We start from the raw sequence: 113,619 nt of genomic DNA on the forward strand, positions 1-113,619 counted from the left end.
GACAACACCATCGGCTGTGATGGTGGCAATGCGATCCTCGGTGCGACGGGTCATTTCCACCCCATCGCCCGTCATATGCGCCTCGGCAAATTCGGTGAACTTGAAGATGCTGCCATCGGCTTCAACATGGGTTTCATCTTCCGCCGAGCGCCGCTTCACCGATCCGTCATGGCGGATTTCGATGATCGTGTTGTCAGCCATTCGGACCGTCACGGAATGCTCATCCACAGCCACGCCCTGCCACCACATATCCGCATCGCGGCGCACAACGATCCGGTTTGGATGCAGTTTGATCTGCACGTCTTTTGCAGTGTCGGGATCAACGGCTTTGACAACAACAATCGCTTCCTGGGCGCTGGGATCACCATGGATCGACGCGCTCCCGTTTTTCGGCGGCCAGAGCTTTGGCTGTTCGCGCGGCTTTCCCTTCTGATCCGTATGAAACCCGACAAACATCTGCGCGGATTTCCAGACGCGGCGGGCGGCTTTCTCGATCTTGTTTGATGAGGTGTCCATGGGTCTTTCCAAATCCGGTTTTGAGAAGTGATCGACTTTGCAAATGCGTCGGGTGACCGACCTCTGATAGCTATGCGCGACGGGGTGTTCGCGCAATGCCACTTTGAGTCTTCATCATTGAGGCTAACACAGCCAGAGATTGATAGGCAGGGCGCAACGCGCCCTGCCCCGTTAGGTTTAAAAGCATTCCGGCACCCATGCATCGATCCGGGCTTTCTGCGCCTCGGTCACACTCAGTGCCGCCTGATGTTCCGGATCATTGAACAGCTTGTGCAGCGCCTCGTTCTTTGCGCCTTTCTTGGATTTCGCGAAGGCTTTGAGCATGTCGGTGTCATCATGCAGGTCCAGCAGGTCTTTGTAGAGATCATCCAACTGCCAGCCTTTCAACCGTTTGAAGCAGTTCTCCGCCGACGGGGTCCAGATTGCGCGCATGTCAGCACCAATCTCAGCTTCAATCTCCGCCATGAACTCCGGGCGCTGGGTCAGAAACCGCCGGGCCAGAAAGGTTGTGATCTCACCGTTGCGGGTCTTCTTACCGAGTTCGCGAAACGCTTTGAACGCCTCAACGCTGCCTTGCGCGGACATCTCTTGGAACTGGTCATAGGCTGCCTCTGCCGCTTCGTCCGGTTCTCCGCCAAGACGCGGGTCGAGGATGAACTGGTCACCGATCTCGGGCGTGTTCCGCTCAGCACCGCCATAGCCAAACCCAAACAGGTTGCTGGTCAGACCAGACGCCGGGGTGGCGGAGAAGGCAAACAGGCTCAACACATAATCTGGCTTGTCCAGCAAAGCCGTTTGAACTGACGCCAACCGGATCGCCACCATGTCATCGATGAACTTCTGCGAATAGGCCGGTTTTGGTGCCTCTTTGATCTCTGGCTCTTTGACCGGAGCCAGAACACCGGCCTCAATGGCGGCCTGCACATGTTCCGCCGCGACATAGGCCGATGATGTTTTGATCTCGCCATTGTTGCCGACATAAAGGAACACGCCCGACAGCTTGCGCTGATCGTCGGAATAGAACGGTGCGGCATAATCCTCGAGCGCGGCAAGCTCCTTTTCACCCTCCGCGTCCAATGCCTCGGCCTCATAGAGTTCGGCAAGCTCGTCATACCTTTTCGCCTGTTCCTCGGAAAAATCCCGGCTCACCATCTCCAGACGGTGCATGCCTTCTGTGCCTGCGAACCCGTAGGGAATGTAACTCTCATCATGGGTCTCCACCCAATCCCAGCCATCCGCGTCGCGCAGTTTCTTTGCTTCTGCCGCCAGTTTCTCGGCAAAGAGACGGTCCAGTAGAGCGCCTTCATTGAACAGGGTCTCATCAGCAAAGAGATCAGCTGTGACCGAGCCGCCCGCTTCAACATAAGCCTCCTGCCCGACAAACACGGCTTTACGGTTGGTGCTGCTGACAGCCTCCGACGTCAGCGCCTGTTTGACATCATGCTCACTAAACCACCGGCACGCCTTGGCCTGTTCCAGCACCTCCAGAATTTTCTCTTCTTCGGTGCTGACGGTCATGGCCTTCGCCAGACCCATGCTGATCACACCAGATTTGAGCGCATCCAATACGGCGGCAGGCAGACCGGCCAACGCGAGGCGGCGGCGCACATGGGCTTCGGTCACGCCAAAGGCGTTGCTGATCTTGGCAGCAGACAGGGATTTCTCCGCCATCTTGCCATAGGCGCGGACCTCGTCCACCGGGTCCAATTCCTCACGCGCGGTGTTTTCGGCATTTGCCCATTGCTCGGCCACAAACGGGTTATCCGTGACCTTCACGGGGACCTGTGCCAGATCGGCGCGTTCGGTCACGGCGATGTTCAAAGCCCGCAGGCGACGACCACCGGCGACGATGGCGACCTTTCCATCTGCATCGCGCAGACCGCTGAGGTTTTGGATCAGGCCGCACATGACCAGACTGTCGGCCAAAAGGGCAATCCCTTCTTCGGCAACCTCCTGTCGTGGGTTCAGATCAGACAGGTAGAGATCGGAGAGGGCAACGGTTTCGATGTTTTCCGGTGCAGTGAATGTTTCGACTTTGCTCATGGGGCAAATCCTTGTTTGAGTGTTTCGCTTTGTGTTAAGGGTGCCCTACCCCTTGTGGGGTAGAGCGGGGCCGCTTAGGCGGCTGCGTGTTGTTTCAAGAAGGCGAGGCCGATCTTGGCGGAGAGACCTCCCTTCTTGACCAGCTCAACGGCTTCGCGCCGTCGTCGCTGCAAGGTTTCCTGATTTATGTTCATCACCCCCTTTCTGATGTTGGCAGGCATTGGTTCACCCATTGCCCGGCAGGGCATGCTTGCTGTCCCGAGAGGGACCTTTCCTGCGCGGGTTGCGCATGCAGTCCCTGCCCCTTTGGAACAGGGCTGGTCTCAGTATTCGCTGGGGCACATGATGGTCAGGACACGGCGCGTCACTGACGTGTCAAACGGGCGGTCGGAGCCGTATTTGTAATCACCGTCATAGAGATCGATTTTCCAGAACAGCTTCTGGCCGCTGACCGTCACCGTTCCAAATGTGTGATCGCCATAAGGGTCATTGCCCTCGTCAAACTGGTCATCCGACGCGACTGCCGCCAAAGCCGCAGTCTGAAACTCCACCCCTTCGCCTGACACACCGGGCGTGACAAACACCTGTCCCTGAATGCCTTTGGAGTGCATCTCAATCGCCACATTTGGGTCGATCAGGGCTTTCCGGAACAGGTCATTCTGTGCTGCGATCTCTGCCGCCTGAAGGCTCGTGTCGTTCTCGATGTCTTTTGTCGTCTCAATGTCCAAAACCATCTCTCCTTTTGTGTGCGACCGCCGGGGTTGATCCCCTTTGGTGCTGGTTTTGAGCCGAGCCCTGAAAGGGCGTCGTCTCTAAAACCTGCCCCGTGGCGAACGCGGAGAGGGGCGAGACAGGACAAATCGACAAGAGTGGTGCGGCCCGCAGCGCAACGCGCGAGGACACGGTCTTGTCTATTTGTCTTGTCCGAGGGGGAGGCCGCGCCTTCCCCCTGACGTCGGGGGGCGTTTGGCTTGTCCAAATCCCGCCTGACCAACAAAAAAGCCAAAGGATCTTCGATCCTGCGGGAGTGCAAAAGGGATCGTCACCCGAATGGGCAGATCACCACGGCAGGAACCGACCATGACCCAAAGCCCCTGCCCCGGCTTGCAAAAGACGGTTCAGGGGCTACTGGGACAGGGAGATCATGCTGGGGTGTTCTGGGTGAAAGCCGATATGTCGGCTGAAACCTAGAGCCCGCTCACGAGCCAAAAGGCTCGGGATTTGCTACGGAAACAGATTGCAACCTGAAGTCACTCACCGACAGGAACATATCCTCGACGTCGCTTTTGCTTTTCGAGTTTTTGGAGCGCTTCACTAGCCTGGGTTTCATCATCATATGTTACCATCATGGCTTGCCCGTTTGTGCCAATACGCCCCCAGGTACGAAGAACGGACACTTCCCCAAAAAGCGTTGGTTGCAACTCAATTCCATAAAACCGCGCCATGTTGACGTCAGGGTCCACGTGGATCAGGTGGACAGGTGTGATTGCCGTCAGTTCCATGACGCGATTGTCGGTCAATTCAGACCGCCTGTCCAATGACTTTGCAAGATCCATTCGCCGGAATGGATTCTGATCCCCAATAGAACGGACCTACATTTACTGAGCGAACATCCGCACAGTTTTCTCTCTTTAATGACCGTACTCACGCAGAAGAGAATTTTTCACGGCCGGAAACTGCCGCATTTAGTCAGATGATGAAATTCCGCGTGAGATAGCCAGAAGCAATGTGAAAATGTTGCCGCCTCAGATTAGGGCGCATACGATGTTCACTACTCTTCCCAGTGGACATAGAGGGATGAACGATCATGGCACAATCATTGGAAGGTGGGTGCTTCTGTGGTGAAGTGCGCTACCGGATCACCGGTGAAGCGGTACTGCAACTCATGTGTTTTTGCAGAGATTGCCTATCGATGACCGGTACAGATGGCTACGCCGGGTACATGACAAAGTCAGAAAATCTGCAGCTACTGAAGGGCAAACCACGGACCTTTGAGAAGACCTCAAAGGAAGGCCGACCTGTTATCAAGCACTTCTGCGGTACCTGCGGGTCAGGCTTGTGGGGTGTGACAGCCTTTGGATTGACGAGCATTGCAGCTGGGACACTGGATGAACCAAACAACTTCAGCCCATCGAAAAAGGTTTTTGTGAAAGATGCCCCCAACTGGGCCAGGGTTCCCCACCACTTGGAAGATATGTAGGGGTTTAGGCTTTGGTATCACGTACATTTCTTTCTGGGAGTTGTTCCTTCTGGCAACCCGAATTGCTACGATTGTAGTTGAGGCAACAAGCAGGACATCAAGATGCGCAATGCAATCTTCTCACCCTTAGCGGCTTTGTTCCTAGGGGTCGTCATGGGCGTTGAGCCGGCTGCGGCGGCGTCACTGGGACCATATGAGGTTTTTGGAGTCGAAGACGGTGACATGCTAAAAATGCGCAGCGGACCTGGAACAGGGTTCAATGTGATCGTTGGTCTTCCAAATGGAACCGCACTACGAGTTCATAGCTGCGAGCAGACCGGTGGCACACGTTGGTGCCGCGTTTCATTGGAGCGTGCTCGTAGACTAAAGGGGTATGTCTCTTGGGCATACTTGCGGAAAATCTAATTCGACGATGATCAGCGATGCCATCTTACTATAATAATAGAATGCTGGCAGAAAAGGCCGCAGTGAAGCTTTCTTGTTGCCGGTGATGGGATCAAGCGGGAAACCACGATCGTGTTTCCGGCCCCAAAGCCGACCTCCACCACCCGGTCGAGATGGTGCGGCGCGACCCGTCGAACCTGCCGTTCGCCGCAAGCGCAAAAAATGAGATAGGTTGAACTCACTCGAACCGGCCCAAACCGGATGAGGTGGGTGGCTCCTGCTCCACCGGCATCGAATGTGCCAAAGTGCAGTTGTCATCGACTGCTAGGAAAGGAGCCACCCAATGACAGTAAAGACCGTGGGCCTGGATCTGGCCAAGGATGTTTTTCAAGTTCACGGCATTTCAGAGAACGGCCGAGTGATTTTCAACAAAGCCATCAAACGCGCAAAGCTGCTCCGCTTCTTTGAGACGCTTCCACCCTGCAGGGTCGGGATGGAAGCCTGCGGCTCGTCTCATCACTGGGGTCGCCAGCTGCGCAATTTGGGGCACGACGTGAAGCTCATGCCCGCCGGATACGTCAAACCCTACGTGAAGCGCGGCAAGAATGACGCCGTTGATGCTGAGGCGATCTGTGAAGCGGTCCGTCGACCAACCATGCGATTTGTCGAGATCAAGACGGAAGAGCAGCAAGCCATTCTCTCAATCCACCGGACTCGAGATCTGGCCGTCCGGCAGCGCACCCAACTGGCCAACATGATCCGCAGCCTTTTGCGTGAGTTTGGGCATATCTTGCCCATTGGGATCGAAGCAGTGACGGCTTTTGCAAAGCGTCACCTTGATGGCGACCATCCAGAAATGCCGGAGATCGCCAACGGCATGCTCGGTATCCAGTGCTATCAGTTACTCGGCCTGAACGAACGCATCGCTGGCTATTCTAAGATGATCCAGCAACATGCCCTTCTGAATTCAGATGCGCGTAGATTGATGCGTATGCCTGGCATCGGCCCGATCACGGCTTCAGCGATTGTCGCAACAATCGGCGATGCAAAACAGTTCCGGACCGGGCGCGATCTGGCGGCCTGGCTCGGACTGACCCCACTCAACAAATCCAGCGGTGGCAAGGAACGTCTGGGCAAGATCACCAAGCAGGGTGATCGCTACATTCGCAAATTGTTGGTCGTCGGTATGACATCGCGTGCCGTCATGGCGAAACGTTCGCCAGAAAAGGTCGATCTTTGGACCGCGAAGATCATCGCAGACAAGCCTTTCCGTCTGGCGACGACCGCCATGGCCAACAAGGCCGCTCGGGCCATCTGGGCGATGCTCACGAAGAAACAGGAATACCGGCAGCCTGCGGTCTAACCCGCCGACTGCCCACGAGATGCAAGACGTTGAAGTGATGATGCGGAATTAAGTCAACCAAGAGCAAGGAAACTCCGGGAATGGCAGCGACCCTCAGAGGTCGATAACCCGATTGGAACCTCGCTTGCGGAACTCATCAAGGCCAGTGGAACATCACCACACAAACAGGCCGGACAGACGAAGGTACTGACAAAACGACCGCAAAACCACGAGAAAACGCTTGCAATGCAGGAGCCACCCACAGATGCCGTTGGCCAAGTGATCAAGATCCCGCGTTCGCAGCCCGCTTTGCGGTCATTCGCTGCAAGTGCGAACTCCCGGCTCTGTCGAACTCACACATCGCGGGCGATACGGCCATTCTGGATTGAGCCATTCAATTAACCAGGTGTCCAGAGACGGCATCGAATTTTAGCTTGAGTGAACAAGCAGGGCTTTATTGCGTCTGCGTCCTCGCGAGTTGTACCATGATTTAGAATGAACAATCGCTCGCAGGAGGCGCCGTGGCAAACGCAAGTGACTTGATCGGATCTTGGAAGATGGACGCTTGGACACGCACTTCGGTCGAGACTGGGGAGACGACCGACGCCTTGGGGCCAGCGCCAATCGGGTACATCGCATATCATGCTGATGGTCGAATGATGGCCACCGTCTTTCGCCGCGATCGACCCATGCCGGGCAAAGACGACTGGTCTATGAAGCAGAAGGCGCAGATGTTCGATGACATGCTCGCCTACGTTGCATCTTACACGCTAGAAGAGGATCGCGTCATTCACCATGTAGACGGCTCATGGAACCCAAAATGGGCTGGCGATGTGTCTCGTCCGTTCAAGCTAGCGGGGGACAGGTTGGTGATTAGCGGTGCCCCCGGCATCGACCCAAGGACAGGTGAAAAAGTAGTCTACCGAATGGAATTCACCAAGGTTTAAACCTGCCCTGAGGTGTTCGATACCCAAGACACCGGGCCGGTCAATCGCAACAGGCCCAACGAACGTCAACCACTGAACATGGCCGAGTTTCGCGCCTTGCCACGTCAATGCTTGGATCGCAGACATATTGGTCGTTGGATCGTCACAGCATGCTGGTGAAAACCTTAGTAGACATGATGGTATAACATGAAGAGGTGAGGAGTTCTGTAGTTGGACTATTTGAGAACATCGGATGATCGTTTCGTGAACCTGCCCGGTTATGCATATGCCGCGAATTACGTGGATGACCTGCCGGGTTATGAAGGTCTTCGGGTGCATTATGTGGATGAAGGCGCAGACGATGCATGCCGAACGTTCTTGTGCCTGCCAGGAGAGCCAACTTGGGCCTACCTGTATCGTCGCATGATACCCATTTTTTCGAACTCTGGTGCGCGGGTGGTTGTGCCCGACTGGTTGGGATTTGGCAGGTCTGACAAACCTACCAACGACGCGATCTATACCTTTGATTTTCACCGAAGGATGATGCTTGCCTTCGTAGAGAAACTGGATCTTCAGAACATCACCTTGGTTGTGCAAGACTGGGGCGGCATCCTGGGACTGACATTGCCTATGGATCAACGCGACCGGTATTCCCGATTGATCGTCATGAATACGGCAATCCCGATCGGAGACGATCTCGGAAAAGGTTTCAAAAGCTGGAAAGGTTATGTGGCAAGCCGGCCCGACTTGGATTGCAGCGCATTGATGAAACGGGCCTGTCCACATCTAACTGAGTCAGAAGCGCAAGCCTATGAAGCGCCGTTCCCAGACCAACGCTACAAGGCAGGCGTTCGTCGCTTTCCACAAATGGTGATGATTGAGCCAGGGATGGACGGTATCGACACAGCAAAGCGTGCCAGAAAGTTCTGGCAATCTGAATGGGACGGAGAAAGCTTCATGGCAATCGGAGCGAAGGATCCGGTTCTGGGCGTCCCAGTGATGAACCAGCTGCGCCAGATTATCCAAGGCTGTCCGGAACCGATGATTATGGAAGAGGCTGGGCATTTTGTGCAAGAGTGGGGCGAGCCGATAGCGCAGATGGCACTTATGCACTTCGGTGACAGTGGCTGAGCAAAAGTCGACTGACGCTGCCCTGATAGTTTGCTTTGGGTCTACTTCGTACTCCATTCCAGACCTCGGTGTTGTTGCAGCACAGGCCCCTGCCCCGCTGTCAACTGATTACGCGGACGGCCCATAAGAGACATTCACCACCCACCTCTAATTCTGCGGCTGCAGCCCGCATAGTCACCATTCGCTGCGAGCGCGAAAACGGGGGCAGGTCGAACTCACAGTCAGAGGGACGAAGTGAGCTTTCGCTGCGAATGTGCCAAGGTCCGCTTCAGCAACCGGGGCTGGTCAAAAACGAATGTTCTTGGCTTCTAACCTTCTAGATTGGTGTTGCTGAGAGCTACACATCGGCGCGCTTCAAAAAGGTCAACGCAAGACCCAATGCGACAAGAAGGCTGCCGCATACCCTGTCGATCCAGAGCGCCCCGCGATTGCTGAGAAACTGAACTGCTTTTGCGCCCAGGCCCGCGTAGGCGGCCATGACGATCACATCGACCGCAATGAAGACCAGTGCCAGCATTGCATACTGCTGAAACATTGGCTCTGTCGGTATGAGGAATTGCGGCAGGAACGCCGTGAAGAACAGGTAGCCCTTGGGGTTTGTGACTGCGACAAGAAAGCTCTTCCTGAAAACTGCCGTGTTGTTGTGAAGCACACCCGTTTTCTTTTTTTCGGAAGGATTTTCGACGGGTCCCAACTGGCCGGATGATCGCATCATTTGTACGCCCAGCCAGACTAGGTAAGCGACGCCAATCCATTTGACGACGCTGAACAGGAGGGCCGAGGCAGCTAGGATAGCACCCAATCCCAACCCCGCCGCCGCGATGAGAACGGCGTCTGAGATCGCCGCACCAGCGATACCGTACCCAGCCACAGCGATGCCGAACCGCGATCCATTGGACAAGGCAAGCAGGACAGTTGGGCCGGGCGTCATGACGACAACCAGCGCCAGAAGGGCGAATGTCAGAAGTGAAATTTCCATTACGCGGTGTCCTGCTGAATCAGATAGATGGCCAGGCCGGTCAGAAAGAGTGACACTCCGCTGACTACGGTTCTCAGGGTGTTCCAGAATTGCCAAGAGGATGAATAGTCGTGCCAGATGCCGCGTGCCGCCTCGGCGTCAGTTGGAACAACCACCTCTGCCTGCGCCTCGTTCATCGGAACGTTGACTGTGGCCGTGACAAAGAAAGCTCCCACAACGTATACCCCTGCAGCCGCTCCAAATAGCACGGCAGATTGCCTTTGTAATTGGGTCGTGGCGACATATGATGTTGCCGCCAGTATGAGAGGCGTCAGGAAGAATGCCGGGAAGAAGATTGGGTTTCTGACCGATGCATTCATCGCCTGCATGGCAGTGATCGCGACACGTGGCTCTGTGGTGTCCAACCCCCACATGGTTGAACAGACCCAGGCATAGAAAAACCCGAAGATTGCGCCGATGCTCAAGAGCGAGAGCATGGACATGGGCAAAAGCAACCGAGCCATCAGACTTGATCCGCAACGGTTTCCTGTTGTGGGCGAGCCACTTTCACAACCGACGCAAAGATGACCAGCGCAGCGAACTGGCCAAGCAGAACCGCCGGGTAGATCAGGCCGAATTGTGCGTCGAAGTATTTCTGCGGCCCGAAGGAAACCAGGGCCATGAGCGCGGCGAGAACGCTCAAAATGCGTCCCGCCCGACTGCCTAGCGGTTGCACGATGATCGCTGCCAGTGCGACAGACATCGCGGCTCCAAGAAACGGAGCAATGCCAAACAAGGGCGTGGCGACAGGCGGGTGAGGCCTGATCCCGGCATACAGAGCAGAAAGCATGATCCCCTGTAAAAGGATGAGTGTTGCCAGGGCGGCGATGACATGACGATTTGATTGTTCCATTTGCTTCTCCAAGGCGTAACTGAGATTACGGTTGCACATATCCGTAATGATGGTTACGGTATCTGTCAACAGGCAGGAGAGTGATTTTGCGAGAAGAGAAACGATCCTTGCGCCAGCAACAGATCGAGGCGGCTGCCTACGAGGTGCTGGAGGCCAAAGGGTATGGAGGTACGTCGATGCAGGGCATCGCCAAACAGGCGCGCGCCTCAAATGAGACCCTTTACAACTGGTATGGTGATAAACAGGGGCTGTTCCGTGCCCTCGTCACGCGCAACGCCGAAGAAGTGAAGTCCCACCTGGAAGCCGAACTGCAAACCGACCACGACGCGCTTTCGATTCTGGGAACCCTGGGTCCGAAGCTTCTAAATCTGCTGACCGGTGATCGTGCCGTTGCCCTCAACCGGGCCGCAGCCGCCGACAGCAGCGGTGAGCTTGGCGCGACGCTTTCAAGGGCCGGGCGCGAAGCTGTATTTCCATTGCTCGAACAGGTGCTGCTTCGGGCGCGGCAGGAAGGCCACCTTCGCTTTGAGCATTCCGGAGCAGCCGTGGGCCTCTATCTTGACCTGTTGATCGGTGATCAGCAAATCCGGCGCGTGATAGGACGGCTCCCGGCTCCGACAGACGAGTTCTGCAAGGCTCGCTCGCAAAGGGCTGTAACCCGCCTTCGCCAACTGCTTGGCAGCCAACCATACGGAGATAGCAATGAGTGAACGACGACCGCCCGAAGCTTGTAAGACTATGGCTGAGCTTCGCGTTCAGATCGACGCCATCGATATCGAGCTGATTACTCTTCTCGCCAACCGCAGCGGCTACATCGACCGCGCTGTTGATCTGAAGAAGATCGAGGGGCTGCCTGCAAGGACAACAGATCGGGTGACCGAAGTTTTGAATAAAGTCAGCGCAACGGCCACGCAAAATGGGCTGGACCCTGAACTTGTGCGCAAGCTTTGGTCAGAACTGATCGAATGGTCGATCCAGAGGGAAATCCGGGAGCTTGGGGAATAATGCCATTCGGAAATACCAAAGGCGCTGTTGGTGAGGCGGACCTATGAAACTCATCCGCGATATCAGAAACGCGGGGATTTTTCACAAGGCGGCGAAGTCAATGCAAGCAGGGGATTATTCGGCCGTTCTTGACCGTTTGGAAGGGTTCCAAGCGCAACCATATTTCATGGCCAAGGCGGAGCTGTTTCGCGCAATGGCGCGGCATCGGCAGAACCGCTTCGCTGATGCAGTCCACCACTATGACAATTTTCTGAAGAGCCATCTTGCGGACATGCCGCAAAAGGACCGTGTCTATGTAGAAGAGTATGCGAAATTCTTCAGAAGCCGTGCACAAGCGAGAATTGATCCGTCAACACCGTTGTATTCATCTCTTGACGAGTTGAGAAAGCTTGCCGCCTCGGCACCATTCCTCACCAGAGCTGAATTCAATTATTGAACTCCCGGCAGGAGCCGACGGGGATGAATGAAGCTGACCTTCGACTAAATGTGCCAATAACGTTCGTTTTTGTCACAGGCATCGCTGTCGCCTAAACCTTTAAAAGATACGATTGATTTGACACGTTTTTGGCCGCGACTCCATCACCGGACATTCGCCATCTTGCAGCAATTTGGTAGGTCAGGGCTCGGAGCGGCCAATTTCTGCGTCAGCACCAATCCATGATAGGTTGCCCTGTCAACGTCGGGTTGGCGTTGTGGAAGGGCGTGGTGGATTGGAGGAACCACCATGCAAATACCAAACTTTCCTGCCATTCGAACCCGCCGCCCCGTTTGGAACAAGGGACGCATTATAGGTCAGAAACGCCCGCTTATGCCCAAACATGTCTGGGCGATCCGAGTGCGCCTGGAAATTGCCGAGAAGCATCGCGATCTGGCGCTGTTTAACCTGGCGATCGACAGCAAACTAAGCGGGTGCGATCTGGTCAAACTGAAGGTCGCGGATGTCTACGCCGCTGGTCAGGTTAAGGAACGCGCCTCAATCATTCAGAACAAAACACAGAAACCTGTCCGTTTTGAGATCACCGAGGGCACACGAAAATCGCTGCTGTGCTGGATGGAACAACCGCTGATGACCGGATCGGAGTACCTCTGGCCTGGGCGTTTCCACGAACGGCTACACATTTCCACGCGACAATACGCGCGCCTGGTTCGGGATTGGGTGAAATCGATCGGTCTGCAGCCGAGTGCGTTCGGAACACATTCGATGCGCCGGACCAAGGTCGCGCAAATCTACCGAAAGACAGGAAATCTGCGAGCGGTACAACTTCTGCTTGGTCACACCAAGATGGACAGCACCGTCCGGTACCTTGGCGTCGAATTGGAGGATGCGTTGGCGATCGCAGAGGCGGTGGAAATCTGAAGGCTTGGGCCGTCTTCATGGACGGCCCATAGCGGACACCCACCTGATCCGGTTGTGCCGTGACACAGAGTCAGCCTTACTGACATTCGTGAGCCTAACAGAATCCTACATATGGCAATGTTGGCAAGTTCAGGATTGAACCGCCATTTAGACGATCAATCGTGATTGCTGTTTCCGCCAAGATTCGAGCGTCTTGCCGGCTGATTGGGCTTGTCTGCGGATTCGGCTTGTCGGATCGATGCCCTCTGAGTGCTCGGTTCCAGAAGTTTCAGCGCTCGTCTGAGGCGTTTCGCAGTGGCGTCACGCTCTTTTTCCGACATAGCAGCGATGTCGATTTCCAGTTCGAAATGTGGATGCCGCTCGCACAGGTGCGGTGTTGCCCGACCAAGCCCTTCCTGTTCATCAAGAACACGATATATCGCCACAGGATAGGCGATCCCTTTGACGTCGGTTTCGCCCCGCGGCGCGCATGCAACCTGATCCTGAACGAGTGCAAACGTCTCGTAGGAGATCAAGATCTCGCCCGGTGCGGCCATGGTTTCCAGGCGCGAGGCAATGTTCACCGCACCACCGACGATCGTGTAGTCCAACCTGTCTTCGCTTCCGAAATTTCCGACCGTGCAGTATCCGGAGTGAATACCCATCCTTACCTGCAATGGTCTTTCAAGGCCTGCCTTTCGCCATTGATACTGGAGTTCCTTCATGCGGTGGCGCATTTCAATGGCCATCCGAACGCAGGCAAGGGCATCCGCCTTGATGCCGCGCGTTTCCGGATCCCCAAAAAAAACGAGGATGGCATCGCCTACATACTTGTCGATCGTCGCACCGTGCCGCAGAGCGATCTGGGACATTTCCGTAAGGTAGTGGTTCAGAAGCTGCGTCAGTTCCTCGGACTCCAACCGGTCGGCAGTTTCCGTGAACCCCACGATGTCGGAAAAGAAGATCGTGAGTTTCTTTTGGCTGCTGGCAAGCTTGACTTCCTGTTTGCCCGTGAAGATCGAGTCATAGACCTGGGGTGACAGGTACTTGGCCAACTGGCTGGCGAGGGCCTCCAATGCTGTGGTCTTTGCGGCCAGCTCGGTTTCGCGTTGATCAATAACTTCCATGTAGTGCGCCATCGCGCCTGAAATTTCACCAATCTCGTCGGGTCGGTCATCGGATAACCCATGCCGGCGGTCTTTTGCGTAGCGCCCAAGGGCTTCTCTGAGTTTTTCGAGGCGCAGGAAAACGCGATGCCTGAGAATCCAAGCCATGATGAGTGATCCAGCCAAAAGAATCACGACCACTCCCATAATCGCCAATAGCGTGACGCGCGTTGTATGCGCGACCAGCTGAATCTGTGCCTCCAGTTCTTTGCTGGTACGCCAGAATTCGTTGTTGGCACTGCCGAGCAACCGGTTCGCTGTCAGCGAGCTTTCCTCGACCAGCGCCTTGATCTGGAAGGCGTTCGATAGGTGTGATGCCTTGGTTTCAAGGACATTCTGCCGGGTTGCTTGCCAACTCTTGACCAGGTCGCTTGCGGCATCACCCTGGTTTTCGCCATTTTGGCCAGCGTTCAAGTCTTCTATGTGACGTGCCAATGCCTGCACGCTGGCGTCCGCAGATTGTCTGTTCCGGGACCGTCTTGCGCGCTCCGGGTCATTCAGCAGCAAGTTGATCTCGGATACCGCGCGCGCGGCCAGTTCAAGGGTTGAGGGGGGCGCCCTTGGCTTCTGGCTTTGCAGCTCGGTGAGAATCCGCCTAAACCGTACGGCATGCGCCTCAAGCTCGCGGCGAATGCCAATCTGGTTGGCAACGGCATTCACCAGATGATCCAGATTTGCCGTCAGCATGTCGGCGCTCGATCTAAGTGTAGTGACCCGGTCGGGATCACCGCTCAGATTCTCCAACTCGTCTATCAGCGCCGTTTGCGACACCTGTTTGTCATGAATACGGGCAACAAGCGTATCAAATTCCGAACGGGTCGGGGCCTGAATTAGCAACGGCGCGATGGAACTCGTCGCAGAAGCATCTTGAGACAATTGCGAGAGGCTGATCAACACCGGTAGCGACCGGTTGCGCAGGGCGTCGAGTTCCCCACGAATCTCGAAAAGGCGGAGTGTGATTAGGACAAGCCCCAACCCGATCAGTACCGCAATACCAGCCAGCACCGCGAACAGCAGTGTCGAAACGCGCTGCCGAACGCCAATCCGTGTGGAAAGCACGGCCACCGGAAAGGCCTATCGATAAGGCGGGCTGATCATCAGGCCGCCGTCGCGCCAAAGCCGGTTGAGCCCGCGATCCATTTTCATCGGGCTGCCCTGACCAAGGTACCTGTCGAAAATCTCGCCGTAGTTGCCGGCCTCGGAAATTACGTTTCGCGCCCAGTCGGGTTCCAATCCGGAAACTGCTATTCCTTCAATCTGTTCGAGCCCGAGCAAGCGCCGGATTTCGGGATCCGTGCTTTCCAAGTGCGAAGCAAGGTTGGACTGGGTTATCCCCTTTTCTTCCGCCAAAATAGTCGCGAAGATCGCCCATCGAACGATGTTGGCCCACACCATATCGCGCGTGGAGACGTAGGCGACCAGTGGTTCCTTGGAAATGGTTTCTTCGTGCAAGACGTAGTTGTCGGGGTCGTCGAACGCGGAACTTTTCATTGTTGCGATGGCAAAACGATCGGTGGTCAGCAGATCACAACGACGGGCGAGGAACGCGTCGTTGCGGCCCTGCGAGGATTCGAAGGACAACACGGTCCAACTCAGACCGTGCTGAGCGATGTAGTCCTCAAGATTGCCGATGGTTGTCGTCGCACGGGATACGCAGACGGACGCGTTGTGCACGTCTTGCAGAGGGCCATTGATGGTTCCACGGTGCGAAATGAACCCCTGACCATCGTAAAATAGGACGGCAGCAGGTGTCAGTCCAAGCGCGAAATCACGAGAAAACGTCCACGTAACATTCGAGACGTATATGTCGACTTCACCTTCGGCGACGCTTTTCAGCCCGGCCCGTATCAGGGCAGGCGACATCTGAACTGCATTGCGGTTGCCCAAGACGGCCAGGGCCGCAATCCTGCAAAACTCCGGGAAAAACCCTTCATAGCCGTCCGAACCGATGCGTGTGTCGCCGACCAGCCTATTACCGATCGCGCATTTCACGAAGCCTCGTTCGCGAACCGATTCAAGCACGCTTTGATCCGAACGGGCCAAACCGACATTCAAGAAAACGAAAAACAACGCAGCTGTTGTCAGGGCGACAAATGAACTCATCGGTCCCTCCCTCTGTGAAAGGCATTCTATCACGATAGAACAGGATTTCGAGGGAGCAGGAAGCGACCTGCCTGTCTGCGGCGCGGCTATTGCTGGTGAGGCCACTCGCAGACTCGACTTGCGGCAGACCCGGGCAGAGCCCCGCAATCTTTCCGCTTGAATGTCAGCTGTCCAGCTTTCGGCCTTCCCGGTTCGCGGCAGCGGCAAAAGTCGGTAACGGCCCTAAGCTGCCGTTGGCCGCCTGTTGGTGATGCTGCGACGCATCCCGTCGAACCTGCCATTCGCTGAGGGAGCGAAAACTTGAACGCTAAGAACGCACATACTTCGGTGTTACCGCAATTTGACATTATCTCACGTGCTTCGGTGAAAGTAACTCACCAACAAAAAAGTTCAGACACATAACAACGAAGACTGCGCCGCGACGAAGCTGTTGATATTTGCTCGAACACGGATGAGCATTGACACAATAAACTGGGCGCGTTTGAACGCGCCCAGTTTCGTCAAGTCGCGACGTGAGATACCTCTTTGTCCGGCGAGTATATATCCAAGATGTTCCAATGTCCGGTCGTTGGTGTTGGGTTGTTGATCATTGGCACATCGAGCACGGTTGGCTTGCCACCGGCGATTGCCGCTTCTAATGCGGGCAACAGTTCGTCGGCAGTGCTGAGTCTGTGCCCTTCCGCGCCGTAGGCTCGCGCTATGTCGGCATAGCCCGGTCCGTTTGCGGGTGCGGCGGCTGATCCGGGGAACGTGGTTCCATAGGTCAGACCGTAATGCGCTTTTTGAAGGCCGGCAATAGTTCCGAAGGCGTTGTTGTTCATAACCAGCCAGATGATGCCCAGATCAAGTTCGACCGCCGTTGCCAGCATTGACGGGTTCTGACCGAAACCGCCATCGCCAACCAGACTGATCACCACGCGATCCGGCGCTGCCAGTTTCGCACCGATCGCTCCTGGCGGACCAAAACCCATCGTAGCGAACCCGCCCGGGGTCAGGATTGAACCCGGCGTCAAAATGTCGAACTGTTGCCCGACACCGTTCTTGTTCCACCCAACGTCCGTGGTGATGATGGCATCCTCGGGCAGTGCCTTGCGGGTATCTGCCAGAATACGCTCGGGCATCATCGGAAAGGCCGATGAGGTCGCCATTTCCACGTTGCGCGCTTTGAAGTCCGTCCGGAAGCCAGCGATCTTCTGCTCCAGCGTGGGGCGCTTGAAGCCGTCCGGATACATCTCGCGGGCGACCCGGTTGAGGACGCGCAATGCGGCCTTGGCGTCAGCAACGACTCCGATCTCGGTGGGATAGTTCCGACCGATCTCCTGCGGCTCAATGTCGATATGAATGACCTTCGATCCGGGAATGTTGAACGTGTAGCCAGGGTACCAACTTGAACAATCAGCCTCTTTGAACCGAGTGCCCACGGCAAAGATGTAGTCCGCGTTCAAGCAGGACTGGTTGACCAATTCGGTGCCCCAGAACCCGGTCATTCCCAGCACAAGCGGATGGTCGTCTCGCAACGCACCTTTACCCATCAGGGAATGCGCGACTGGCAGGCCCATATGTTCGACAAATTCTCGCAACTCCTCGCTGGCTTGTGCCAGAAGAATACCACCCCCGACATAAGCGACTGGATTTTCGGCTTTAGCCAACGCTTCGACAATCTCTCTCGCTGTCTCGCCGTCAATCGATGGTTTCTTGAGCGCGCGCGTGTTGTCGCGGATACGGTCGAAACTGTCCGAGGGGATCACCTCTGAAAAGATATCCATGGGGACATTGACCAGTACCGGCCCGGGCTGGCCGCTTTCAGCGAGATGAAACGCCTTTTCCAGAATCTCGGCCATTAAATCTGCGCGGTCGACCCGCCAGGCGCGTTTTACGAAGGGTCGATAGATCTCCCACTGGGCGGCGTCTGCATGGAGGTTCACTTCCTGATGTGGATGTTTGCCGTAGTAATGCGTAGGAATATCACCCGCGATCACGACCATCGGGATACAGTCCAGTGCGGCGTTGGCGACCCCGGTGGCGCAATTGGTCAGCCCCGGGGAGAGATGGGACAGCACCACCGAGGCCTTGCCCGTCACGCGGGCATAAGCGTCCGCCGCGTGGCTGGCGATCTGTTCATGCCGCACGGTGACGAAATCGATGGGGCTTTCCGCCAGCGCGGCCAGAACCGCTATATTCGTGTGGCCGCACAGACCGAACACATGTTTGACCTCACGACGCTCCAGGAAATCGACGATGTGCTCAGCAACGGTTTTACCTTCCAATTTCGCTCCGTCCATCACGCGACCTCCTGTCCGTAGAACTCACCGAACAGGTCCGGCTCCGAGGGGCGATCCTCGGGGATCGGACGGCTGACCCAGGTGTAGTTCATCATATGTTTCATGGTGACGTTTTCATTGGTGATGTTGCCGCCCCAGATGCCGCAACCCAGACTGCTGGTCATGGGCATGCCATTGGTCCAAGCACCCGCATTGGCCTTGGACTGAGGCTGTCGTACCATCATACGGCTGACCGGAGCCAGACGTGCCAACCGATCAATATGATCGTCGTTGTGACTGTAGATGCCGCAGGAATGGCCCTTGCCTCCAGTGTTGTAGATCTGGCTGACCGTTTCCAACGCGTCATCGAACGTGTCGAAGTGATAAAGCGCCATAAGCGTGGTCAGTTTTTCCTTGGAGAACTTGTGCTGTGGTCCGATTTGCCCCTGATTTTCAACCATCAGGAATTTGCGATCTTCGGGGATGCTAAAACCGGCGACCTTGGCCGTTTGCTGCGGCGGACAGGCGATGGTCGGAAACGTACGGTTTCCCTTTTCGTCCCACATGGCCGCTTCGAGCAAGGCCTTCTCTTCATCCGAACACAGGTAGCCGCCCTCGGCTTGAAGCGCCTTGACCATATCGTGGTAAACTGAGCGCTGGATGATGATGTTGCCGTCGGCCGAGCAGCCCGAACCAAAGTCGGAGGTCTTTGAAATTCGAGTGTTCTGCGCGGCGATGTCCAGATCGGCGGTTTCATCGATGACGATGGACGAATTGCCCGCGCCAACACCATAGGCCGGGCGCCCAGAACTGTAGGCCGCTTTGACCATCGGCTTGCCACCCGTTGCGAGAGTCAGGTCACAAATCTCCATGAGGTGCTGTGTTAACGGGATCGATGGTTTGCGGATCGACTGGAATAGGTCTTCGGGGGCACCGGCGGCACGGCAGGCTGCGCGCATGACCTCGACCATCTCAAAGGTGGTATGGGCGGTTCGCGGGTGCGGGCTGAAGATGACCGCATTCCGGGCGTTCGCAGCGGACACGCCGGTCACCGGTGGCGTCATCGCAGGGTTGGTCATGGGAATCAGGGATGCGATCACACCAGCAGGTTTGGCGTATTTCACGAGCCCCTTTTCTTCGTCGACTTCGACGATCCCCGTCGAGGGCGTGCGCAGAACATCACGTAGCACCATGTGAATCTTGAATCGCTTCGCAGGGCGCCCTTCGCGATCTCCGATACCGCTTTCGTCCACGCCTTGCTGGGCCAGACGCGTGAAGGTCTTCTCGTTCCCAGCATACCACGCAATTGCCTGAGACAGGCGGTCCAGCCTGTCCTGATCCCAATCCTCGATCTCGGCCATAGCAGCGCGGGCGCGTGCCAGCATATCGGCCGCCATGTTGCGGTCGTTTTCAGTGAGCTCTTTGCCCATGATGATCCTCTTGGTGTTTTAGAATTGCAGCATCGGGCACACGACGCTGTGACCGCGCCTCGCCGAATGTTCGCTTGGCGTGGCAGAGACAGCGACGCGCGTGTTCTTCATATCCCAACTCGGCAACACGGCTTTGGTTGGGCAGTTCAATGGAGTAGTCGACGGGCGGCATCCGTTCGATGATGCCGGTGAAGTCAATCCAGCCTTCGCCGGGATAGAGCCGCGCATCGCGGGCCAGCTGGATCATGCCCTCACGCGTATCGGCGATGCCGGGCAGGCAGTCGGAGATATGCAGGAAGTGAAACAGGTCCGAAGGGACGTGCAACAGCTCTCCCAGATCAACGCGGCTGAGGTGCAAATAAAGCGTATCGACCAGAATTCCGCCATTCGGCTGATCGGAGGCACGGACAATATCCAATGCCTCATCCAGAGTGCGCAGGCGAGAAAAACTTGGGAACTCCAGGTCCACTGTTAGCCCGTAGGGCGCGGCCAGTTCGCAGGTTTCAGAATAGACGTCGATCAGGAAGTCACGATCATCGCGGGTATTGGTCCACGCGCTCATGATCATGCGTTTAGCGCCCAATTCCCCCCCGATCTCAAGAGAAGGCTCAAAACTGCGCGGATCGACATCTTCGGTGATGCGCGCAAGCTCGACATCAAGAACTTTCAAGCCGGTGGTAGTGAGAGCAGTTTTGGTGGCCTGCACCTGTGCCTTGTCGATCGGGGATTGAGTAAATTCACCGGTCACATGCATCGGAATGAACCGGGGGCTGACGGCATCGTACCCGGCCCGCGCGGCGATATAGACCAGCTCGGGCGGCGTACAGCCAATCAGCGTCAGATGCGCCAAGGAATAGAGAGAGGGGCTTGCGCCAGTCTCTTCGGGTTTCGCCATGAATGACAGCTCCACGTGTCTGCGAATCTCAATTTCATCACATGTAGTAAAAAATATCTGATATTTTGTAAAATATCAACTTTTAATAATGAGCTGGAAATCAAAGGGCCCGGGCAACGGCCCGAGCGTGTTTTACATTCGTGTTGGCAGAGCCTTAGAGAGTGACCCAGTCCCCTCCGGACAGGTGAGAACGCACAGAGGCATCTATGAATCGGACGCCGTCTGCGCCTTGATTGACACTGGGATAAGTAAGCCAATCATCCGGAACGGCAACGCGATCCCGGCGCGCGGCTACGGCCATGGCAAATTCTGTATAGAGGTTGGCCCAGGCTTCAATCATCCCTTCGGGAAAGCCGCGCGCGGTACGGATCAGACGTTCCGCACCGGGTCCGATACCATGCCCTTGACCTCGGCTGATGATACGATCCGGCTCACCGAACCGATTGAACTTCAGCTGTTCCGAATTCTCCAGGTCCCATTCGAGACCTCCTTCGCTCCCGAATATCCGCAACCTCAACCCACCCCGATTTCCGGGGGCAAGGCGCGTTGCCATCAAGGTTCCGGGGACTTCATTTTGGTAACGGGTGAACATGAACACCGTGTCTTCCAAAGGCTTTGGCGCGCCGCAAACATGGAACTCGGCCCTCAGGTCGGTCATCGGCAGGCCCGAGACAAAACTGGCGAGGTGCGCGGCATGGGTGCCGATATCGCCGACACAACTGGTCGGACCAGAGATCTTTGGGTCCAGCCGCCATTTGACGTGGGGCGCATCAGCCACATCATCGGGCGTCATCCAGTCTTGCATGAACTCGACATGGATCTGGTTGATTTTACCGACACCGCCTTCCGCCACGATTTGTTTGGCCTGACGGATTACTGGAAAACACGACATCGCATAGCCGACAGCAAAGACCTGCCCCGTGTGCGCGGTTGCCTTTTCCAGCCCTTCGGCCTCGGCGACTTCGTTCGTCAGTGGCTTATCGCACAGCACGTCAATGCCCGCCTCCAGAAACGCCTTGGCCGCCTCAAAGTGTACGTGGTTCGGAGTGGTGATCATGACGGCATCCACGCCATCCGGACGCGCCGCCTCGGCCTGCGCCATATCGTCGAACGACGCATAGCACCTGTCTGCTGGCAGGAACCACTCGGCCCCGCGTGCTTTGCTGCGCTCGGCATCTGAACTGAGCGCGCCTGCGGCGACCTCCCATCGGTCGCTCATCCTCGCCGCCATCGCTTGCGTGACAGAGATACGTCCTCCGCCAACAACGCCCAGCCGCAAACGGCGAGACAACCGGGGGAAAGGGCCGTCAAAGTTCAGGTCTTCGGGTAAAAGTCTCTCAGCCATTCTGAACCTTCATTTCCGGGACCCGTACGCCTTTTGGCAGCATTTCTACCGCCATGAAGATGCTGGGGGTAATCGTCTCGTATTGATGCCAGGGATAGTTGCCTTCAGCGTCATACATCGGCTTGTGCGTCGTGCCGGGGGCCATGAATTCTTCGAGGTAAAGGGTTTCAACGTCCCGTTCGCGGCATTGCTGCATTTTGCCAAAGCCTACGATTTGCGTATGCACTTCGCGAAACCCCGGTACCGGGCAGAACGGATGATCCTTATGCAACCCGACATTCAATGGGACCGAACCGGAATGGTACATGGTCAGTCCAACGTTACCCACGAAGACCTTTGGCGACATGTAGTGGCTGACACCGCGCAGACGCTCCTCTTGGCGAACATCAAAAGCAGATGGCCATGTATCTTTCACCCATGCGAACAACTCGTTGTCATCGGCATGGGCGTCGAAACCGTGGACAATGACGGCACGTTCCACGCCGCTAAGCGTGCTGTCTTGCACGATCACAGAGGAAAGCGGCGCAATGGTCTGATCCTCGACAGAGAGATTTCGCCCCCCAAGGTTAAGGACGATGGCGCGACCCTCGATAGAAATTCTGCGCTCGTCAGTTATGTGCTGGACGCGAAAGAATGGCTGAGCAAAGTCGAGTGTCTCAATCGGCATGAACCAATTCCTTCCTCTCATCATTAAGGAAATCGACCGGCAGAGGCGCGGGCGCTTCGCACCAGCTTTCTATTGTCTGATACGCTCCGAATTTTGGCGCCCGCTCAATCGCGTCCATGACCTCGAAAACGTGGTAGGCAAGCGCTCCACTTGCACGGGGTTGGCGTCCTTCTTGCGCCGCCAGAGCCAGATCCAAAAGGCCGAGCCCGCGACTGTCTTCATTGAACCCGTGCTTGTTTTCGACTACCTGCCAGTCTTCGCGACCAGTTGGACGAGGCTGATGAGACCAGCGCGAGGTGTCCCGCGTCTTCAGCCAGACATCCCCCTGAAAGATGTTAGCTCCATGAACCGGGTCAGGGTCAGGGATGCTGATGGTTCCGTTTTCACCATAGATCTCGAACCGTGGGGTTTCGCTGTCCCAAATGTCGAAGCTCATGGTCATCGACCCTATAGCTCCGGATGAGAACTGAAGCAGGCTTAGGGAGTGCGTGTCGACCTCGACATCCATCCATTCGCCATTGCGAGGGCCATTTTCGATCATCCTTTTGTCGAACGTGCGCCGAGCCATTCCGGCGACCCGGTCAATTTGCCCAAGGCAAAAAATCATGGCGGTTAGGTAATAGGGGCCAAGGTCCAGTAAGGGTCCGCCGCCGGCCTGGTAGTAGAAATCCGGGTTGGGATGGTGGCGCTCCGTCCCGTGGGTCCCGGCATGGGCAAAAACCCCTGTTGGTTTCCCGATAACGCCTTCATCGATCAAGCGCCGAACGGTTTGCCAACGACCGCCCAGAAACGTGTCGGGTGCGCAACCGACCAGCAACCCCTTTTCAGAGGCCATGTGCAGGATCGCCTTGCCATCCGTTCGATTCATAACCAACGGCTTCTCGGAATAGACGTGCTTGCCCGCCTCCAACGCGCGCAAACTGATTTCCGCATGCGCCGCCGGAATTGTCAGATTCAGAACGCAGTCAATCGTCGGATCGTCAAACACTTCATCTGGAGTGCAAGCCTTGGCGACACCGTATTGATCCGCTTTGGCGCGGCTTTCCGAAGGATCAAGGCTTGCACAAGCCACGACTTCGACGTTTGAGAATTTGGATAGTGTCTTTAGATAAATATCGCTGATACGACCACAGCCAATAAGGCCGACCCGGAAGGATTTCGATGTCTCACGCGTCATCATTCCTGTCTTCGTAGAGGGGTAAGTAATTCGGGGGCATCGGCCCTTTGTTCCGCCCCCCCTGGTTCATCTGTTCCCAAGCGTGGGCGAGTATTCCAACCGAGCGGGACAGGCAGAACAGCCCCCGCGACAAGGGCGCAGGAAAGCCAAGTTCACAGAAGATCACAGCTGTCGCGCCGTCGATATTCATGGCAATTGGCCGACCGCTGCGTTGACGACCCAGTTCGGCTTGAACCTCTTCTCCGATATCGGCAAACCGGCCAGAAACTGTGCCTTCTGCCGCCGCATCTCGAACAAGTTGCATCAATCGTGGTGCGCGTGGATCGACGGGTTTGTGAAACCTGTGACCAAAGCCCGATACAATCTTGCCGTAGGTCTCGCGCCAACTGTCCAAGCCATCCCGAACAGCGTCATTCAGCGAAGCTCCTGCATCCATACGGACTGCGATATCATAGTACAGCTCTGCACACTGCTCGCCTGCCCCGCCGTGCACGTCGCCCAGCATGTTCACCGCGGTCGCCATCGCATTATTAAGACCTACCCCGCAGGTGGCGGCCATACGCGCAGCCGCAATCGAGGGGGCCTGCGGACCGTGATCCACGCCTGCGACCAAAGCAGCCTCGAACAGGCGCGCCTGTGCGTCGCTGGGCAGATCACCCCGCACCATCAGCCAGATCATCTGCGGGAAAGATACGTTCCCGATCAGGTCCTCTATGGCGTTGCCCCGAAAAGCGATCTGACCGGGCTTCATGTCGATGATGGAGGTACGCCACCATTGGCGGATAGCTTGCTCGTCGTTTGTCATACCGTTGCACCTCTAAACTCGCGCATGCGCTGCTGACGAAGTGAATCGAAAACGTTTTGAAGACGACTGATTGAGGCGGTGCAACCGGTGAAGATTTCAAAAGACGCTGCAGCCTGATGAACTGCCATTCCAGCACCATTCATCACTTTTAACCCAGTTGTGCGGGCGCTGCTCAGAAGGTGTGTCTCGAGCGGGAAATATACTATATCTGCCACCCAAGCGTCCGGCCGCAACAATGATGGATCAATTACCGACCCGGGGTACTTATCCATCCCGAGCGGTGTTGCATTGACCACTCCGTCCACAAATTTGACCCGTTCCAACGAAATTGAGGGGGAACCCTGAAGCTTTGCACAAGGGCGCAAGACCTTTAGTCGACTGACCAGCGCCTGCGCTCGGTGGAAGTCAGGATCGATGATCTCCAGATCTCGAACACCTGAATCAAGCAAAGCCAAAGAGACTGCACTGCCCGCGCCACCAGCACCAAACATGAGAACCGTTTCAGTCTTCGATGATCCCAAAAAATCTCCGAAGGCACTGTGGAAACCTATGTAATCGGTGTTGTGGCCAACCATTCGGTCGTCACAAAAAACCACCGCGTTGACAGCTTGAAGCTCCTCAGCAGTCTTGGAAAGCTCATCAAGATGATCAATGACCGACGCTTTGTAGGGGTGTGTCACGTTGACCGCCGCACAGCCTAATTCAACGGAATAATACAGTAAATCAGCGACCGACATTCCACGAAATGGCTCTTTTGCCGTGTCGATCCTACCGTAGCTCAGATCGATACCCTGCGCCCGGCCCTCCGCCTCGTGCATCTCAGGCGTCATGGAGCCAGAAATCCCTTGTCCGATTAGTGCGGCCTTCATATTAGGTTGTTCCTTCCGCCACGTGGTGTCGCGTTTGCGCCGCTAATCGAAACGCAGCGTTACGCGCGCCATAGCCGGCGTAACCAGTTCGGCGCTCAACAATTTCAAAGAAAAAGCCGTTAAAGATAGGGCGACTGTAGATCTGAAAGTACTCGGCACCCGCCGCCTGATCGTAGAGTATGTTATCCCTGCGCATTTGGGCGATCAGGTCTTCACTTAACCCGAATGTCGCTTGCAGATCAGCGTAGTAGTTTTCTGGGATGGACAGGCTGGGAAAACCGGACTTCCGCAATTGGGCTGAGGTTTCAAATATGTCGTCCGACTGGAAGGCGATGTGCTGAACACCGGCACCAAAACCGTCTTCAAGGAATGAAGCCGCCAGTGTTCGACGCCCAACTGCACCATTCAGGTTTAAACGCACTTCGCCCTCGGGGCTTTCGATGGCTTGGCTTTGCACAACACCTGACGGGTCGGCAACGTTCACGATCGGGGATTTTGCCATCTCAAAAGTCGAAATGTAGTAGAGCAACCAGCTTTGCATCTCATCGTGACGCATCGTCTGTGCCAGATGGTCGATACGGCGCAGACCGGCAGGCTGGGTCGCTTTGGTTTTGGCAACTGGCTCAAACTCAATGTCCCAAACTCGATGCAGATCGGATTTCTCATCTATGAAATGGACGACATTGCCGCCGACACCTCGGATGGCCGGGATGTCCAGTTCCCCTGTCCCCACCGGCTGGGAGAAATTCGGCGCGCCCAGCGCGGTCGCGCGCTGAACCGTCTGATCGGCGTCTTTTACGCGCAATCCCATGTCACAAACCGAGGGACCATGGCCCAGGAACGCCGAATGGGCAAAACCTTCCTTTTCGGTATTCACAACGATGTTTATCGCGCCCTGCCGCCACAGCTCGACGGACTTGGTGACGTGTTTTCGCTCCATTCGAAAACACATTGCTGACAGCATGTCTGCCAGCTGCGCGCCGCTTGTTTCATCCGCTGTAAATTCGACGAACTCAAAGCCTGACGCATAAACGCGTTCCGGCAGGTCCGGGATGCCGAAAACGGTTCCCGGCTCGGCCCGGGATACCTCATCCAGGAGATTCACCAGCGACCTGTAGCTGTCTCGGGCCAGTGTTCGGCCACCGGGTTGAGGAGCTGCTTCGTTGACGCGCGCAATGGACCAAGGCCCCTCGTACCCGGCGCGGGACAACACCCGTACGAAGCCCGCAAGGTTCAGCGACCCAAGCCCCGGCAGAAGCCCAAAGTGCCGTTTGAGCCGACGTATATCCATCTCAAGCCGGGGTGCATCGGACAGTTGCACATGGAACAGCCGCTCTCCAGGAATGTCCCGAAGGCGGGCTGGTTTGGACCCGTCGGCAAGCGAGAAGAAGGAATTCAAGGCCAACCCCAAATGAGGGCTGTCGATGGCTTCAACGACGCGTAACGCCTGCTCATCCGAGTGAACAAGATCCGACCATGGCAAGCCCATATAGGCCAGACGCAGCCCCATTGCCTTTGCTATCTCGGTCGCCTCGCCAAGATCTGCAATTACCTGTTCTTCGGTTGCTGCGGCATCAACCTCGAAAGCGGACCCGATTAGCAGCAAATCCGTGCCCAGCTCGTTCATCAGAGCAAGTTTGTGCTTCAGCCGATCAAAGGCGCGTTCCCGTCCACCGTCCGACTGGCCTTCAAGGTTATGGAAAGGTTGTAGCAGACAAATCTTCAGGCCGAAGTCCGATGCGATGTTCCGAATTTGTGACGGTGGCCCGTCAAAAGCGGTCAAATCCGGTTCGTGTAATTCGACGCCCCTGAACCCCGCTTCAGCGATAGCACTTAGTTTTTCGGCCAGATCACCGGGGATCGACGTTGTCGAAACCGAGAGGCACATTATCCCTGATACCCAAACATACGCGGCAACCACAGCACCAGATCCGGCATCAGCATCATGATCACCAAGGCGAAGATGAGAACCGCGAGGAAGGCCCAGATTTCCGAGATGATTTCACGCAGTGGAATGTCAGTCACGGCGTTGATCACAAAGAGCAGAATACCATAGGGCGGTGTGATCAGGCCGATCATCGAGTTCACAACGACCAGCACTCCGAAATGCACCAGGTCAATGCCAAGCGCTTCGCAGGTTGGAATGAACAGGGGCACGATCACCAGGATGATCGTCGTTGCGTCCAACACGCAACCCAGTGCGAGGATCAGCAGGTTTACGAGGATCAGGAATACAATCGGGCTGACATCCGAACCCTCCAACAGTGCCGAGATCGACTGTGGGATTTGCTCCTGAATAACAATGAAGTTCAGGATGAACGCGCCACCGATCACAACCCCAACGGCAGCGGAAGAGCGCGCGCTGTCGACGAACACTTGATAAAGGCCACGGAAGGTCAATGCGCGGTAGAACAACGCTGCCAGTAGCAGGGCGTAGAATGCAGCAACTGCTGCGGCCTCGGTCGGAGTGGTGACGCCGCCATATATACCGTACAGCAGGATTGCGGGCATCAGCAGTGCCGGGAACGCGTTGGCGGTTTTAGCCGGTAACTCGCGCAGCGGAACAGGTTCTTCCAATGCAAAGTTCCGCTTTCCGGCCAGATAGTAGTTCATTGCCATGAGGACGACGCCCATGATCAGGCCCGGCAGAATACCGGCCAGGAACAGCGACCCGATAGAGGCCTTGGAAACGAGCGCATACAGAACCATTGGGATCGAGGGCGGAATGATCGGGCCGATCGTCGCCGACGCCGCAGTGATTGCGGCAGCATAACCTCGGCTGTAGCGGCCATCCTTGGTCATCATTTCAATGATGATCTTGCCGATCCCCGCAGCGTCAGCGACGGCAGAACCGGACATGCCGGAAAAGATCAGCGATGCCACCACGTTGACGTGCCCGAGGCCGCCTTTGAAACGACCGACAGCAGCGACACAGAAGTTCAGCAGACGGTCCGTGATCGACCCCGCGTTCATGATATTGGCGGCGACGATGAACAAAGGCACAGCAAGCAGGATCGTGCTTTTGTAGAAGCCTTGCAGGATCTTCTCGCCCGCGAGGGCGACGTCCAGTCCGGCCGTGCCCAGATATACTAATGAGGCCAAGAGGATGGAATAGCCGATAGGAGTCCCGATGCCTGCTAAAACAAAGAGCGCGAGCAGGCAGGAAAGAAGTTCAAAGCTCATTTGTCTGCTTCCTCGTCGTCTTCACCGTCGACGCGGGGATGATCGTCAACCACGTTGTACCCAACGACCAGTTCCAGCTCGGTTTTAGGTGGGCCGTTGCGCATGATGTCAAAGAACAGCCATCCGTACCGCGCAGCCACGACCAACATGAACACTGCGTAAATCGAAAACACTGTGCGCAGCGGTATCTTCTCACCAGAGAACGGATTGCGCACGGTCGAGGTTTTGCGGATTTTCATCCAGTCGATGTAATCCCACGTCGGCAGGAAACTGTAGAGCATCCCGACCACGATCGCTGCGGCTGCGAGCATCGCAAAGACCTGGCGCACGCGCATCGGCACCGAAAGGTAGATGATGTCGAACTTCACATGGTCCCGCTCGCGCACGATGAAGGCGCAGCTGAAGAAAATCACCCAGACCCAAAGAATGCCGATCAATTCCAGCGTCCAACCGGCGGGGGTGAAGAAATACCGTAGAAGGATTTGAAGAAGGAAGATCAGGAAGATTGCCGCCAGCATCCCGCCGGCAATCGCTTCGGTCAGTCGGGAGAACCCCTTTATGAAGCCATTCATTGCGGTTCTCCCTCCCTTGTGTAGACGAACTTAGTTGCCCAGAGCGTTGATCTGCTCCAGAACACCGTCCGGCCATGATCCGGCGAATTCGCTTTCCAGATACATCGACTGTACCTGATCGCGGAACGCCGCGAGGTCGGGCTCGTAGACCTCCATGCCCTGCTCCTTGAGGAAGCTGACAAGGTCCTCTTCTTTCTGAAGCTGCTTCTGACGACCCGATTCAGCCGCTGCGTCTGCAGCCTCCTGAACCTTGGCTTGCTGTTCCGGTGTCAGCCCGTCCCAAACCTCTTTGCCGATGGCGATATAGTTCAGGTCGACCAGATGCGATGTCAGGACGATCTGATTGGTCACTTCATAGAATTTGGCGTCGACGACGGTCGGCAACGGGTTATCCTGACCGTCAACGGCACCGGTCGACAGCGCGGTATAGACTTCGGAGAAGGCCATTGGTGTCGGGGCGGCGCCCAGCGCTTTTCCGAGGAATTGCCACGCATCTGTACCCGGCATCCGCAGATTCACGCCTTCCAGATCGGCCGGAGTTGTGACCGTCAGCTCATCCTTGGGCTGGCGCAGGTTCACCTGACGACGACCCAGATACATGACCGACAGAAGTTTAACACCCAGTTCTTCTTCGGCTTTTTGCTTAAAGGCATCCATTAGGGGATCGTTGAAGACTGCCACCTGATGGGCGGCGTCCTGGTGGACATAGCCTGCGGTAAAGATCGAAAACTCGGGAAAGAACTGTGCCAGTTCCTGCGCCGAGGTGATCGACATTTCCAGGTTACCCCGGCTGATGGCGTCCAACTCAGTGCCCTGAGCGAAGATGGTACCGTTATAGCTGGGCTCATAACTTGCGAAATCGGCGACCATCGGCGCGAAAACTTCTGCCATAGCGACCGAGCGTTGGTCGGTCTCCGATCCTGATGTTGCGAGACGAAGTTGGACTTTGTCTTCAGCCAGCGCACCGCTTGTTGCGCCAAACAGAACACCGGTTGCAACAAGGGCTGATACAGCAGCCCGGCGGGTAAGTTTGGTAATCACTTTGCTCCTCCCTGAGACATCATGATGCATTTTTCCGATTCTGAGTTTTGACCTATTTTGGACATTTTGCAAGATTTTTTACAAAATATCAGATATTTTTTTGACCTGCATTCTCTGTTGTTGCATTTCCTGAAGGTTTCTTATTCTAACAACCTCGCCAGTCCTGCAGGAATTCTGTATGGCTTCAATGACTTGAAGCGTTCTGAAGCCTTCCCAGCCGGACACAATCGGATCTGCTTCGTGCCGAGCAACTTCAACAAAATGCCTGAGTTGATTGACCAGCGGGTCAGAGGAACCCTTCTTCAGCGCGGTTGACGAGATTGGAATCCACCAGTCCCTTTGCTCACTCTGGTAGCTCCATAACCGAAGATCGGGGATGGACAACGACCCATGAGAGCCACCGATCATGTAGCTACTCTCAGTGGTCGAAGGATAGATCGGATATTCCTGAGACGTCATCTCCCAGCTCCACGGAGCAACGATGCTGTCGGACACACTTATGGTGCCTATCGCACCGCTTTCAAACGTCAACAACGCGCCCGCGACATCTTCGTTGTCATAACCGCGTTGCGATGCAGCCGACTGAGCCTGTACGGTCACAACTTCTCCGGCCAAGTACCGCAGCAGATCCACATCGTGGACAAGATTGACCGAGATGGGCCCTGCACCAGGTTTCTTTCGCCAGGGCGCAGCGTCAAAATATTCATCGGGCTTATAAAACCAGCAATTCGCATGGACTGCGCGAACTTTTCCGATCTTGCCATCAGCAATCGCTTCTTTGGCTGACTTGATCAGAGGATTGTGCCGACGATGATGTCCGACCATCAGCGGCACATTGGCCCTCTCCGCTTCTTGGACAAGCTCCAGTGCAGCGGCGGCTTCCACGGCGATCGGTTTTTCGACAAGAACGGGACAACCATATCGAACACACGTGAGGCCTTGTTCAACATGAAGCGTGGTCGGCGTCGCAAGAACAGCTCCGTCCGGCGTCTGATTTGCAAACATTTCCTCGAGGGTCTCGTAACATGCCACCCCATGCTCAACGGCATAGGCGCGGCCTTCGTCGCTGGGATCAACCACCGCATCAAGATCAACATGACGCAACGCTCGGATAGCGTCTGCGTGGCGGCGTCCAACAAGGCCAATGCCGACAATGGCAATACGAAAGTTCTTAGACACTTTGCTTCCTTCTGGAGCGCCCGGAAAATCCCGAATCCAATATTTGCGACCGGGCTGCATTGCCCAACTTGGCCACGACAGTATTGGGGTTTCGCCGATTCCGCAATAATATATGACATTTTTATTTTTACCAGACATCGGTTTGGATTGCTGATGTCTGCGAAAAATGCTAATTCAACGAGGAAACTGATAATATCGGGTGAAACGCATGGCGAAACAGCCGTCTACGATAGGTGCGAGCACCTATCAGCGCATCAAGCGGGACATCATCTTCGGGGAGCTGCAGCCCGGCTCCAAACTGAAGCTGGACGCTTTGAAGGAACGCTACTCGGCGAGCCTTTCGACACTTCGTGAGACCCTGAACAGGCTTGCCAGTGACGGATTTGTCGAAGCTCCTGAGCAACGGGGGTTCCTGGTTACACCGGTCTCCCGTGAAGACCTGATCGAGATATCAGAGCTGCGTGTCCTGTTGGAATGCCACGCGTTGGAGTTATCCATCGAGAATGGTGACACGGATTGGGAGGGGAACCTCGTCGCCGCGCATCATAAGCTGCATTTGATGGAGCAACGGCTTCTCAAAGGAGATGACTCTGAGAAAGAAACCTGGAAGAGGTACGACTCGGAGTTTCATCAAGCAATGATAGCAGCCTGCAACTCCAAGAATCTTCTATCCCTTCACTCAATCATCTATGACAAATATCTTCGCTACCAGATGCTCGTACTGACCTATCGAGGTGAGGTAGCAGCCAAAGAACACAAACACATGTTCGATGCCGCATTGGCCAGAGACGCGAATATGGCCAAGAAACTGTTGGAAGATCACATCCGAAACGGCCTCATCCACACGTTGGAGGCTATGTAAGGCGGCATGCTGATTGCGTGCTTCACCTTCAAGGCTGGGCTGACGATACTTTTCACTGCAGTTCGGCTCAATGGCTGCTTCTTAGGGGCTGATGCAGCGGACATGCCGCATTGCCCCAAGTCCGTTTCCGTCCTGATCGTCGATCATTACCGACCGGCAGCGTGAGCCAGTCTGAATGTCCGCTCGCTCATCGATACATGGATGGGTTTGCAGATGCAGAGAAGGTCCGGAATCCGCCCTTGACGCCGGAATTTTCCATTTGTCCCGGGTATTCCGATGGGTTTCTGCGTAGCGCTGTGTCTTTAGTAGCGTGTCATTTTCAGCGCTATAGACACTTTAAAAATGTACTTTTCACAGAGGCTCTCTTGCCTTTTCTTTGAAATTATGTGATTTAGGGCGTCATGAACGCTGGAAGATCGCAAAACCTGAAGAAAGTTCTCGACTCGGTGCCCGCAGGATATCTCGTCGATGCTAACTGGCTCACCGCCCATGGCATAGCCTACGAGACCTTTCGCGACTATGTAAAACGGGGCTGGCTCGAACGTGTCCACCGCGGCGTTTTCCGCCGACCTGTTCCCAATCCGTCCGCATCAAACACCGTTGACTGGAAGGCATGCCTGATCTCGATGCAACATATCATGGGCTATGATATTCATGTCGGCGGCAAAACCGCTCTCTCACAACAGGGCTACGACCACTACCTGCGTTTGGCCAATAACGCCCCCGTCTGGATCTATGGCTACAAAATACCCAACTGGCTCACGAAGCTGTCACTCAATGCACCTATAGAAACGCGCAATACGTCGCTGTTCGCTGACCAGGAACTTGGCGTTACAAATGACGACATAAAATCTGAAAACTCCCTCCCGTGGGACTGGCAACTGCGCATGTCGGCCCCCGAACGGGCTGTCATGGAAGCTATGGACGAATTGCCGGACCATGAGAGTTTTCACAACCTCGACATGGTGTTCGAGGGCTTGACGACGCTACGACCTAAGTTGCTCTCAGCGCTCTTGCTGAGCTGCAAGAAAATAAAGGTCAGGCGCCTCTTCTTCGTTTTTGCGGATCGCCACAATCACCCCTGGCGCAAAAGACTTGATGCTGACGCCTTCAACCTCGGGACGGGGGATCGAGCATTGGTCGAAGGGGGTCGGATACATCCGCGATATCGCATCATGGTACCCGAAGAGTTCGTCACGACAGGGGCAGAAAATGGCGCGTAGGAATTATGAATCCCAGGTAGCCCTTCTCGTGCGTGTATTGCCTTACGTCGCGAAGGAAGAGATATTCGCGCTCAAGGGCGGGACAGCAATCAACCTCTTCTATCGCGATCTACCGCGACTGTCGGTTGATATCGACCTGACATATCTGCCGATCAAAGAGCGTGAACAGAGCCTCGCCGAGATCAACGAAGCCATGGATCGTATCGCTAAGTCGATCGAAAAGGGTATCAGCGGGGCGAAGGCTCAAAGAATAAAAGGAGGTGGGGGCGGCGCCACCCGTGTGCTTGCGCGTCTGGAAGGTGCAGAAGTCAAAATCGAGACCTCGCCTGTCACACGCGGCGTTGTTCATGACCCCGAAACCCGGGCGGTCTCCGACGCCGTAGCAGACGCGTTTGGCTATGCAGAAATGCAGATCGTCTCATTCGAAGATTTGTTCGGCGGTAAGCTCCACGCAGCCGTGGATCGCCAGCATCCACGCGATCTTTATGATGTAAAGCTGCTCTACGAACACGAAGGACTGACGGATGATCTGTTCCGGACTTTCCTGATCTACATCGCCTGTTCGGCACGCCCAGCACACGAATTGCTGAATCCCAACTTGATCGCCCTAGATCAACCTTATGTGCGTGAGTTCGAGGGCATGACTAAGTCAGCCGTCGGTCTGGATGACCTACTGACTACGCGCAACCAACTGATTGCGGATATCCAATCTCGCTTCGACAAACCCACCAGACAATTCTTGCTCAGTCTGCAGGATGGCGTGCCGGATTTCGCCGAAATAGATCGACCGCAAGCCGCCAATCTTCCCGCCGTGCGTTGGAAGCTTCTCAATCTGGAGCGCCTGATCCGGGACAACCCGAAAAAGCACGTCGAGCAAAGGGAAGAACTCGAGAAACTCCTAGGTCGCCTCTTCGACTGATTTAAATTCAGAGTCCGACAAATTGAAAGCGCGGGGACATTTCCGCGCCGCTTACCCGCCCTTCGTGCCGTGTTTCAGCTCGCTACCCGTCCCGATCTAGCATTAACCAATATCGCGTGTATCGGAGTTCACCTGTTCGGGTCAGAGCCCCCTTCTCTACCAGGTCTTGCAGATCCCGCGTTGCCGTGGCGCGCGATGTTCCGGTGATCGAAATATAGTTTTCCGCACTCAATCCCCCTTTGAACCCATCTGGTCCAGCTTTGAACAAACGTGAGATTACTTTGCTTTGCCGGGCGTTGAACTGATTACGATACCGGTCATAGAAATGCGTCTTGGATATGAAGAAGCCAACGTGCTCAAGAGTCACCTGCTGGGCTATAAGGACGGTCTCGGCAAACCAGACGAGCCATGGCGTGACGTCCAGCGTTTTTTGATGGCGTTCGAGTTGGTCGTAGTAAGCCTTCCGCTCTCGCTCGATCGTGAAAGCAAGTGCAATCAGGCTTGGCTGACCAATGTTTTGCGCCAGGGACTTTTCAGCCAGCGCCCTGCCCAACCGGCCATTACCGTCTTCAAAGGGGTGAATGCTCTCAAAATGCAGATGGCTCAATCCGGCCCGGATCAGTGCGCGCAACGGTTCGGGACCATCCGGTGCGGTCCGGTTGAACCAGGTTACGAACTGGTCCATTTCTCCCGGAACCTGATGTGAAGGCGGGGCTTCGAAATGCACCGTTGGGCGGTCGAGCCTGCCCGAGACGATTTGCATCGCATCCTCATGGCTCCGGTATGCTCCAATCGTTTCCAGACGCCTTTCATAGGACAGGAGCATGTCATGCCACCGAAATAGGGTGCGATGTGATAGCGGCTCCGAGTAGGTGGAGTAAACATCCACCATCATTTCAGAAACCCCCTGCTCGCGCGGTTTGGACGGATAACTGTCGGGAGCCAGCCCAAGATGCCGACGTAAGGAAGATTGCACGCTGAGCCGGTCCAGCATCTCGCCCTCAATCGCGCTGGTCTTCATCGCTTCTTCGCTTAGCAGGTCGATACGCAATTGATCTCGATCCGATGTGTTCACATGATGAACCGCTCCAAGAACTTCCCCTGAGGACAACAGGAACTGTTGCTCATATGGTTCGAGTCTTGCGACATCGTAACGAAAGGTCGGCCAGTCAGGGTTCTGCCAGTTCCACATCGTGAGGTATAAGATTCCTTTCTATAGCTCACTATTTATGGGTATGTGATTTATAGAGGTCAATCCTATAGCTCACCTTTTTCAACCCTTTCGATCCAATCATCGATTGGGCGTATAATCTGAATACGTAAATCTTGTCCTGTTTCCTCAATTTTAAGCAGCATTGGAAGTCCGCGATAGCATTGCCTTTGGGGACAGTTCTCCCTTTTCGATCTTAGCCAGTAATGAAATCAGGTAAGCCCCTGGAGACTGTATGTTCTCAGCACGTTGAAAGATGTATCCGAGAACAATGAAGCGAATAGCTGGGCCAAACGTCGATTTCATTGCATACCAGGTTTGGTCAAGCCGTAGATACTCCGCGATTTCATCCATAAGCCGATCACAGTGGTGCTGATCTTTTGCAAAGCGTAGTTCTGAGCATAGCCGTGGAAAACTGCGCTCCATTTGGTCTGGAGAAACCTGAATCTGAGAAAGTTTTTCTTTCTTAACTTCCGGATTCAAAGAGTCCTCTTTGTGCCCCTCAATTTCACTGTCACTGCCCCTCAAATTTTCTGTATATGTCTGTGTTATCTCGGAGATTTCCACAGAGATTTCTGAGAGCAGCTCGCTGAGCACATTTGCATCTGGTTTGCGACGCAGAGCATTGCGTACGGTGGTCATCAAACCCGAGATTTTGGTGTCGTCTGCTAGGAGCTCCCTTAGGCGTGCCAGAGCGGCTGAGACTTTGTCGCGGAGTACAGTGAGCTCCAGAACTCGATCAGCATGCCTCTGGGCTTCCTGGATGAACTCAACGTGCCGTTCAGACAACGGCATCAAGGAGAGCCCAGTTGCTGTGACCACCCTGCCCTGTCGATCCCGGCGCGCCCATCGCTTGCCGTTTGCGCTCAATACGCGGCGGACAAGTCCAAGCTCAACCAGCGTCGAGATATGACGCTCAACTGTCTGCACGCTGACATGCGTTCGTTTGGCGATCGCTGCATTGGAAGCGAAGCAGATGTGATGATCATCCTGGTCGGCAGCAATCTGATCTCCGCCCACAAAGGAGATCATCGCTCTCAGGACATTGAGAGTTGTGGATTTTAACCCAAGAGGTTCTCTGGCCTCTTCAACGGCGCGAAGAAGTCTCCATTTTTTGGGCGTACAACTCCCCTGCCCTGCCGTTCCCGACAAGGTTGCTCCATTTGGAGCCGATGCTGTTAGTGTTTTCATGAGATTTTGTCAGCAGACAAAGAAAACCTGTTCACCCAGAGGCGTTTTTTATTGTGTCGTGATTCGCGGGCTGTTAGGGTTTAGGTGTCTAATCTATAACCACTAGTTGGCTTTCAGCCCTCGGAGCCTCAGGTTTCGGGGGTTTCTTTTTGCTTTTCTCCTTTTTGCTCGTTGCCTCATGTAGAGTTAACAGATGTTAACTCGCTTAATCCTTGGCGCTTTCTTTGAAACGCTCGTAGGAATCTTGAATGATTTGTCCAAGGTTGTCCGAAAGCCAGCTTGTATAGGCTTCATTGTCCCCTGCCCTTTTGATGGTCATGTTCACCGCAGAATTGCTGGTCTTGATGACAACGTCGGGCGCCGGTCGGACTTCCTTTGCTGCTTTCTTAGGAGCCAAGCTGCTTAGGAGTCCGTTTAACCGATCGTCTGAATTAGCAACGTTGAGCGTCTCTAGGAGCTTCTTAGCCTTGTCTGCTGTTATCACTCCTTTCCGCAACGCATCGGCTAGAGCTGTCCATTTGGGTCGCCCAGATTTCGGTGCTGGGCCAATCATATCCCCGAGATCGTCCGGAATATCATTTGTGACTCGCTCCAACTGTGACAGCGTGTTCTTGGAAATCGCTAGGGCTGTGATCGCTTCCGAGCGGTCATATCCCTGGTTTAGAATTTCGCGTGCGAACCGGGCTCTCTCGTAATAGCTGAGGTCAACTCGGGAAGAGTTCTCCAGACCCTTTGCCTGAAGTGCTTCCTTATCATCAAGCGTCCTTACCAACGCGCGAACAGGCTGGTTTAGATACTGACAAGCTAAGATGCGTCGGCGGCCGTAGATGACCTCGAAGTGACCGTCGACTTCCTCAGAAGGACGCAACAGGACGGGAACCTGTTGGCCTCCTGCGTCTTTTATGCTTTCAGCAAGTTCCAGAACAGCTGAGTCGACGTTCGCTTCAAGGTCGGAGTTAACAGGTGTTAACTCGATCCCAAGTCTATCTTTTGGACCCCACGGCAAAATGAGTGAGGTATCTATGTCTTGGATGCCTCCGGCTCCAACACGGACCGATGCAATCGTACCGCGTGGAAGTGCTGCATTGGCGCGTTCCGTCTTCGTGGGTGGAATTGGCGGGTTTCCGGCTGCCGCTGCAATCGCTGCAGCCATGCTGGTTTTGTTTTGTTTAAGTGCCATTTCAACGGCCCCATGCGGTTTGAATCATGTTTGATACTTCGTGCCCAACGGCATCCATACTTGATCGGGCGCGGTCATAGGTCGATCTCGTCATTTCCGATCGAACGACTTCGTACATTGTCATTTTCAGCATCGCGGCATCGGCAATGGCAGTGCTTCGCAGAGCAGTTGCACCGATTACTCGATCCTGAAACAACGCCCGCATTAAGCTAACAATTTGCTGAGATGGTGTGTCTGAGGGGTCGTCCCGTGTTATGAGGAACCGGAAGTTGTCATGGATAATCGGAATCCCCGAGTTTTCAAACTCTTCTAGATATGCCGAAGTCATTTCAAGAAACTGCTGCGTAGAGGCTACGTCCAACATGCTCGGTGTCAGCGGCACGATGACAGACGTTGCCGCGAATAACCCCGCCAGCGTCAGGAAGCCCAAAGAAGGCGGGCTATCGACAATGATCACATCATAGTCTTCCTCCACCGTCTCGATTGCATTGGCGAGCCGATTATAGAAAGGGACACCTTTTCGGGCGTAGACAGCAGTTTCCGTTTCAAATTCAGACAGGATCAACTGAGCGGGGGAAAGATCCAGGCCGGGGAAGTAAGTGGCCCGAATGCACTCGGACATTGGGACCGGATCCTCGTAGCGCAAAGCATCGTAGATTGAATTTCCCTCAAACTCGATCTCAGGCTGAATTCCGCAGAACCCAGTCAGGCTGCCTTGTGGGTCAAGGTCGATAGCCAGAACGCGATAACCTTGAAGCGCAAGATAGTGACAAAGGTGAATAGCTGAGGTGGACTTTGCACTACCTCCCTTGAAATTCATGAGTTGAATGACTTGAAGCCGATCGTTGTCGCGGCGGCCAGGGAGGTATTTGCCAGGCTTTCTCGAGCTGCCTTCAAGAATCTGGCGCATCGTTTTGATTTCGGCTCCGGAGTAGAAGCGCCGGCCACTTTTGATAACTTCCGGTTCTGGAAGAGAGCCCTCAGCATGGCCCTTTCGCAAGTATTGACCGGTCGTGCCAAATAGGTCAGCCACCTCTGTCGCGCTGAAGAGGCGAAGTGTCTTTGACAACTCTGGAGAATAGGCCTGAGTTAAGTGGGTAGTCAGTGCAACTTGTAGACGATCGGAAATTTCACGTGTAACGTGAGACTGCGTCGTCGCAGCAATGGGTGTGGTCTGTAGCATAGTTGCAGTTTTCCTGCTCATTTTTGTTTGGTTGCGCAACTTGAGTACATTTAGGCACTCGTATTCCGATTCATGTCAAGAGAAAAATCAATAACTTGTGGGTCGCTGCGAGACCTGCACAAGCGTGCTGAAGTTAACAGCTGTTAACTCACGCCTCTGCTGAGCGCTTGAGAAGCGCTTGGAGGTTGCATCGTACCGGTAAGAATTCAGATTCCGAGCCAGTATTTTTAAGGATGATTGACCTCAGGTGCATTGTTGCTTCTTTGAGTCCTGCAAAGCGTACAATCTTATCTAATCTTCAGAAAAGTAACTAATCGAATGCAATGCTTCACGTCGCTCCAATACTGAATGCGCGGATTTACCTGACAAACGTTGATTATCTTTTGACGTAACAGGGCAGGGCGGGTGGGGTTCGAGTAACAGGATCTTTGCGCCAAAAAGATACTGATGTGGTTCTGTTGCCGATGGAGTTGATCTTTGATGTATTGCGCCGCGACTGTACAAAAATTTGATGCTGCAGATCAATTGAACCGATGTTTCTCCCCTTTTTAAGGCGTTCGCTCGGACTTCGGCGACAACGTAATGATCACGGTGTTTCTGCTCTTGTGCCATGAAGCGGTGCAGTGACAATCGCATGGCGGTTTGGATTGGGGGCCCCCAGAGGCCAATGAGTCAGAAACTCAGACCGCAGTCCGTGGATTAAGGCGTGTTATCTGATAAATCGCATCCGGGTTGAGGCGCTGTTTCAAGACACGTTCGTCCGTCCTTGGAAGCGTGGTGGACCAAAACTCATCTTCTTCTCGAACAAAAGAAAACAGTTAGCTAAAGCACTACTCAGAAATGAGACCAGCTCGACTAAACTACTTAGGCTATGTCCTCAATCGTTGAACCGACAGCCTCATTGGCATATATTGCCAAGGAGGAGGCTTAAGCCATGGTAACCCGCAACGTCGTACTTACAGAATCGCAAGACCAACTGGTGCAGAATCTGGTTGCATCCGGTCGCTATCAGAACGCTAGTGAAGCGTTGCGTGCGGGACTTCGTCTTCTGGAGCGGGAAGAAGCGGGGCTGGAGTCTCTTAAGCAAGGCCTGCAGGAGGGTGTGGCACAGGCTCAGGCTGGAGATCTGGCAGAAGGCAGCGGTTCGGATGCGATCCGTCGTGCCTTCGCAAGGGCAAGAGCCAAAACGTGATCCGACCCTTTCGACTAACACGCCGTGCTGAATCCAGCCTGGTGGAAATTGCCCGTTGGACCATCGATAAGTTTGGACCGCATCAGGCTGATCTTTACGAACAAGAGCTGATAGCGCGCTGCCAAGCCATCACCGAGGGTAGGGTGGCCAGCCGCAGTTGTTCTCTATTGGTCGAGGAGGCGGTTGATCTCAGTTTTGTACGGGCAGGAGAGCATTTCCTGGTCTACTTCGACCAGCCGGATAGCGTAGTCATAATCGATATCCTGCATTCCCGTTGCGATCTGCCGCGACATGTTTCTGCGCTGGCTGCGTTGACGGATGCGACGGGGAACGGGACATAGGCATTGCAGCTAGAAATCTCCCTAGCGCTACGAACTCTTTAAACAATCCGTAAGCGCTCACCCCAACAAGTCCGCCGCTGGATTTTCAGTGATGTCGACATCGTCATAATATTTCTGCGCCTGCGCCATGGAGCGGTGCAGCGACAGGCGCATGGCGGCCTGGATCGGGGCGCCGTCGAGGGCAGCCTGAGTCAGAAACCCCGAGCGCAGCCCGTGGGGAGAGGCAAAATCCTGCGGAAGACCCGCCAGTTTCAGCCGGTGTCTGACGATCTGGTAGATCGCATCCGGGCTAAGGCGGCGTTTCAGCACCCGGTCGGCCTTGGAGACGGGGCGGAACAGGGGGCCGTCCCTGATCTGACCCACCTCGATCCAATGCACCAGCGCTTGCGCGGCGCGGCCCTTGAGCACCAGCCGGGGTGTCTCACCTTTCTGAGTGGTCTTGGTTTCGAGAAGTGAAATCCAGACCACGCCTGATTTGTCGTATTCCTTCAGCGAGACATCCTCGCGCATCAACCCGGTCAGCTCGGACCGGCGCCGACCACCGCTGGCCCAGCCCAGCATCAGGATCGCGCGGTCGCGGCAATCCCGGCGGCTGCCGCGGCAGGTGGTCAGCAGCTGCTCCAGCACGTCCCGGGTGATCGGGTGGGCCGACTTCGGGGCAGGGGGCCGGGCCGCGGCGCGGCGCGCCTTGGATCGGGCCTGTTTCACCTGGGGCGCATCAAACGGGCTGGAGAGGTTCTTCATCCGATGAAAGGCCAGCCAGGACGCAATGCGCCGGTCCAAGGTCGACGGCGCCGGGCAGGTCAGTGATCTACGCAGCCCTTGTCTGATGAGCACCTCTGCCGTTTGACGCGCGATGTCCTCCTTTGGCGCATCACCAAGATCGCGGGCGTGATCAAGGATGAAGGCGAGCGCTGTGGCCTCGGCTTCCGGCCAGTCAAGCACTGCGCCAAACCGTGCTGATTTCCAGGCGGTGATGTAGAGCAGGTCGCGCTCATAGGCCCTGAGAGTATTGGCCGGCGTGCCGCGGATATAAAGATCGGTGAGCGCGTCCTGATCCGCTTGCGACAAGGCAGGGGAGGTGGCCGGGAGATAGGGGGCAGGGGGCTTCATGGGCCAATTTTGCGCCGAATTTCAGGGGAAATCAATCAAACATGATAAGGGATACTTATCGGGTATAATTTGGATTTGGTGATGCGGCAAAAGTAACGATCATTATCACTAAATTATGAGCGCAATGCGGGTAGGGTGGTTTCTATTACTGCAAAAATCAAAGAGTCTGCTGCAAACTCTTTCACCAATTCCGATGCGAACGCGGACATTCCCCACTTCGTGAGTTTTGCGTGTCCAGTTTACACCTGGGACGAGGGCGGGCGTTGATTGAAACGAGCAGTTTCCCACCCATGCGACAGAAACGTAAGGCCGCCTTTGGTTGACCTCTCGTGTCATACTCTTCACTCTTGTGAGTATCTTCAGCCGCGAGGCCGCAATGAATCAAAAAAGCTTGCTTGTTATCCTTCTTATTTATTCCTGGATCGGGTTGGCCGGTTCGGGCGGCGCTCAAACACAAGGAACCTGTGTCATAACGCAAACGGAAGGGCAGGCGGTCGTTTCTGCCCGAGGAGCAGGTGTCCAACCTGCAGTCATTGGTTTGGGTTTGGGGTTGAATGCCAAGCTGCGCACGGGAGCCGATGCAAGGGTTACCATGGCCTGCTCTGGTGGGCTTGAAGTTGTTATAGGCCCGGAAAGCGAGATCGACGTGCTTGGTCTATTGGATCATGAAACGCGCCCCTTTGGACTGCGATTGATCGATGGCATCGTCGGGTTTCTTTTTTCCTCGGAAGACGGAAACGGCGTCCAGGTCAGAACCCCTTCTGCTGTTGCCGCGGTCCGTTCCACCGAGTGGGCGATGCGAGTTGAAAACAGTGCAAGCGCCATCTTCACACGTGAAGGCACGGTGTTTGTTTCTGCAGATGACACCGTTGCGCAACTGGTTTTGTTGCAAAGATTTGAGCCCGTTGAGTTGTTTCGACAATCGCTTGTGAGTCAGGTGGCGAGCTCAGCAAACTGCTGAAATGGGCAGAGTCCGGGCGTGATTTGACCCTTGCGGATCATGTGCGCCACTTCTATTCCGTCAAGCGTTGCCGCCGCTGAAGCAAAGGCCTTGAACCCCAGCATTGGCCGAGTGCGTCTCTTGATGAAACGGTGGTCCTGTTCCACGATATTGTTCAAGTATTTCCGCCTCACCATCTCAATTGGGATCGGGCAGCCAAAGCTTTTGAGCATTTTGTTGATGGCCTTGATGCCGGCGGTGTTGGCACCGCTCTTGTCGATCACAATCTTCTTCGGCAACCCATTGATCTCCAACATCCTGGCGAAGAACTTGGTGGCGGCTGGTTTGTTGCGACGTCGCGAAAGCATGAAATCAAGGGTCTTGCCGTGCTTGTCGACAGCTCGATAGAGGTAAACCCACGCGCCTTTAACTTTGATGTAAGTTTCGTCCATTCTCCACGAACGATTACAAGGCCCTTTGCGGCGACGTGCTGCCTCAGCGATTGCACCAGAATACCGTGTTACCCACCGGTTCAGCGTGGTGTGGTCCACTGAAACACCGCGCTCGGCCATGATTTCTTCCAGATCCCGGTAAGACACACCGTATCGGACATAGAAAAACACCGCGAACAGGATCACATCCTTCGGATATTGCGCGCCTTTGAAGGAAACCATGAACTGACTTTCGACTGATTTTACCGAAAGTCATTCACCCGCAGCATCTGACCTCGTCAACAGCCAAAAGTTTGCAACAGATCCATGCCGATATCGTGGACGACAAGCTCTATCTCTTTGTGAATGAGGACATCTTCAAGAAGTACCTTGAGGACAAAGAGACCGTGATTCAAGGCGCCCATGCCAAGTGGGCAGACATCCACCACACACCTGTCGGCAGTCTATGATTGAGGAATTTGGTGGCTTTTGCCGGTCGGAGCCACCGCTGCCTCGCCCCTCCCCAAAAGACCGGCATTTCTCCAAAACGCCACGCTCGCACACAATTCGCGTGCGTCGAAAGCTCTGCCCAAAGGAAGCCAGACATGACTGATTTTGAGACCTATACAATCGCCTCTGCCCCTGAAGCCGCGAAACCAATTCTGGAAGCATCGCTGAAAGGGTATGGTTTCGTGCCCAATCTTTATGCGGCCATGGCCGAAGCGCCCGCAATTCTGGAAGGCTATACGACACTTTCCAACATCTTCGGAAAGACCAGCCTTTCAGAGACTGAGCGCCAGATCATCCTTATGACTAACAACCGGTTGAACGGGTGCAAGTACTGCATGGCCGCCCATACCACTCTTTCACAGATGGCCGGTGTCCCCGAAGACGTGATCGCAGCGTTACGCGATGGCAGCCCTATCGCCGACCCCAAATTGGAAGCACTGCGCAAATTCGCCATCGTGATCAACGAAAGCCGAGGCTGGCCCAGCGACGCACAGGTCGAGGCGTTTCTGACGGCTGGTTACACACGCCAATCTATGCTGGAAGTCATCCTCGGCACAGCGTTGAAAACCCTGTCGAACTATACGAACCATGTGGCGGACACCGCGTTGGATGATGCCTTTGTGCCAAACGCATGGACCGCCTCGGTCACAGCGGCGGCAGAATAGCGCAAACTCGCCTTTTGATGGTAGCGCGCTCAAACCTGTTTCCTGTGTTAGCCAAGTAGGGGATTGGATTTGAGGCGCTCGACTGCAAAATCGACAAAGGCGCGCACCTTCGCAGACACGGTTCGTCCCTCTTGATGCACAAGATGGATGGGAACCTCGGGTGGTTCATACGACTTTAGAACAGTCTTGAGCCGCCCATCTGCGATGTAGGGTGCCACTTGATAGGACAGAAGCCGTCCAACACCATGACCTTGCAAGGCCAACTCGATCACAGCGTCATTTGTGTTCATGCTGATACGTGGGCTCATGCGTTTGGTGACAGTCTTTCTGCCCCGTTGAAAATGCCATTGGGCCGATGCATTCAAGGCAGTTGAATTAATGATTGCGTGGCGGGATAAATCATCGGGCGTGTCTGGTTCGCCATATTGGTCAAGATATTTACGGGAAGCAAACACGACCTGCCTCACCGTACCACACCTGACAGCCATCAAACTGGAATCAGCGAGGTTGCCAATTCTGATCCCGACGTCGAGACCCTCATCAATCAGATTGACCACGCGGTCCACATAGAGCGTGCGCGCCGAGAGCTTTGGATACGGTATTGCCAAGTTGTTGACTGGGTTTGATAAAGATATGTCAGCCCTATGAACATTCCGATTGATATGTCGCGCCTGAAGGGCTTCCGTTTTCCTCGTGAGAATATTGCGTACGCTGTTTGGGCGTACCATCGGTTAGCTCTGAGCACGGCTGATGTTGAAGATCTGTTGGCCGCGCGGGGCGTGATTGTCAGCCGAGAAGCGATCCGGCTGTGGGTCAATCGCTTTGGTCAACACTTTGCAAATTGCATCCGCCGGGATCGACCACGGCCGAACGACAAGTGGCACATGGATGAAGTCGTGATCACGATCCGTGGCAAGAAGCATTGGCTGTGGCGCGCGATCGACGCGGATGGAGACGTCCTCGATATTCTCGTGCAAACACGCCGCAATGCCAAAGCAGCAAAGCGCTTTTTCCAAAGATTGGTTTCACAGTTTGGCGAGCCGAGGGTGGTCATAACTGACAAATTGCGCAGCTATATCAAGCCGGTCAAGACACTGGCCCCGAACGCTGACCATCGCGCGCACAAGGGCTTGAACAACGCGATCGAAGTTTCGCACCGGCCAACGCGTAAACGAGAGAAGATCTTCGGCAAATTCAAATCCCACCGGCAGGCTCAGAGGTTTTTGGCCGCACATGACCAGATCAACTTGCTCTTCCGTCCTCGCCGCTATCAACTGAACGCAACTTCATACCGCCACGCCCGCTCTGATGCGTTCAGCCTTTGGACTGAATACACTGCCGAAATGACGGCATGATCTAACATTCACCGATCCTTCACAAGCTGACGCCAACAACTTGGCAATACCGAACTTGCATAATGCCCACTTCTGTGAAGGGTGGGTTCAAGGGTTCGCAGAGTGGCGCGACTTTATCTTTGTCAAAGGGTATAGCCCCGATTGGGCCGCAGTGATCACCGATCTACCCGCCGATATGATCAAAACCCTCGCTCGCGAAATCGCGACCGCCGACGGCTGCATGATCTACCTCAGTCGCGGGGTGAACCAGTATGTGAACTCGGCCCAAACGAACCGAACCTATCAGTTCCTCGCCGCGATTACGGGGAACTACGGGCGAAAGGGTGGGGGCTATTTCAATGTCTCGTCAGAGCCCGACTGGAAATATCCGCAGGTGCCAGAGGCTCGCAAACCCGGACGGCGGCTTGGGTCGATGCGATGCTGGGCAATGATGTTTACCCGATTAAAGCGTTGATCACCGGCAACAACCCGATGGGCCAATGGCCTGACCTGAACAAAGCCCGCCGCGCGGTGAAAGCGCTGGATCTCGTGGTGCATATGGACCTCTTCCGCAACGCAACATCGGACCATGCTGACTACGTCCTACCTATGGCTAGCGGCATCGAAAAGGGCGGCACAACGCGGTTTGCCGAAGACCGCCGTATCGTCTGGAACGACAAACTCATTGATCCGCCGGGGGAGGCGCGGTCTGACCACTGGTTCTGGATCGAGTTGGGTAAACGCTTTGGCTTCGATGATATCCTGAAGGACGCCTACAAGGACCCACGCGTGTTTTGGGATAAGGTGCTGGCCCCCACAACCCCGGCCATCAGCGGGTTGACAACCAAACGCCTGCTCGACCAACCAAGCCGCTGGCTGCGGATGCCCGCGCGCACCGAAGAGGAGGTTGCGACAGAGACCCTCTATCTCGAAGGCACTACCGCGTTCATGGCCCCCGAAGGACACCGCTTTCCAACTCCATCTGGCAAGCTGGAGTTCTTCAACGAAAAGCTGGACGCTCGGTTCGCTGCTTTTGGTCTGTTGACGTTGCCTGAATTCTACACTGAAAATGCCTCAGGCCATTTGGCCCCAACGCTGAGCTATGGGGAGAAGGACCGCGTGTCGTCGTTCTTCCATACCGAAATCTACGGCGCGCCTGCGGATCTGGTCGCCCCGCAAACCAGCGCCGCAAGCGAATTTGACACGGAATTGGTCACAGGACGTCCGCCCGAACCGCATTTCCATTCCTGGACGCATTATTTCTGGCAGGCGCAAGAGATGTGGCCCGATGCCTATTGCCAGATCCACCCAACCAAGGCCCAAGCGCTTGGCATCAAAGACGGTGACAAGGTGAGGGTGCGCACTCAGAACCGGCAGATCACGCTGCGCGCTTGGGTTTATCCTGGCATTCGCGAAACCGCCGTGTTTGTGCCAATTGGCTGGGATGAAACACAGCCTTTCCACCCTGCGGCGTCGGTGAACAAACTGCTTGGCCTTGCGTTGGATCCGATCTCGCAACAGCCAAACCTCAAGCTACATATGTGTAATGTGCAAAGGGTCTAAACCCCTTTCGTTCGACAGAAACAAGACACCTTCACCAGCACTTCCGACCGCGCAGCGGCCAGATCAAACGCGCGTTTTACATGGGCCAATTCAACCTCGATACTGTCCATTATCTGTTAACTGGACAGTATCTGGTCATAGCCTCGCACGGCAGAGCGAGGACACCGGACGGTTTCTTATGTTCCGCGCGTTTCGCGTTATCTTCGTGTCTCAAGTATAACTCGAAACGCTTTAGAGAATGACGCTCACATTGCCACGATAGCTTCCGCAAGTTGTTGCAGCTAACTTACCACTCCTCTTCGTTGCTCCACCCTAATCAGAACCGAACACTTAAGTTTGCACCGAGGCCATGCTCTTGGCCGTTGGAACGAACTGAGTAACCATACCCTGCCGTTAGTCTTGCCAGATCAGAAATCTGATAGCCCAGTCCAAGCCCAAGAACGAAACCATTGGCGCCTCGGTTTTGTCCGACTTGCGTGAATGTCCCAAATATCGGGCTCGTTACAGTGATTTCGTGCTCACTATCCTTGTTGGCAAAAAAATCATACTCGTAACGAGCAAAGGCGATTGGGGTTAGCACACCATTCTCTGTCAAGAAATCCCGTTGGTAGTCAACTCCAATGGAAGCGACCAGCGATTCTGCATCCGCTTTTTCAATCGAGTAATTGAAATCACCACCGCCAGTCTCTGTGCCTGAACCTTGTTGGATACGCCCGTAGTTCAATCCGAAAACCGTAGAAACCCTTGCACCGCTGTCCAGGTTAAACAGCTTCCGTGCCTGGATACCGGCGTGGATTCCCTCTTGGTCCAAATCCGATTTTGCCTCGCCTCCCGTAAAGCCATCAACAGAAGGGTTGTTCCGCTTGGCATCAGTTTCACCGAACATGTAACCGATCAGTCCGGAGAACTCCCAAGTTCCGGTTGTTGTGCGCCCATAGACGCCCACATGATAGCTGTCGGTAGTGAAGTCCTGATCGACTTGATCGTGTTCGTCCATGGAGGATGTCCCAAAACCTGCGTACACGCCGACGACACCTCTATCGGTGCTTGCGATATCCGCTCCGGCCAAAATGGTGCCCAGCGAATAGTCAAATGTCCCGAGGCCGTTGCTTCCATCAACGTCCCCGCTCACATACGCTGTGTCGATCCACCAGCGCCGATCAGAGCAGTCTATTGCACCGCTCGGGCTCTGGGCCAAGTCGATGTCTCCCGATGCAATAGGTTGATCCTCATTGTTGAAGCCAACCGCTTGATACTTGCGGCAGTCAGCGTGGCTCAGCACTGTGTTAGTTATCAGGTCAAGTTGCTCCAGACCAACGGTCAAATTGGAGGAATAGGGTTCTGCGTGCACACGATTAAACCCAGCCAAACCTGAATTGGTAAGCGTGTTAACTGCATTGCCCAAGGTTGTGCCGTTGGTCAGAATGGTTCCAGGTGACTTGATTGCAGTGTTGGCCACCGCACCAGCGAGATTGCTTGCATTTGGTGATCCTACAACTGCTGGATGCTGCGGTAAGCTCGAGACAGGGAGGGTCGAAAACGCAATATCAATTCTACCGTCCGCGGTTGGCGTGTTTGAGATACTCAGACTGGATAGGGCGGGCAGAGATCCTCCGGCAACAAGAGTTGGGGAGTTTCCATCGAAACTCGAGGCTTGAAAAACCGTGTAGTCGTTGCCAGCAGCATAGTCCTGCGCAGTCAGGCCGGGACGAACGGCTTCGACTTGTATGGTGGCGTTGTTGATACCAGTGACTGCGTCTGTTGACGAAACCAGATCCGCATTTTGTGCCGCTGCGGGGTCGACTTCCGACAAAATCGTCGACCCTGCATCGAAGGAAATTGCACTATTAATATTCAACGTCCCAATCGAGGAGCCTGGTGAAAGAACAGCGCCATTTCTCACGTTGAAATTGAATGCGTTCACGGTGCCGTTGCCGGCCAGAGTACCAAAGTTATCAAAATCGACCGTGGTTAAGCTGCTGGACGCGTCAAGCCGAAGTGTTGAACCAGCACCGATCACCATATTGCTGGTGGCCGTCATTGAACTGTTGGTCAGTGTAAAATCAGACGCTTGAGCAATTCTTGTCTGAATGTTGATCACACCAAACGCGATTTCCGTCGCGTTTGTTACTGTCAAGTTATCGTAAGTTAACGGCGTGTCTGATTGGAAATACACCTCGGTAGGGTCAACGTCTCCACCATTGGCGGGTGCGAATGTCATCGACCTTCCCGAACCAATCGAAGTGCCTATAATATTCACCCGTAGCTTGCCGTTGATTTGCGTCGTCAGGGCCTCCCGTGAAACAAAGTCGCCGCTCCCAGCCGCGACATCGACGTTCAACAAAGTCAGTACCGATGCTCTGTCTGGATTTTGACTCTGCCCCGGGACATACAGCTCAATTTCCCCAGAAGGCGTTATGGTGGAATTACCAATCAGAAGCGCCGTGATGGGCCCGTTTGGAATTGGCAGGCAGGATTTAACAGTAGAGGATATCGTCTGCCCGCTAAGAATGGTCTCTGTTCCAGCAGTGTATTCTTGACGCGGAGCACCAACTTCAACGCAAGATTGCGAACTTTGGGCCTGGGCATCGCCGGACAGTAAGAAATACGCCAAGGCTCCGAGTGTGAGCTTAGTGAAAAGTGCGCGATCAACGTACGGAGCTACGCTTGCCTGAACTCGATCCTTTGTTTCCATAAGCTCTCCCCACTAACTTCACAAACGCGGCCACAACCTTTTGCGATGATCCGGAGAATATTTGAGCACAAAAAAATATTCGAATGAAAGACCGCTATGGCAAATGGTTTTTGATGGGGGGCCGCGGTGCAACAGTGCCGCTTGAAGATTATTCGCCTCGCGATAGAATTTACTCACGAAACTGCAAGAACTCTGCCCGGAGTATTCGCGCATGCAGAGAGCACACCAGTTACGTCCGTCTGCTGCGACGAAGCGCTTAAAGCGGCCGTTCAAGCAAAGTGCAGCGAGTTGTCGAATGCCAGTGTTCGAATTATGGATTGCGCGGATGATGTTTGCTCCCAACTGTCACGCGTCGCGGCGAACTGCAGATGTACTCTTCTGCAGGGAAAGGAGCCCCACGGTGGAAGTGCGGAAAGTTGGACTGGATATCGGTTTCGCCACGCTCAAAGGCTCGTCCACGGCGGTCAATTCCCAGCGCTTAGCCTGCAACTCCGGCGTGTCGAAATCTCGGATCATGGAAGCGTCTGAAGGCATAGTCTGCTGCGGAAATGGTGCCGCAGAGAAGGTCATCGACAACGCTTTCGTGAGAGAGCCAGACGACCCTTGGAGTGTCAGCGTTGCTTTAGATGGCGATACCATTCGCGCGATGACGTCGCACAGCTTTTTTGATCACAGCCGCCGACAGGGTTCCAGTTCGGGCTGTTTGGCGAAGAACGGTCGAAATTCCTTGTCTTCAGTGATGGTGTCCGCGTCCCAATTCATTTTTTCTTGCGTCCCCGCAACGATTGCAACCATTACAAGAATCACGGCCACTGCGAGGATTGCGACGAAATCTTTCAGAGTAAATTTGTCCACATCGTTTGCCATCTCACTATTGGCTGCAGCTGTGATCGGGAACAACGCTGCGGGGGATCCTATACCCGAGGGTCCACCTGGCGACATTGGCACCTTGACCGAGGAAGACTTCATTGTCGATGGATCTGCAGGTGGCGCAAAACGCTTTACCTTCACCAATGGCGAGCGAAGCCTGTATTTCATCCCCATGATCCATGTCGCCGAGCAGCCTTTCTATGATCGTATTGCCGCTGAGGTCGAACGCCTCAAGCTAAATGGAGCGGACCTCTATTACGAGTTTATCGACTTCGACACGGCCAGCGTCGCCGACAAACTAAGGATACGCGCAATGCTGGGCATGCTTCCCTCGCCGGCCTTCTATGCCGAGAACGTGTCGGACGGTCTTGTTGCACAGGACAACGAGGCTTTCCTTGGCTTCCCCGGTGGTCAGGATGTGAACGTGGATCTGACACCAGCACAAATCGCAGACGCCTATGAAATGCTGATTGGACCACTCGAAATCAGCGAAGAGAACCTGTCGACGCCCATGAGAGACTTCGTTCTGCCGACTGCGGACCCCGCGCGGGTCACGCAGATCACAATTGACGCACGTAACAGGCACTTGGCAGCCGTGATCGATGCCGCTCCGGGTAACGTCGTTGTCCTCTATGGCGCAGCGCATGGCGCGGGGACCCTGCAAGAGTTGCGGGCTCTCGATCCCGAATGGCGGCGCGCGCCCACATTTTGACCGGCCGACCCCACCTGACAGTTTAGTATCGACGCCCGAGAAAGAGTGCGTGCGTCTTCGCGTCTGGTATACCCCAGAAGCGTTCTTCACTCAAAAAGCATGATGAGGTGACACGGAGGCCACGGTATGGGTCTGGTTTACTAGGTGCATTTTGTACTACCGCTACAGGGAAACCGAGCGCTGCTTCAGAGAAGTTTCTAAGGTGGCGAATTTGGACACTCACCGGTTTTGAGGGAGCAGTGCCAAGGCGATTGACTAAGCCGTGGAGTAGGGTCCATGATTTCAGAGAGATCGGGCCGCCGCTCTAAGGAGTTCGGAAATATGGGATTTGTTCAAGCAACCAAAACGTGCTTTGGAAAGTACTTTGTTTTTTCCGGGCGTGCAGTGAGGTCTGAGTACTGGTGGTTTGTGCTGTTTGTTGTTCTCGTAAGCCTCGTCTTTGCAATCGTCGACGCATCAATCTTTGGGACGGATCCCGAAACCGGACAAGGCATCCAAGTCCTGACCCCAATTTTTCAGCTTGCCGTTCTAATACCCATGCTGGCTGCTGGATGGCGTCGACTGCACGACACAGGACGACCGGGCTGGTATTTGCTTTTGCCTGCAGCACTAAGCATCGCGACTGTGCTCATGCTGTTCAGTGGCATCGCAGTGTTCTCTGCGCTCGAGCAAGGCGCGAATGATCCTGAAACTCTGAGGGGCCCAGCGGCTTTCCTCGGTGTCACCGGGTTGATGGTTGTCGGTATTCTGCAACTCATACTCTCAGTGCTCATGATCTGGTGGCTAAGTCGACCGTCACAAGAAGGCGATAATGCATACGGTCCCGCTCCAGTTTGACGCTATGACGCAGACTTGGTCAGAGGTTTTGCGGGGGCTAAGTAAAGTTGTTTGGGAGAATACTAAGGAAGAATCTACGGTTTGCCTGCACAGGTCTCGCTATTCCGACTGTCTACAACCAACAGAATCAAATTAGGGGGGAAGAAGTGTCTAACTATTCAAAAATTGGTCTCGCAGTCTTCTTTGCAACGGCTGTCGCAGGTTGTGTCGAGACAACGCAACCCGGCTCTGGTGACGGTGAAGCTGCCGCGCGCGCCAATTGCGTCGCAGATGTCAACTCTACCGTCGGTGTCACCGGTTCGACAGTGAACGACGTTACTCGCCTTGAAGATGGCTTTAGCCTGCTCATGAACGTACCCGGCGCACAAAATTTCTGGGTCTGCGAGACGACTCCGTCCGGCGCTGTCACGTCCGTGTTCTTCATGGGTGAGGGATAAGCTCTTTGAAGCGGACGGTCTAAAGAGCCGCCTATTCCAAGAGGAAAAAAGATGTGAAGCGGGTGTGGCTTTGGGCACTAGGTTGATGAGTCAACCGGCTCTCACGAATTTGAACACCGGCAGCCGCCGGTTTCGCTCTCTACAATAATGAGGTCATAAATGAACTGGCTTTCCATCTTGTTTACGTCCTTTTTGCTCGCTGCTCCATTGTCGGCAATGGCAGATTGGCAGTTTAGTTCAGGCCCAAGCCCTAATGCATTCATTCAGGCGAACAATATCACTTTAGAACTGCAATGCGACCGCATACGGTTTGCTCCAGCAGGCTATGAAGACAGCCAGGACATCGTGAACAAGCAGGGGCTTTCGTTTCGATTCATGAGCAACGGCACAACTGAAATCGGTGCGTTTCAGGCCGGGCGGGCCAACAGTTCCTTCCGGGTTGTGGACAATTACCCCGTCGAAATTGAGTTCAATGACGCCAATGACTACGTGTTTGTTCTGGATCAGATCGCCGCTAACGCGACGCTCAATCTCTCTATGACCGATCAGGACATTTCGTATGCGATCCTCGAATTGAAGGGGTCTTCGGCGGCCATCCGTTCGTTGAAACGCGGTTGTAGTAACCTCGCCTCGTCGGGTTCACGTTCCCGTCCGGAAGCACCTGAAGGCGTAGTCTACTGCGGCGGGGGCGGCGCTCAGCGACAGATCGAATATGCCATTGTCGACACCGGCAGCGACTGGGACGCGCGTGTTACGGTCAACGGTGAAACGATGGACGCAATGACGTCCTACAGCTACTTCGGCAATGCAGAGCCGCCGCGTGGCTTTATCGTCGCTCTCTTGGGCCAGGACCGTTCCGAGTTTCTCGTTTTTGAAGATGGTTCAGAGCGTTGGATCGAATACGGAGACTATCGATATGATCAGTGCAACTAGGCGCGCCGCGAACGTGACCCTGATCTCGGCGCTGTTCTCTTTGACCATTGGTGCGGCTTTATGGGTCCTCTATTGGGTGCAAGGTGTGCAGATTGACGAGGACGGAGTGCTGCGCGAAGCGTTTTTCCTTCTCGGCCTTGGGTGGATATTCACCTTAGGTGCAGTGGCGATGCTTCTGACGTCGCTGTTTCTTTATTTTTGGAACCGTTAATGCGGCTCTTCGCCCTAGTCGCGGCGATGGTAGTGCTGGTGACTGCCGCGTTCTGGGCGGGCGCGCGTGTACAGCTGGCCGTACAGGAGGACAACTGCCTGGACCTCGGCGGTGGAAGACATCCAGGGGACTACCCGTTATGCGTGGTAGAGCGATTTCCTGACTGGATTTCCATCGGCCCGATTGCTCTAATGCCTGCTGCTGTCCGCGAAATGAGCACCGAAGAGACCGGCAATGAGCAAGTGATCCTTCGGCTCGAGCTAAACGAAGACGCTGCTTTCGCCGTGGCGGGCCTGACAAGGGCGAAGATCGGAAAGGACCTTGAGCTGCGAGTTGGGAACAGGATGGTTAGCGCCGTGACGGTCAAAGAGGAGATCGCGAACAGGCGATGGAACCTCATCCTTCCCAAGGAGGCCGCCGATCTTGCGGTGCGTGAATACCAATGACTCTGCTAGCGCAGCTTCCTGCATCGAAATAGAACAAATGTGCGGGTCTGCTAGAGGAAAATCTATGGTCGAAAAACTTAGATAGCACTCTCTGCCGCAGCCTTGATCTTCAGCTTTCTGCTTCTGGCGGGATGTGCAGATCCCGTCCGGCAAGGCGGCGCGTGACAGGACACCCTGTCGGTGGTTTTGGATCAGGGTCCGCCCAGCAATATCGAGCGGCTCAACGATGGTCGGCGAGCATACCATTGGATTGTCGAATTCACAGGCACGCAACCGATTGTAACCAACACAACGTCGAATGTAGAAAACGACATTTTATGTTCTACCCTAGCGAATACGTCATCTACTACGTTCGAGCCCTATTAGTATCGTTGCCCTTATTCTTTGATTGCGACGCCGCAGGGATATAAGTGGGCCATAGAGGGGCTTTTCAACGGGCGACCCAGATGTAACTAACCTTGCACCGATTTAGGTTATGCAGAATACGGCCCGGAGATCATCTTAGTCATGGAAATAACGGGAATCGGCACTCATCATTGAGATTTATGGAATCATCAAATGACGGAAAACCTATGAACTATGATATCGCGCACGCGCTTGCTTCTGGTGCCCTACTTTACGCCACCTATTGGTTAATGCAGCTTACCGGTGTCCTTGACGGAAAGAGCAAGGGAAGACAGCGGCTGACACTTGCGGTCGCCTTTGCAGTCGTTATTCTTTTGCTAAATCTAGTGTGGCCAACCGCCTGATGAGTTTCCTTTAAGACTAGTTTACGAAGTCGCCGGGAGAGCGCTACCGCATTCAGCTCTCAGGAACCCATCCGCATAAAGTGTAGATCTGGTAAGTGGAGGTTTCTTCGTCTGGTGAGTTTACAACCAGCAGCCTATTTTTCTCAAGCGGGGTCAAGAGCTGGTGGTAAGAATAGGTTGCACCGTCAAATGAGCAGGCCAGATCAACGATTTGCACTGCGGTTCCGCGAAGAGCCTGAACTTGAGCGTAAGCACAAGACCCGTCGTCCGATTTGCGCCCCTCGTCGTCATAGATGACGTATCCGGCACGAAGGTCCCCATATTCCTCCGAAATCCGCGCGCCTTCCGCGCACGAAAGACCTTCCGGGACATAGAGTCCAGAAAAATGAACCTTTTCGGCCACTACAATCGATGAACTCAAGCCATACAAGATAGCGGCAAGATGTACCGTAGATTTGGAAACCATGCGGTTATATCGCGCGCGAGGTCAGTGTGGGTCAAGGCGATTCCGTGTAACGCACAACTCAATCGCGCGCGTTGTTAGCACTTCCCTAAAGGCTATCGTTTGGGCCACGACCAAGGTATGGGTTCCGCCGCTTCGACAAAGGTTTCCCCAGTGGCTTTGCCGAGGTGATGCGTGAGCGCATTACCCTTGCTCAAAGCTTTGGCTAACGCTCGGTTGTGAGAAACGACGATGATCTGACTTCGCGCGGAGGCTTCTTTGATCAACCGAGCTAGAGGTGGGATTAAGTCAGGATGCAGGCTTGTTTCGGGCTCATTTAGGACCATCAGGCTAGGAGGTCGTGGCGTCAGTAAGGCCGCCACGAGGAGCAGGTATCGCAGGGTCCCATCCGACAATTCCGCAGTGCTGAGCGGGCGCAGCAACCCGTGCTGTTTCATTGTGAGGCTGAATAACCCATCTTTCGCATGAACCTCAATTGAACTTCCCGGAAATGCGTCCATGATGGTCTTTTCAAGTGTTGCCACATCGCCGATTTCCCGAATTGTCTCAATAGCTGCCGCCAGGTCCGAGCCGTCACTCGCAAGAATTGGAGTTCGGGTGCCGACCTGTTGCCTTCTGGCCGGGGCCTCACGATCAGTCCGAAGTTGATCATAGAACCGCCAATTCCGCATACGGTCACGTAAATGCAGCAGCTCTAATGCGTTATTCGGATCGGCTGCGTGGGTCATCATACTGTCAAACGGTGGAAGGGTAGTGGCCGCCTGGTTCCAAGAACCGTACTCCGACCGTACCCGTACACACGGGCCACGGCGCTCTGCAAGCGCGTTGTGTCGGCTCAATGTCTCGCCGATCCACAATGCTTCGGACTTGATCTCAGGATCATTAGAAAAGGCTGAGGTTTCTGCTGGCAATCCAAGCTCGACTGCGTACCCGTAGTCTTCGGACGCAAAGCCAAGCTTTAGGCCGACTGGCTTGCTCCGAGTCGTTCCGGTGATGGGTACTTCACCCGTTTTCATCCCTCGAGACAGCACTTCAGGCCCCGCCCACATTGTGGAGCCCAACCCTCCTTCAGACGCGAGTGAAGAGATGACACTACCTTGTGACACCTCGCCCAACATTCGAAGCGCGCGATACAGCGACGACTTTCCGACCCCATTGCCACCGGTAATTACCGTCAGGGGAGCAAGTGGCAGAACCAGATTTCGGAGAGATCGATAACCGGCGACAGCAACTGTAACAAGCATTTCAGTCTTTCCGGCTCCGGCGATCACACATCGACAGACGACCTATCAGACTAAACACAGGATGTCCGCAACAGGTTTTGATTAAGGCTTTCATGTAGCCGCTGCGAATGAGAGCTTTGTCTGTGGCTGACACAGTTGCATGGAACAAACTTCCTTGCTGTTATTTCTGTCCAAATGAGCTAGACGCACTAGAAAAAGGGAGGTGGGTAGTAGTTGTAAAGCCGCTTTTAATGAGGTTGGTGTCCCTGAGCGAACTCCATGTTTGGCGCTCGCTGCCTGATGATGAGTGTCTGAGCATTTCTAAACGCTTCCGGCTGAACGCGAAGTGACTCCGGTTTAGCCGACCCAGAATACCCCATCAAGGAGGCGGCGGTCGTTGGCGATTTTGCGCCCAATCCTTATTTGTTGATTGTCAGCTCTCGTGCTGAGTTGGTCTGCATCGAAGACAACAACTTGCCTCAAGCCAATTACCTGATACGCATCATCAACGTAACAAACTAGACCCCAGCCGGGTTCTCCACATCCCTTCCCAAGGCAGCGAGGTCTGAGTATCGGTCGCCGATCCGGTGGTGCGGGCGACCACGGGTTGATGCCCCCAGAGCCACAACAAGTTCATCCACATCCGGCGCGTCGTAGATCGAGAACTGTACTGTAAGGTAATGCGACCGCCGCCCGGTATCATGTTTGTCCATCAGCGGGATCTGAATTTGGGTGTTCGCGGGCCCTCGCGAGTTTGTGAAACCGAGATAGCTTTTTGCACCCACTGCTTCACGATAATAATTTCCGTACTGCAGGGTGTGAATAAGCGCAGAGGCATGTTCAATCTCACAACTTGTCCCGGCGATACAGGCTTTTCCGTAGGCTTCTATCGCATCGCCTGACCCCGCCAGAGCGATCAGTCTGTTGGTGAGCATCTCTCCCAGAACTGGCGCCATGCGCTGAATCTCTGGTGAAAGATCATCGACAAAGCCACGTCCTGCCCAAGGGTTTCTGACCACCGCTGCCACGCCGATCATGCGCAACACGGGTTCCGAAGGTCGGCCTCCTTCTGTGTGAATATCCTCATCAAAGGTGACTACCTTGCGCAATTCGGGGATCATATTGCTTCTCCTGTCAAACGTGATAGCTGTGGTGCCCGGTCGGTGTGTGTACGACGCCTTCGACTTCAGTTCCGTGGTAGAAACCAAATGTACCGTGGCTGTTTTCCTTTGCGTAACGGCGCAACATCGAATTTTCAGCCCCGTCGCGTACGCGTTCCAGCGGCAAGTCGCCGAGATCAAAGTATTGCATGCCGTCAGGGGGCTGCCCATGAACGCTTCCGTGGTAGATGATCCGCTGCGTCCCACTTTTGGATATTCGATAAACCGCATAAGGATGCGCCAGCTCTACAATCAAATCTCGGTTTGACAGATCAGTGATCAGCCCATCTGCAGAATTGTTATTTGCAGGAGCAACCGGCACTGAAATGTGCCCGCTTTTGTCAACGGAGAGTAGGACCCGATCTTCGTTGGCCAGTACCGCTCCGACGGTCACACCACCTGCAGTGGCGGCCTCTGTCAGGGCACTGTTGAGCCCCAAATCGAAATAGGCACCGCGAAAGTAGCCCAGCGGATGTCCCTCGCGCGTTTCGAAATCCTCCACGCGGCCGATCAGGATCAGATGGTCACCAGCATCGACCAAACGGTGTCGGGCACAGCTGAACCGGGCGAGCGCGCCGTCTATCGTGGGCATGTTCCGCGCGTCAGGTTGCCAGGCTGCAATGTCGAATTTTTTGGCTGATTGAGACGCGAAAAGGCCCGAGATTTCTTTTTGGTCGTCCGACAGGACGTTGACCGTGAAATGATCCGCCTGCAGGAAGGTTTCAAAGGACAAGGCCTGCTTACCGACACAAACCAAGAGTAGAGGTGGGTCGAGAGAAACGGAGGTAAATGAGTTCGCCGTGAACCCGCGCGGGGTCCCGTCCGGCTGCCGGGTAGTTACCACTGTCACACCGGTGGCAAAGCGCCCGAAGGCGTCGCGCAGCGCCTTCCCTTCTAAGGGTTCCGTCGACTCCGGTGGGGGCAATCCTTCCAGAATGCTATTGTGCTCACCTAGCGCAGGAGGGGTCGTCAGTGCACCTTGGCGGTGCCGACCGAACCGCAACGGGTTTGCTGCCACGATCCAAGGTTCATGTCCCGCATCCGGATGCGGGACCTTCGCCAGCATGCCGCGGCTGGCTACATGAGGGTCGGCCGCGATGTCCGAGATAGTGTTCATCGGGCCGAACGGGACCTGGCCACCCAGTGTTGCCGTCAATTGCTCCTTAGTCCGTTGTCGGGTCCAATCGCTTACAATTTGGTTGACTTCGGAAGCATGGTTGGCCCGGGCCGCCCTTGTGGAGAAGCGGTCATCTTGTCCAAGTGACGGTTGCCCCATCAGCCGTGTCAAAAGCTGCCAAAACGCATCATCGACAATACCAAGCGCGATGTAGCCATCGGCTGCCGGGTAGAGGCCAAACGGGGAAAGGAATGGATGCCCGTTGCCTTCCGGTCCGGGCACCTCTCCTGTCACGTCATGCAAGTAAACCATTCTTTCGCAGAGCGAGATCATGGCATCATACATGGCCACATCCACAAACTGCCCTTTGCCCGTCGCTTCGGCCTCGCGCAGGGCGGCCATGATACCGAAAGCCATCATCATGCCGGTGAATATGTCACCCACACCGGGTCCGGTCTTGGTGGGTGTGTCAGCATTCGGTCCGGTGACGGACATCAGACCGCCCATGGCCTGCGCAACCACGTCGTACGAAGGCCAGTTGGCATAGGGGCTTTGGCCTGTGCGCGGGTCGCCAAAGCCACGGATCGCGGCATAGACGAGCCGGGGGTTGTCGGCAGCAAGGCTTTCATAAGACAGGCCAAGGCGATCCATTACGCCCGGGCGGAAATTCTCGACGATGACATCCGCCGTTGCCGCAAGTTCTCGAAAAGTCGCGCAGCCCTCCGGCGATTTCAGATCAAGCTGCACGCTTTTCTTGCCGCGGTTCAGGCTTACAAAGTAGCCGGCCCAGGCATGATCCGGATCGTCTTGACGGAACGGTCCGTTGCCGCGGCTGGTGTCGCCATGCTTGCTTTCGATCTTGATCACCTCGGCCCCGTGATCCGCCAGATGCATTGTACAATAGGGACCTGAAAGCATCCGGCTCAAATCCAACACACGCAGGCCTTTGAGGATTTGGGTGCTCATGGCTTCAGATCCAGATTGTTGAGAAAGCTGCGGAGTAGCTTGTTCACTGCGTCCGGGTCTTCGGCAAGTGCCATATGCCGCAGTCCCGGGAGGATAAGTGCACTGCCCCCCGCAATCTCGCTTGCGATGGCATAGGCCATGTCAGGCCCGTTGCCGAAATCCTCATCTCCGGTGATCACTAGCGTCGGACAAGAAATCGGGGGATTTGGCGCGACAATTTCGTCGATACCATCGGCCAGCACGCGGTAGATCGTGTGATAGATTGCCTTGTCATTGGCCAAGACCCAACCACGGACAGTGTCCATCATTTGAGGGTTGGACCGGCGGTAAGCCTCAGTGAACCATCGATCCAGCGCGGCTTCAACCGTTGCCTTTGGCCCCTCCAGCCGTGCCTGTTCCACCCGTTTCAAGATTGCCTCTTGCGCGACATAGGTCCGTTTATGGGGCGAGTGCAGGATCACCAGGGCCAAAACCCGGTGCGGAGCGTCCTGGGCAAACCGACGGGCGATCATGCCACCTAACGAGAACCCCACGATAGCCGTGCTTCGCAGGTCACAGTAATCCAGCAAACTCTCCAGCTGTCGTGAATACATCGAAAGGCTGGGCAGTTCTGGCGGAGGGGCGCTTTGCCCATGACCAAAAAGATCATAGATGAGAACGCGAAAGCGATCAGACAGCGCAGGGGTCGTCCATTGCCAGCAATTCCGGTTCAGGCCCAGCCCGTGGATCATCACGACAACAGGGCCGTCCTCTGGCCCCGTCAGTTCGAAATGGGTTCCGTCTGGTGTTATGCCCATCAGGATTGGTCCTTGAGGGGGCGATAGGCTACGACTTCGACCTCAACGCGGGCATCCACCAGAAGATCGCTGACCACAGCCGACCGGGTTGGAGGCTCAACTGGAAAATAGTCGGCGTAGACGGCGTTAAATCCAGGGAAATCGTCGCGCTCCCGCAGCCAGACCATGGCCTTGATGACATCGTCGCGGGTGCAGCCTGCCTCGGCCAGTGTCTTGGTGATGTCGTCCAAAACTGCGCGGGTCTGCTCTTCGACGGTGCCATCGGTCATAGGCACGCCGTCTCGCATAGGAATTTGCCCTGTCAGAAAAACGAAATCACCTGCCCGAATGGCGCGGGACAGCGACAGAACCCGTCCACCAATTTCCAGTGGACCTCCGATAACCTGCTTTTTGCTACCCATTTCCAAGCCTCCCTTTGGAACAGCCTGCACCCATGATCGGATGCGAGACCCGGATTTTTCGACAGACTGCGTCGTATTTTCATAACCCTGAGGCGCGAAAGCAGACATGAATAGGGAAGCAACAATCAGGGGGGAGGCACGCCATGGCTGATGTCAAAAACTATCAGATGCTGATTGATGGCGACTGGGTCGACGCTGCGGATGGCGGTACTTTTGACAGCGTCAACCCAGCCAATGGTGAGGTCTGGAGCCGTGTTCCAGAGGCAACTGAGGATGATATCAACCGCGCAGTCACCGCGGCGCACACTGCTTTTAGCAGCGGCCCCTGGGCGCGGATGACACCGACCGAGCGCGGCAAATGCCTGCGCAAGCTGGGCGATCTTCTGGCGGATCATTCCGAAGAGCTGGGACGAACTGAATCCATCGACACCGGCAAGATGCTCAAGGAAACTCGTTGGCAAGCCAAATACATTGCCGAGTTTTTCCACTTTTTTGCTGGGTGTGCTGATAAGGTAAGCGGCGAGACACTGCCCATCGACAAACCTGACATGTTTGTATTTACCAAGCGCGAACCTCTGGGCGTGGTTGCTGCCGTAGTGCCATGGAACTCGCAATTGTTCCTTGTAGCGGTCAAGATCGGCCCGGCATTGGCTGCCGGGAATACGGTTGTTCTGAAAGCATCTGAACATGCCAGCGCGGCGATGTTGGAGTTTGGGCGACTTGTCGAGATGGCCGGTATCCCTCCTGGTGTTGTCAACATCGTGACGGGTCATGGGGAACCTTGTGGACGGGCTTTGACCGGGCACCCTCTGGTGGCCCGCGTCTCTTTTACCGGAGGTCCAAACGCCGCGCGCCATGTATTGGAAAACGTCAAACGCAACTTTGCCGAGGTCTCATTGGAACTGGGCGGCAAGTCGCCCTTTATTGTTTTTGACGACGCCAATATCGAAAGTGCAGTCAATGCCTCGATTGCAGGTATCTTTGGCGCGACAGGTCAAAGCTGCGTTGCCGGATCGCGCCTCTATCTGCACGAGGACATCGCGGATGAGTTTCTCGACAGGATGGTGGCGCAGGCGCAGCAGATCCTCATTGGCGATCCACTGGCCGAGGAAACTCAGATGGGGCCGCTTTGCACCGCCGGACAGTTGGACCACATCCAACGCGAGGTTGCCTTCGCTCAGGAAGAGGGCGGCAAGGTTCTGGTGGGGGGCAAGCAGCCGGAAGGCAAATCAGGGCTTTATTTCGAGCCAACCATCATCGACTGCCCACGGCAGGACCTGCGGATCGTCGATACAGAGCTTTTTGGCCCTGTTCTGTGCGTTCAGCGCTTCAAGACCGAGGCTGAGGTGCTGGAACTGGCCAATGATACCGAACACGGGCTCGCGGCGGGTATTTTTACCACCGACGGTGCCCGATCCTTGCGCATGGCGAATGCGGTGCGTGCAGGGATCGTCTGGGTCAATACCTACCGCGTTGTATCCCCGATAGCCGAGTTTGGTGGCGTCAAAGGATCCGGCTATGGCCGTGAAAGCGGGTTCCAGGCGATCTACGACTACACCCGGCCCAAGACAGTCTGGATGAACACATCGGATGAGCCGATGGCGAACCCGTTTGTAATGCGCTGAGGGAGGTGAGCATGAAATTCCAACTTGCCATAAATTTGGAGCGGATTGACGACAGTCTGGATATGAAAGATGTCGCGCGCCACACATTAGAAATGGTGCAGATCGCCGAAAATGGCGGTTTCGATATCGTCTGGTCCGCCGAGCATCACGCGCTGGAAATGACGATTGCCCCGAACCCCTTTCAGTTGCTGACTTGGTGGTCGTCCGAGACCAGCCGCATCCGGCTTGGTACGGCGGTGGCCACCGCAGCCTACTGGCATCCGATCAATCTGGCGGGAGAGGCTGCCTTCACCGACCTGATCAGTGGGGGGCGGCTGGAATTCGGCATCGGATCGGGGGCTTATCAGCGAGAGTTTGACCGCATGAAACCGGGCCTCAAGCAATCCGACGCCTGGCGCTACATGCAGGAAATGCTGCCGGCCGTGCGTGCGCTTTGGCGCGGGGACTATGCGCATGACGGAGAATTCTGGCAGTTTCCAACCTCAACATCCGTACCAAAACCGGTTCAGGCCGAGGTACCGGTCTGGGTCGCTGCAAGGTCACCGATCACCTACGACTATGCCATGCGCGAGCGCTGCCATGTGAACTGTTGGCCGTTGACCCGACCCTTTGCCGAGGCGGAACTATACAAGCGCCAGCTGGACGAGGCCATCGCCAAGGCAGACAATGGATGGCACCCCCGCTTCGCTTTGATGCGTCATGCCTGTGTCTACGACAATGAATCCGATCGCGAACAAGCCCTCGCGGCCATTCGCAGATTGCTCTCACAATTTGAGAACCTGTTCCGAAACGCCGGTGATGTCGTGAACGGTTTCCCCGCCCCGCTGTCGCTTGACGAAATAGAAGGGCGCGAGCAATACGATCCGTTGATGCTAGAGGAAAACCTCATGTTCGGAAATCCGGACACCATCATCACCAAGCTCAAGCGCTATGAAGCCTTGGGTGTCAACGAATTCATCTACTACGCCTCGATGGGGCTTGATCACACCGCCCAGCAGCGATCCTTGCGCATGTTCTGTGACGAGGTCATGCCGGAATTCAAGGAGGGCTGAAGCCATGTCAGATGGAGTCAACATAAGCCGCGATGGCCACGTGCTGGAAGTTACGCTTGAGCGGGGCAAGGTAAACGCGATTGACGTGCCTACTAGCCAGGCCTTGGCTGCCGCGTTTCAGGAATTGCACGAGGACAAGGACTTGCGTTGCGCGATTCTGACCGGGGGCGGAGATCGAATTTTCTCGGCCGGTTGGGATTTGAAGGCCCTGAACGAGGGCGAAATGCAGCTCGACAACTGGTGGGAAAGTGATGACTACGGGTTCGGCGGGTTCACGGGTCTGACCGAGAATTGGGCGCTCAATAAGCCGGTTATCGCGGCCATTAACGGTCTGGCAATCGGTGGTGGGTTCGAAATGGCCATAGCCTGTGATCTTCTGATCGCAGCGGACCACGTGGAGTTTGGCCTACCTGAAATGCCTTTGGGCATCGTTCCAGATGCGGGGGCACTGCAACGCCTGCCTCGAAGAATACCGCACAACATCGCGATGGAGATGTTTTTGTTAGGCCGTCGGATGACCGCGACCGAGGCGGCGCATTACGGGTTGGTCAACAAGGTGGTTCCAAAGGATCAATTGATGGCGACGGCCCGGGAATGGGCGGCCTCGATTGCCTGGTCGGCGCCTCTTGCAATGCAATCTGTCAAGGAAGTGCAGCGCGAGATCGAGTGCGTGCCGCTGGAACAGGCCTTTCACAAGATGCGCACCGATCCGATGCCGATCTACCGCAAGATGCTGAAATCTAATGACGCGGCCGAAGGTGTCGCGGCTTTTGTCGAAAAGCGTGAACCCAAATTCAAGGGTGAGTGATGTATCCTGATCCCTCCTCAATCACCCGCATCACGAGTATTGGCGCTGGTCCCATCGGCGGAGGTTGGACCGCGCATTTTCTTGCGCGTGGCTATGATGTGACCGCCTATTTGCATGACGCAAGTGAAACGGATGCTTTCCACGCGATCCTGCATACTGCTTGGAAAAGCTTGACGGATTTGGGCCTTGCTGCCGGTGCGTCGCTTGACCGTTTGCGTATTGTTACAGATTTGGAGGCTGCGCTGGACGGCGCCGAATTCGTGCAGGAAAGCGCGCCCGAGCGTCTTGAGATCAAGCAGGCACTTTATCAACGACTCGGGCTCATTTTGCCAACAGACGTCGTGATTGGCTCTTCCACGTCCGGCTTGATGATGACCGACATCCAAGCGACTTGCGCGACACCGGAACGCTGTGTGATTGGCCATCCCTTCAATCCACCATATTTGCTACCACTGGTCGAAATCGTGGGCGGAGAACAGACATCACCAGAGGCGGTGGCTTGGGCCGGGAAATTCTACGAAATCGCGGGCAAGGCCCCGTTGATGATGAAAAAAGAGATCCCGGGCTTTGTCGCGACCCGACTGCAAGAGGCGCTTTGGCGAGAGGCCCTGCATATGGTCGCCAATGGAGAGGCAACGCCGGAAGACATCGACATCGCACTCATGAACGGCCCGGCGCCTCGTATGGTCTCGCAGGGGCAGTGTATGGCTTTTCACGTGGCCTGTGGTGCCGGAGGCATGGCCACCAATCTGGATCAGTTCGGCCCGGCGCTTAAACTGCCCTGGACCCGGTTGGAGGCACCTGAGCTGACGAAGGAATTGCGCGATCGCATGGTCGATGGCTGCAACGCTGTTGCCGGCGACCGAGATTTCGAGGACATGGCAGCCCAACGGGATCGCGAAATAGTTGCAGTGCTGAATGCTCTGCGTCAGTCTCGCGGGGGATAACCTTGAGCGGGCACGTTGTTCAGAATGGACAAGAAATCCGAGAGAGAGCCGGGCCAGCTGGGTGCCGGCTCGCTTTTCGGCCATGCCTCACGGTATTCGGATGGGCGCCGACCGAAGAATTTACCGAATGAATAGGCAAAATGTGACAGTGTATTGAATCCTGATGCGGTGGCAATCTCGCGTACACTGAGGTCGGTCGAAATCAACAGCAGGCGAGCATTCTGCAATCGGCGCAACAAGCCGAATTGCACCACTGTACAGCCCACGTGTTTCTTGAATTGGCGTTCCAGTTGACGCTGAGAAACACCCAGAACATCAGCGATTTGGGGCACTTTGAGCGGCTCTTCTATGTTTTCTTCGATTAGGGTCATCGCTTCTCGGATCAACGGCAGCATGGTTTCCGTGCTCCGGCCCATGGTGCTGCGCTGGGGTGAGGCGGCGTCGCGAATGGGGTGATGCAGCATCTGGTCTGCAATCTCCCCCGAAAAGCCGCTGTCGCTGATGGATTCAATCAGCCTTAGCATCAGGTCGACCCCGGCCAACCCGCCCGCGCACGTCATTACCTTGCCGTCAATAGTGAACAGACACTCATAGACATCGACCCGATCAAAGGATTCCCGGAACCCGCTTAACCAAGACCAGTGAATAGTTGCAGGTTTGCCGTCCAACAAGCCTGCGCGCGCGACGATGTAGCTGCCTAATTCAACACCGCAAATAGTTTCGCCTGCGCGTGCGCGTTTTCGCAACCATGTGAGTAAAGCGGTGTTTTCGTAGTGTTCAGTACCCCAACTGCCCAACACAAACACAAAATCTGCCGGAATGAGACTCCCGTAGTCGGTGTCAACTGCGGTCGTCATGCCATTGCTGGCAACAACCTCAGGACCGTCGAACGAGACGATGTCCCAGGAAAACATCGGTTCTGGCGCTAGGTAATTTGCGATCCGCATGGTTTCGATCATGGTGATCAGCGTGGTCAGGTTGAAACGCGGGACAACGACAAATACGGCATGCCGTTTAGCCCGAGCCATATGCGTTGTGATGTCGACATGCATTGGTTTTACCAAGAAGCTTTAGGTCAGATTTTTCGCCATTCTAACCTAATCTGTGGCGGATAATCGACATCTTTATTCGTCAATCGCGCGTCAATCTAGGTAAAAAGGGGGGCTCGGATATGACCTACGAAGTTGTGCTGACCTGCGCAGTTACCGGTGCAGGAGATACGACCGGCAAGAGCCCTCACGTGCCGGTGACCCCGAAAGAAATTGCTGATGCGGCAATCGAAGCCGCCAGGGCAGGGGCCTCTGCCGCGCATGTGCATGCGCGTGATCCTGAAACGGGGCAGGGCTCGCGCGATCCGGCGCTCTTCAAGGAAATCGTGGATCGAATACGCGAAAGCGATACGGATGTGGTCATCAATGTTACGGCAGGTATGGGGGGCGATTGGATTTCAGACCCGTCCAATCCCGCAATGCCCGGTCCGGGCACCGACATGATCGGTCCAGAAGAGCGGCTGGCCCATATCAAGGAATGCCTGCCCGAAATCTGCTCTCTCGATTGTGGCACGCTGAATTTTTCCGACACGGACATGATCTATATTTCCACGCCACCGACACTGCGTCGGATGGCGGCACTGGTTCAGGAATGGGGTGTGAAGCCCGAGCTTGAGGTCTTTGATCTCGGCCATATCCGATTTGCCAAGGCGATGGTGGAGGAGGGGCTGATTGATGCGCCGCCGATGTTCCAGTTGTGCCTTGGAATTCCATGGGGGGCCGATCAAACGGTGGAAACCATGGCGGCCATGAAGGCGCAACTGCCCTTAGGCGCCAGCTGGGCCAGTTTTGGGATTGGGCGGGGGCAGATGCCGATGGCAGCCGCAGCAGTCGCGCTTGGCGGGAATGTGCGTGTCGGTCTTGAGGACAACATCTACCTTGATCGCGGGGTTCTGGCGACAAACGGCCAGCTTGTCACCCGCGCCCGAGAGATTATCGAACGGATGGGTGGACGGATCCTGACACCGCAAGAGGCGCGCAACAAGCTGAACCTGAGGGGGGCGGATGGCTGATCCAACCCAAACCGGTAGCTTGCAAATTCGCAATGTCTCCAAGTTTTTTGGTCAGTTCTGTGCTGTCAACGACATCTGCCTGGATATCCGAAACGGAGAGTTCCTGACGCTGTTAGGCCCGTCGGGATCGGGCAAAACCACCTTGTTGATGATGATCGCCGGGTTTCTCGACATATCGAAAGGAGAGATTGCGCTGGACGGTGCGTCCATCTCAGATGTGCCAGCCGAAAAGCGCAATTTCGGCATGGTGTTTCAAGGATATGCTCTGTTCCCCCATATGACTGTTCGCGACAACGTGGGTTATGCGCTAAGCGTGCGTAAACGCCCCGCCGACGAAATTCGGAACCGTGTCGACGAGATGCTGGAGCTGGTTCAGCTTCAGGAGTTTGCAGATCGCAAACCGGGGCAGTTGTCTGGTGGTCAGCAACAGCGTGTGGCACTTGCACGTGCCTTGTGTTTTGCGCCGCCTGTGCTGTTGCTGGACGAACCGCTGGGAGCGCTGGACAAAAAGCTGCGTGTCGAAGTGCAGGAACAGCTCAAGGACATTCATCGCCGCGTCGGCACCACCTTCATCTACGTCACGCATGATCAGGAAGAGGCACTGTCGATGTCCGACCGCATCGTGATCATGCGCGACGGCGCGATCGAGCAGGTCGGAACGCCAAAAGAGCTGTACGAGCGCCCGATCAATCAGTTCACCGCCAGTTTCCTCGGGAAATCGAACTTTATTCATCAAAACGGAAAGGTCTTTGCCCTGCGCCCGGAAAAAATTGATCTGATGCCCAGCAACGAAAACACCGAGGCCCGGATGAGGGGCGCCATTCGCAGCATCACCTATTTCGGCTCGACGCAGCGGATCATCGTGGACACCGACGAAGGGGCCGAGATTGAGGTTGATATCGACGTCTGGCGCAACGGCTCTGATCTGACAGAGGGGGTGCGGGTGGATTTGCTTTGGAAGGATTCAGCAGCAGTGGAGCTACAAACGGGCTAGGCACCCCAACACAGAACGCCCAGAGGCGTCATGACCGAAAGCCGGGTCAAATCTCGGATCAAATGGGAGGAAGAAAATGCACGATAAACAATTCAAAAAGGAAATGCTTGCCGAAAGTGCCCAGGCGTTTAGGGCTGGCCGTATGGACCGGCGCACGTTTCTGGCGCTTTGCGGTGCCTCGGGGGTTGCAATGAATGCGGTACTGGCGGGCGACGCCGAAGCGGCGGCAGACCATGTCGTGATGTGGAACTGGGGCGGCCAATCCGAAGAATGCCATGGCTCGGCCATCGGTGAGGCCTTTACCGCCAAAACCGGCAAAGGTTTGAAGTTTGATACCTCTGGTCCGCTGGAAGGCAAGATCAAGGAAATGGTCGACAGCGGCAATGTGACTGCCGATGTGGCGGATGCGGACTTATTCAACGCGGTGTCACTTGGACCAACAGGGCACTTGGAGCCGATTGACTATTCCGTTGTGTCCAAGGAGAAAACACTGCCCGGCTATGCGCTGGAATATGGGGTGTCGATCATCCTCTACGGGTATGCCTTTGTGTATGACACTGAAGCCTATGGCGATAATCCACCGCAAAACTGGGCCGATTTCTTTGATACCGAGAAATTCCCCGGGACCCGTGCGCTTTACAAATGGGCAAATGGGTCGCTTGAGGCCGCATTGATGGCCGATGGCGTCGCTGGCAGCGATCTCTACCCGCTTGATATGGACCGCGCTTTGAACAAAATCCAGTCGATCAAAGATGACAGCCTTTACTGGGGCTCGGGATCGGAAGTTCACTCGATGGTGGTCAACAACGAGGTCTCGATGGCGATCATCTGGCAGAACCGGGGTCGCAACATCGAAAACGACACCGATGGCCAGTACAAGTTGGTGAACAATCAGGCGATGGCGATGCCGGGGGCCTATATCGTGCCCAAGGGCAACCCGGCGGGTGCCGCAGTCATGGATTTCATCGCCACGGCGCAGGACATACCAGCGCAGTTGGCGCTGTTGGATTGCCTTGGCATGACCCCGTCGAATCCCGAGGCCTTTGGCCAGATCCCCGAGGACCAACAGCCTTATGCGATAACCTCGGCCATGAACATCGACAAGATCGTCTACAACGATCCTGAATGGTGGGGTAAAAACGGCGGCGACGCGGTGAATGCCTTCCTCGAAGCGATCAGCTGATCGCTTTAGCTTATGGTCACCCGATCCTAAGGGTCGGGTTGCCAAACCCATGTCGAAAGCTCTGGATGCAAGCCTTAAACCGTCATATCCACCCAGGATGGCTGATTATCGCGCCTTTGCTGCTGATGGTGGTCGCGCTCTATCTGGGGCCGATCCTGAATATCCTTTGGCTGAGCGTGACAGACCCCGAGCCCGGGTTCGGCAACTATGCCAAGCTGACGGAAGGTGACGCCCTGATCCGCATTGTCTGGACCACGGTACGCATCTGCATCATCACGACGGTCTTCAGCGTCATTTTCGGCTATTCCATCGCCTACGCGATGGTGCACTGCCATCAACGCCAGAAGACTTACATGCTGACCCTGCTATTGGTGTCGTTCTGGATCTCCATCCTCGTACGCACCTTCGCCTGGCTCATGCTGCTGGGACGCAAAGGATTGGTCAATGTCACGCTTGAGGACATCGGCCTGATTGCCGAACCCGTCGCCTTCATGCGCAATGAGTTGGGCGTTCTGATCGGAATGGTGCATTACATGATCCCCTATGCGGTGTTGCCATTGCTGGTCTCGATGCAATCCATTGATCAGAGGGTGATGGACGCCTCGCGCAACCTGGGGGCCAGCGGAAGCCAGACATTCTGGCGCGTCTACCTGCCGATGACCATGCCGGGGCTTGTGGCTTCGACCCTGTTGGTCTTCATCCTCAGCCTTGGGTTTTATGTGACCCCGGCCGTATTGGGCGGCGGCAAGGTGCTGATGGTGGCAGAATACATCTCGGTTCAATTGCTGGTGACTTTGAAGTGGGGCACGGCGGCGATGCTGGCGGCCATCATGCTATTTGGCGTTCTGGCGATGCTTTGGATCATGTCGCGGTTCATGAAGCTGAGCACGGTGTTCGGGGGGGCAGCGCGATGAAGCCGGGCCTGTTCTCATTTTTCAACCGCGTGGGGGCATGGGTGCTGCTGTTGTTTCTAGTGACACCCGCCCTGATCGCCATCCCTGTTTCGTTGACGCCAAAACGCTTTTTGTCCATGCCACAGGGAGAGTATTCTCTGCGCCATTTCGAGAAGCTGTTCACCAGTGAGGAATGGCTTTCGAGCTTTTTCCAAAGTGGCGTAATTGCCGTTTCCTGCTCCGCATTAGCGACGCTTTTAGGCACGCTTTGTGCGATCGGTCTATGGCGGGTGTCATCGCGGTACAGCGAATTGGTTCGCGCCTTTCTGCTGCTGCCATTGATCATACCGCAGATTATTTCCGCCATGGCGTTCTATCGGTTGTGGATCCCTCTGGGTCTATTGGACAGCTACGCCGGTTTGATCCTTGCGCATACAATCCTGGCAGCCCCAATGGTGCTGATCACGGTCAGCGCGTCTTTGGCAACGTTTGATCCTAAGCTTGAACAAGCCTCCAAGAATCTCGGGGCCTCCAACTGGACCACCATGCGCCGGGTGATCCTGCCTTCGATCAGGCCGGGGGTTTTTGCCGGGGCGCTCTTTGCCTTTATCCTCAGCTGGGATGAAATCGTGGTGACCTTGTTCATCTCGAAATACAGCGTCTACACGCTGCCGCGCCGCATGTGGAACGGCATCCGTGAAAACACCGATCCGACAGTGGCTGCCGCTGCCGTGATCCTGATTGCCATCACCCTGATTGCCTTTGCCGTTTCTGCGATTCTGTCGCGGCGAAACACGCGGGCTCAGGCAGAATGAATGAGGCTGCCATGAATCTGGAAACCAGTCACGAAACAGAGCTTCTGGTTAGCACTGTTCGCCGATTTGTCGAAACAGAGATGTATCCGCATGAAGAAGAGGTGGACCGCTTAGGCTATGTGCCCGAGGAGATCGGCCGCCAGATTGAGGCGAGGTCGCATGAATTGGGCCTCTTCGCCTGCAACCTGCCCGAAGAGGTCGGTGGCGGAGGGCTGGGATATGGACCCATGTCCCTGATCGAGCGGGAATACGGCCGTACAAGCCATGCGCTACAAAGCTGGGCGGCGCGCCCGACGGAATTGCTGATGGCCTGCGAAGGAGACCAGCGTGAGCGATATTTGCTTCCTGCCGTGCGCGGTGAAAAGCGTGAGCTCTTTGCCTTGACAGAGCCTGACGCAGGTTCGGATGTCATGGGGATGAAGACCAATGCGATACGCGACGGGGGTGACTGGATCCTGAATGGATCCAAACACTTTATCTCCGGTCCCTGCATGCCGGATTTCGCGATTGTATTTGCTGCAACTGGCACAGATGAAACACCACGCGGCCCACGCAAACGGGTGACGGCTTTTCTGGTCGATGCGGGCCTTCCGGGGTTCGACTGCCGCGAAGGGACGCATTGCGTCAGCTATCGCGGTTACAAGACTTTTGAGTTGAGTTTCGACAATGTGCGTCTTGGTCCGGACCAGATCCTGGGCGAAGAGGGTCGCGGGCTTGAGCTGTCGGGAAAGTGGCTCGGCATGGGGCGTATCTGGGTCGGCGCGACCTGCTGCGGTAAGGCCGAACGCATCCTTGACCTGGCGACCGAGTGGGCCGCAACGCGCAAGCAATTCGGTAAACCGATCGGTACGTTTCAGGCCACCGGCTTCCGTTTGGCGGACGGTGCGATGACGTTGCGCGCGGCCGATTTGATGGTGCAAGACGCCGTTGCACGTGCCGAAGCGGGTGTCATGGGTGATGCAGATGCGGCAATGGTCAAGGTTTACTGCTCAGAGATGCTCAACAAGATCGCCGATGATGCCGTTCAGATTTTTGGTGGCATGGGATTGATGGAGGAAATGCCGATCCAACGGTTCTGGCGCGATAGCCGATTGGAGCGGATTTGGGACGGCACCAGCGAAATCCAACGCCACATCATCACCAGGTCCATCCTGAGGCCACTTGGCGCATGACGCCGGCGCGGCGCGAAAATCTTGAGCGTCTCTTAAAGCCGCGCCACATCGCGTTTATTGGTGGACGTGATGCGACCATTGCCGTGCGCGAAGCCCGCCGGCGTGGATTTCAAGGGCAAATGTGGGCCGTTAATCCCAAACGCGCCGATCTGGATGGCGTGGGCTGTGTTCCCAGCATCTCGGACCTGCCGGAGCCACCTGATGCCGTCTATCTCGCTATCCCTGCGGCCGGGGTGACTGATGCCCTGAGAGAATTGGAACAGATGGGTGCAGGTGGTGTCGTTTGTTTTTCCGCGGGCTTCAAGGAAACTGGCGACATACAATCAGAACGAGATCTGATCGAAGTCGCCGGAGATATGGCTCTGATCGGCCCAAACTGCTATGGCATGATCAACTATATCGACAATGCCGCTCTTTGGTCATTTGAACATGGCGGCTGGTCGCCGGGATACGGTGCAGCGATCGTTACCCAGTCCGGTATGTTCTCATCCGACATCACCATGAGCGCGCGTTCCTTGCCAATGGCCTATATGGTTTCTGCAGGTAATCAGGCGGTCTTGGGGATTGAGGAATTCCTGGATGCCTTTGCTGAAGACCCGGCTGTGCGCGCCATTGGATTGCACATCGAAGGGTTGCGTGACATTGCTGCTTTTGAACGCGCCGCGCTGAAAGCCCTGGATCGGGGGGTTCCGGTTGTCGCACTGAAGACCGGCAATTCCGCCATTGGGGCGACTCTGACGGTCAGTCACACCGGCTCTCTGTCCGGTTCGAGCGAGCTTTATCAGGCATTGTTTGATCGCACCGGGGTGATCGACGTCACCAGCCCGTCGCAGTTTCTGGAAACGCTGAAGTACCTCTGCGTAGCAGGCGCGCCGCAAGGCAGGCGTGTCGCTGGCTTTACCTGTTCTGGGGGCGGGGCGACGATGCTCGCAGATCACTCGGAAAGGATTGGTGTGTGCTTTCCCAAAGTGGGCTCTACAGGGCGGGAAAGCCTGACCAGTTTGCTGCCTGAGATCGCGACGGTTTCCAACCCGCTGGATTATACGACCCCGATCTGGGGACAGGGCGATAAGACTTACCCGGTTTTTGCCACGGCGCTATCGGCCCTCAACGCGGATCTGGCTGTTCTGGTGCAGGACTACCCGGCAGAAGGGTTGGACGCGTCCAAGATCTACTACCAGAACGATGCTGCAGCTTTTGCGCAGGCCGCTCAGGAACACTCCGTCCCGGCAGCGATCTGCGCGACCTTACCCGAAAATCTTGATCGTGGGACCCGCAGACATCTTATTGAACTGGGGGTTGCGCCTATGCAGGGTATTCACGAGACGTTGAATGCCATGCGCGACGCTATCTGGTGGTCCGAAACAAGGGCGCGGACAAGGGTTGACCGGCCTGCTGCCTTGCGACCCGGTGCAACTATACAAAACCCAGTGGTATTGACCGAAGACAAAGGTAAATCCTGGCTCAAGCAAACGGCTGTTGCTGTGCCAAACGGACATGTCTGCAACGCGGCCGAGGCAGCTGGCGTTGCGAAGGATATCGGCTATCCGGTCGCACTGAAAATGATGTCACCAAGCCTACCTCACAAGACCGAAGCGGGCGCGGTCGCTTTGGGGATCAAAGATGCGGAGGGGCTGTCCTCGGCGATCCAGGTAATGACGGCATCGGTTGCAGCGTATGACCGCGCGGCGGTGACGGATCGCTTTCTGATCGAAGCCATGTCGCCCAAACCGCTTGCAGAGCTGATCGTCACGCTGCGTGCTGATCAGCAATTTGGTCCCAGCTTGGTGATCGGTAGCGGCGGTGTTTTGACCGAATTGGTCAGAGATGCGCGCACTGTATTGTTGCCTGCCTCAAAAGACGAGATCGAGCGCGCATTGTGTTCGCTCCGTGTAGCTCGATTGTTGGAAGGGTACCGGGGTAGTCAAAAGGCGGACATTCCGCGAATTTCGGATGCGCTGCACCGGTTTTGTGCGGCGTTCCTAGAGGCGCACAGCCAAGTCGCAGAGGTCGAGATCAACCCGATGTTTGTCTACCCAGATCACATCGTCGCCGTTGATGCCTTGATCCAGGTGCCCCGGTCATGAGCAGGTTTAAGATCATACCCAATCCCGATCTGGCTGTTGGAGACGACAACAAGCAGCGGTGGAACCAACCGGAATTTCGCCGGCATGGGTTCCACAACGCATATCGGCTGTTCCGCCGATGTCTCATGGTGCGTTCCAGAGAGGTTTTGCAGCTGGAAGCCGCCGAGCAGAATCTGTGCGCCCGTGTGCCTGAACTGGAACAAATGCTTGCCCATCCGGCGTTCTCTGCGTTCTGCTGTTTAAAGAACGACAAGATCATTCTGGAAAAAGCCGCAGATGATTTTTCGACTTCAGCGCCGCATTCCATCCAGTCGGTGACAAAGCTACACATCCACTTAATCATAGGTCGTCTGCTTGCACAGGGGCTGTTGTCATTGGACGCGCAGGTCCGCGACTATCTGCCGGATATGGGCAGCGGGTATGCCGAGGCCAGCATTCAATCTTTGCTCGACATGAACGTCGATAACGACTTCACCGAGGATTATGCTGACCCCGATGCCGACTGCTATACTGAAGAGGTCGCTCTGGGTTGGCGCTTGCCCGGCGTGGGTGAAAAGGAAATCACGCTTGCGGAATTTGCGGCCTCGATCACTGGTTTCAGGGCAAACTCGGGGGTGCGACAAGCCGATTATAAATCCGCGAACACGGATGTCCTGACCCTGATAGCGGCCAAGGTTTCGCCCATTCCAATGGCTGAACAAATTGAAGAGATTGCTGATGCCGCAGGATACGAGGGCGCGTTTCACATCAGCCTCAGCAAGGACGGGCACCCAGCGTTTTCCGGTGGCGGTTGTCTAAGCGTGCGCGACCTCGCGCGGTTCGGGTTGCTACTGGCGCGGGAAGGCCGCGACCTGCACGGTCGACCTATGGCCAACATCGGTTTCCTGCAAGAAACTCTGATCCGCCGCGCGCCAGCGATGACACCACCCAAGAATTGGCTCAAGTACTCAAACCAGACCATGACCAACGGTCGATTTATCGGTCATGCTGGCTATGGAGGGCAGTTCCTCATGGTGGATATGGTCACCGGCACCAGCTGTGCATTCTTAAGTGTGCTGGAGAATGACTCGGGTTACGATGACACCTATATGGGAGAGCTGGCCACAACGCTTCGAGACGTCTGCCTTTCTGTCATTTGACGGGTTTGCAGTTGCCGAGCTAAGTGTCAGCGGGGAAGGCACGGATTGGCCGCTTTGCAGTCCTTGACCTGGGCCGAATCTTTTAGAGTGATCCGACCCACTCTTCGATCATCCAGTTTCGATCACCTAAACTGAACTTCTTCTCAGCGCGGCATTTGCGTCTGACGGGATATCTTGCCGAAGTTGTCAACAAGGCATGTCGCGGGTGTGACACAACCCGCCTGAAGTTGCTTATCGCGGAGCAATTGTTCGAAACAACAGCGCAGGTTTGTGACCCGACCGTCCCGACATATTGCACTGCACGCGGAGGCAAAATGTTTTTTGGTTGGCCAAAGGGTAAATAGAACTTCGATGTTTACCTTCTGGTTCTGGGTTAAGAAGTTTTGAACAAACGGAGATTATCACGCATGGATATTGAAGGACTATCTGCGATCGTGACCGGGGCAGGATCAGGACTGGGGCTTGCTACTGCACAGGCGCTCAGCAAAGCCGGAGCACGAGTTACTTTGCTGGACCTCGATGAAGTTCGGGTAAAAAACGCGGCAGCGGAAATCGGCGCGCTTGGCATAGGTTGTGATGTTATCAACAGTTCTGCGGTCGAGGCCGCTTTGGATCTGGCCGAAGACCGGAGCGGACCAATTCGCATAGTTGTCAACTGTGCGGGCATCCCCGGCGGTATGCGACTTGTCGGACGGGACGGTCCAGTTGATATAGAAGCTTTCGCGAGGGTGATCAACGTCAACCTGATGGGAACCGTCAGCGTCATGACGAAATGCGCAGCCCGGATGATGCAGCAGGAGCCGCTCAATCAAGATGGCGAGCGCGGGATTATCATCAACACAGGCTCGATTACTTCAATCGAGGGTCAAATTGGGCAGGGGGCTTATGTGGCTTCAAAGGGCGCGATTGCCAGTCTGACATTGCAGGCCGCCCGTGAATTCATGCCCCGAGGAGTGCGGGTCATGACAATTGCGCCCGGATTATTTCGCACTCCGATCGCTGATCATATTCCGCAGGAGGTAATCGACGGGATGCTAGATGGCCGGATGTTTCCAAACAGGTTTGGCGAGCCCGCGGAATTTGGGCGCCTTGCCGTTAACATCATCCAAAACCCAATGCTGAACGGCGAGACCATTCGTCTTGACGCAGGCGTGCGGCTTCAAGCCGGATAGGTCTCTCGAATGCGCTTGTTTTCGAGGTCGTTTTCTGACGTCTCGATCAGCCACTCGCGAAAATTTTGGGCATCAGGATGGTCGCGATCCGCTTCCGGTGCGATCAAGTAGAAAGCCTCCTGCAGGGGCGCTTCGAGCTCGAAGGGTTCAACAAGTCGTCCGCGCTCGATCTCGACGCCGCACATTGAGGACCGTGCTAAAGCTACACCGCCACCACGAGAGGCAAACTCGAAAGCAAGCAGCGAGGTGTCGAACTGTAACCCCTGGCCCGAGTTGACACCGCTTGCCTTTGCATAGCGCAACCAGTCAGCCCAACCCTCCTCGTAACCGAGCACGTGTAGCAGGCGATGGTGGGCAAGATCATCTGGTTTGCAGATCGCTTTGGAACCCTCAAGCAAAATTGGAGAACAAACCGGTTTGATCACCTCCCAAGTTAACCGGTCGGCTTTGTATCCTGGCCACTTCCCTGTGCCGTATTGGATATCGAGATCAAACCGCTCATTGTCGAACTGATCTCCCCATACACTTGAGACCAGACGCACTTCAGTGTCCGGGTGGCGGTCAAAGAATCCCTGAAGTCGCGGCGCGATCCAGTTAACTGAATACCCGACCGGCGCCCGCACGGTCAGGACTTCGGAGCGCCGCAGGCCAAACACTTCCTCGGTTCCCGCGGCCAGGCGTTCAAAGCCGTCTCTGACCTTCGGTAGATAGGCGGCGCCCACTTTGGTCAGGACCAGACTTCTGGGTTTGCGCTCAAAGAGCGGCTCGCGCAAGTAATGCTCCAGCAATTTCACTTGTTTGCTAATCGCTGCTTGTGTCAGGTTCAGTTCCTGCGCCGCATGGGTAAAGCTCAGATGCCTGGCCGACGCTTCGAATGCGCGCAGCCAGGTCAGGTGGGGAAGTCGCCGTGTACTCATGGCCAACTCAAGCATAATTTCAGTTAGGTTATAGATAGATTATCTATCGCTTGAACGCCAAGAGAATCTCGGTGCAGATTGACGTTGAGACAATATGGAGCTGACGACTTGCAACCAGAAGATACCTTGGGATTAGACCCGATTAAGCTGTCGCGCATCACCAATTGGATGAACGCCCATGTGCATGAGGGACGCCTTTCTGGTCTGGCTGTGCAAATAACTCGCCGGGGAAAGATATGTTTTTCGGAGCGTGCGGGATTTGCCGATGCAAAGTCGAAGCGGCCTGTATTACCTGATACTATTTGGCGTATCTATTCGATGACCAAACCTGTGACCTCGCTCGCCCTGCTTATGCTCTATGAAGAAGGGGCGTTTCAACTGGATCAGCCTGTTTGCGACTTTCTCCCAGATTTCGCAAACCCGCAGGTCTGGAAGGGTCCTGGTCACGCTCTGAACGAGACCGAGCCAGCTGACCGGGGTATTACAATCCATGATCTTCTCACACACCAGGCGGGGATCGTCTATGGTGATCCGCAGGGAAACGAGCTGGAGCGTGCCCTTTCGGATAGTGGTCTCGACTTTGACAGAGGTCTGACGACGATGGCGGAAGCTGTTGAAGTGCTGGCGAGTTTTCCCTTGGCCTTTCAGCCGGGTGACCGTTGGTTTTATGGCCTTTCGACGGATGTTCTCGGCCATTTGATCGAGGTTATCAGTGGTCAGACTCTCGGCGAATTTCTTAAGACACGGATATTTGATCCGCTCGGAATGGTGGACACAGGCTTCGCCGTATCGGCCGATAAGTCTGGCCGCTTGGCCACGCTCTATGACCGCGCGCCAGGCGGCTTTGTTGCTTCTGATGATCAGAAAGGTTTCATTGCGCCGGTTACCTTGGAAAGCGGGGGCGGTGGGTTGCTCTCCACAATGGACGACTACCAGCGTTTTGCGACGATGCTTCTTCGGCGCGGCAGATGTGACGGAGGCAGGTTACTAGGGCGCAAGGCTTTTGATCTAATGGTATGCAATCACATGGGCGGCGATTTGGCGAGCCGGGGACAGGCTCATTTCAGCGAAACTACCTTTGAGGGGGTTGGCTTCGGACTCGGTGTGTCGGTGATGCTAGACCCGGCGCGGGCCAAGATCATCGGCTCACCCGGTGAATTTGCCTGGGGCGGTATGGCCTCGACCGCCTTTTGGGTGGACCCGATCGAGGAGATGACTGTGATACTAATGACGCAGCTAATTCCTTCGAGCGCCTATGCCCTGCGCCGTGAGCTGAGAGTTCTGAGTTACCAGGCGCTGGTGGACTGAGGCGACGTCAGTCCAGGGGCAGGTTCGTCTGGGTCAAATGGCAAGCGATGCTCAATCCACCAGGTAGGTCATGCAAAGGTGGTGTCCGAGTATCACATGTTCCCGCAATGATATGGGTGCAGCGGTTGGCGAAGGGGCAGCCCCGCGCACCAATTTCGACGCTGCCAGCGCTAGCCGCCTTTGCCTCGCTTGTATCTGCCACGCCTTCCAACCAGCCTTGGCGCATCTCGGGCACCGAAGATAGCAACAGCTTTGTGTAGGGGTGAAAAGGCGGGCGAAAAACCGCTTTTGATGGTCCCTTTTCGACGACACGTCCGGCATACAGTACAACCACCTCATCCGCGAAAGAAGCTACGGTGGAAAGATCGTGACTGATGAACATGTAGGCGACGCCCAGTTTGTCCTTCAGCGATTTCAGGAGTTCGATCACACCTGCGGCCACCACGGTGTCCAGCGCCGAAGTCACCTCGTCACAAAGGATCACCTTGGGCTCGGCGGCAAGCGCGCGAGCGAGATTAATGCGTTGCTTTTGCCCACCAGACAGCTCTCCGGGATAGCGGGAGGCGAAATCGCGAGGAAGATCGACCAGTTCCAAGAGGTCGCCGACCTTCTGCGCGCGTGCGCGCCCCTTGAGGTTCAGATAGAATTCCAGAGGACGGCCCAGGATATCGCTGATCCGTTGCCGAGGATTTAGCGCCGTGTCAGCCATTTGAAAGACGATCTGGCAATCCTTAAGCGTTTCAATCGACCGATCCTTCACTGCTGGAGCGGCGGTATTGCCATCGAGTTGGACTTCTCCGCCCTTTAACGGTGTGAGGCCCGCAACAACTCGGGCAAGTGTGCTTTTTCCACAACCACTTTCGCCAATTACGCCCACGACCGAAGCGGCAGGTACATCGACGGATACATCAGAGAGAATGGTCAGAGCTCCATAACCCGCAGTCACGTTTCGTGCCGAAATCACCGGCCTCTGAGCCAGATCTGTCTCCACGTGATCTACCAAGTGTGGAGCAGGACGGACAGCCTCCATCAGTGTGCGAGTGTACTCGTGCTGTGGGTGATGCAAGATCTGATCCGTTGTGCCTTCCTCGACCATCTCGCCGTTTTTTAGCACTAGAATTCGGTCAGCCACCTGCGAGACTACGGCGAGATCATGTGTGACATAAATCGCGGCGGTACCCTGATCGCGGATAATGTCCTTAAAGGCTTTCAGCACCTCGATCTGGGTCGTTACGTCAAGCGCAGTGGTGGGTTCGTCGAGTATCAGAAGGTCGGGTCCACAGGACATGGCCATTGCAGCCATCAAGCGCTGCAACTGACCGCCCGAAACCTGATGTGGAAACTTGTCGCCGACGGTTTCCGCGGCAGGCAAGTCAAGTTTGTGGTAAAGCTCTATTGCATTCGCGGTCAGAGTTTCGGCATCTCCGGTGCCATGCCAAAGAGGTGCCTCGATAACTTGCTTGCCGATCCTAAGCGCAGGGTTGAAGCTAGCTGCCGCCGATTGTGCCACGTAAGACACTTCGTCCCCGCGCAAGCTGTGGCGGTCGCGTGGGGCTAATTTCATAATGTCCCGTCCGTTCAGCCAGACTTCACCCCCTGAGATGCGACAGCCGGGGCGGGCAAAACCCATTGATGCCAGAGAGATCGTAGATTTGCCCGAGCCGCTTTCGCCAATGAGTGCCAACACTTCGCCCTTGGCGACGCTCATGGACACGCCCTTGACAATTGGCACATAGTTACCGCCTGGGGGGCGTCCCTCGACGCGCAGGTCCTTGATGGTCAGAATGTCGGTCATTGGTCGATCTTCTCCAGAACAGTTTCGCCTTGCTGGCGCTGTTGGAACCAGTCAACAAGCAGGTTCATGGAAACGGTCAAGGAGGCAATGCATGCAGCTGGTATAAGCGCTGCGGACGAACCGAGGAACAGCCCCCCCACGTTTTCCTGCACCATGAGCCCCCAGTCGGCCGCAGGTTCTTGCACTCCTAGGCCAAGAAACGACAGGCCCGAAAGGAACAGGATCGAAAAGGTGAATCGAAGGCCAAACTCGGCAATCAAGGGGGCCATGGAATTGGGTAAGATCTCACGTGTCAGAATCCACCATGTGCCTTCGCCCCGCGCACGGGCAGCCTCGACAAAATCCATAACGCCGATGTCATAACCAAGTGCTCGAGAGACACGGAATACGCTGGTCGAGAGGACCAACCCAACAGTCAGAACAAGCACTGTTATAGAAGTACCGAAGGCACCTATGACAACCAAAGCCAATAGAGTGGAGGGGAAAGCCATGAATGCCTCGATAACGCGGCTTACTACGATATCGAACCAGCCTCTCAGAATCGCGGCGGCAAAACCGAGTGCGACGCCGAATAAAAAAGAGATCATGGTGGTGACAAGTGCCAGCAACAGCGTTGTACGTACTCCATAGATCAGGCGGGACAATACATCTCGTCCCAGCTTGTCAGTACCCAGCAAACCGCCTTCGCCTATCGGTGCAAAGGTCTGGCCTGAGATGATTTCGGCTTCACCATGGGGTGCGATCCATGGCCCAAAAAACGCAAGGATGAGCCAGAACAGCAGCACCGCGCCGGCAATACCTGCAGTCCAGGTCAGGCGCAGGCCCGCAAAGACGGAGGCCCGGGGAGTGGGGATATCGGTTGCTTCGCTCATTTTGGGTACCTTAAGCGCGGGTTCGCCATGATGGACAGGACGTCGGCCAGTAGATTCAGCAGGATATAGACAGTGCCAAAAATCATTGCACAGGCCTGGATGAGTGGAATGTCCCTCAAGGTGACACCGTCGACCAGAAGCCGCGTTAAGCCGGGTACGCCAAACACGGTTTCAACGATAATGACACCGGACACCATGTAACTCAGATTAAGCGCAATAACCGTGAAGATCGGCGACAGCGCGTTAGGCAGCGCGTGGCGCAAAACCAGCCTACGCTTGGGCAAGCCCTTGAGTGCTGCCATCTCCAAGTATGGAGAGGTGAAGATGTTGATGACGGACGAACGTGTCATCCGCATCATGTGCGCCAGAACGGCAAAACTGAGGGTGGCTACGGGGAGAGCCAAGGCCCGGACATTCTGCCAGAAATCAAAGTAGGGCCGTGTGTTGGCCGACGCGGAGAGCCACTTTAGTTCGACTGCAAAAACTTTCATCAGAATGAGACCAATGAAGAATTCAGGCACAGCAATCAACGCAAGTGTGGTCATGGCAAGAGTTTTGTCGATCCGGCCACCGGCGCGCATCGCGGACCAAAGGCCAAGAGCCAAAGACATCGGAACCGAGATTGCCGCTGCCAAAAGCGCAAGACGTAGAGTGTTCCACATACGGCTTTCTATCATGTCAGCCACAGGTCGCTTGGTGGCCAATGATGTCCCCAGATCCCCTTGAATCATACCGCCCAGCCAATCGAGATAACGCACTACTGCAGGGCGGTTGAGTCCCATCTCTTCGCGAAGCGCGGCAAGCGATTCTTCGGTGCGGCTTTGTCCTAGAATGGCTTCAGCAACGTCGCCCGGAAGGATTTCCGTCGCGCCGAAGATAATGATGGAAGCAAGGAGCAAGGTTAGTAAACCCTGTGCCAGGCGGGTCAGAATAATTCGGTACACCTTGGTCCTCCCTTCAAGGCTTCCGGCATATTCGGCGCAAGCTTGAAGCGAGACAAACAACCATAGCGACCAGATTGGGGTCGTTTTGGTTATAGCAAAGGCATGTGTATTCTTTTGTTTGGGCAAAGACCGAGATTTTGTTGTTTGTTCCGCAGGGCTGGAGAACGCAAAGACTGGGGCGATCGGAGATGCCCATGACTGCCTATTCCTACCCATTGTTGATCAAGCAAATCCTCGCCACGCCGCTGGCAAACACGCCAGATCAGGAGATCGTACACGCCGATACGAAGCGGTATGACTACCGCACTTTTGCCAGGCGCGTCGGCCAGGCTGCAGGGGCGCTACGCTCACTTGGCGTGGGTGAGGGTAGCGTTGTGGCCGTTCTGGATTGGGACAGCCATCGGTATCTCGAGTGTTTCTTTGCTATTCCGATGATTGGGGCCACGCTGCATACCGTGAACATCCGATTGTCGCCGGATCAGATCCTCTACACGATCAATCATGCAGAGGACGACGTAATCCTGTGCCACGTCGACTTTTTGCCACTTCTACTCGAGATCTCTGAGCGGATCGTGCGGCCTTGGCGGTTGGTAATCCTTAGCGACGATGGGGTGTTCCCCGAGGTGGAGTCCTCGGAAGGCGAGTACGAGGCCCTGCTGCAGCAGGGCGAACCGGAGCAAGAATTCCCGGATTTTGACGAGAATATCCGAGCGACGCTTTTCTACACGACCGGTACCACAGGTGATCCCAAGGGGGTCAGCTACTCCCAGCGCCAACTGGTTTTGCACACAATGGCGGTCGCGGCCGGGTTAGGCCCGGTGCCAGGCGGCGGGCTGAACCGGAGCGATGTCTACATGCCGATAACCCCGCTGTTTCATGTGCATGGTTGGGGCATACCCTATGTCGCCACATTGATGGGCCTTAAACAAGTCTATCCTGGTCGTTACAATCCCGCCCGTCTGTTGGGGCTAATCGAAAAGCACGGTGTTACGTTCTCGCATTGTGTACCGACGATACTTGCGATGCTTCTGAACGCACCTGAACTCACGCAAACAGATCTCAGCAACTGGAAGGTCATCATAGGCGGTTCTGCTCTGTCCGAAGGTCTGGCAAGGCAGGCATTAGAGCACGGAGTTGACGTGCACGCTGCCTATGGCATGTCAGAGACCTGTCCGTTCCTGACAGTGGCGGACATGATGGCCACGCGGGACCCGCAGACGCCGCTGAGCGCTCGGATTGCAACAGGAAAACCCGCGCCGTTTGTGCAAATCCGTGTGGTTGATGGGGATATGAACGATGCCCCTCGCGATGGAAGGACGACGGGAGAAATTGTGGCGCGCGCGCCCTGGCTAACTCAAGGTTATCTGAAAAACGAGGCCGGGACGGAGGCACTTTGGCAAGGCGGCTGGCTGCATACTGGAGATGTCGGGTTCATCGACAAAACGGGCACGTTGCGGATCACCGACCGGGTTAAAGATGTGATCAAGACCGGAGGCGAATGGGTGTCTTCGCTTGAATTGGAAAACCTCGCGAGCACCGTTGAAGGTGTGAGTGAAGCGGCCGCCATTGGCGTTCCAGACACGAAATGGGGGGAGCGCCCTATGCTGATTGTTACCTGCTGTGATGAAACCGAAAAAACCTACGACCGTCTTCGTATGGCGTTCGATGTGGCGGTTGACCAAGGGGCGATTTCGAAATGGGCGATCCCAGACCGGATTGAATTTACCGACAGCTTGCCAAGAACGTCGGTTGGCAAACTGGACAAGAAGGCCCTTAGGGCCCGGTTCATCTTATAGGAAGGTTCGTGATATGAAAGATGTCGTTGTCGTATCAACCGCTCGAACACCCATAGGGTTGGCTTTCAAGGGTGCCTTCAACAACTCAAAGTCGCCGACACTCGCTGGACACGCCATACGAGCCGCCGTCAGTCGGGCCGGTATCGATCCAACAGAGGTAGAAGATGTGGTGCTGGGATCGGTCCTGACCGCTGGGACTGCCGGCCTGAACATCGCCCGCCTGGCAGCGCTTGCAGGTGGTCTCCCGGCAACGGCGGCAGCCCAGACTCTCGATCGTCAATGTGCCTCGGGCCTGATGGCCATTGCCACAGCGGCAAAACAGATTTCGGTCGACGGAATGGGCATTGTCGTGGCGGGAGGACAAGAGAACATTTCCGCGGTGCAGGCCAGGTATTTCGACTGGGTCATGGACGAAAAAGACCCAGCCGTAGTCCAAGCCTCAGAGCACGCGTATATGCCGATGCTTGTAACCGCCGAACATGTAGCGCGACTGCACGGGGTAACTCGTGAGGCACAGGATGAATTCGCGGAACTTTCGCAAACGCGCACTGCCGCCGCCCAGGCTGCAGGGGCATTCGACGATGAAATCGTACCTGTAACAGCGACCAAGCTGGTCAAAAACCGTGAATCTGGCGAAATTACCGAAGAAACCGTTACGGTTAGGCAGGACGAAGGCAACCGGCCGGGAACGACAATCGAAACGCTTGCGGGGCTGAAGCCGGTTGTTGAAGCCGGTGTTGTAACCGCAGGAAACGCGAGCCAATTGTCCGACGGGGCATCGGCCTGTGTGCTGATGTCGGCCCGTATGGCCGAACGGCGCGGCTTCGCTCCACTAGGCGTATACCGGGGCCTTGCTGTGGCAGGTTGCGCTCCGGAGGAGATGGGCATGGGACCAGTTTATGCTGTTCCGAAGCTACTGGAGCGTGCCGGATTGAAAGTGGATGACGTTGGTCTTTGGGAATTGAACGAGGCTTTCGCAGCCCAGGCCATTCCCTGCCGGGATCAGCTGGGGATTGACCCCGAAAGGCTAAACGTGAATGGCGGCGCGATTTCCGTCGGTCACCCCTATGGAATGACTGGCTCCCGGTTGGTTGGCCACGCGTTGATTGAGGCGAAGCGGCGCGGGGTTCGGTATGTTGTCGTCACCATGTGCGTCGGCGGTGGTATGGGTGCGGCTGGGCTTTTCGAAGTCTGCTGATATTTCCATAACCTCAGTTATGGCAATGTCATGGAATCGGTTGTTTGTGTACCGGGTGCCGTCCGCTCAAACTTCGATGAACAGCGGGTGCAACCCGCATCGGTCATCTGGGAGGAAAAAATGTCCGACATCGATAGCTTGGTACGCCAATATAAGGCGGGATCGCTCAGTCGTCGCGGTTTTTTCAAACGCGCAGGCGCTTTTGGTTTATTGGTGCCCACAGCCAGCAGCATTCTTGCCCAGGCTGGTCCCGCATACGCTCAGTCGCCAACACGCGGTGGCTGGCTGCGGATCGCGCAGGGCAACACCGATGATACCCTAGAGCCCGTCAGGATGACGGATACTTCGGATGCAGTCTACGGCAATTGCGTCTACCAGCGATTGACTCGTTTGCTACCCTCGCTTGAGGTCGAAGGCGACGCTGCAGAGGAATGGAGTGTCAACGATGCAGCGACCGAATGGACATTCAAGTTGCGCGATGGCCTAGTTTTCCACAACGGTCAGAACGTCACCTCAGCCGATGTAGTCGAAAGCCTGTCGCGCCACATTGCCGAGGGTTCGGAATCGCCTGCCAAGGCTCTTCTTTCGACAGTCACTGCAATCGATGCACCCGATGCTATGACCGTAAAGATCACCTTGTCCTCGGGCAATGCAGACCTGCCGGTGATCATGTCAGACTACCATCTGTCCATCCATCCAGCCGGGCACAGCGATTTCACGAATGCAATCGGCTCCGGCCCGTTCAAGGTGATGGAATTCATTCCCGGCGAGCGAGTGGTTTTCGAACGTTTCGAAAACTACTATGAGGACGGTAAGCCTTACCTAGATGGCTTGGATTTCATCCCTGTTCCGGACGCAAACGCAATGTTGAGCGCGTTGTTAGCGGGGGATGTGGACTCAGTATACGACGTTCCGGCCTTCGCTGTTGATCAGCTCAACTCCAACGACGCTGTGACGCTTCACAGTACACCGACTGGTTCGTTTACCAACATGGTGATGATGGTGGACCGCGCTCCGACAAATGACGCGAATTTCCGTAAAGGTGTCAAACACGCGTTGGACCGTGAACTTGTTTTGAACCAGGTGTTCAAGGGAATAGGTACTATTTCAGCAGACACACCGATTGGCCCGACCTACAAGTACTGGTGCCCGGACGTAAAGCCTGCCGAATACGATCCCGACAAGGCAAAGTTCTACTTCGACAAGGCAGGGGTTTCGGGCTTCGACCTCCATACGTCCGAGACTGCTGGGAATTCGGCAAACGACATTGCCTTGACTTTCCAGCAATCTGCAAAGGGAGCGGTAGATGTAAATGTGATAAAAACCCCATCGGACGGGTACTGGACCCACACCTGGATGCAGAAACCGATGACCATGTCGGGCTGGAACGCTCGACCTACTGTCGATGCCTTCCTGACCATCGCTCACATGAAGGGTGGCAGTTGGAACGAGACCATGTGGGGTTCTGACGAATTCGATTCCATGATCCTGGCGGCTCGCGCCGAGTTGGATGAGGCAAAACGCGCGCAGATGTATTGCGACATGTTGCATATGATGAACGACGATGGCGGCTTTGTGAACGCCGTGTTCCAGAACCAACTTGAGGCAACAGCACAAAACGTCATGGGGTACACACCCCATCCGGTTGGAACTCTTGGTGGGTTTGGTCAGACTCTACGCAATATCTGGCTTACCTAAGGCTGCTTTCTCCCCGTCAGTGGCACCAGTCAACTGACCTTGGGTCGCCGGTTCCACCCGGACCGGCGGCCTTCTCTTGTTTCCCTTAAATCGCGATCAAGCCATGTTCTCTATTTCTCCGTCCACGCGTCTGCGCACATCACCCTTCTATGAGGCCACCTTGGCCGATGGTGTGTGTGCCATGACAACTTACAATCACATGTTGATGCCGACCTCCTATGGCAGCCCAGAGGAGGAGTACTGGCGCATCATCAACGATGTCTCGATGTGGGATGTTGCGGTAGAGCGGCAAGTGCAGCTAAAGGGCCCAGATGCCGGGCGTCTGGCGCAAATCCTTGCGCCGCGAGACCTGACGAAATGCAAGATCGGGCAGGGCAAATATGTTCCGCTGTGCAATCACCACGGCGTGTTGATCAATGACCCCATCCTGCTGAAACTGGACGAGGACCGCTATTGGCTGTCCATCGCCGACAGCAACATTTGGTTCTGGGCCGAGGCCATCGCGCGCGAGCGCGGTCTGAATGTCGAGGTGAGCGAGCCGGACGTGTCGCCCCTCGCGGTCCAGGGGCCAAAGGCGGAAACCGTTGTCGCCTCGATCTTTGGCGACTGGGTTCGCGACCTGAAATACTTCTGGTTCCGCGAAACCGAGATCGACGGCATTCCCGTCGCGGTGGCCCGGTCCGGCTGGTCCAAGCAGGGCGGTTTCGAAATCTACCTGATGGATGGCACCAAAGGCACCGCACTCTGGAACATCGTCAAGGAAGCAGGACAGCCCCATGGCATCGGGCCGGGCAACCCCAACTGGTGCGAACGTGTCGAAAGCGGGTTGGTCTCGTATGGCGGCGACTCGGATGGACAGACCAATCCGTTCGAGGTTCGGATGGGCAAGTATGTCGATCTTCATGTGCCTGACGACACGATCGGGATCGAGGCCTTGCGCCGCATCGCGGCCGAGGGGCCGAAACGGCATCAGTTGGGTGTCGTCCTGGACAATTCGGAACCGGTCAAGACGGAATTCACCTGGAACGACATTGACATGGATGGCACTCGCATTGGCGACATGACCACCTGTGTCTGGTCCTACCGCATGAAGAAAAACATCGGGTTCGCGCTTGTGGCGACCTCTGCAAAGCCGGGTGACCGGGTTGTCGTAAGGCGCGCGGCCGGAGCCGTCGAAGGAACACTGTGTGAATTGCCATTCCTTTGAGGGCGACATGACTGTCATCACGGAACCCGCCCGGCAGACGCCGGTCATCCACAATACGGACGTGCTTGTGGTCGGATCCGGCCCCGGGGGGCTTGCCGCAGCTCTTGCGGCAGCGCGAGCCGGGGTCGAAGTCTGTCTGGTAGAACGCTTTGGCTGTTTTGGCGGCAACATCACCGTTGTGGGGGTCGAGGGTTTTGCCTGGTACCGCCACGAGGCCACTGTCGAGGCCGGCGGTATCGGGCGCGAATTCGAAGACCGCGCGCGCGACATGGGCGCCGCCGTGCCGGAAAGCCAGTCGCTGAGCTACGAGATCGACAGCGAGGGCTTCAAGCTCGTCGCCGACCGGCGGGAGTGGAAAGACTCTGGGGATCAAGCGGCGCGTAGCTGTACTTCTCCAAGCCTTCCATCCAGGACCGCGGCTCTGACCGTTGCTACTCGATGTGCGCCTTTTGGGGACCAGCGCATTCGGCGCTTTTTGCCCATGCGAGCGTTGGCTATGTCATTGACTAGACCCTCCGCCCGCGATGTCGAAACGGCTCTGCCGGTTCGACGGCGTTGGCTGTAATCGACGAGCGCAGCGCGATTGTATTCCAAGTAAGTTTGCAGTTCCATTGTACGCGAAACTGCCGAGAGCGCTGCATCGTTCGTTCTGCCAAAAGTTTGGCTTCGCATGTGCATGCCAAATCTGAGTAACACTTCAATGGCATCAAGCGCACGAGCCGTTTGACCATGCCAAATACGCCACCGCAAATTTTGGACGAGCTTCTCGATCCCGAGATCCGCGAAGTCTTCCAGCAAAGAAAACAGGGTTTGGAATGTCGTTTCCACATGTCGGATGCGTATTGAAATATGCCACCAGTCCAGGACGTGACTGACATCCGCACCTGTGGCGTCCCTTACCAATCGGGGCAACGCAGGGTCACCATCAGACAGAACCGTAACGGTGGCGCCATCACGCCATCCGGCCGCTTCCAGATTTCGTCGCAGATATTCGCGCGGATTGTCTGCACCGATCGCGCTTAAGCCAAATCTGCGTTTCCCACGGTCCTTGTTCTCGATGGAACCAACAATGACCTCAAAGTTCCGGCGCTGATATTCCGGTCTCGACCGCACATAAGCGCTATCCAGAAACACTGCAATATCAGGTGACTTTGGGCGTTGGTCGGTCTCGGAGACCGCTGAGCTTTCGTCGTTCGCAAGGTCGTCAGCGAGGGTCGCGAGTCGATTGCGGATCGTAACATGGTTCTGTTTGCCGCATGGCGTCAATTCATTCAGAAGCCGTGCAACCTCCCGAAAACTATGGCGCGCTCCCAATTCCGCCTGCAATCGCCGAAGCTCTGGCGTGGCATTATCCTGCAAGAGACGGGTCAGAGGAGAATGCGCGACTTTCAACGTTGGAAATCCCGGGAGTCCACACATGCATATCCGAACACGCGGCGCTTCGACGGTCACACGACCAAAGAGCGTGTCGATACGGCGTTGGCGGCGATCATGAACTGGTAGATATGTTCCGCAGAAACGGTAAACGCGAGCGATCTCACTGATCTCTTCGACCTGATCTTGCAGTAGCGCGCGCTGAATTTCTTTCAGCAGCAATTTCGCCTCGGCCAAACACAACCCGAGGTCTTCTTCCAATGTATCAACCGTTCGGCGATCCATCGTACAAATCTCGTGTGACCGCGTCTCGCCCCAGCCAAACTCAGTCTCTAACTTGATTCTGAATTTCATCGCTATGTCTCCTGCAAAAACAGCAAGACTCTACAGCAGAATCTTTTGGTATCCCCACACTCTTTCCACTCCCCAGTGACAGTCACTCTGACGATTTACCCTTCTTGCGTCAGGGGGTTTGTAAGTCTCGCATCTTGTCCCAATGCTGGCAATTTTCGACAAATGCGAGATGCGGTTTTCTGAAATTCGATTGATCGACAAGAATGCCGACTGCAACAAAAAGTGTTTCAGGTAATTTTGTTGTGGCCTTGTAGATTGGTGAGCCGCATTCGGGACAGTACGTCAGCCCAACCTTGTGTCCTGCGTCGGACACCCAAGTATAGGTTTTCGTCTTGCCAGTGACTTTCACGCTCTCCATGGGGTAAGCCGCTTGGGGAAGGTGGCCGCCGCCCGATATCCTCTGACAGTCCTGACAGAAGCACATCACCGAGAAATCGGGTGGCTCAGAAACCAGGATCTCTATTTTTCCACATAAACACTGACCCGAACTGCAAGCACTGCCCATTCTGAAACTCCTGTAGGCTACTGAATCCAGAATTGAATAGTGTCCACAGCCAAAATATGTTCAAGAACATCTTTTGGCGCCTTACAGGATTCAGATCGAAACAGGAGCTCACCGTGCCCTATAGCAAAGAACATGTCGCACAAACTCGCGCCAAGGTCGTTGAAGCCGCTCGCATTCTGTTCAATCGGCATGGGTTTGAAAAGGTGACTATCGATATGATCATGGCAAAAGCTGGAATGACGCGCGGAGGGTTCTACAGACATTTCAAGAGCAAGGAGTCGTTGTACAGCGAAGCGGTAGAGAGTTTTCTGACCGGGCGCGGCGCTGTGTGGCGTGATCAAGCTGGGATAGACCCCACAAATCTCTCACCTGAAATGGCACAATACATGCTGGATAGCTACCTGTCCGAAAAGCACTTGGGTGATCTTGAAGGGCAATGCCCGATGATTGCGTTGCCCTCGGACGTGTCTCGTGAGCACGATGACGTTCGAAACGCATATCAGGATCTGCTTAAGTCAATGATCTGGTTGTTTGAGACAGCACAACCGGCAGAGCCTGAAATTGCACGCCAACGGGCGCTGGCTATGGCCTGTCTTTGTGTGGGAGGGATGGTTTTGGCGCGGTCCATTCCCGACATTGGTTTAGCGAATGAAATTCGCTGCGCAGCCTATAAGACGGCCAGTGAAATTAACAATATTTAGTCGCTGCCCGAGTGCACAGTGCTGTCTCTTCGGAAAGGTTGAACTTACAAACTGAACATAGACACCTTGCTCAAATTGGTTTTTTCGCCGGTTTTGGGCATGGCTGCAGAGAGCGGACTTAGTTGTGTTGCTCTACACCCGTCACTTCGGGCTCAGAGTGCTCCTCGGACGTAGCGCGACATCTGACTGCCTGACACAAATATCTGGGATCGTGGGCGACCTGGAACTGTTGAATGTTTCACTTCCAGATCCGGCTTAAGGCGAAGAAAAATTAGCCCTATAATTTGGAACCCTGAGTCTGTAATCGTGCCCACAACGCCGACGCTACGGGACCGTGTGCCTTTCCCTTTCGCCGAATTGCAAAGATCTCGGATAAACGAGGCGGAAAGCTAACAACGTCAATTTGCATCAGGCTCTTTTCCTTGAGTTCATCACGCACCAAGTGCAAGGGCAGCCCACCCCATCCAAGGTTGCCGAGGATGACATTCTTTTTGGCTGCAAAATCGGAAACCGTCCACCTGCGTCCTCCTGGCAGAAGATCGCGGCTCTGATCATTTCCGGGGCCGCCGGTGCCTGCAACTATGACTTGGGGGACCTTTTGTAGCTCAGAATTAGATATAGGTCCGTCGCCGAACCGTAGGGCTGTCTTAGGGGAGGCCATAGGAGAAATCGTGACGTTGGTGACATGTTGAGTTTCGACTTCACCCATTGAAACACTATCGAGTGTGGCGAAGGCAATGTCTGCGTCCTCTTCCATTAGCCTTGCGATCGGCCCGCCCATCATTTCAGTCGACAAACGCAATTGGGTGTTTGGGAATTGTTCGTCTATGTCGGCCAAAACTGGCACCAGTAACTCAAGCGGCAAAGTTGCGCTTACTGCAATTTTTATCAGTGGCTCTTCCTTGGACCGCAACCAGGCCGAAGTCGTTTGAAGCTCGCTTACCTGGTGCAGGACTCGCGCGGCTTCCGCCCAAAAGACTTCGCCCGCCGGTGTCAGTGTTGGACGATAAGTTTCGCGTGAAAAAAGGATGAGATCCTGCTCCTCTTCCAGCAGGCGTATCGAATGACTTACGGCGCTTTGCGATTTGTTCAACATTTCGGCAGCGCCGCGAAATGTTCCCGTCGCGACGATAGCGTCCAGCGCCCTGAGTTGATCAAGCTTCAATATGATCTCCAAAATCGATCATCATCATGAAAACTTGATATTATCAATGAATTGAGAATGCAGCTAGTCATTTCTGGGCAAGTAACATGGAGACACTTCAATGAAACTCTACATGAAACCCGGCGCGTGCCCTCTTGCCAGTCACATCGCACTGTTCGAGACCGGTGCAGACTTTGAAACTGAGGCAGTGGATACCGATACTGGTCTGACGGCATCAGGAAGCGATTTTCGCGCGATAAACCCCAAGGGCTATGTGCCAGCCTTACAGCTGAACGATGGTGCCGTTTTGACCGAAGGGGCGGCTGTTTTGCAGTTCATAGCGGATCAGTTTCCCGAATCCGATCTGGCGCCAAAGGCCGGAACATTGGAACGCGCGCGGTTGCAGGAAGCGTTGAACTGGATTTCGTCTGAACTGCACAAGGCGTTCAATCCGCTATTTCGAAATGGTGCAAGCGAAGAAGAGAAATCTGCCGCGCGCGACGCAGTTGCCGGCAAATTCGACCTGATCGAAGAGCAATTGTCAGACGGACGGCAATGGCTTGTAGCGAAAAAATTCTCAGTGGCGGATTCATATCTGTTCGCTGTTTCGAATTGGGCAAACTTCACAGGCATCGATTTGTCGCGTTGGCCAAATCTGGCAGCATTCGTCGCGCGGGTGGCAGACCGTCCCGCTGCGCAGTCGGCGCTGAAGGCGGAAGGACTGATCCAGTGACACCCCGCGATCATCAACAGGTTGCCGCCCTGATGGAGGCCTATTTCGAAGGTCTCCATCACGCTGACAGCGTAATGCTCCGCCGGGTTTTCCACCCTCAGCTTGCGTATATCTGCGCGACGGATGGGGATGAGCTTTATCTCGACCTCGACACCTACATGACACGTGTTGACGGCCGTACTCCCCCGTCCGAACGTGGTGACCCCAGGGATGAGGCGATCCTCGAAATCGCATTTGGCAGCCCCCGTATCGCGAGGGTTACCGCCCGGATGAGCATGATGGGTCGCGATTTTCTGGATTACCTTACGCTTGTCCGACACGACGCTGAATGGCGGATCGTCACAAAGGTTTTCACATGGGTGCCAAGACAGGAGTGAGCCAATGCCGTACGTGAACATCAAAGTGACACAAGAAGGCGGACCAGATGGGTCTGGCCCTTCGCCAGAAGAAAAGGCACGTCTAATTTCCGGGGTGACGGACCTGCTTCAGGACGTGCTTGGCAAGAGCCCGGCGACGACTTTTGTCGTCATTGACGAAATCCCCCTGGAGTCTTGGGGGATCGGTGGACTGCCCGTTGAAGACTACAGGGACCGGTCATGAAAACGCCCCTAACTGACGTCTTTGGCCTAGATCTGCCCGTGATCCAGGCGCCTATGGCTTTTGTGGCGGGCGCGGAACTGGCCGCCGCGGTATCACGCGCAGGTGGTTTGGGCATGATCGGCGGCGGATACGGAGACGCGGATTGGATTGAGCACCAGTTTGATCTGGTCTCCGGCACGCGGGTTGGCTGTGGGCTGATATCTTTTGTTATGACAGACAGGCCCGATCTGCTGGAGCGGGTATTGGCCTGCAATCCACGGGCGCTGTTTCTGTCTTTCGCCGATCCGGCGCCCGTATTGCAGCGGGTGCAGCAGGCTAACGTGCCCCTGATCTGCCAGGTTCAGACATTTCGGGATGCCTGTCATCTGCTTGATCTGGGCGTGGAAGTAATTGTAGCCCAAGGCGGCGATGCTGGCGGGCACGGTCAAAGCCGTGGCACCATGGCGTTTGTTGCTGAAGTCGCTGATGAAATCGCGCGTAGGGGAACAAACACGGTTCTGTGCGCTGCCGGCGGCATTGCAGATGGACGTGGACTTGTCGCGGCCCTGGCATTGGGCGCGCATGGCGTGGTTGTTGGGACAAGGTTCTGGAGCGCGGTGGAAGCTCTGACAGATCGACGTCTGATAGAACCCGTACTAGGTCACACCGGTGACGACACAATACGAACGCGGGTGGTCGACGCGATCCGCCAAATTGAATGGCCAGAACGCTATTCAGGTCGCGTTCTTAAAACCGGGTTCATCGAAGAATGGGACTCTTATCCCCAGGAGCTAAAGAAAGACCTGAACACGCAGATCAGTCGCTGGAGCAACGCCGTTGAAAGTGCTGACATTGAGGTTGTTGCACCGTTTGTCGGAGAAGCAATTGGTCTTGTCCAAAACGAGCAAACCGCAGGAGATATCTTGGATGATATCGCGATCTCGACACGCGATGTCTTATTGAGTTTGCGAGATACCAGCTCTCCACGGCTGGCCTCTCCAAGTATAGACTACCTTTGATTTGGGCCGCGAACTCCGTGGCCGCTCTTGGGAACGAGGAGGCAACCGCGCCATCAGGGTAGCGCAGCCATTTGGTGTGCAACTAGTTTTGGTGAACTGATGCCCTCATTCATGCCAGTGGGTCGTCCCAGGCTTTGTCTATGGCGAGTGTTAGCCCGTACAACGCCTCTCCTTGAGAAGACCTTCATGTCGTTACAAGAGCTTTTTACTGCCTTGCACCATAGAATTTGAGTCAGGTCGGCAGAGCTTCTGCAGCATACTGATCAATGAACTCTCCAACTGGAGGAATCGGCTCGATCACGTCAATCAAAACGCCGTTCGGATCTCGTGTGATGAAATGGCGTTGTCCGAAGGCTTCATCTGTCAAGGATTTCAAAATGGGTAAACCAGCCTCACGGATGCGTTGAAACTCGGCATCCACATCTTCTACTTCAAAATTCAGGATCAAACCCTGCACTACGCCACGCCCTTCGGCGGGAATCGTTTCGTGATCCCCTTTGAGAATCGCCAAATTGACGCCTGGGTTTTCGCTGGACTGGAGGTGGCAATACCAGTCTGAGTCAAACAGAACAGTGAAGTGAAAAGTTTCGACGTAAAATGCCTTGGTCGCCTCAACATCGTCCGTCTGGATCACTGGATAGTATTGGGTGCATTTCATGTTGTATTGCTCCTACAAGATACATACAGTCTGCATGTAAGTAACCTATAAACATACAGGCGGCATGTATGCAACAAAGAACTGAAGCCCGTTCCAACAAGGATCGAAGTGAATCCACGCGTGCTGCGCTGGTGAGTGCAGCCAGGAAGCTGTTTGCCGAGAAGGGCTATGCAGAAACCTCAACGCCCGAGATCGTCAGGGCCGCAGGGGTCACGCGAGGCGCGCTGTATCATCACTTCGAGGATAAGGTGGCGCTTTTCCGAGCGGTGATCGTCGAAGAATACACGAGGGTTGCAGACAATATCAGCAAGAACGCGGATTTAAACTCGGGATCGGCCTTGGATGCCCTCAAGCACGGAAGCCGCGGCTACCTTAATGCGATGGCCGATAAGGGGCGTGTTCGGATCATTCTGCGCGACGGTCTTGCAGTTCTTGGACAGACGGAACTTGGTCGGATCGATCAGGAAACCGCGGCAGACACTTTGCGGGTGGGTCTTATCGAAGCTATGGATGCCGGAGAAATCCGGAAGTTGCCAGTGGATGCCCTGACGGTCCAGCTTTCAGCCCTTTTTGATCGGGTAGCAATAGCTGTTTCTGAAGGCGACGATCCCCACGATCACCTGCAAATTATTGATACTATCTTCGACTCGTTGGAGTAGACCGCGCCGTGGAAGCAGCTTTTCAATTGCGGCGTTTGAAAATTTGTTTCTTAGTTTGCTGCGAAGGTTCACCAATCGGCTTGCATCCGCCGTACGAAGGCGTGGTCAACAGAGGCCGCCGTGAACCGAGATGAACAGCGGCGCGCCAATAGAAAATCAACACGCCGCGCCTTTTATTTGTCCAAATGCATGAGCCGTTGACCATGAGGGTTATCGATCACAAGGCGCCAGCTGTCATCTGCTTGCCGGCGTAGCACTGCAACCGACAAGCCGGATTGTTCTATCAACTGGCCGTCAGGCGTTTTGCCTTCCATCTTCCACGGGGCGATGTGGAGGGCGAGATTTCCACTGACAATAACGTCATGACCAGAGTATTCGAACTTTGGGTTCAACGCGGCGGTCATGGTGAACATCTCTGACAGTTGGCTTGCATCGCTTACCGGTGCGCCCGGCTCAAATGTGACAACTGCGTTTGGTTCGTAAGACTTCATCACTGAAGTAATGTCTCCGGCTTGAAAGGCAGCCATCATGTTCTCGATGGCCGCCAGAACGGGTTCGTTGTCAATGGTCATCTTGGTATCTCCTGCTGTTGTTGAATGGGGGAAAAGAAAGGCGAGCGATATCGCCCATGCAAATGCATGTTTCATCAGGGTCTCCTTTTGTTGAGTTAGTAGGCGGTGAGGTGCTAAACCGTTGGTAGCACCACATCGATCACGTGAGTTGCCAGATCGCGCGGCGTCGAAAGCAATCCAGTTGCACGCTGTAGTTTAGCGGCGACGAGGGATGCCTCGGTTCGGGCTGCATCTGCCTCGATGGATGCGAAATTTGGTGAATCAGGCCAACGGTCGACGCCATCTGCAGATACCCTTCCTGCGGCCATCGCGGCAGGAAGCCGTTTTTTGCAGTGGCAGGCGGCCTCAGGGTTAGCCAGGCCGCAAGACTGTTTTGTGAATGCTAGTACATCGGCTCGCGCTCGCGACAAACGCTTACGGTAAAGGTCAGCGCGGATGTCCAAGACTTCCACAGCTTCGCTCTGATTGAACTCCAGAACTTCACCTAGCACGTAAGCAATGCGGTGGTTCCGATCGAGGCACAACAACATGGCCATTGTGCACCGGATTCTCAGATCGTTGAGCATGACCTGGTCTTCAACATGCACATTGGCACAGCTCTGCAATCCGTTCTCGAGATCGGCTGCAAATGCTTCAAAGGACAGCACCGGATCCTTCTCGACAACCTTCGTTGCAGTCAGAAGATAGTTGACAGCAACCCTGTGAACCCATGTCTCGAAACGGCTTCGCCCCTCAAATGTAGAAAGCTTCGTCACGATACGGATCAAAATCTCCTGACACGCGTCCTCAGCAGCTGATGGGTCCGCGAGCATTCTGATCGACAGCCTGTACACACGATCCTGAATCTGGCGGACGAGCGTTTCAAGTGCCTGCGCGTCGCCGTCCTGCGCGGACAAAACTGTCTGTTTACTAATCTCGGACATTGCGATGGCCTTTCAAGTTGGGTCGTTAAAATGTTAGACGAACCCGCAGCCTATAGTGTGACAATGATTTTGGATCTTTCTAAGCCCCAATCTAGCGCGCGAGGGAACCGCGCCCTTGATCTGCCTCACTTAAGCAGCACGGCTGCGACGTTGGCACCGGCTAATTTTTGCCCAAAGCAGCAACTAATCCAATTCATCGTCTCGACGCAGGCTGAGGCGAAAAACTACTATTCCTGACTGATCACGCCGCAGTGAGAATCGAAGATGGGCGAGACGTCGGCGAAAGACACCGAAACGCGCTGACAATTGGCGCCCGTTTTCTGAAAAAGCGGCCCCAAACTGGGACCGCGCCTGCTTTTCATGTAGTCTGGCTCACTCTGCGCCCTGGGCTTCGACCGACTCGTGCTTGTCGCGTAGCCCGTCACGGTATAGCGCCTTGGCCAGTGCAACGCACATCAGGCCCATCACTATGGTAAAGGGCAAGGCGCCGATGATCATCGCATTACGTAGCGCGTCCATCGGGTTGTTATCGCCCGCCGCCAGGATCAGCGCGCCGATAACCGCCGTCAGGATCAGACCCCAGATGATGCGGTGCTTGATACCCGTTTCCTGACTACCGCCCGACATGATCGTGTTCATCACCAGGATGCCCGAATCCGCCGAGGTCACCAGGAAGGTCATGATCAAGATCACGCACATCACGTTCAGCATGGACAGAAGACCTCCGTCGATCATGTAGGACAGCGTCACGAACAGCTTGTTGGTGTTCGAGGCCCCGATGATCGCGCCTTCCGCGGCCCCGGCCAGTTCCAGATCAATAGCGGTGCCGCCCAAAACCGTCATCCAGGCAAAGCACACCAACGCCGGCGCGAACACGCAGCCCAAGATGAACTCACGCACCGAACGACCCTTGGAGATGCGCGCCAGGAACAGGCCCACAAAGGGCGAGAACGCAATCCACCAAGCCCAGTAGAACGTGGTCCAGCCCGACTGCCAGCCAAACTGACGGCCCTGCTCACCCGCCGCATAGACCGCCGCAAGCGTCTCCTCGTCCAACTCGGCTGCTGCGCCTTCCAGACCGCTCTTGAAGCCATCAAAGCTGCCCCAGGCATTGGTCGCGCCGCCCATCAGGTCACCAGCCAGCGGTTTCGCCGCCTCGGGCAGAGCCGTCGCGAAGGCTTCGGTCGACAGCGGGCCATAGGCGCCAAAGCTGAGCGACAGGAAGTTCAGGATATAGTCCACCATCGCTGTGCCATAGGTGGTCATCGCAAAGACGAATGAACCAAACACTACGAATGTACCCAACAGGATGATCGACAGCACCAGGTTCAAGTTCGACAGGTACTTCACGCCCCGGCCAACACCAGACACAGCCGAGATGATCGACAGGCCCATGATGACAACCAGGCCGGCGACCAGGCCAACCTTCGAGGGGGTCGGTACGTCGCCACTCAGGTTCATGACCCATTCCATGCCAGTGATTGCATAGACGCCGTCGATGAACTGGCTGACTCCGTAGCCGATGGTGACCGATACGCCTAGGATCGTCGCCACGACGCCGAGAACGTCGACCACGTGACCCAAGAAGCCATTCAACAGCTTGCCAAACAGCGGTGTCAGCGCTGCGCGGATGGTCAGAGGCATGTCGCGGGTATAGGCGTAGTAGGCCAGCGAAAGGCCGGTTACCACGTATATCGCCCAGGCATGGAAGCCATAGTGCAGATAGGTATAGCGATAGGCCGACTGGACCGCTTCGGGTTCATTGCCTGTCACGTCCCCGGCGACGACCACAGGGTTCGATCCCCACAGCCCCAGAGGCTCGGCCGTGGCAAACACCATCAGACCCACGCCCAGACCAGCGCCAAACATCATCGAAAACCACGAGAAGTTCGAAAACTCAGGCTTTTCGCCCGGCGTCCCCATGACCCGCTTGCCGGTGGCAGGGATGATGGCAACAACGGCTAGAAAGAAGAAAAACAGCCCCACGATGATTACATAAAAGCTGTTGAAACTTTCCAGCAATTTCCCGTTCCAACTGCCCAGGGTTCCGTTCGCGTTAGCCGGAAACACCAGAGCCCAAAGCACCAGCGCCACCATGATCCCCTTGCTGATCAAGGCGATTGGTACGCTGTTGTTTTCATAAAAACCGCTATCCGCAGTCTTTATGTCTAAATCCGTAAACGGTTCTCTAATCGACATTTATTTCCTCCCGTGTCGAGCGTATTGTGTTCGTTGGTGCAGTTATAGCAAATCGGCCACCCGACCTGATTGCGCGTAACCAGAGCTCTGTTGGGTATGAGGCGAGATGCCATAGTACTTTCGAAAGCACTTTGAGAAATGGCTTGCAGTTGCAAAGCCGCAGGCGATTGCGACGTCCAGAACGCGCATATCCGTCTGCTGCAACAGCATCCGGGCGCGTTCCACTCTGAGACGGGTCATGTGGTTTTTAGGACTGGTTCCCACGTATCTCTGAAACAATCGCTCCAACTGGCGGGTCGACAAACCAACGGTTTCCGCAACAACGCTGGGTGAGGGCGGCGATTCCAGGTTTTCCTGCATGATCATCACGGCCCGCGCCAGTTTTTCATGGCGTGTCCCGAAGCGACAGAGGTCAGTCTGCGTTTGACGGTCATCGCCGAAACGAACAGATGCATAAAGCAACTGGTCGGCAACGTTCGAGGCGACCTTGGGGCCACATTTCTGATTTATGAGAGACGAGAACAGGTCCAGCGTGGTCACCCCGCCGCCACATGTCGAAATCGGACGTTCGTCCACATAGACGGAGCAGACCGTTTCGACGCCGGGGAACAGTTCGGCCATCACCGGCTGTTGTTGCCAATGCGCGCTAAGGCGCTTGCCGTTTGCAATCCCAGCGCTTGCCAGAACGCTGGCACCACCACCGACACCGCAAAGCTGAACCCCAAACCTGCTGGCTTGTCGCAACCACGTCTTGAGCTTATTGGAGATGGCGCGCTCTACGGCCATGGGTCCGCAGATCACGATGCAGTCGCCGCGTTGCGTCTTAGGCAATCCGCCTTCGACCGCGACAGTCATACCGGACGAAGACGTAACTTCGTTACCCGCTTCACTAACGATGTTACATTCGAATGAGTTGCCGCCTGAGGCAGCGTTGGCTGCCGCCAATGAGTCGATCCCGGACCCAAGCTCCAACGCTGAGAAGCCAGGCATTAGAAGAAAAATGAACCTGTTCAGTTCAGCTGTTCGTGCGCTTGACTGTGCGAAGTTGATCTCGGAACGACCCATTCAGCTTTCCTTTCTTACGCCCGCATATTGGCGCCGTTGGCATCGTAGGCAGGTGCGCCCAGAACTTCGGCGTCGTAGAACTCACCCAGGATTTCCACCTGCAGCTTGGTTCCCGGAGCGGCGCTCTCGGTTGCGACATAGCCCATCGCCATCGACTTCCCGACGCGGTGACCATAGCCGCCGGAGGAGACATAACCGACCGCTTTGCCATCTTTCAGGATCGCCTCGTCATTCGAGACGTCGATGCCGTCCACGTCGATGGTCATGGTGACGAGCTTGCGGGCAACGCCGTCTTCCTTGAACTTCAGCGTCGCGTCCTTGCCGACAAAGTCCTTCTTCCAGTTGATGAAGACATCCATGCCGGATTCGGCCGCGTTGAAATCAGGACGGAAATCGGTGGTCCAGACGCCCCAGCCTTTTTCAAGGCGCAGCGACATCAGCGCGCGTGCACCGTACCAGCGATAACCCAGATCGGCCCCGGCCTCTTCGATCGCCTCGGCCAGACGCAGCAGGTACATCGGCTTGCAGTAGATCTCAAAGCCCAGCTCGCCCGAGAACGAGATACGGTTCAGGATCACCGGCACGCCGCCCACAAAGGTCTGACGCAGATCGCGGAACTTCAGCGCATCGGCGCTGACGTCGTCGCGGGTGATACGTGCCAGCAGCTCGCGTGATTTGGGGCCAGACAGGGCGATCCCGTGCCAGTCATCCGAGACATTGGCATAGCTCACATCCGCAGGCAGGTCCTTTTCGAACCAACGACGGTGCGCATCCTGCATCGCACCCGAGCCGAACAGCATGAAGTGGTCATCGCCCAGACTGGCCACGGTCAGGTCACCGTACAGACGGCCTTTCTCGGTCAGCATCGGGGTCAGCGCCAGACGGCCTGGTTTCGGGACGTAACCGGCCAGAGTGCGGTTCAAGTAGTCTCGCGCACCAGCGCCCTTGAACTCGTGCTTTGCAAAGTTGGCGATCTCGATGCCGCCCACGGCCTCTTGCACCGCTTTGACTTCCCGCGCGACATAGTCGTGGCTGCGGTTGCGCTCGAAGGTCGGGGTTTCATGGGCGTCTTCGGCGTTGTCGGCAAACCACAGGGCGTTTTCCAGACCAAAGCCCTGACCCATCACGGCACCCTTGTCGATCAGACGATCATAGAGCGCGGTGGTTTTCTGCATCCGGCCCTTGGGCAGCGTTTCGTTCGGGAAGGTCATCACGAAGCGACGCTCGTAGTTTTCCGAGGACTTGATGGTGCCCCAGTCCGGCGTTGCGAACTCGCCAAACCGCGCCACGTCCATCGCCCAGACGTCGATCGAAGGCTCGCCGTCGATCATCCACTCGGCCATGGTCAGACCAACGCCGCCACCCTGACAGAATCCTGCCATGACGCCCACGGCGACCCAGTAGTTTTTCATGCCCGGAACAGGGCCGATCATCGGGTTGCCATCGGGGCCAAAGGTGAACGGGCCGTTGATGGTGTCCTTGATGCCGGATTCGCCGATGGCGGGGATACGCTCGAACGACATTTCCAGACGGTCGGCAATCCGGTCCAGATCGGGTTGCAGCAGCTCGTGGCCGAAATCCCATGGCGTGCCATCGACCTTCCACGGGGTCGATTTGGGTTCGTAGGTGCCCAGAAGCATGCCATGGCGTTCCTGACGGAAGTAGATGTTGGCCTCATAGTCGATGCCCGCGGGCAGACGACCGGCTTCACCCATGCTCTCCATGCGGTCCTTGATCATCGGGATCGCGTCGGTGATCAGATAGTGGTGCTCCATCGGCTGCACCGGCAGGTGGATGCCCGACATATGGCCCACTTCACGCGCCCAGAGGCCGCCGCAGTTCACGACCTGCTCAGCGTTGATGACGCCTTTGGGGGTGGTCAGATCCCAACTGCCATCGGGCCGATGGCTCATCGACGTCACACCGCAATGGGTGAAGTACTGCGCGCCGTGGTGACGGGCGGATTTCGCGAAGGCGTAGGTTGCGCCCGAGGGATCGACATCGCCGTCCTGCTCATCCCAAAGCGCGGCGTGGTAGTGTTTCGGATCGATCAGCGGGTGACGCTCGGCCAGTTCCTGCGGGCTGATGAATTCCTGATGCAGGCCCATGTAACGCGCTTTCGAGCGCTCCCGCTTAAGGTAGTCGTACCACTCCTTGGTCGAAGCCGCGTAGAAACCGCCGGTGATGTGCATACCGACCGAATGACCCGAGGTTTCTTCAATCTCTTTATAAAGATCAATGGTATAGCTCTGCAGGCGCGAGATGTTGGGGTCCGAGCTGATCGTGTGGATCTGGCCGGCGGCGTGCCAGGACGAACCCGAAGTCAGCTCGTCACGTTCCAGCAGGACAACGTCTTTCCAGCCGAACTTGGCCAGGTGGAACAGGATCGAACAGCCGACGACCCCGCCGCCGATCACCACGACCTTGGCGTGGGAGGGGAGCTTTTTGCCAGACGTGGTTTCGTCTTTTTGAATCTCAGGCATTTTTGGTTCTCTCTTAGTTCAGGGGCAACCGGCGGAATTGGCCGGGCAGTGCGGGGTCATGGAAATGGTCGAGCGGTCCGTTCTCGACCAGATGGTTGTGCCAATGGGCAAGTGCATCGCGATCCAGCGTCACGCCGAGGCCAGGGCCTTCAGGAACAGGGATCACGTTGTTTTTCTGACGGAAGGGCCCGCCTTCGATGACGTCGCCGATCTGCCAGCGGAACAGCGATTGCGAGGGTTCCGAAATCCAAGGCATCGCCGCAGACATGTGCAGATACCCGGCAGTGGCGATGCCGGCATCACCGGAATAGCACCAGAAGCCGACGCCCATCACCTCACAGGCGCCAATAAAGCGCACCGCACGGGAAATCCCGCCCAGCACGGTAAAGTTGGTCACGATGTAATCGGGCGCGCCTAAGGCGACTGCCTTGCGAATATCTGGCACATGGGTTGAGATCGGAATGGTGAAGTGGCGGCGGAGCTCTGCCATTTCCTCGAATGTGGCAACCGGGTCTTCATAGTTGCGGATGTTGTAGGGCTCAATCTCGCGGAAGACGCGCATGGCGGAGGGCAGGCTCCACTGCATGTTGCTGTCTAGGCGGATCATCGCCTCGCGGCCCAGACCTTCGCGCAGCGCTTTGACCGTATCGATCTCAAGCTCGGGGTCGCCGAGGATCAGCTTACCCTCGAACATGGTGCTGCCGTGCTCTTCGCGCATGCGGATGCAGTAGTCGGCGACCGCCTCGGGACTCATCTCGCCGCCTTTGCGGTACCCGAAATACTCGGTGAAGGGGATTTCCCTGCGCACCGCACCACCCAGCAGGCGGTACAGAGGTTCATTCGCGACCTTGCCGCGCAGGTCCCACAGAGCGATCTCGATCGCACCAAAGGCTTTGACCACCGAACTGTCATCGGTGTTCTGAACGATCTGCCAGGGTGGCACGCACAGGCTTTCACATCCCGCAATATCCAGCGGGTCCGCGCCAATTAGGCGCTCGCCCATGGCGCGGATAGACTCGACCACATCAACTGACGGAGCCTCGCCCAAACCGATAAGACCCTGATCCGTCTCAACCTCGATGATGGTCTTCGAGGTGCCCGGGTAAAGCCCGCCGGTCCACCACATCGGCTTTTCCAGCGGGATATTGACCGGGGTCGCCCGAAGACCGGTAATCTTAAAACCAGGCATCCGGGATTTCCTCTTTGCGGCGGGCGACATAGGCCGTCAGTTCTTCTTTCTTGGCCTCGTCCATCGCGGGCGGCTGATAGTCGTTCAGCATCTGGTTCCAGCGCTCGTAAGCGCGGCGACGCATGTCCTTGGACCCGCCATCTTCCCAGCTTTCGACATTTTCACTATCGCTGAGTTTCGGCTCGTAGAATGCGGTCTGATAATTGCGCATGGTGTGGGCACAGCCCAGGAAGTGACCACCGGCCTCAACCTCGTCATAGGCGTCGCGGGCAAAAGCGTCGCTGCCGGTATCGAGACCCTGACCCAGGACCTTCTGGTAGGCCCCCAGCCGATCAGCATCCATGATCAGTTTTTCGAATCCAGTGCACAGGCCGCCTTCCAGCCAACCGGCCGAATGCAAAACGAAGTTCGCGCCAGCCAGCATCGTTGAATGCATCGAGTCCGCAGACTCATAGGCTGCTTGGGCGTCTTCAATCTTAGACGCGGTGAGCGAACCGCCACAACGCAGGGGAAGACCGGCACGGCGCGCAAGTTGACCAATTGCATAGTTTGATATGATCGGTTCTGGCATACCAAAGGTCGGTGCGCCGGATTTCAAAGACATCGACGATAGGAAGTTGCCCAAAACAAACGGCGCACCGGGGCGCAGCAGTTGAACATAGGCACAGACCATCATCGCTTCGGCCATGGCTTGGGCGACACTGGCTGCGGTGCTGACCGGACCCATCGCCCCAGACAGGATGAACGGAACAACAATCAAGCCCTGCCCGCGTGCCGAATACACGCGGGCCGCTTCCGTGACTACACGGTCGACCAGCAGGGGCGAGTTCGTGTTCACGTTGCCCATGATCACGCAGTTGTCTTCCATGAAGTCTGCACCAAAGACGATCTCGGCCATCTCGACGCTGTCCTGTGCGCGGCTCATTTCGGTGATCGCACCCAGATGTGGCTTATCGCTCAGCGTCATATGCGCGAACATCATGTCCAGATGGCGCTTGCTGACCGGAACGTCACAGGGCTCGCAGGTGACAAAGCCGCCATGATGCAGGTTCGGGTGCAAATAGGACAGTTTGACCAACTTCTCGAAAGACTCGATGTCGCCATAGCGCCGCCCACCTTCCAGATCGCGCACAAAAGGCGCGCCGTAGACTGGAGCAAAGACTTGGTTGCCATCCCCGATCACCACCGAACGCTCAGGATTGCGCGCAACTTGCTTGAAGCTTTTCGGCGCCTTTGAACACAAATCACGTATCCAACTGGCGTCGGCACGAACAGTGTCACCATTAATTTGAGCACCCCCACGACGCCATAATTCCAGCGCCTCAGGGTCATCGCGGAACGCGATACCCACATTCTCGAATATCCAGTCGACCTGCGCCTCGAGGCGGTTCAGATCCTCTTCGTTCAGAGGGTCAAAAAAGGCCAAACTGCGCTGGATATAAGGGGATGCCGGAACCGAACCCGGTTCTGAACCGCGGGAACGGGATTGACGTGTGCGCCGAGCCATTAGAGGTGCTCCTAGGGTATTACAATTTTGCGGTGTATGTTAACTGTTAAGGAAAATCTTGTGATGCTTGCAAAAAACAATGAATTGGATAATTAGAAGTTATGCGAAACATGTGGAGACACCTTGGATCACCGCGACATCTGGTCGTGTTCGAGGCGGCCGCAAGGCTGGGATCTTTCACAAAGGCGGCTAATGAGCTGAATGTCCAACAACCTGCAGTGAGTGCATCAATTCGTCAGCTAGAAGAGGGATTGGGAATTGCATTGTTCGTACGCAACCACCGCAAGGTGTCATTGACCACGGCTGGTGAGCGTTTGCTTGCCGATGTCACCCGCGCCTTCGAACAGCTTTCTCATTCGGTTTCAGCAATTAGGCAACTCTCTCGGCCCGATTATGTCACGCTAAGCGCCTCTACCGCCTTTAATAACTATTGGATTATGCCCCGCCTTGCGGACTTACAGAGGCAGCACCCTGATATCGACCTGCGCCTTCAGTCCAGTGATCGGGAGCCAGACCTTGATACAGAGAATATAAGTCTGGCAGTACGTCGCGGGGACGGGAACTGGTCAGGGTGCGAATGTCAGCTTATTGCAAAAGAAGTCATCTTCCCTGTGGCCTCACCGCGAAACATGTCAGACGCTGTTGATCTTAAGAGCTTGCCTAATCTATTGCACCAAAAACTAATACACTTGGAAGAGCCCATCCGTGAAAGACCTAGCTGGAAGGATTGGTTTGTCAATTTCAATGTTCACAATGCATTGCCACAAAGTGGCCTTCGGCTGAATGACTATGCTCTGGTGCTTCAAGCTGCGATGGCGGGCGAAGGTTTCGCATTTGGCTGGAAGCACGTTGCTGATGGCCTGGTGAATCAAGGCTTGCTTGCCGCGCGCCGTGAATGGAGTTGGGATACTGGGAAAGGGTTTTACCTGGTTTGGTCAAAAGCTAACCGCTTAACCAAGGGCGCATCATTGGTGCGAGACTGGATACTATCGCAGCGGGCAGATATGGGTTAAGTTAGGAGCTCCGGCACGGAATAGGCTCGCTGGCCGAGACTGCCAGGATTGGCGGAAATCGATTTGCAGAGATGCTGTCTAACGGCACTGGTCAAGTTTTTTTGCACTTTGGAGACCGGTTGCCAAGGCCAAAGTCGGCCAGCTGACTTCACCGCGAGTAATTCCCTGCCACTGCGTAAACGCAAAAACGGCAACAGCTTCCAGCCTAGGTGAGCTTGATATTCTGGAGTTCGGAAGGATGCGAACCTCTCGGACTTTCAACGTCTCGGGCAAGCTCTCGCCGCTGTGTTGGCCAAACGGGCCGAGAGAGACCGGAGTTTATCTCCAAAGACCATGTCCAACGAAAACGCGACCGGCAGTGCAATTAGGATGCTCCGTGCCCAGGATTGCAGCCAGTTCCATGAGATCCCGAATTCCAGCAGGCTAAAGACGCCCGATATGGCCATGGACATGAATGTCGACATGACCAAAGCTCCGGTATACCTCTGAAGGCGCCTGTGATCTCCCATCTTAGTCGACCTCCGATAGGGCCAAGGTTTCGGCTGCGGCAGTCAGTTCTGCGAGCGCGATCGGATTGGTAACGGTTCCGGTTTCCGTATCGAAGACATCAAAAAAGCTGGCAACAGAAACGGCTGCCTTCAGGTCTGCGCCAAAATATTGGGCCGAGCCCTTGGCCGAGGCCAACACGTTGCTTGCACCTCCGGCACCCGGAGAGGTCGAGAGATAGACCGCAGGCTTAGCCTGAAACACCTTTTGGTCGATCCTGCTCGCCCAATCGAAAAGATTTTTATAAGCCGCAGAATAGGAGCCATTGTGCTCTGCAAAAGATACGATTACCCCGTCGGCAGATCCTATCTTGTCAAAGAACGTTTTGGCAGCTTGAGGAATTCCGATCTCTTTCTCCAGGTCTTCACTGAAGATTGGCAGTTCAAAATCATTCAAGTCCAGCAGATCGATTTCGGCATCTGGAACCAGGGACGCGGTGAACCGCGCGAGGGATTTGTTGATAGATATCTTACTATTGCTTGCACCGAATGTCAGAATTTTCATGGGTATTCTCCAGTTTAATAAGAGGTTTTCCTTGGTGTTTGGTAAAGTGTTCATTGAGCCCACCAATCAACGCAGGTGTTCAGTCTATGGTTCCGAGCTCACCGGCCGCGTGGGCAGCAACGATTGCCTCCAACTGTGCTGTGTCACTCATTGCGAACGGCCCTTTTTGCACGAACGGTTCGCGCAAGGGGCGTCCGCTTAGGAGTACAGCTCGACCACCCATGGTGCTCATAAGGCGGATGTGTTCAGCATTGTGGGCAGCCAATGCCTCGTCGCCGTCAAGACGGAAACGGGTGCCATCGAGTTCAACCTCGACTTCGCCTTGGATGATGTGCAGCCACATGGCGTCTCCGGGCGCGCTGCGATGGGCGTAGCTGCCATCCGGCGACAGGCCAATATCAAGGATGGTGAGCGGCATTCCTGGCGGGGTCGCACCCACGATACCATTGCTGGCGCCGGTCATCACCCGGACCCGATGCCCAGAACCCTTGATCACCGGCATAGTCTGCGCGGCGACATGCAGAGATTCCGGTGCGTCCATTTTTTGCTCTGCTGGAAGGTTAACGAAGATCTGAAGAGCATGCGTACGCGACTCAGGCGTAGGAGCTTCGTCATGCACCGCACCACGGGCAGCTTTGAGCCAATAAAGATCACCCGGCGCCAGTTCGATATCGTTCCCAAGGGAATCCTTGTTGCGGAAGCTGCCTTTGCTGTCCTCGAATAGCACACTCACCGCAGAGATCCCCGCATGGGCATGGGGCCCGAAGGTTGGTGTCTTCATGGTAAAGTGATCGACCATAATCAGCGGGTCCATCAGCCCGTCAAGTTGGCGGTGGATGAAGCTGAGTGCTTCAAAACCCTCGCCTCGGGTCATTTTCTCTCCCTGTTGCTTCGCGGCAATCGCGGTATTGGGATTGTTGGTCTGAAGTCTGTTTTTTGCGGTCATATCTGCCTCCTGTGCTGCAACAGTACCTATGGGTGATACGAAGGCTGCAAAATCCTTTGATTTCGGAACCTACCGTTCCATATTCAGAACGATATGTGATGCCAGGAGGATCAGATGATGGATCTCAATCAAGCTTACTACCTGGTGCATGTGGTTGAGAAGCAGGGCTTCTCGGCAGCGGCGCGAATCCTCGGCATTCCCAAGTCACGAATCAGTCGGCATGTGAAAGCGTTGGAAGAGACGCTCGGCACCCGGCTTCTCAATCGGGACTCACGTCACATGTCACTGACAGAGGCAGGTGAGGCATATTACAGACATGCAAAGATGGCGTTGGAGTGCATGGTGGCTGCCGAAGCCGCTGTGCTCCAGGACAAGAACACACTGGAGGGTAGTGTCACCCTGTCCTGTTCGGTCGGGGTCGCGCAGTTCGCCCTTGGTCGTATTCTACCGCAGTTCTTGGCTGACAATCCGCGGTTGGTGTTGCGGCTTCAGGCATCCAATGATTTTGCCGATATGGTCAGTGATGGCATAGACTTGGCGATACGGGGCCATGCCAAACTGTTGCCCGATTCCGGTTTGATCCAAAGACGCATCGCAAAAGTCCCTTGGCACTTGTTCGCCTCGCCTGACGTGGCGCGGCAAGTTGGTGCTTCAGCATCGCCGACAGACCTTGAAGACTTGCCCGGTCTCACACTAGGCTGGCGCCCCCGGGACAGTGCCTGGTCGTTGGTCGCGCGCGACGGAAGCACAGCCTTCGTTCCTTACTACGCGCGGCTGCGCAGTGATGACATGGCCACACTCAAACAAGCGGTTGCAGAAGGGCTCGGCGTGGCAGCGCTCCCAGCGTATGCCTGCGCTGAGGACGTCGAAGCCGGGCGCCTGTGCCGTCTCCTGCCGGACTGGACCGCTGGAGCACCCGAAATCAGCCTGCTGATGCATGACCGGAGGGGCAATCCGCCGCAAGTTGACGCTCTCGCAACATTCCTCAGACACGAGTTACCTGAAGTTATGAGTTAAATCGACGTCATGCAGCGAGATTCCTTTCGAAGCGACTTCGGACCGTTGCCCCAAGTGGACGAGGAGGGTGGCTTTTTCTCCTCAGGCATCGATTGAGCCAAGGTCTTTACTCAATCGATAGCAACGTTCGACGGCTCCGAAATCGTGCTCGTGATGCGGTTTCCAATTTGACCGACGTAGATGTTGGCAACAGAAGCTAGCACAGTACTGCTCCCGACATTAAGCTGAACCTAGGTGGTCAGCCCCAACGAAGACAGGGCTCGGCGTGTAGACGACAACGTCTCTTCTTGTTTGGCGGTATCATTCTGCAATCGCGCCATGCTCAAAGTTCCTGCAAGCATTCCGAGCAACGTCGATCCGCTGATCTCGGTGGTTCTCTCACAACGTTCCACTGCTTTGGTCAATGTTGCTGTCAAACGTCGTGTCCCAAGTTCCAGTTCTTTCCTTTCATTCGCTGAGCATCGCCCTGCGTCACCGATAAGTGCAGCAACCGGACAGCCTGTCTCGACGTGACCAAGGTGTTGCATCGACAGGTAGCGATCTACGAAATTGGACAGGGCAACGTCTGCAGAGTTTTCTGCAATATCCCGTTCAATACCTTCAATGAAGACGTCAAAGGCCTTGCGTGTCGCAGAGACGGCCAGATCTTCCTTGTTTTTAAAATGTCGGTAGAAACCGCCATGCGTCATGCCGGCGGAACTCATGACATCCGACACGTTCAGTCCCGCGTAGCCGGCCCGCCTCAATTGCTCTGCAGCAATGGCAAGAAGCGTTTCGTGAGTTTTGGCTTTCTCGGCTTTTGACGTTCTGGCCATGGCAGTTCCTACCCTCTTGACAATTAAGATTGCTGGTATCATCTAAAATATAAGATGACAAGCATCATCTATATTCCCGGCAACGCTCCAAAGGAGCACAAGCGGAGGTTTGAACATGAACATGATCGGAACCATAGAATCGGAAGCGCCGTCTGAGGCGCGGCTAAAACTCTTGGAAGTGGGAGCTGCGCTTGATTTTTCTGACGGGTTCCAAGCTCTCGCAAGACCGAAAGGCGCGCGCAGTTTTCAATCCTCACTGCATCAACTCGAAATAGTTCTGTCCTACGGTCAAATCGAAGACCCGCGCGTGATCCTACAGGCAATGAACCTCTATCTCATGGCCAATCAACAGCAGTATGGGATCGAGCTTTACGCCGGGGTTCTTGACCGTTTCGGAGATGAAATGACCCCCGATACGCGCGCAGTTTATGAATCGGCGCTTGGCGTGCTGCGGGCAACTTACGCGGATCGCGTGCCTGTGCTTCGCCGGATCAGTTGGGTACATGACAGCTTTGCCCTGATCGAAACGGCGCTTCAGCGAACCGCGTCAGAACATCCGATCCCCCATTGGGCGGCTGGTATGGTTTATGCTCAGGTGCCCGCGTTCTTTTTCAAGAAAGCTGAAGCAATCAAACACCTGACTTGGCTGGCCGATCGGCCGGAAACGGAACCGACATACGGCTTCTATCGCGAGGTGTATCGTCAGCTTTCCGCTTTAACGATTGGCAAGGCGGAATCCGCGAAGGACTGGTTGCGTATGAGCGGATATGACGCTGCGCAACCCCACGTGCCGCTGATGGGGTGGTTTGTCACCGGCCTCGAGGGTACAGCCATGGCGCCGCAACCGGTACTGGACGAGGTTGTCGCAGGACGTGTATTCGCCCTTTATGGTTTCGGGTTTTCGGATATTTACTTTGTCCTTTCCGACGACTGGAAAGAGTTGATCGCCATTGATGCCGGAACTCAACCACGTTCTTTGAAGGCGGCTCACGAATTCTTGCTGGCGGCCTATCCCGACCTGCCGAAGATCACCACTGTGTTCGTGACGCACGCCCACTGGGACCACGTTGGAGGTCATGGCTATCTGAAAGAACACAACCCGGATATCGCAATATTTGGACGGGCGAATTTTGCGGCGGTGACCGAGCGTGTGGCCCGCGACCACAGCTACAAGTACTTCCGCGGCGAAAATTTCGATCACGCCTGGGTCACAGATTATGCTCCGACACATCCGGTTGATGGGCCGCAGAAGCTCACCGTGGGTGGGACAGAGATATCCCTCATTCCGGTTACAGGGGGCGAAACTGAAGACGCCATGCTGATCCATCTACCGGGTCTGAGCTGTGTGTTTGTCGGTGATGTAGTGATGCCGTGGTATGGTGAACCCTGGGTAAACGAAGGCTTCGTGTCTTCCGCCACCCAGGTCATGGACAGGGTCCTGAGCTTGGGGGCGATGCATATCCTGCATGGTCACCACCCACTGACGCTCCTTTATGGGCCAGAAAACCTGCGTATTTATCGCGACATGCACGAATGGCTGGTGCGGATGACACAGGATTACGTCCGCCGCGGCTATTCTGCCAAGGACATTATCCGGCTCAACCTGATCCCACCGACCTTGGTGGCACACCCGGATGTTACGCTCGGTTTCGTCGCCGCGCGGGACAATGTGATCGCGCGGGTTGCTGATGAGATGGTCGGAATATGGCGAGAGGATCGAACCGGTCAGGCACCGGAAGGTTTGGACACCATCACCACGGAGGAGAGGGCCCGCCTGTTGTCTGACTACCTGGGATTAAGCGAGTCGCATGTGGTCCGCAGCCTGAATCGTATGATCGCGGGCGGGGACAACACGCTGGCGCTGCAATTTGCGGTAGCGGCCGAAGCTGCCTTTGGAGCAACGCGAAGTATCCAAGTCGCCAAGGAACAGGCTGCGGATCGGTTGCGCAGTATCGGGCAGTTCACCGATCCCTTTGCCTTCACCACCTATTCCGAAATGACCAACCGACCTCATCATCCCATGCCAGCCGGCGACGAAGGCAACACAGGAGAGCGGCTATGACTGCAACAAACTGGTTTTTGCTGGTTCTGACAGCAGTGCTGTTTGGT

113 protein-coding genes and 1 pseudogene (2 of these 114 cut by a window edge) are annotated in these 113,619 nt (G+C 55.6%); 56 read left to right on the forward strand and 58 right to left on the reverse strand.

The annotated features are described in order from the left end of the window. From ACR0KC_RS14715 to ACR0KC_RS14735, 5 genes are all read right to left on the reverse strand, one after another. On the reverse strand, positions 1–516 hold the 5' portion of the coding sequence (locus ACR0KC_RS14715) for a hypothetical protein (RefSeq protein WP_480791248.1). 21 nt of this gene lie to the left of the window's left edge; only the first 516 of its 537 coding nucleotides appear in the window; the start codon lies at positions 514–516; its stop codon lies beyond the left edge, outside the window. A 177-nt stretch (positions 517–693) separates the two neighbouring features. Next, complete coding sequence (locus ACR0KC_RS14720) at positions 694–2,559, reverse strand: ParB/RepB/Spo0J family partition protein (RefSeq protein WP_480791247.1); 1,866 nt, start codon at positions 2,557–2,559, stop codon at positions 694–696. 74 nt (positions 2,560–2,633) lie between these two features. Continuing rightward, positions 2,634–2,780, reverse strand: coding sequence for a hypothetical protein (locus tag ACR0KC_RS14725; protein WP_480791246.1), 147 nt, complete (start codon positions 2,778–2,780; stop codon positions 2,634–2,636). Positions 2,781–2,882: 102 nt separating this feature from the next. Then, complete coding sequence (locus ACR0KC_RS14730; protein WP_480791245.1) at positions 2,883–3,287, reverse strand: DUF3768 domain-containing protein; 405 nt, start codon at positions 3,285–3,287, stop codon at positions 2,883–2,885. A 522-nt stretch (positions 3,288–3,809) separates the two neighbouring features. Further along, positions 3,810–4,079 (reverse strand): WGR domain-containing protein, encoded by a 270-nt coding sequence (locus tag ACR0KC_RS14735; protein WP_480791244.1) that lies wholly within the window; start codon positions 4,077–4,079, stop codon positions 3,810–3,812. A 287-nt stretch (positions 4,080–4,366) separates the two neighbouring features. Here ACR0KC_RS14735 and ACR0KC_RS14740 point away from each other — a divergent pair, with 287 nt between their 5' ends. The 5 genes from ACR0KC_RS14740 to ACR0KC_RS14760 all read left to right on the forward strand — a co-directional run bounded on the left by ACR0KC_RS14740 (position 4,367) and on the right by ACR0KC_RS14760 (position 8,542). Further along, positions 4,367–4,759 carry a GFA family protein gene (locus tag ACR0KC_RS14740; RefSeq protein ID WP_480791243.1) on the forward strand — a complete coding sequence of 131 codons (393 nt, stop codon included), beginning with the start codon at positions 4,367–4,369 and terminating at the stop codon, positions 4,757–4,759. Positions 4,760–4,861: 102 nt separating this feature from the next. Beyond that, positions 4,862–5,164 carry an SH3 domain-containing protein gene (locus ACR0KC_RS14745; RefSeq protein WP_480609275.1) on the forward strand — a complete coding sequence of 101 codons (303 nt, stop codon included), beginning with the start codon at positions 4,862–4,864 and terminating at the stop codon, positions 5,162–5,164. Positions 5,165–5,486: 322 nt separating this feature from the next. After that, positions 5,487–6,506, forward strand: a complete 1,020-nt coding sequence (locus ACR0KC_RS14750; protein ID WP_480597418.1) for an IS110 family RNA-guided transposase — start codon at positions 5,487–5,489, stop codon at positions 6,504–6,506. Positions 6,507–7,006: 500 nt separating this feature from the next. Beyond that, entirely contained in the window at positions 7,007–7,432 is a 426-nt protein-coding gene (locus ACR0KC_RS14755) for a lipocalin-like domain-containing protein (protein WP_480551716.1), read from the forward strand. 210 nt (positions 7,433–7,642) lie between these two features. Next, the gene (locus ACR0KC_RS14760) at positions 7,643–8,542 is read left to right on the forward strand and encodes a haloalkane dehalogenase (RefSeq protein WP_480791242.1); all 900 of its coding nucleotides are present in this window, start codon (positions 7,643–7,645) and stop codon (positions 8,540–8,542) included. Positions 8,543–8,879: 337 nt separating this feature from the next. Here the strand turns inward: ACR0KC_RS14760 and ACR0KC_RS14765 are convergent, their stop codons facing one another. The 3 genes from ACR0KC_RS14765 to ACR0KC_RS14775 are packed head-to-tail and all read right to left on the reverse strand — an operon-like array spanning position 8,880 to position 10,413. Next, positions 8,880–9,521 (reverse strand): LysE family translocator, encoded by a 642-nt coding sequence (locus ACR0KC_RS14765; protein WP_480791241.1) that lies wholly within the window; start codon positions 9,519–9,521, stop codon positions 8,880–8,882. Continuing rightward, positions 9,521–10,024 (reverse strand): anthrone oxygenase family protein, encoded by a 504-nt coding sequence (locus ACR0KC_RS14770; protein WP_480791240.1) that lies wholly within the window; start codon positions 10,022–10,024, stop codon positions 9,521–9,523. The genes ACR0KC_RS14765 and ACR0KC_RS14770 overlap by 1 nt, the downstream gene beginning before the upstream one ends. Beyond that, positions 10,024–10,413, reverse strand: coding sequence for a hypothetical protein (locus ACR0KC_RS14775; protein ID WP_480791239.1), 390 nt, complete (start codon positions 10,411–10,413; stop codon positions 10,024–10,026). Before ACR0KC_RS14775 ends, ACR0KC_RS14770 begins: the two co-directional genes overlap by 1 nt. A gap of 86 nt (positions 10,414–10,499) precedes the next feature. On the opposite strand from ACR0KC_RS14775, the gene ACR0KC_RS14780 reads away from it, so the two are divergent. From ACR0KC_RS14780 to ACR0KC_RS14795, 4 genes are all read left to right on the forward strand, one after another. After that, positions 10,500–11,123 carry a TetR/AcrR family transcriptional regulator gene (locus tag ACR0KC_RS14780; RefSeq protein ID WP_480791238.1) on the forward strand — a complete coding sequence of 208 codons (624 nt, stop codon included), beginning with the start codon at positions 10,500–10,502 and terminating at the stop codon, positions 11,121–11,123. Next, positions 11,116–11,418 carry a chorismate mutase gene (locus ACR0KC_RS14785; protein ID WP_480791237.1) on the forward strand — a complete coding sequence of 101 codons (303 nt, stop codon included), beginning with the start codon at positions 11,116–11,118 and terminating at the stop codon, positions 11,416–11,418. Before ACR0KC_RS14780 ends, ACR0KC_RS14785 begins: the two co-directional genes overlap by 8 nt. A 43-nt stretch (positions 11,419–11,461) precedes the next feature. Next, positions 11,462–11,854: a hypothetical protein gene (locus ACR0KC_RS14790; protein ID WP_480791236.1), complete on the forward strand. Its 393-nt coding sequence runs from the start codon at positions 11,462–11,464 to the stop codon at positions 11,852–11,854. A gap of 288 nt (positions 11,855–12,142) precedes the next feature. Beyond that, entirely contained in the window at positions 12,143–12,775 is a 633-nt protein-coding gene (locus ACR0KC_RS14795; RefSeq protein ID WP_480791235.1) for a tyrosine-type recombinase/integrase, read from the forward strand. A gap of 155 nt (positions 12,776–12,930) precedes the next feature. Here ACR0KC_RS14795 and ACR0KC_RS14800 read toward each other — a convergent pair whose 3' ends face one another. From ACR0KC_RS14800 to ACR0KC_RS14870, 15 genes are all read right to left on the reverse strand, one after another. Then, positions 12,931–14,985 (reverse strand): adenylate/guanylate cyclase domain-containing protein, encoded by a 2,055-nt coding sequence (locus ACR0KC_RS14800; RefSeq protein ID WP_480791234.1) that lies wholly within the window; start codon positions 14,983–14,985, stop codon positions 12,931–12,933. 9 nt (positions 14,986–14,994) lie between these two features. Beyond that, on the reverse strand, positions 14,995–16,023 hold the full coding sequence (locus tag ACR0KC_RS14805; protein ID WP_480791233.1) for a type 2 periplasmic-binding domain-containing protein: 1,029 nt from the start codon (positions 16,021–16,023) through the stop codon (positions 14,995–14,997). 500 nt (positions 16,024–16,523) lie between these two features. Beyond that, complete coding sequence (locus ACR0KC_RS14810) at positions 16,524–18,305, reverse strand: thiamine pyrophosphate-binding protein (protein ID WP_480791232.1); 1,782 nt, start codon at positions 18,303–18,305, stop codon at positions 16,524–16,526. Continuing rightward, on the reverse strand, positions 18,305–19,714 hold the full coding sequence (locus ACR0KC_RS14815; RefSeq protein WP_480791231.1) for an aldehyde dehydrogenase family protein: 1,410 nt from the start codon (positions 19,712–19,714) through the stop codon (positions 18,305–18,307). Before ACR0KC_RS14815 ends, ACR0KC_RS14810 begins: the two co-directional genes overlap by 1 nt. Continuing rightward, on the reverse strand, positions 19,695–20,609 hold the full coding sequence (locus tag ACR0KC_RS14820) for a sugar phosphate isomerase/epimerase family protein (protein WP_480791230.1): 915 nt from the start codon (positions 20,607–20,609) through the stop codon (positions 19,695–19,697). The genes ACR0KC_RS14815 and ACR0KC_RS14820 overlap by 20 nt, the downstream gene beginning before the upstream one ends. A 154-nt stretch (positions 20,610–20,763) precedes the next feature. Then, positions 20,764–21,954: a Gfo/Idh/MocA family protein gene (locus tag ACR0KC_RS14825; protein WP_480791229.1), complete on the reverse strand. Its 1,191-nt coding sequence runs from the start codon at positions 21,952–21,954 to the stop codon at positions 20,764–20,766. Further along, on the reverse strand, positions 21,947–22,621 hold the full coding sequence (locus tag ACR0KC_RS14830; protein ID WP_480791228.1) for a hypothetical protein: 675 nt from the start codon (positions 22,619–22,621) through the stop codon (positions 21,947–21,949). The genes ACR0KC_RS14825 and ACR0KC_RS14830 overlap by 8 nt, the downstream gene beginning before the upstream one ends. Next, positions 22,611–23,798, reverse strand: coding sequence for a Gfo/Idh/MocA family protein (locus tag ACR0KC_RS14835; protein WP_480791227.1), 1,188 nt, complete (start codon positions 23,796–23,798; stop codon positions 22,611–22,613). Before ACR0KC_RS14835 ends, ACR0KC_RS14830 begins: the two co-directional genes overlap by 11 nt. Continuing rightward, entirely contained in the window at positions 23,788–24,603 is an 816-nt protein-coding gene (locus ACR0KC_RS14840) for a citryl-CoA lyase (protein ID WP_480791226.1), read from the reverse strand. The genes ACR0KC_RS14835 and ACR0KC_RS14840 overlap by 11 nt, the downstream gene beginning before the upstream one ends. After that, positions 24,600–25,472 carry a shikimate dehydrogenase gene (locus ACR0KC_RS14845; RefSeq protein WP_480791225.1) on the reverse strand — a complete coding sequence of 291 codons (873 nt, stop codon included), beginning with the start codon at positions 25,470–25,472 and terminating at the stop codon, positions 24,600–24,602. The genes ACR0KC_RS14840 and ACR0KC_RS14845 overlap by 4 nt, the downstream gene beginning before the upstream one ends. Position 25,473: 1 nt before the next feature. After that, a complete protein-coding gene (locus ACR0KC_RS14850) occupies positions 25,474–27,360 on the reverse strand; it encodes a bifunctional sugar phosphate isomerase/epimerase/4-hydroxyphenylpyruvate dioxygenase family protein (protein ID WP_480791224.1) in 1,887 nt (628 codons plus the stop codon). Further along, positions 27,360–28,655: a TRAP transporter large permease gene (locus ACR0KC_RS14855; protein ID WP_321250826.1), complete on the reverse strand. Its 1,296-nt coding sequence runs from the start codon at positions 28,653–28,655 to the stop codon at positions 27,360–27,362. The genes ACR0KC_RS14850 and ACR0KC_RS14855 overlap by 1 nt, the downstream gene beginning before the upstream one ends. Next, the gene (locus ACR0KC_RS14860) at positions 28,652–29,227 is read right to left on the reverse strand and encodes a TRAP transporter small permease (RefSeq protein ID WP_425078736.1); all 576 of its coding nucleotides are present in this window, start codon (positions 29,225–29,227) and stop codon (positions 28,652–28,654) included. Before ACR0KC_RS14860 ends, ACR0KC_RS14855 begins: the two co-directional genes overlap by 4 nt. A gap of 30 nt (positions 29,228–29,257) precedes the next feature. Beyond that, positions 29,258–30,268, reverse strand: coding sequence for a TRAP transporter substrate-binding protein DctP (gene dctP / locus ACR0KC_RS14865; protein WP_425078737.1), 1,011 nt, complete (start codon positions 30,266–30,268; stop codon positions 29,258–29,260). A gap of 78 nt (positions 30,269–30,346) precedes the next feature. Next, positions 30,347–31,585 (reverse strand): Gfo/Idh/MocA family protein, encoded by a 1,239-nt coding sequence (locus ACR0KC_RS14870; protein ID WP_480791223.1) that lies wholly within the window; start codon positions 31,583–31,585, stop codon positions 30,347–30,349. A gap of 70 nt (positions 31,586–31,655) precedes the next feature. Between ACR0KC_RS14870 and ACR0KC_RS14875 the strand changes: the two genes are divergently transcribed. The 3 genes from ACR0KC_RS14875 (at position 31,656) to ACR0KC_RS14885 (ending at position 34,451) form a co-directional block, all read left to right on the forward strand. Beyond that, on the forward strand, positions 31,656–32,309 hold the full coding sequence (locus tag ACR0KC_RS14875; RefSeq protein ID WP_425078739.1) for a GntR family transcriptional regulator: 654 nt from the start codon (positions 31,656–31,658) through the stop codon (positions 32,307–32,309). A gap of 401 nt (positions 32,310–32,710) precedes the next feature. Beyond that, complete coding sequence (locus tag ACR0KC_RS14880; protein ID WP_480791222.1) at positions 32,711–33,532, forward strand: type IV toxin-antitoxin system AbiEi family antitoxin domain-containing protein; 822 nt, start codon at positions 32,711–32,713, stop codon at positions 33,530–33,532. Beyond that, entirely contained in the window at positions 33,522–34,451 is a 930-nt protein-coding gene (locus tag ACR0KC_RS14885) for a nucleotidyl transferase AbiEii/AbiGii toxin family protein (RefSeq protein WP_170514495.1), read from the forward strand. Before ACR0KC_RS14880 ends, ACR0KC_RS14885 begins: the two co-directional genes overlap by 11 nt. 82 nt (positions 34,452–34,533) lie before the next feature. Here ACR0KC_RS14885 and ACR0KC_RS14890 read toward each other — a convergent pair whose 3' ends face one another. The 4 genes from ACR0KC_RS14890 to repA form a co-directional block, all read right to left on the reverse strand. Next, positions 34,534–35,643 (reverse strand): Fic family protein, encoded by a 1,110-nt coding sequence (locus ACR0KC_RS14890; protein WP_170514499.1) that lies wholly within the window; start codon positions 35,641–35,643, stop codon positions 34,534–34,536. A gap of 153 nt (positions 35,644–35,796) precedes the next feature. Then, a complete protein-coding gene (locus tag ACR0KC_RS14895) occupies positions 35,797–36,852 on the reverse strand; it encodes a helix-turn-helix domain-containing protein (RefSeq protein ID WP_170514503.1) in 1,056 nt (351 codons plus the stop codon). 205 nt (positions 36,853–37,057) lie between these two features. Further along, positions 37,058–38,032: a ParB/RepB/Spo0J family partition protein gene (locus tag ACR0KC_RS14900; protein WP_170514507.1), complete on the reverse strand. Its 975-nt coding sequence runs from the start codon at positions 38,030–38,032 to the stop codon at positions 37,058–37,060. Between the two features lies 1 nt (position 38,033). After that, entirely contained in the window at positions 38,034–39,215 is a 1,182-nt protein-coding gene (gene repA, locus ACR0KC_RS14905) for a plasmid partitioning protein RepA (RefSeq protein ID WP_255612175.1), read from the reverse strand. Between the two features lie 934 nt (positions 39,216–40,149). Here repA and ACR0KC_RS14910 point away from each other — a divergent pair. Together ACR0KC_RS14910 and ACR0KC_RS14915 are read left to right on the forward strand one after the other, a co-directional pair. Then, positions 40,150–40,407 (forward strand): type II toxin-antitoxin system ParD family antitoxin, encoded by a 258-nt coding sequence (locus ACR0KC_RS14910; RefSeq protein WP_170514513.1) that lies wholly within the window; start codon positions 40,150–40,152, stop codon positions 40,405–40,407. Beyond that, entirely contained in the window at positions 40,404–40,748 is a 345-nt protein-coding gene (locus ACR0KC_RS14915) for a type II toxin-antitoxin system RelE/ParE family toxin (RefSeq protein WP_170514516.1), read from the forward strand. The genes ACR0KC_RS14910 and ACR0KC_RS14915 overlap by 4 nt, the downstream gene beginning before the upstream one ends. A gap of 57 nt (positions 40,749–40,805) precedes the next feature. On the opposite strand, the gene ACR0KC_RS14920 is transcribed toward ACR0KC_RS14915, so the two are convergent. Beyond that, positions 40,806–41,861: a tyrosine-type recombinase/integrase gene (locus ACR0KC_RS14920; protein ID WP_480791221.1), complete on the reverse strand. Its 1,056-nt coding sequence runs from the start codon at positions 41,859–41,861 to the stop codon at positions 40,806–40,808. A gap of 319 nt (positions 41,862–42,180) precedes the next feature. On the opposite strand from ACR0KC_RS14920, the gene ACR0KC_RS14925 reads away from it, so the two are divergent. Then, positions 42,181–42,822, forward strand: a complete 642-nt coding sequence (locus ACR0KC_RS14925; protein ID WP_480791220.1) for a FecR domain-containing protein — start codon at positions 42,181–42,183, stop codon at positions 42,820–42,822. Here ACR0KC_RS14925 and ACR0KC_RS14930 read toward each other — a convergent pair. Further along, positions 42,795–43,475, reverse strand: a complete 681-nt coding sequence (locus ACR0KC_RS14930; protein WP_152459955.1) for an IS6 family transposase — start codon at positions 43,473–43,475, stop codon at positions 42,795–42,797. The genes ACR0KC_RS14925 and ACR0KC_RS14930 overlap by 28 nt on opposite strands. A 71-nt stretch (positions 43,476–43,546) precedes the next feature. Here ACR0KC_RS14930 and ACR0KC_RS14935 point away from each other — a divergent pair, with 71 nt between their 5' ends. Continuing rightward, a complete protein-coding gene (locus ACR0KC_RS14935) occupies positions 43,547–43,702 on the forward strand; it encodes a hypothetical protein (protein WP_480791219.1) in 156 nt (51 codons plus the stop codon). A 135-nt stretch (positions 43,703–43,837) separates the two neighbouring features. Continuing rightward, positions 43,838–44,407 (forward strand): carboxymuconolactone decarboxylase family protein, encoded by a 570-nt coding sequence (locus ACR0KC_RS14940; protein ID WP_480791218.1) that lies wholly within the window; start codon positions 43,838–43,840, stop codon positions 44,405–44,407. 47 nt (positions 44,408–44,454) lie between these two features. On the opposite strand, the gene ACR0KC_RS14945 is transcribed toward ACR0KC_RS14940, so the two are convergent. After that, entirely contained in the window at positions 44,455–45,135 is a 681-nt protein-coding gene (locus ACR0KC_RS14945) for a LysR substrate-binding domain-containing protein (protein ID WP_480791217.1), read from the reverse strand. On the opposite strand from ACR0KC_RS14945, the gene ACR0KC_RS14950 reads away from it, so the two are divergent. The 3 genes from ACR0KC_RS14950 to ACR0KC_RS14960 are packed head-to-tail and all read left to right on the forward strand — an operon-like array spanning position 45,052 to position 47,304. After that, complete coding sequence (locus ACR0KC_RS14950) at positions 45,052–45,762, forward strand: IS6 family transposase (protein WP_480791216.1); 711 nt, start codon at positions 45,052–45,054, stop codon at positions 45,760–45,762. The genes ACR0KC_RS14945 and ACR0KC_RS14950 overlap by 84 nt on opposite strands. 40 nt (positions 45,763–45,802) lie before the next feature. Further along, positions 45,803–46,216, forward strand: coding sequence for a hypothetical protein (locus ACR0KC_RS14955; RefSeq protein ID WP_480796347.1), 414 nt, complete (start codon positions 45,803–45,805; stop codon positions 46,214–46,216). Next, positions 46,180–47,304, forward strand: coding sequence for a molybdopterin dinucleotide binding domain-containing protein (locus tag ACR0KC_RS14960; protein ID WP_480791214.1), 1,125 nt, complete (start codon positions 46,180–46,182; stop codon positions 47,302–47,304). The genes ACR0KC_RS14955 and ACR0KC_RS14960 overlap by 37 nt, the downstream gene beginning before the upstream one ends. A 316-nt stretch (positions 47,305–47,620) precedes the next feature. Here ACR0KC_RS14960 and ACR0KC_RS14965 read toward each other — a convergent pair whose 3' ends face one another. Together ACR0KC_RS14965 and ACR0KC_RS14970 are read right to left on the reverse strand one after the other, a co-directional pair. Continuing rightward, positions 47,621–49,999, reverse strand: coding sequence for an autotransporter family protein (locus ACR0KC_RS14965; RefSeq protein ID WP_480791213.1), 2,379 nt, complete (start codon positions 49,997–49,999; stop codon positions 47,621–47,623). A gap of 669 nt (positions 50,000–50,668) precedes the next feature. Further along, on the reverse strand, positions 50,669–50,854 hold the full coding sequence (locus ACR0KC_RS14970) for a hypothetical protein (protein ID WP_480791212.1): 186 nt from the start codon (positions 50,852–50,854) through the stop codon (positions 50,669–50,671). On the opposite strand from ACR0KC_RS14970, the gene ACR0KC_RS14975 reads away from it, so the two are divergent. The 7 genes from ACR0KC_RS14975 to ACR0KC_RS15005 all read left to right on the forward strand — a co-directional run bounded on the left by ACR0KC_RS14975 (position 50,847) and on the right by ACR0KC_RS15005 (position 55,194). Next, positions 50,847–51,581 carry a hypothetical protein gene (locus ACR0KC_RS14975; protein ID WP_480791211.1) on the forward strand — a complete coding sequence of 245 codons (735 nt, stop codon included), beginning with the start codon at positions 50,847–50,849 and terminating at the stop codon, positions 51,579–51,581. The genes ACR0KC_RS14970 and ACR0KC_RS14975 overlap by 8 nt on opposite strands. Before the next feature lie 321 nt (positions 51,582–51,902). Further along, the gene (locus tag ACR0KC_RS14980) at positions 51,903–52,418 is read left to right on the forward strand and encodes a DUF805 domain-containing protein (RefSeq protein ID WP_029622284.1); all 516 of its coding nucleotides are present in this window, start codon (positions 51,903–51,905) and stop codon (positions 52,416–52,418) included. Positions 52,419–52,564: 146 nt separating this feature from the next. Continuing rightward, positions 52,565–52,855 carry a hypothetical protein gene (locus ACR0KC_RS14985; protein WP_480791210.1) on the forward strand — a complete coding sequence of 97 codons (291 nt, stop codon included), beginning with the start codon at positions 52,565–52,567 and terminating at the stop codon, positions 52,853–52,855. Between the two features lie 159 nt (positions 52,856–53,014). Continuing rightward, positions 53,015–53,788 carry a hypothetical protein gene (locus ACR0KC_RS14990; protein WP_480791209.1) on the forward strand — a complete coding sequence of 258 codons (774 nt, stop codon included), beginning with the start codon at positions 53,015–53,017 and terminating at the stop codon, positions 53,786–53,788. Further along, the gene (locus ACR0KC_RS14995; RefSeq protein WP_480791208.1) at positions 53,772–53,999 is read left to right on the forward strand and encodes a DUF3955 domain-containing protein; all 228 of its coding nucleotides are present in this window, start codon (positions 53,772–53,774) and stop codon (positions 53,997–53,999) included. Before ACR0KC_RS14990 ends, ACR0KC_RS14995 begins: the two co-directional genes overlap by 17 nt. After that, the gene (locus tag ACR0KC_RS15000; protein ID WP_480791207.1) at positions 53,999–54,445 is read left to right on the forward strand and encodes a hypothetical protein; all 447 of its coding nucleotides are present in this window, start codon (positions 53,999–54,001) and stop codon (positions 54,443–54,445) included. The genes ACR0KC_RS14995 and ACR0KC_RS15000 overlap by 1 nt, the downstream gene beginning before the upstream one ends. A 572-nt stretch (positions 54,446–55,017) precedes the next feature. Then, a complete protein-coding gene (locus tag ACR0KC_RS15005) occupies positions 55,018–55,194 on the forward strand; it encodes a hypothetical protein (protein ID WP_480791206.1) in 177 nt (58 codons plus the stop codon). Positions 55,195–55,246: 52 nt separating this feature from the next. On the opposite strand, the gene ACR0KC_RS15010 is transcribed toward ACR0KC_RS15005, so the two are convergent. From ACR0KC_RS15010 to ACR0KC_RS15035, 6 genes are all read right to left on the reverse strand, one after another. Then, on the reverse strand, positions 55,247–55,660 hold the full coding sequence (locus ACR0KC_RS15010) for a hypothetical protein (protein ID WP_480791205.1): 414 nt from the start codon (positions 55,658–55,660) through the stop codon (positions 55,247–55,249). Between the two features lie 92 nt (positions 55,661–55,752). Beyond that, on the reverse strand, positions 55,753–56,901 hold the full coding sequence (locus tag ACR0KC_RS15015) for an AAA family ATPase (RefSeq protein ID WP_480791204.1): 1,149 nt from the start codon (positions 56,899–56,901) through the stop codon (positions 55,753–55,755). A gap of 497 nt (positions 56,902–57,398) precedes the next feature. Continuing rightward, positions 57,399–58,001: an amino acid synthesis family protein gene (locus ACR0KC_RS15020; RefSeq protein WP_480791203.1), complete on the reverse strand. Its 603-nt coding sequence runs from the start codon at positions 57,999–58,001 to the stop codon at positions 57,399–57,401. A 13-nt stretch (positions 58,002–58,014) separates the two neighbouring features. After that, the gene (locus ACR0KC_RS15025; RefSeq protein WP_480791202.1) at positions 58,015–60,123 is read right to left on the reverse strand and encodes a CoA transferase; all 2,109 of its coding nucleotides are present in this window, start codon (positions 60,121–60,123) and stop codon (positions 58,015–58,017) included. Then, positions 60,120–60,920, reverse strand: a complete 801-nt coding sequence (locus ACR0KC_RS15030) for an alpha/beta fold hydrolase (protein ID WP_480791201.1) — start codon at positions 60,918–60,920, stop codon at positions 60,120–60,122. The genes ACR0KC_RS15025 and ACR0KC_RS15030 overlap by 4 nt, the downstream gene beginning before the upstream one ends. Continuing rightward, positions 60,920–61,321, reverse strand: coding sequence for a RidA family protein (locus ACR0KC_RS15035; RefSeq protein WP_170547875.1), 402 nt, complete (start codon positions 61,319–61,321; stop codon positions 60,920–60,922). Before ACR0KC_RS15035 ends, ACR0KC_RS15030 begins: the two co-directional genes overlap by 1 nt. 143 nt (positions 61,322–61,464) lie before the next feature. Between ACR0KC_RS15035 and ACR0KC_RS15040 the strand changes: the two genes are divergently transcribed. From ACR0KC_RS15040 to ACR0KC_RS15055, 4 genes are read left to right on the forward strand one after another with little or no spacing between them, the layout of a single operon-like run. Continuing rightward, complete coding sequence (locus tag ACR0KC_RS15040; protein ID WP_480791200.1) at positions 61,465–62,946, forward strand: aldehyde dehydrogenase; 1,482 nt, start codon at positions 61,465–61,467, stop codon at positions 62,944–62,946. An 11-nt stretch (positions 62,947–62,957) separates the two neighbouring features. Then, positions 62,958–63,998, forward strand: a complete 1,041-nt coding sequence (locus ACR0KC_RS15045; protein WP_480791199.1) for an LLM class flavin-dependent oxidoreductase — start codon at positions 62,958–62,960, stop codon at positions 63,996–63,998. 4 nt (positions 63,999–64,002) lie between these two features. Beyond that, positions 64,003–64,806: a carnitinyl-CoA dehydratase gene (locus ACR0KC_RS15050; protein WP_480791198.1), complete on the forward strand. Its 804-nt coding sequence runs from the start codon at positions 64,003–64,005 to the stop codon at positions 64,804–64,806. Continuing rightward, positions 64,806–65,753: a 3-hydroxyacyl-CoA dehydrogenase NAD-binding domain-containing protein gene (locus ACR0KC_RS15055; protein ID WP_480791197.1), complete on the forward strand. Its 948-nt coding sequence runs from the start codon at positions 64,806–64,808 to the stop codon at positions 65,751–65,753. Before ACR0KC_RS15050 ends, ACR0KC_RS15055 begins: the two co-directional genes overlap by 1 nt. Here ACR0KC_RS15055 and ACR0KC_RS15060 read toward each other — a convergent pair. Beyond that, on the reverse strand, positions 65,735–66,805 hold the full coding sequence (locus ACR0KC_RS15060; RefSeq protein WP_480791196.1) for a GlxA family transcriptional regulator: 1,071 nt from the start codon (positions 66,803–66,805) through the stop codon (positions 65,735–65,737). The two genes, ACR0KC_RS15055 and ACR0KC_RS15060, sit on opposite strands and share 19 nt — an antisense overlap. 119 nt (positions 66,806–66,924) lie before the next feature. Between ACR0KC_RS15060 and ACR0KC_RS15065 the strand changes: the two genes are divergently transcribed. The 9 genes from ACR0KC_RS15065 to ACR0KC_RS15105 all read left to right on the forward strand — a co-directional run bounded on the left by ACR0KC_RS15065 (position 66,925) and on the right by ACR0KC_RS15105 (position 77,270). Then, positions 66,925–67,815, forward strand: a complete 891-nt coding sequence (locus ACR0KC_RS15065) for a beta-keto acid cleavage family enzyme (protein ID WP_480791195.1) — start codon at positions 66,925–66,927, stop codon at positions 67,813–67,815. Further along, complete coding sequence (locus tag ACR0KC_RS15070) at positions 67,808–68,809, forward strand: ABC transporter ATP-binding protein (RefSeq protein WP_480791194.1); 1,002 nt, start codon at positions 67,808–67,810, stop codon at positions 68,807–68,809. The genes ACR0KC_RS15065 and ACR0KC_RS15070 overlap by 8 nt, the downstream gene beginning before the upstream one ends. Before the next feature lie 76 nt (positions 68,810–68,885). Then, positions 68,886–69,992: an extracellular solute-binding protein gene (locus ACR0KC_RS15075; RefSeq protein WP_170575253.1), complete on the forward strand. Its 1,107-nt coding sequence runs from the start codon at positions 68,886–68,888 to the stop codon at positions 69,990–69,992. Positions 69,993–70,057: 65 nt separating this feature from the next. Beyond that, positions 70,058–70,906: an ABC transporter permease gene (locus ACR0KC_RS15080; RefSeq protein ID WP_480791193.1), complete on the forward strand. Its 849-nt coding sequence runs from the start codon at positions 70,058–70,060 to the stop codon at positions 70,904–70,906. Further along, positions 70,903–71,700: an ABC transporter permease gene (locus ACR0KC_RS15085; RefSeq protein WP_480791192.1), complete on the forward strand. Its 798-nt coding sequence runs from the start codon at positions 70,903–70,905 to the stop codon at positions 71,698–71,700. The genes ACR0KC_RS15080 and ACR0KC_RS15085 overlap by 4 nt, the downstream gene beginning before the upstream one ends. An 11-nt stretch (positions 71,701–71,711) precedes the next feature. Then, on the forward strand, positions 71,712–72,872 hold the full coding sequence (locus ACR0KC_RS15090) for an acyl-CoA dehydrogenase family protein (protein WP_480791191.1): 1,161 nt from the start codon (positions 71,712–71,714) through the stop codon (positions 72,870–72,872). Beyond that, entirely contained in the window at positions 72,869–74,959 is a 2,091-nt protein-coding gene (locus ACR0KC_RS15095; protein ID WP_480791190.1) for an acetate--CoA ligase family protein, read from the forward strand. Before ACR0KC_RS15090 ends, ACR0KC_RS15095 begins: the two co-directional genes overlap by 4 nt. Next, entirely contained in the window at positions 74,956–76,098 is a 1,143-nt protein-coding gene (locus ACR0KC_RS15100; protein WP_480791189.1) for a serine hydrolase domain-containing protein, read from the forward strand. Before ACR0KC_RS15095 ends, ACR0KC_RS15100 begins: the two co-directional genes overlap by 4 nt. A gap of 407 nt (positions 76,099–76,505) precedes the next feature. Beyond that, positions 76,506–77,270, forward strand: a complete 765-nt coding sequence (locus ACR0KC_RS15105; RefSeq protein ID WP_170740605.1) for an SDR family NAD(P)-dependent oxidoreductase — start codon at positions 76,506–76,508, stop codon at positions 77,268–77,270. On the opposite strand, the gene gcvA is transcribed toward ACR0KC_RS15105, so the two are convergent. Then, positions 77,258–78,187, reverse strand: coding sequence for a transcriptional regulator GcvA (gene gcvA / locus ACR0KC_RS15110; protein ID WP_480791188.1), 930 nt, complete (start codon positions 78,185–78,187; stop codon positions 77,258–77,260). The genes ACR0KC_RS15105 and gcvA overlap by 13 nt on opposite strands. Positions 78,188–78,295: 108 nt before the next feature. On the opposite strand from gcvA, the gene ACR0KC_RS15115 reads away from it, so the two are divergent. Then, complete coding sequence (locus ACR0KC_RS15115; protein ID WP_480791187.1) at positions 78,296–79,495, forward strand: serine hydrolase domain-containing protein; 1,200 nt, start codon at positions 78,296–78,298, stop codon at positions 79,493–79,495. 7 nt (positions 79,496–79,502) lie between these two features. Here ACR0KC_RS15115 and ACR0KC_RS15120 read toward each other — a convergent pair whose 3' ends face one another. From ACR0KC_RS15120 to ACR0KC_RS15130, 3 genes are read right to left on the reverse strand one after another with little or no spacing between them, the layout of a single operon-like run. Beyond that, the gene (locus ACR0KC_RS15120; RefSeq protein WP_480791186.1) at positions 79,503–81,290 is read right to left on the reverse strand and encodes an ABC transporter ATP-binding protein; all 1,788 of its coding nucleotides are present in this window, start codon (positions 81,288–81,290) and stop codon (positions 79,503–79,505) included. Beyond that, on the reverse strand, positions 81,287–82,162 hold the full coding sequence (locus tag ACR0KC_RS15125; protein WP_480791185.1) for an ABC transporter permease: 876 nt from the start codon (positions 82,160–82,162) through the stop codon (positions 81,287–81,289). The genes ACR0KC_RS15120 and ACR0KC_RS15125 overlap by 4 nt, the downstream gene beginning before the upstream one ends. Continuing rightward, the gene (locus tag ACR0KC_RS15130) at positions 82,159–83,106 is read right to left on the reverse strand and encodes an ABC transporter permease (protein ID WP_142638850.1); all 948 of its coding nucleotides are present in this window, start codon (positions 83,104–83,106) and stop codon (positions 82,159–82,161) included. Before ACR0KC_RS15130 ends, ACR0KC_RS15125 begins: the two co-directional genes overlap by 4 nt. A gap of 194 nt (positions 83,107–83,300) precedes the next feature. Between ACR0KC_RS15130 and ACR0KC_RS15135 the strand changes: the two genes are divergently transcribed. The 5 genes and pseudogenes from ACR0KC_RS15135 to ACR0KC_RS15155 all read left to right on the forward strand — a co-directional run. Continuing rightward, a complete protein-coding gene (locus tag ACR0KC_RS15135; RefSeq protein ID WP_480791184.1) occupies positions 83,301–84,902 on the forward strand; it encodes a fatty acid--CoA ligase in 1,602 nt (533 codons plus the stop codon). A gap of 13 nt (positions 84,903–84,915) precedes the next feature. Continuing rightward, positions 84,916–86,100 (forward strand): acetyl-CoA C-acyltransferase, encoded by a 1,185-nt coding sequence (locus ACR0KC_RS15140; protein ID WP_480791183.1) that lies wholly within the window; start codon positions 84,916–84,918, stop codon positions 86,098–86,100. A gap of 120 nt (positions 86,101–86,220) precedes the next feature. Continuing rightward, the gene (locus tag ACR0KC_RS15145) at positions 86,221–87,798 is read left to right on the forward strand and encodes an ABC transporter substrate-binding protein (RefSeq protein WP_480796348.1); all 1,578 of its coding nucleotides are present in this window, start codon (positions 86,221–86,223) and stop codon (positions 87,796–87,798) included. A gap of 103 nt (positions 87,799–87,901) precedes the next feature. Further along, a complete protein-coding gene (locus ACR0KC_RS15150) occupies positions 87,902–89,005 on the forward strand; it encodes a glycine cleavage T C-terminal barrel domain-containing protein (protein ID WP_480791181.1) in 1,104 nt (367 codons plus the stop codon). 7 nt (positions 89,006–89,012) lie between these two features. Continuing rightward, positions 89,013–89,351: pseudogene (locus ACR0KC_RS15155) on the forward strand (FAD-dependent oxidoreductase); the annotation flags it as partial. Positions 89,352–89,374: 23 nt separating this feature from the next. Here the strand turns inward: ACR0KC_RS15155 and ACR0KC_RS15160 are convergent. Next, a complete protein-coding gene (locus ACR0KC_RS15160) occupies positions 89,375–90,733 on the reverse strand; it encodes an ISKra4 family transposase (protein ID WP_480791180.1) in 1,359 nt (452 codons plus the stop codon). A 109-nt stretch (positions 90,734–90,842) separates the two neighbouring features. Next, on the reverse strand, positions 90,843–91,238 hold the full coding sequence (locus ACR0KC_RS15165) for a GFA family protein (RefSeq protein ID WP_480791179.1): 396 nt from the start codon (positions 91,236–91,238) through the stop codon (positions 90,843–90,845). Between the two features lie 56 nt (positions 91,239–91,294). Here ACR0KC_RS15165 and ACR0KC_RS15170 point away from each other — a divergent pair, with 56 nt between their 5' ends. After that, complete coding sequence (locus tag ACR0KC_RS15170; protein ID WP_480791178.1) at positions 91,295–91,939, forward strand: TetR/AcrR family transcriptional regulator; 645 nt, start codon at positions 91,295–91,297, stop codon at positions 91,937–91,939. A 277-nt stretch (positions 91,940–92,216) separates the two neighbouring features. Here the strand turns inward: ACR0KC_RS15170 and ACR0KC_RS15175 are convergent, their stop codons facing one another. Beyond that, the gene (locus ACR0KC_RS15175) at positions 92,217–93,104 is read right to left on the reverse strand and encodes a LysR family transcriptional regulator (RefSeq protein WP_480791177.1); all 888 of its coding nucleotides are present in this window, start codon (positions 93,102–93,104) and stop codon (positions 92,217–92,219) included. 100 nt (positions 93,105–93,204) lie between these two features. Between ACR0KC_RS15175 and gstA the strand changes: the two genes are divergently transcribed. Genes gstA through ACR0KC_RS15195 form a run of 4 tightly spaced genes read left to right on the forward strand, consistent with a single transcriptional unit; the run spans position 93,205 to position 95,414 of the window. After that, entirely contained in the window at positions 93,205–93,816 is a 612-nt protein-coding gene (gene gstA, locus ACR0KC_RS15180; protein ID WP_480791176.1) for a glutathione transferase GstA, read from the forward strand. Continuing rightward, the gene (locus ACR0KC_RS15185; RefSeq protein WP_480791175.1) at positions 93,813–94,193 is read left to right on the forward strand and encodes a nuclear transport factor 2 family protein; all 381 of its coding nucleotides are present in this window, start codon (positions 93,813–93,815) and stop codon (positions 94,191–94,193) included. Before gstA ends, ACR0KC_RS15185 begins: the two co-directional genes overlap by 4 nt. 4 nt (positions 94,194–94,197) lie before the next feature. Beyond that, positions 94,198–94,416, forward strand: a complete 219-nt coding sequence (locus tag ACR0KC_RS15190; RefSeq protein WP_480791174.1) for a tautomerase family protein — start codon at positions 94,198–94,200, stop codon at positions 94,414–94,416. Beyond that, a complete protein-coding gene (locus tag ACR0KC_RS15195; RefSeq protein WP_480791173.1) occupies positions 94,413–95,414 on the forward strand; it encodes an NAD(P)H-dependent flavin oxidoreductase in 1,002 nt (333 codons plus the stop codon). The genes ACR0KC_RS15190 and ACR0KC_RS15195 overlap by 4 nt, the downstream gene beginning before the upstream one ends. Positions 95,415–95,646: 232 nt before the next feature. Here the strand turns inward: ACR0KC_RS15195 and ACR0KC_RS15200 are convergent, their stop codons facing one another. After that, positions 95,647–96,048: a VOC family protein gene (locus tag ACR0KC_RS15200; RefSeq protein WP_480791172.1), complete on the reverse strand. Its 402-nt coding sequence runs from the start codon at positions 96,046–96,048 to the stop codon at positions 95,647–95,649. A gap of 92 nt (positions 96,049–96,140) precedes the next feature. On the opposite strand from ACR0KC_RS15200, the gene ACR0KC_RS15205 reads away from it, so the two are divergent. After that, complete coding sequence (locus tag ACR0KC_RS15205) at positions 96,141–96,731, forward strand: TetR/AcrR family transcriptional regulator (RefSeq protein WP_480791171.1); 591 nt, start codon at positions 96,141–96,143, stop codon at positions 96,729–96,731. Positions 96,732–96,904: 173 nt separating this feature from the next. On the opposite strand, the gene ACR0KC_RS15210 is transcribed toward ACR0KC_RS15205, so the two are convergent. The 7 genes from ACR0KC_RS15210 to ACR0KC_RS15240 all read right to left on the reverse strand — a co-directional run bounded on the left by ACR0KC_RS15210 (position 96,905) and on the right by ACR0KC_RS15240 (position 106,669). Beyond that, a complete protein-coding gene (locus ACR0KC_RS15210; RefSeq protein WP_480791170.1) occupies positions 96,905–97,303 on the reverse strand; it encodes a YybH family protein in 399 nt (132 codons plus the stop codon). 113 nt (positions 97,304–97,416) lie between these two features. After that, a complete protein-coding gene (locus ACR0KC_RS15215) occupies positions 97,417–98,199 on the reverse strand; it encodes an RNA polymerase sigma factor (protein ID WP_480791169.1) in 783 nt (260 codons plus the stop codon). Positions 98,200–98,598: 399 nt separating this feature from the next. After that, complete coding sequence (locus ACR0KC_RS15220; RefSeq protein ID WP_480791168.1) at positions 98,599–100,425, reverse strand: BCCT family transporter; 1,827 nt, start codon at positions 100,423–100,425, stop codon at positions 98,599–98,601. A gap of 42 nt (positions 100,426–100,467) precedes the next feature. Then, entirely contained in the window at positions 100,468–101,490 is a 1,023-nt protein-coding gene (locus ACR0KC_RS15225) for a GlxA family transcriptional regulator (RefSeq protein ID WP_480791167.1), read from the reverse strand. 14 nt (positions 101,491–101,504) lie between these two features. Continuing rightward, on the reverse strand, positions 101,505–103,973 hold the full coding sequence (locus ACR0KC_RS15230; RefSeq protein WP_480791166.1) for a GcvT family protein: 2,469 nt from the start codon (positions 103,971–103,973) through the stop codon (positions 101,505–101,507). A gap of 13 nt (positions 103,974–103,986) precedes the next feature. Next, the gene (locus ACR0KC_RS15235; RefSeq protein ID WP_480791165.1) at positions 103,987–105,162 is read right to left on the reverse strand and encodes a mandelate racemase/muconate lactonizing enzyme family protein; all 1,176 of its coding nucleotides are present in this window, start codon (positions 105,160–105,162) and stop codon (positions 103,987–103,989) included. Further along, on the reverse strand, positions 105,149–106,669 hold the full coding sequence (locus tag ACR0KC_RS15240) for a trimethylamine methyltransferase family protein (protein WP_480791164.1): 1,521 nt from the start codon (positions 106,667–106,669) through the stop codon (positions 105,149–105,151). Before ACR0KC_RS15240 ends, ACR0KC_RS15235 begins: the two co-directional genes overlap by 14 nt. Positions 106,670–106,815: 146 nt before the next feature. On the opposite strand from ACR0KC_RS15240, the gene ACR0KC_RS15245 reads away from it, so the two are divergent. Further along, positions 106,816–107,682: a LysR substrate-binding domain-containing protein gene (locus ACR0KC_RS15245; protein WP_480796349.1), complete on the forward strand. Its 867-nt coding sequence runs from the start codon at positions 106,816–106,818 to the stop codon at positions 107,680–107,682. Between the two features lie 257 nt (positions 107,683–107,939). On the opposite strand, the gene ACR0KC_RS15250 is transcribed toward ACR0KC_RS15245, so the two are convergent. Genes ACR0KC_RS15250 through ACR0KC_RS15260 form a run of 3 tightly spaced genes read right to left on the reverse strand, consistent with a single transcriptional unit; the run spans position 107,940 to position 109,678 of the window. Further along, on the reverse strand, positions 107,940–108,191 hold the full coding sequence (locus tag ACR0KC_RS15250) for a DUF2798 domain-containing protein (protein WP_480796350.1): 252 nt from the start codon (positions 108,189–108,191) through the stop codon (positions 107,940–107,942). 1 nt (position 108,192) lies between these two features. Continuing rightward, positions 108,193–108,786 carry an NADPH-dependent FMN reductase gene (locus tag ACR0KC_RS15255; RefSeq protein ID WP_480791162.1) on the reverse strand — a complete coding sequence of 198 codons (594 nt, stop codon included), beginning with the start codon at positions 108,784–108,786 and terminating at the stop codon, positions 108,193–108,195. Between the two features lie 25 nt (positions 108,787–108,811). Further along, positions 108,812–109,678, reverse strand: a complete 867-nt coding sequence (locus tag ACR0KC_RS15260) for a pirin family protein (RefSeq protein ID WP_480791161.1) — start codon at positions 109,676–109,678, stop codon at positions 108,812–108,814. Positions 109,679–109,792: 114 nt separating this feature from the next. On the opposite strand from ACR0KC_RS15260, the gene ACR0KC_RS15265 reads away from it, so the two are divergent. After that, positions 109,793–110,695: a LysR substrate-binding domain-containing protein gene (locus ACR0KC_RS15265; RefSeq protein ID WP_480791160.1), complete on the forward strand. Its 903-nt coding sequence runs from the start codon at positions 109,793–109,795 to the stop codon at positions 110,693–110,695. A 230-nt stretch (positions 110,696–110,925) separates the two neighbouring features. Here the strand turns inward: ACR0KC_RS15265 and ACR0KC_RS15270 are convergent, their stop codons facing one another. Beyond that, the gene (locus ACR0KC_RS15270) at positions 110,926–111,552 is read right to left on the reverse strand and encodes a TetR/AcrR family transcriptional regulator (RefSeq protein ID WP_480791159.1); all 627 of its coding nucleotides are present in this window, start codon (positions 111,550–111,552) and stop codon (positions 110,926–110,928) included. A gap of 73 nt (positions 111,553–111,625) precedes the next feature. Here ACR0KC_RS15270 and ACR0KC_RS15275 point away from each other — a divergent pair, with 73 nt between their 5' ends. Further along, positions 111,626–113,572 (forward strand): MBL fold metallo-hydrolase, encoded by a 1,947-nt coding sequence (locus ACR0KC_RS15275; protein ID WP_480791158.1) that lies wholly within the window; start codon positions 111,626–111,628, stop codon positions 113,570–113,572. Then, on the forward strand, positions 113,569–113,619 hold the 5' end (the start) of the coding sequence (locus tag ACR0KC_RS15280; protein ID WP_480791157.1) for a DMT family transporter. Its footprint extends 867 nt past the window's final position; 51 of the gene's 918 nt are visible here — the first part of the coding sequence; it begins with the start codon at positions 113,569–113,571; its stop codon lies beyond the right edge, outside the window. The genes ACR0KC_RS15275 and ACR0KC_RS15280 overlap by 4 nt, the downstream gene beginning before the upstream one ends.

It is taken from the genome of Ruegeria sp. CF3, from assembly GCF_056537365.1.

Excerpts from the sequence above, each read along its gene's own strand:
- ACR0KC_RS14940 (WP_480791218.1), top strand. The coding sequence starts at position 43,838 with ATGACTGATTTTGAGACCTATACAATCGCCTCTGCCCCTGAAGCCGCG.
- ACR0KC_RS15250 (WP_480796350.1), bottom strand. The coding sequence starts at position 108,191 with ATGGGAGATCACAGGCGCCTTCAGAGGTATACCGGAGCTTTGGTCATG.
- ACR0KC_RS15275 (WP_480791158.1), top strand. The coding sequence starts at position 111,626 with ATGAACATGATCGGAACCATAGAATCGGAAGCGCCGTCTGAGGCGCGG.
- ACR0KC_RS15225 (WP_480791167.1), bottom strand. The coding sequence starts at position 101,490 with ATGGGTCGTTCCGAGATCAACTTCGCACAGTCAAGCGCACGAACAGCT.
- ACR0KC_RS15160 (WP_480791180.1), bottom strand. The coding sequence starts at position 90,733 with ATGAAATTCAGAATCAAGTTAGAGACTGAGTTTGGCTGGGGCGAGACG.
- ACR0KC_RS14820 (WP_480791230.1), bottom strand. The coding sequence starts at position 20,609 with ATGGCGAAACCCGAAGAGACTGGCGCAAGCCCCTCTCTCTATTCCTTG.
- ACR0KC_RS14725 (WP_480791246.1), bottom strand. The coding sequence starts at position 2,780 with ATGCCTGCCAACATCAGAAAGGGGGTGATGAACATAAATCAGGAAACC.
- ACR0KC_RS14740 (WP_480791243.1), top strand. The coding sequence starts at position 4,367 with ATGGCACAATCATTGGAAGGTGGGTGCTTCTGTGGTGAAGTGCGCTAC.
- ACR0KC_RS15265 (WP_480791160.1), top strand. The coding sequence starts at position 109,793 with ATGATGGATCTCAATCAAGCTTACTACCTGGTGCATGTGGTTGAGAAG.
- ACR0KC_RS14720 (WP_480791247.1), bottom strand. The coding sequence starts at position 2,559 with ATGAGCAAAGTCGAAACATTCACTGCACCGGAAAACATCGAAACCGTT.
- ACR0KC_RS14945 (WP_480791217.1), bottom strand. The coding sequence starts at position 45,135 with ATGGTACGCCCAAACAGCGTACGCAATATTCTCACGAGGAAAACGGAA.
- ACR0KC_RS14885 (WP_170514495.1), top strand. The coding sequence starts at position 33,522 with ATGGCGCGTAGGAATTATGAATCCCAGGTAGCCCTTCTCGTGCGTGTA.
- ACR0KC_RS15145 (WP_480796348.1), top strand. The coding sequence starts at position 86,221 with ATGTCCGACATCGATAGCTTGGTACGCCAATATAAGGCGGGATCGCTC.
- ACR0KC_RS15260 (WP_480791161.1), bottom strand. The coding sequence starts at position 109,678 with ATGACCGCAAAAAACAGACTTCAGACCAACAATCCCAATACCGCGATT.
- ACR0KC_RS14790 (WP_480791236.1), top strand. The coding sequence starts at position 11,462 with ATGAAACTCATCCGCGATATCAGAAACGCGGGGATTTTTCACAAGGCG.
- ACR0KC_RS14995 (WP_480791208.1), top strand. The coding sequence starts at position 53,772 with ATGATCAGTGCAACTAGGCGCGCCGCGAACGTGACCCTGATCTCGGCG.
- ACR0KC_RS15045 (WP_480791199.1), top strand. The coding sequence starts at position 62,958 with ATGAAATTCCAACTTGCCATAAATTTGGAGCGGATTGACGACAGTCTG.
- ACR0KC_RS15220 (WP_480791168.1), bottom strand. The coding sequence starts at position 100,425 with ATGTCGATTAGAGAACCGTTTACGGATTTAGACATAAAGACTGCGGAT.
- gstA (WP_480791176.1), top strand. The coding sequence starts at position 93,205 with ATGAAACTCTACATGAAACCCGGCGCGTGCCCTCTTGCCAGTCACATC.
- ACR0KC_RS15105 (WP_170740605.1), top strand. The coding sequence starts at position 76,506 with ATGGATATTGAAGGACTATCTGCGATCGTGACCGGGGCAGGATCAGGA.
- ACR0KC_RS15085 (WP_480791192.1), top strand. The coding sequence starts at position 70,903 with ATGAAGCCGGGCCTGTTCTCATTTTTCAACCGCGTGGGGGCATGGGTG.
- ACR0KC_RS14840 (WP_480791226.1), bottom strand. The coding sequence starts at position 24,603 with ATGACAAACGACGAGCAAGCTATCCGCCAATGGTGGCGTACCTCCATC.
- ACR0KC_RS14965 (WP_480791213.1), bottom strand. The coding sequence starts at position 49,999 with ATGGAAACAAAGGATCGAGTTCAGGCAAGCGTAGCTCCGTACGTTGAT.
- ACR0KC_RS15065 (WP_480791195.1), top strand. The coding sequence starts at position 66,925 with ATGACCTACGAAGTTGTGCTGACCTGCGCAGTTACCGGTGCAGGAGAT.
- ACR0KC_RS15135 (WP_480791184.1), top strand. The coding sequence starts at position 83,301 with ATGACTGCCTATTCCTACCCATTGTTGATCAAGCAAATCCTCGCCACG.
- ACR0KC_RS14750 (WP_480597418.1), top strand. The coding sequence starts at position 5,487 with ATGACAGTAAAGACCGTGGGCCTGGATCTGGCCAAGGATGTTTTTCAA.
- ACR0KC_RS14835 (WP_480791227.1), bottom strand. The coding sequence starts at position 23,798 with ATGACGCGTGAGACATCGAAATCCTTCCGGGTCGGCCTTATTGGCTGT.
- ACR0KC_RS14895 (WP_170514503.1), bottom strand. The coding sequence starts at position 36,852 with ATGAAAACACTAACAGCATCGGCTCCAAATGGAGCAACCTTGTCGGGA.
- gcvA (WP_480791188.1), bottom strand. The coding sequence starts at position 78,187 with ATGAGTACACGGCGACTTCCCCACCTGACCTGGCTGCGCGCATTCGAA.
- ACR0KC_RS15000 (WP_480791207.1), top strand. The coding sequence starts at position 53,999 with ATGCGGCTCTTCGCCCTAGTCGCGGCGATGGTAGTGCTGGTGACTGCC.
- ACR0KC_RS14765 (WP_480791241.1), bottom strand. The coding sequence starts at position 9,521 with ATGGAAATTTCACTTCTGACATTCGCCCTTCTGGCGCTGGTTGTCGTC.
- ACR0KC_RS14855 (WP_321250826.1), bottom strand. The coding sequence starts at position 28,655 with ATGAGCTTTGAACTTCTTTCCTGCCTGCTCGCGCTCTTTGTTTTAGCA.
- ACR0KC_RS15020 (WP_480791203.1), bottom strand. The coding sequence starts at position 58,001 with ATGATCCCCGAATTGCGCAAGGTAGTCACCTTTGATGAGGATATTCAC.
- ACR0KC_RS14890 (WP_170514499.1), bottom strand. The coding sequence starts at position 35,643 with ATGTGGAACTGGCAGAACCCTGACTGGCCGACCTTTCGTTACGATGTC.
- ACR0KC_RS14815 (WP_480791231.1), bottom strand. The coding sequence starts at position 19,714 with ATGGGCAAAGAGCTCACTGAAAACGACCGCAACATGGCGGCCGATATG.
- ACR0KC_RS14775 (WP_480791239.1), bottom strand. The coding sequence starts at position 10,413 with ATGGAACAATCAAATCGTCATGTCATCGCCGCCCTGGCAACACTCATC.
- ACR0KC_RS15015 (WP_480791204.1), bottom strand. The coding sequence starts at position 56,901 with ATGCTTGTTACAGTTGCTGTCGCCGGTTATCGATCTCTCCGAAATCTG.
- ACR0KC_RS15080 (WP_480791193.1), top strand. The coding sequence starts at position 70,058 with ATGCAAGCCTTAAACCGTCATATCCACCCAGGATGGCTGATTATCGCG.
- ACR0KC_RS14825 (WP_480791229.1), bottom strand. The coding sequence starts at position 21,954 with ATGGCTGAGAGACTTTTACCCGAAGACCTGAACTTTGACGGCCCTTTC.
- ACR0KC_RS15230 (WP_480791166.1), bottom strand. The coding sequence starts at position 103,973 with ATGCCTGAGATTCAAAAAGACGAAACCACGTCTGGCAAAAAGCTCCCC.
- ACR0KC_RS15140 (WP_480791183.1), top strand. The coding sequence starts at position 84,916 with ATGAAAGATGTCGTTGTCGTATCAACCGCTCGAACACCCATAGGGTTG.
- ACR0KC_RS14845 (WP_480791225.1), bottom strand. The coding sequence starts at position 25,472 with ATGAAGGCCGCACTAATCGGACAAGGGATTTCTGGCTCCATGACGCCT.
- ACR0KC_RS15235 (WP_480791165.1), bottom strand. The coding sequence starts at position 105,162 with ATGCCTGGTTTTAAGATTACCGGTCTTCGGGCGACCCCGGTCAATATC.
- ACR0KC_RS14880 (WP_480791222.1), top strand. The coding sequence starts at position 32,711 with ATGAACGCTGGAAGATCGCAAAACCTGAAGAAAGTTCTCGACTCGGTG.
- ACR0KC_RS15125 (WP_480791185.1), bottom strand. The coding sequence starts at position 82,162 with ATGAGCGAAGCAACCGATATCCCCACTCCCCGGGCCTCCGTCTTTGCG.
- ACR0KC_RS15270 (WP_480791159.1), bottom strand. The coding sequence starts at position 111,552 with ATGATACCAGCAATCTTAATTGTCAAGAGGGTAGGAACTGCCATGGCC.
- ACR0KC_RS15030 (WP_480791201.1), bottom strand. The coding sequence starts at position 60,920 with ATGGGCATAACACCAGACGGAACCCATTTCGAACTGACGGGGCCAGAG.
- ACR0KC_RS15205 (WP_480791171.1), top strand. The coding sequence starts at position 96,141 with ATGCAACAAAGAACTGAAGCCCGTTCCAACAAGGATCGAAGTGAATCC.
- ACR0KC_RS14870 (WP_480791223.1), bottom strand. The coding sequence starts at position 31,585 with ATGTCTGGTAAAAATAAAAATGTCATATATTATTGCGGAATCGGCGAA.
- ACR0KC_RS15240 (WP_480791164.1), bottom strand. The coding sequence starts at position 106,669 with ATGGCTCGGCGCACACGTCAATCCCGTTCCCGCGGTTCAGAACCGGGT.
- ACR0KC_RS15005 (WP_480791206.1), top strand. The coding sequence starts at position 55,018 with ATGAACTATGATATCGCGCACGCGCTTGCTTCTGGTGCCCTACTTTAC.
- ACR0KC_RS15055 (WP_480791197.1), top strand. The coding sequence starts at position 64,806 with ATGTATCCTGATCCCTCCTCAATCACCCGCATCACGAGTATTGGCGCT.
- ACR0KC_RS14850 (WP_480791224.1), bottom strand. The coding sequence starts at position 27,360 with ATGTGCCTCTCGGTTTCGACAACGTCGATCCCCGGTGATCTGGCCGAA.
- ACR0KC_RS14745 (WP_480609275.1), top strand. The coding sequence starts at position 4,862 with ATGCGCAATGCAATCTTCTCACCCTTAGCGGCTTTGTTCCTAGGGGTC.
- ACR0KC_RS15040 (WP_480791200.1), top strand. The coding sequence starts at position 61,465 with ATGGCTGATGTCAAAAACTATCAGATGCTGATTGATGGCGACTGGGTC.
- ACR0KC_RS14910 (WP_170514513.1), top strand. The coding sequence starts at position 40,150 with ATGGTAACCCGCAACGTCGTACTTACAGAATCGCAAGACCAACTGGTG.
- ACR0KC_RS15095 (WP_480791190.1), top strand. The coding sequence starts at position 72,869 with ATGACGCCGGCGCGGCGCGAAAATCTTGAGCGTCTCTTAAAGCCGCGC.
- ACR0KC_RS14900 (WP_170514507.1), bottom strand. The coding sequence starts at position 38,032 with ATGGCACTTAAACAAAACAAAACCAGCATGGCTGCAGCGATTGCAGCG.
- ACR0KC_RS14785 (WP_480791237.1), top strand. The coding sequence starts at position 11,116 with ATGAGTGAACGACGACCGCCCGAAGCTTGTAAGACTATGGCTGAGCTT.
- ACR0KC_RS15050 (WP_480791198.1), top strand. The coding sequence starts at position 64,003 with ATGTCAGATGGAGTCAACATAAGCCGCGATGGCCACGTGCTGGAAGTT.
- ACR0KC_RS15120 (WP_480791186.1), bottom strand. The coding sequence starts at position 81,290 with ATGACCGACATTCTGACCATCAAGGACCTGCGCGTCGAGGGACGCCCC.
- ACR0KC_RS14950 (WP_480791216.1), top strand. The coding sequence starts at position 45,052 with ATGAACATTCCGATTGATATGTCGCGCCTGAAGGGCTTCCGTTTTCCT.
- ACR0KC_RS14805 (WP_480791233.1), bottom strand. The coding sequence starts at position 16,023 with ATGAGTTCATTTGTCGCCCTGACAACAGCTGCGTTGTTTTTCGTTTTC.
- ACR0KC_RS14920 (WP_480791221.1), bottom strand. The coding sequence starts at position 41,861 with ATGAAGCCCCCTGCCCCCTATCTCCCGGCCACCTCCCCTGCCTTGTCG.
- ACR0KC_RS14875 (WP_425078739.1), top strand. The coding sequence starts at position 31,656 with ATGGCGAAACAGCCGTCTACGATAGGTGCGAGCACCTATCAGCGCATC.
- ACR0KC_RS14830 (WP_480791228.1), bottom strand. The coding sequence starts at position 22,621 with ATGCCGATTGAGACACTCGACTTTGCTCAGCCATTCTTTCGCGTCCAG.
- ACR0KC_RS15025 (WP_480791202.1), bottom strand. The coding sequence starts at position 60,123 with ATGAGCACCCAAATCCTCAAAGGCCTGCGTGTGTTGGATTTGAGCCGG.
- ACR0KC_RS15195 (WP_480791173.1), top strand. The coding sequence starts at position 94,413 with ATGAAAACGCCCCTAACTGACGTCTTTGGCCTAGATCTGCCCGTGATC.
- ACR0KC_RS14770 (WP_480791240.1), bottom strand. The coding sequence starts at position 10,024 with ATGGCTCGGTTGCTTTTGCCCATGTCCATGCTCTCGCTCTTGAGCATC.
- ACR0KC_RS15170 (WP_480791178.1), top strand. The coding sequence starts at position 91,295 with ATGTTCAAGAACATCTTTTGGCGCCTTACAGGATTCAGATCGAAACAG.
- ACR0KC_RS15190 (WP_480791174.1), top strand. The coding sequence starts at position 94,198 with ATGCCGTACGTGAACATCAAAGTGACACAAGAAGGCGGACCAGATGGG.
- ACR0KC_RS15255 (WP_480791162.1), bottom strand. The coding sequence starts at position 108,786 with ATGAACACTTTACCAAACACCAAGGAAAACCTCTTATTAAACTGGAGA.
- ACR0KC_RS14980 (WP_029622284.1), top strand. The coding sequence starts at position 51,903 with ATGGGATTTGTTCAAGCAACCAAAACGTGCTTTGGAAAGTACTTTGTT.
- ACR0KC_RS14860 (WP_425078736.1), bottom strand. The coding sequence starts at position 29,227 with ATGAATGGCTTCATAAAGGGGTTCTCCCGACTGACCGAAGCGATTGCC.
- ACR0KC_RS15035 (WP_170547875.1), bottom strand. The coding sequence starts at position 61,321 with ATGGGTAGCAAAAAGCAGGTTATCGGAGGTCCACTGGAAATTGGTGGA.
- ACR0KC_RS15210 (WP_480791170.1), bottom strand. The coding sequence starts at position 97,303 with ATGACCATTGACAACGAACCCGTTCTGGCGGCCATCGAGAACATGATG.
- ACR0KC_RS15090 (WP_480791191.1), top strand. The coding sequence starts at position 71,712 with ATGAATCTGGAAACCAGTCACGAAACAGAGCTTCTGGTTAGCACTGTT.
- ACR0KC_RS15070 (WP_480791194.1), top strand. The coding sequence starts at position 67,808 with ATGGCTGATCCAACCCAAACCGGTAGCTTGCAAATTCGCAATGTCTCC.
- ACR0KC_RS14990 (WP_480791209.1), top strand. The coding sequence starts at position 53,015 with ATGAACTGGCTTTCCATCTTGTTTACGTCCTTTTTGCTCGCTGCTCCA.
- ACR0KC_RS14960 (WP_480791214.1), top strand. The coding sequence starts at position 46,180 with ATGCTGGGCAATGATGTTTACCCGATTAAAGCGTTGATCACCGGCAAC.
- ACR0KC_RS15165 (WP_480791179.1), bottom strand. The coding sequence starts at position 91,238 with ATGGGCAGTGCTTGCAGTTCGGGTCAGTGTTTATGTGGAAAAATAGAG.
- ACR0KC_RS15075 (WP_170575253.1), top strand. The coding sequence starts at position 68,886 with ATGCACGATAAACAATTCAAAAAGGAAATGCTTGCCGAAAGTGCCCAG.
- ACR0KC_RS14795 (WP_480791235.1), top strand. The coding sequence starts at position 12,143 with ATGCAAATACCAAACTTTCCTGCCATTCGAACCCGCCGCCCCGTTTGG.
- ACR0KC_RS15060 (WP_480791196.1), bottom strand. The coding sequence starts at position 66,805 with ATGCATGTCGACATCACAACGCATATGGCTCGGGCTAAACGGCATGCC.
- ACR0KC_RS14810 (WP_480791232.1), bottom strand. The coding sequence starts at position 18,305 with ATGGACGGAGCGAAATTGGAAGGTAAAACCGTTGCTGAGCACATCGTC.
- ACR0KC_RS14930 (WP_152459955.1), bottom strand. The coding sequence starts at position 43,475 with ATGGTTTCCTTCAAAGGCGCGCAATATCCGAAGGATGTGATCCTGTTC.
- ACR0KC_RS15010 (WP_480791205.1), bottom strand. The coding sequence starts at position 55,660 with ATGGTTTCCAAATCTACGGTACATCTTGCCGCTATCTTGTATGGCTTG.
- ACR0KC_RS15100 (WP_480791189.1), top strand. The coding sequence starts at position 74,956 with ATGAGCAGGTTTAAGATCATACCCAATCCCGATCTGGCTGTTGGAGAC.
- ACR0KC_RS15150 (WP_480791181.1), top strand. The coding sequence starts at position 87,902 with ATGTTCTCTATTTCTCCGTCCACGCGTCTGCGCACATCACCCTTCTAT.
- repA (WP_255612175.1), bottom strand. The coding sequence starts at position 39,215 with ATGCTACAGACCACACCCATTGCTGCGACGACGCAGTCTCACGTTACA.